Raw genomic sequence first — 115,343 nt, forward strand, 5'->3', positions numbered from 1 at the left:
TACACGGATTGAGGCACAGGGGACGTTAGGGTGGCTGTGCAGTTGAATGCGAAGTCGCACGAGGTGTTTTTGTTATAGGTGTCGTGCGAGCACCCGGAAGAGCTACACTAGGCGCGTCGGGGGCAGCGTCAGATGTGTATAAGAGGCGGGGGTGCGGGGATGACGTTCCGGGTGCCGGCGGGGGGGCATGAGCGGGTCGCGGGCGTGGCGCGTTCGGCGGGTGCGAGTGTGTTCATGGTGCTTGAGGCGGCGTTGGCGGGTCTTTTGACGCGGTTGGGCGCGGGGACGGATATCCCGATCGGGACGCCGGTGGCCGGGCGTATGGATGAGGCGCTGGATGATCTGGTCGGGTTCTTCGTGAACACTCTGGTGTTGCGGACGGATACGAGTGGGGATCCGGATTTCCTGGAGTTGCTGGGGCGGGTGCGGGAGACCGCGCTGTCGGCGTATGCGCATCAGGACGTGCCGTTCGAGCGTTTGGTGGATGTTCTCAATCCGCATCGTTCGCTGGCGCATCATCCGTTGTTCCAGATCATGCTGGTCTTGCAGAACAATGCCGAGGCGGAACTCGACCTGCCCGGCATCCACACCACCCGCGAACGCGTACTCGGGAACAGGGCCCGTTTCGACCTGACGTTCAGCCTGCGCGAGGAACGCGGCCCCGACGGCACCCCGCAGGGCATCGCCGGATGGGTCGAATACACCACGGACCTCTACGACGAGGACACCGTCACCACGCTCGTCCAGCGCTGGATCCGGTTCCTCGACCTCGCCACCGCCGACCCGGCCCGCCGGATCGGCGCGATCGACCTGCTCACGGGCGAGGAACGGCACGAGCTCCTCGCGGTGCGCAACGAAACGGCGCGCGACATCACCGACACTCCCGTACCGGTGCTGTTCGAGCGTCAGGCGGCCCGGACCCCGGACGCCGAGGCGGTGGTGTCCGCGGGCGTGTCGCTCACCTACGCCGAACTCAACGCCCGCGCGAACCGGCTGGCACGGCACCTGATCACCCTGGGCGCCGGCCCGGAGCGTTTCGTGGCCCTCGCGACGCCACGTTCGGCCGACATGGTCGTCGCCCTCCTGGCGGTGCTCAAGACAGGGGCGGCCTACCTTCCGGTGGACCCCGACTACCCGGCCCAGCGGATCCGGGCCATGCTCGGCGACACCGCCCCGGTCTGCCTGGTCACCACCACGGAAGTCCACGCGACGCTGGGCGACGTCGGTGACACCCCGGTGTTCCCGCTCGACGCGCGGGACAGCCGGCGCCGGCTCGCCACCTACTCAGGCGACGACCTCGACCGGCCCGCCGTCTCGGCCTCCCACGCGGCCTACGTCATCTACACCTCGGGGACCAGCGGCACACCCAAGGGCGTCGTGGTGTCCCACCGCGGCCTGCCGAACCTCGTGCGGGCGCTCGCCGACCGGTGCCGGGTCACCCCGGACAGCCGGGTGGCGCAGCTCGCCTCGCCGAGCTTCGACGCCGCGACAGCGGAGACCTTCCTCGCCCTGCTGTCCGGGGCCTGCCTGGTGGTGCCGGACAGCGGACTCGTCGGCGCCGAGCTGACGGACCTTCTCGTCGGACACCGCGTCACCCACGCGACCCTGCCGCCGTCGGTGCTGGCAACGCTGGCGCCCGACGACCTGCCCGGCCTGGAGTGCGTCGTCCTGTTCGGCGAGGCCGCGCCGCCGGGCCTGGTGTCCCGATGGTCGGCCGGTCGCCGGATCATCAACGGATACGGCCCCACCGAGACCACGGTGGGCGCCACGCTCAGCGACGCCCTCGACGCCACGCGGGGCGGCCCGGTCCCGATCGGACGCCCGCTGGACAACACCCGGGTGTACGTGCTCGACAGCCGGTTGCGCCCGGTCCCGCCGGGTGTGGCGGGCGAGCTGTACGTCACGGGCCTCGGGCTGGCCCGGGGCTCCCCGGGGCGCCCCGCCGCGACCGCGGGCCGGTTCCTGGCCTGCCCGTTCGGCCCGGCGGGCGAGCGCATGTACCGCACCGGTGATGTCGTCCGGTGGCGGCGGGACGGCGACCTTGAGTTCGTGGGCCGCGCGGACGATCAGGTGAAGATCCGCGGGTTCCGGATCGAGCCCGGCGAGGCCGAGGCCGTGCTCTCCGGCCACGAAACGGTCGCCCAGGCGGTGGTGATCGTCCGCGAGGACCGGCCGGGCGACGCCCGCCTGGTGGCGTACGTGGTCCCGGCCGCCGAGGGCGCCGACGGCACCGCGTTGCGGGACCACCTGCGGGAACGGCTGCCGGACTACCTGGTGCCCGCCGCCGTCGTGGTCCTTCCCGAGATGCCGCTCACACGCAACGGCAAGATCGACCGCCCGGCGCTCCCGGCCCCGGACTACGCGGCCATGGGCGGAACGGGCACGGCACCGCGGACCGGACCGGAAGAAGTCATGTGCGGTCTGTTCGCCGACGTGCTGGGCCTGCCCGGGGTCGGGGTGCACGACAACTTCTTCGACCTGGGCGGCCACTCCCTGCTGGCGACCCGCCTCGTCTCCCGGGTCCGCGCCGCGCTGGGCACCGAACTGTCGGTGCGGGCGGTCTTCGAGGCACCCACGGTCGCGGACCTCGCGCGCCGGGCCACGGCGGCGTCGGGCGCGACGCGCCCCGCCCTGGTGCCCATGGAGCGGCCCGAGCGTGTGCCGGTCTCGTTCGCCCAGCAGCGCATGCGGTTCATGAACCGCCTGGACGGCGAAGCCCCCGCCACGGGCGTTCCGGTGGTGTTCCGGCTCGGCGGAGACCTGGACGAGGACGCGTTGCGCGCGGCGCTGGCCGATGTCGTCGCCCGGCACGAGGCGCTGCGGACGGTCTTCACCGAGATCGACGGCACACCGGTGCAGACGATCCTTCCCGCCGACGTGGAGATGCCGCTGCCCGTGACGGAGGTGACCGAGGCCGGGCTGCCCGACGCGCTGGCCGACATCGCCGGGCAGGGCTTCGACCTGGCCAGGGACATACCGCTGCGGGCGGCACTGCTGCGGATCACCGGCTCCGGAACCTGGGTCCTGTGCCTCGTCGTCCACCATGTGGCCCATGACGGCTGGTCGACGCGGCCTCTGCTGAACGACCTGTCCCACGCCTATGCCGCGCGGGCCGCTGGCGACCGGCCGTCCTGGGCGCCACTGCCGGTGCAGTACGCGGACTACGCGCTGTGGCAGCGGGACCTCCTCGGCTCGCTGGACGACCCGGGAAGTCCCATCGCGGCGCAGCTCGCGTACTGGAAGGAGGCGCTGGCCGGACTGCCCGAGCAGGTCGGGCTGCCCGGTGACCGGCCCCGGCCGGCGGTCGCCGCCTCGCGGGGCGCCGGGATGGCCTTCGAGATCGGTCCCGCGACGCACGCCCGGCTGGTGCGTGCCGCGCGGGCCGCGGGTGTCAGCGTGTTCATGGTGCTCCAGGCCGCGCTGGCGGGGCTGCTGACGCGACTGGGCGCGGGCACGGACATCCCCATCGGGTCGCCCGTGGCCGGCCGCACCGACGAGGCCCTCGACGATCTCGTCGGGTTCTTCGTCAACACCCTGGTGCTGCGCACGGACACCTCCGGCGACCCGACCTTCGCCGAACTGCTGGACCGGGTGCGCGAAACGGCGCTGTCGGCGTACGCGAACCAGGACCTGCCGTTCGAGCGGCTGGTGGGCGCGCCCAGCCCCCGCCGGACCCTGTCGCACCATCCGCTCTTCCAGATCCTGCTGGTGCTCCAGAACGCGGCGGACGCGACCCCGGCGCTGCCGGGACTCCGGGTGACCCGGGAGCCGGCCGCGACCGTCAACGACGCGCGGTTCGATCTCACCTTCAGCCTCCGGGAACGCCCGGACGACGGTGACGGCGCGCGGGGCATCGGGGGCTGGGTGGAGTACCGCACCGATCTCTACGACGCCGCCACCGTCGAGTCGATGGTGGAACGTTGGGTGCAGTTCCTGGACGCGGCGGTCACGGACCCGGGTACCCGCCTCGGCGCGATCGACATCCTCGGTGAGGCCGAGCGGAACCGGCTGCTGCACGCGTGGAACGACACGGCGCGCGACGTGCCCGACGTGCCCGCCTCGGAGTTGCTGGAGCGTCAGGTCCGGCGCACGCCGGACACGGTGGCGGTCGCCGACGAGAACGAGTCCGTCACCTATGCCGAGCTGAATGCCCGCGCGAACCGGCTCGCACGCCATCTGATCGGCCAGGGCGCCGGTCCTGAGCGGTTCGTGGCCCTGGCCGTCCCCCGGTCGGTGGACATGATCACGGCGATGCTCGCCGTGCTCAAGTCCGGTGCCGGCTACGTGCCGATCGACCCGGACCTGCCGGCGGAGCGGATCCGCCTCATGATCGACGAGACCCGCCCGGTCTGCCTGGTGACCGCCCGGGACGCCGTCGCCGGACCCCGGACGGTCCCCGTCCTCCGGCTCGACGACCCGGACGTGCGCGCCGCCGTGGCCGCCCGGCCCGGACACGACGTCACCGACGCCGACCGCGCGGCCCCGCTGACCCCGGCCAACGCCGCGTACGTCATCTACACCTCCGGCACCACCGGGCGGCCCAAGGGCGTCGTGGTCAGCCACCGGGGCCTGCCCAGCCTCGCCGTCTCGGCCGCGCGGCGCTGCGGTGCCGGGCCGGGCGCCCGGGTCCTCCAGTTCGCCTCGCTGAGCTTCGACATCACGGTGTGGGAGATCTGGATGGCCCTGGCCTCCGGCGCCCGGCTCGAACTGCCGGACAGCGGGATGGCGGGCGACGAACTCGCCGCGTTCATCGACCGGCGCGGCGTCACCTACGCGACGCTGCCGCCGACCGTCCTGGCGCCCCTCCCCGAGGACGGCCTGCCCAGCCTGGAATGTGTTCTCGTCGGCGGCGAATCGGTGTCGCCGGGACTCATCGGGCGGTGGGCCGCGGGCCGCACGGTGCTCAACGGCTACGGCCCGACGGAGGCCACCGTCGGAGCCACCATGAGCGCGCCGCTGACCGGGACCGAACGGCTCGTGCCCATCGGGACGCCCCTCACCAACATGAGGGTCTACGTGCTCGACGACCGTCTGCGGCCGGTGCCACCGGGCGTGGCCGGCGAGCTGTACCTCGCGGGTGCCGGCCTGGCCCGCGGCTACCTGGGACGCCCCTCGCTGACCGCGAGCCGGTTCGTGGCCTGCCCGTTCGGCGGCCGGATGTACCGGACGGGCGACGTGGTGCGCTGGTGGCGGGACGGCAACCTGGAGTTCGTCGGCCGTGCCGACGACCAGGTGAAGATCCGCGGCTTCCGGGTCGAGCCGGGCGAGGTGGCGTCCGTGCTGTCCACGCACAAGACCGTGTCGCAGACCGCGGTGGTCGTCCGCGAGGACCGGCCGGGCGACCCCCGCCTCGTCGCGTACGTGACGCCCGCCGACGCCGCCGCGGGCGTCGACCCCGCCACCCTGGTGGACTTCCTGCGCGAGCGGCTGCCGGACCATCTGGTCCCGGCCGCCGTGGTGGTCCTCGACGCGCTGCCGCTGACCCGCAACGGCAAGGTGGACCAGCCGGCGCTGCCCGCCCCGGACTTCCAGGCCGCCACGAGCGGCGGGGCGCCCCGTACCCCCGAGGAGGAGGTGCTCTGCGGCCTGTTCGCCGAGGTGCTGGGGCTGACGCGGGTCGGGGTGGACGACGGCTTCTTCGACCTGGGCGGGCATTCCCTGCTGGCGACGCGGCTGGTCTCCCGGGTCCGCGCCGCGCTCGGCGTCGAACTGTCCGTCCGGTCGGTGTTCGAGGAGCCGACCGTGACCGGGCTGGCACGCCGGCTCAGGCGGGCCTCCGGCACGACCCGGCCCGCTCTGCGGCCCGCCGCGGGCGCCGATCTGGTGCCGGTGTCCTTCGCGCAGCAGCGGCTGTGGTTCCTGCACCGGCTCGACGGCCCGAACCCCGTCTACAACATGCCGGTGGTCCTGCGGATGACCGGGACACTCGACCCCGAAGCGCTGCGCGCCGCGCTCACCGATGTGGTGAACCGGCACGAGCCGCTGCGCACGGTGATCGAGGAGGCGGACGGCGAGGCCGTGCAGCGGATCCTCCCGCCGCGCGCGGCCGTCCCGATGCCGGTCACCACCGTCGCGCCGGAGGACGTGCCCGAGGTGGTGGCACGCGCCGCCCGGCACGGCTTCGACCTGTCGGCCGGGATACCGGTCCGCGCCGAGCTGCTGCGGACCGCCGACGCCTGGACGTTCGTCCTGGTCGTGCACCACAGCGCGAGCGACGGCTGGTCGATGGGACCGCTCCTGCGCGACCTGGGCCTGGCCTACACGGCGCGGGTCGCCGGCCGGCCGCCGGTGTGGCCGGCGCTCCCCGTGCGGTACGCCGACTACGCGGTATGGCAGCGGGAGTCGCTGGGCGCCGTGGACGATCCGGCCGGCCCGATCGCGGACCAGCTCGCGTACTGGCGGGACGCGCTGCGGGATCTGCCCGAACAGGTGGGGCTGCCCGGCGACCGGCCGAGGCCCGGCGTCGCCACCCACCGCGGTGGCGACCTGGAGTTCGCGATCGACCCCCGGACGCACGCCCGGATCGTGGACACCGCGCGGGCCGCGGGCGCCACGGTGTTCATGGTCCTTCAGGCCGCACTCGCGGCACTGCTGACGCGACTGGGCGCGGGCACCGACATTCCGATCGGCACCCCGGTGGCGGGCCGCACCGACGCGGACCTGGACGACCTGGTCGGCCTGTTCGTCAACACGCTGGTGCTGCGCACCGACACCAGTGGCAACCCGACGTTCGCCGATGTGCTCAGCCAGGTGCGCGAGCGGGCGCTGGCCGCGTACGCGCACCAGGACCTGCCGTTCGAGCACCTCGTCGACGCGCTGCACCCGCACCGGACGCTGGCCCGCCATCCGCTCTTCCAGATCATGCTGGTGCTCCAGAACAACGCCGACGTCAGCCTGACCCTGCCCGGCACGCGGGTCGAGCAGGTGCCCGTCACCGGGCGCACCGCCCGGTTCGACCTCACCTTCAGCATGCGCGAACGCCGGGCCGCCGACGGCGGCCCGGACGGGATCTCGGCGCACGTCGAGTACAGCGCCGACCTGTACGACCGGGAGACCGTCGAGGCGCTGGGCCGTCGGCTGGTCCGCCTGCTCGACGCGGCGACGGCCGATCCCGGCCTGCGGGTCGGCGCGATCGACCTGCTCTCCGCCGAGGAGCACCGCGCGCTGTCGGCGTTCGGCACCGGGGACGCGCCGGCGGCCGGGAACGAGCCGGTCCAGGCGCTGTTCGAGCGTCAGGCCGGGCTCACTCCCGACGCCGTCGCCGTGGTCGGGGACGACCGGTCGCTGACGTATCGCGAGGTGAACACGCGGGCGAACCGGCTGGCGCGCCGGCTGATCGCGTCGGGCGCCGGCCCCGAGCGTTTCGTCGGCGTGGCGGTTCCCCGGTCGGCGGACCGGATCGTGGCCGTACTCGCCGTGCTCAAGACGGGCGCGGGCTACCTGCCGATCGACCCGGACCATCCCGCGGACCGCGTGCGGCTGATGCTCCGGGACACCCGGGCGGTCTGCGTCGTGGCCCCCCACGACACCGCGCCGCGGGACGTCGGCGACATGCCGTTCGTCCCCGTGGAGGCGGCCGACGACGCCGGCCGGTCCGGCGACGACGTCACCGACCCGGAACGGCTCGCCCCGTCGCGGGCGGCGCACCCCGCGTACGTGATGTACACCTCCGGATCGACCGGCACGCCCAAGGGCGTCGTGGTCACGCACGCCGACGTGACCGGGCTCGCGCTGGCGACATGCTTCCGCGCCGGGGCCCACCGGCGGGTGCTGGCGCACTCGCCGGCCGTGTTCGACGCGTCGACCTACGAACTGTGGGTCCCGCTGCTGTCCGGCGGACGTGTGGTGCTCGCGCCGGGCGACCTCACCACCGATGTCGTACGGTCGGTGGTCGCCCGGCACGGGGTCACGGCGATATGGCTGACCGCCGGGCTGTTCCAGGCGTTCGCCGAGGAGGCGCCGGACTGCTTCGCCGGACTGCGGGAGGTCTGGACCGGCGGCGCGGTGGTCCCGGCCCCCGCCGTCCGCCGCGTGCTGGCCGCCTGCCCGGGCCTGGTGGTGGTCGACGGCTACGGCCCCACGGAGACCACCACCTTCGCGACCTACCACCCGATGACGGCCGAGGTGCCCGACCGGATCCCCGTCGGCACGCCGATCTCCGGCGTGCGGGCCTACGTCCTCGACGCGGGCCTCGCCCTGGTGCCGCCCGGGACACCGGGCGAGCTGTACCTGGCCGGTTCGGGTGTGGCACGCGGCTACCTGGGTCACCCCGGATCGACCGCCAGCCGGTTCGTCGCCTGCCCGTTCGGGGAAGCGGGCGAGCGCATGTACCGGACCGGCGATGTCGTGTGCTGGAACGGCGACGGAGTGCTCGAATACCTCGGCCGTGCCGACGATCAGGTGAAGATCCGCGGCTTCCGGGTCGAGCCGGGCGAGGTCGAGGCGGTCCTGGCCGGCCATGACGCGGTGGCCTCGGCCACGGTGATCGCGCGGGACGGCCGCCTCATCGCGTACGCGGTGCCCGCCGCCCTGGCCGGGGACGGTCTCGCCGAGGAGGTCACCCGTTTCCTGCGGGAGCGGCTGCCCGACTATCTGGTCCCGGCCGCCGTGGTGGTCCTCGACGCGCTGCCGCTGACCCGCAACGGCAAGATCGACCGGCGCGCGCTGCCCGCCCCGGACTTCGCCGCCGCCTCCGGCCGGGGCGGCGCTCCTCGCGGTGCCCGCGAGGAGACCCTGTGCGCGGTGTTCGCCGACGTGCTCGGCCTGCCCTCGGTCGGCGTCGGGGACAACTTCTTCGACCTGGGCGGCGACTCCATCTCCGCGCTGCGCCTGGTGACCCGGATCCGGGCCGCCGGGCTGGTGGTGACCACGCGCCAGGTGTTCGAGCACCCGACGGTCGCGGCCCTGGCCCCGGCGGCGGCCGAGGCCGTGGTCACGGACGACGCCGACGACGGCGTGGGAACCGCGCCGCCGACACCGATCATGAGGTGGCTGTTCGACGGCGGCGGCCCGGCGGTCGACTCGGTCAGCCAGGCGATGCTCGTGGACTGCCCGGCGGGGATCTCCGAGGACGCGTTCCTGGCCGGCCTCCAGGCCGTACTGGATCAGCACGACGCGCTGCGCATGCGGATCGGCGAGGCCGAGCCCTGGACGGTCGAGATCACCGAGCCGGGCTCGGTCCTGGCCGCGACCTGCGTCGACCGGATCGACCTGTCCGGGCTGGACGCGGCGGCCCGGGACGAGGCGCTGAAGCGCGCGGCCACGGCGGCGGTGGCGAAGCTGGCGCCCCGGGCGGGAACGATGGTGCGGGCGGTGTGGCCCGGCTCCGGCCAGGTGCTGCTGGTGCTGCACCACCTCGTGGTGGACGGCGTGTCCTGGCGGGTCCTGCTGCCGGACCTGCGCGCCGCCTGGGAGGCCGCCGCCGAGGGCCGCGTCTGGCGGCGCGCGGGTCGTGGCACGTCGTGGCTGCGGTGGTCCCGGCTGCTGTCCGAGGGCGCGCTCAGCCGGGAGCGGGTCGCGGAACTGCCGCGCTGGACGGCGATCCTGAGCCAACCGGACCCCTGGCCGGTGCGCGCGCTGGACCCCTCGGTGGACACGTCGTCCTCGACACGGTCACTGACAATGTCGCTACCGCCCGACGTGACCCGGCCCCTGCTCACCGAGGTGCCGGCGCTGTTCCACGGCGGCGTCAACGACGTGCTGCTGGCGGCGTTCGCGGCGGCGGTCGCACGGTGGCGCGTGTCGCTCGGCGGCGCGGGCACGGCCGTCGTGGTCGAGGTGGAGGGGCACGGCCGGGAGGCCGACGCGATCGGCCCCGGCCTGGACGTGTCCGACACCGTGGGCTGGTTCACCAGCATGTACCCGGTGCGGCTCGACCCCGGCGCCGTCGACCTCGGCTCGGGAACGGATCTGGACCGTGCGGTCAAACGGGTCAAGGAGCAACTGCGCGACATCCCGGACCACGGCATCGGCTACGGCCTGCTGCGCCATCTGAATCCCGAGACCGCCCGCGTCCTGGCCGGACTGCCCCGCCCGCTGCTCGGCTTCAACTACCTCGGCCGGTTCGCCGCCGCGGCGGACGGAGCCTCGGACCTGTTCCAGGTCACCGCGCCGGACGCCCCGGCCACGCCGCTGCGCCACCTGATCGACCTCAACGCGGTCACCCACGACCGGCCGGACGGCCCCCGGCTCACCGCCCACTGGACGTGGGCCGGGAACCTCTTCACCGCCGGCCGACTGGCCGAGCTGGCCGAGCTGTGGTTCACCGCGCTGACCGGCCTCGCCGACCATGCCCGTCGCCCCGAGGCGGGCGGCCTCACCCCGTCCGATCTCCTCGTCCCGCTGGACCAGACCCAGATCGACCAGATCGAAAACGCGTGGAAGGACCTGTGATGGCCAAGCCCGCCGACATCCTGCCTCTGTCTCCGCTCCAGCGAGGGCTGTGGTTCCACGCCTGGTACGAGTTCGAGTCCGGCGCCGCCGACGGCGATGTGTACGTCATCCAGCAGGTGCTCGAACTGGACGGCGACATCGCCGAGGAACGTTTCCGGTCCGCCGCGCACGCCCTGCTGCGCAGGCACCCGCATCTGGCCGCGGGGTTCTTCCACGACGGCCTGGACGCCCCCGTGCAGGTGATCCCGGCCGACATCAAGGTGCCGTGGCAGAGCTTCGATCTGTCCGGGCTCGCCGGACGGGCCCGCGAGGACCGGCTGGCGGAGATCCTGGACGCGGACTGGCGCCGCCGGTTCGAACCGACGCGTCCGCCGCTGCTGCGGTTCACATGGATCCGCCTCGCGGCTCGCGAGGTGCGGCTCGTCGTGACCAACCACCACATCCTGCTCGACGGCTGGTCGGTGCCCCTCCTGCTCCAGGAGCTGTTCTCCCTCCACCACTCCGGCGGCGACACCACGGCCCTGCCGTACGTCCCGCCCCTGCGCGGCTACCTGGAGTGGCTGCACCGGCAGGATCGCGACGCCGCGCGCGAGGCGTGGCGGACCGCGCTGGCCGGGCTGCCGGGACCGACCCGGCTGGCGCCGGGAGTGCCGACGCGGGACGCCGGGACGGTTCCGGAGGCCCTTCAGCTCCGCCTGCCGGCGGAGCTGACCGAGCGGCTCGGCGCCAGGGCGCGGGAGTGGGGCATCACCCTGAACACGGTCGTCCAGGGGCTGTGGGCGACCCTGCTCGGCGCGGTCACCGGCGGCGACGACGTCGTCTTCGGCACGACGGTGTCCGTACGGCCACCGGAACTCGCGGGCAGTGACCGCATGATCGGGCTCATGATCAACACGGTTCCGCTGCGTGTGCGGCTGGAGCCCGCGGAATCGATACGCGACCTGCTGGTCCGCCTGCAACGGGAACAGGCGGCCCTCATGGGGCACCAGCACCTCGACCTCGGCGAGATCCAGCGCCTCGCCGACATCGACGAGCCGTTCGACACCTTGACCGTGTTCGAGAACTTCCCCGTCGACGCCCGGGCGGCGGAGTCCGGAGCGCCGTTCCGGCTGGCGCGGCGCGGCGGGCGGGGCGGCGACGCGTCGCACTACCCGCTGAGCCTGGTCGTCTCGCCCGGCCGGGAACTCACCCTCCGTTTCAGCCACCACCCCGACGTGCTGGACCGCGCCATGGTCTCCGCGCTGGCCGATCGGTTCTCCCACCTGCTGGAAACGACGGCCCGCACCCCGGAGCGGCGCCTCGCCCACCTGGACCTCCTCTCCGGCGCCGAACGCCACCGGCTGCTGACCGCGTACAACGACACCGGCAGGCCCCGGGGGCCCCGCACCCTGCCCGAACTCTTCGAACAGCGGGTCGCGGGGGCACCGGACGCGGTCGCCGTACGGGCCGGGGGCACGGCGACGCGCTACGGCGAGCTGAACGCCCGGGCCAACCGGCTGGCGCGGTACCTGATCGCCGAAGGCGTCGGGCCCGAGCAGTTCGTCGCCCTGGTCATGCCCAACTCGGTCGAACTGCTGGTGGCGCAGCTCGCCGTGGCCAAAGCGGGTGCCGCCTTCCTGCCGATCGACCCGGACTACCCGGAGGAGCGCGTCCGCCGGACGCTGGCCGACGCCCGGCCGGCCCGGACCCTCACCCTCGGCGGCGCGCTCCCCGGCACCGGCGGCCCGGTGATCGCCGTCGACGACGAGGAGGTGGGCCGCGCCCTGCGCGCGTTGCCCGCCACGGACATCACCGACGCCGAGCGACGCGCCCCGCTGTCCCCCGCGCATCCCGCGTACATGATCTACACGTCCGGCACGACCGGACGGCCCAAGGGCGTCGTGGTGCCGCACGCGGGAGTGCCGAACCTCGCCGAGGCGGTCCGCGCGCGGTGCGCGCTGGGCGCGACGAGCCGGGTGTCGCGGCTCGCCTCGCCGAGTTTCGACGCGTCGGTGCTCGAACTGGTGATGGCCTGGGGCGCGGGGGCGAGTCTCGTCGTCCCGGAGCGGCGACTGGTGGGCGACGACCTCGCCGCGTTCTGCGCCGAACAGGGCGTGACCCACGCGATGCTGTCGCCGACCGTCCTGGCGACGCTGCCCGCCGGCCGGCTGCCGGGCCTGGAGTGCGTGGTCGCCGGCGGCGAGGAGATCTCCACCGGACTGGCGGCCGAGTGGTCGGCGGGGCGTGACCTGATGAACGCCTACGGCCCGACCGAGATCACCGTGTGCGCCACGATGAGCGCTCCGCTGGCCGGGGCGGACGGGCTGGTCCCCATCGGCGGGCCCCTGGACAACACCCGGGTGTACGTGCTGGACGGCTGGCTGCGTCCGGTGCCGCCCGGCACCGCGGGCGAGCTGTACGTGGCCGGCGCCGGAGTGGCCCGAGGCTACTGGGGCCGCGCCGGGCTGACGGCGAGCCGGTTCGTCGCGTGCCCGTTCGGCGGCCCGGGCGAGCGCATGTACCGGACCGGGGACACGGTGCGGCTGCGGGCCGACGGCGACCTGGAGTTCCTCGGCCGCACCGACGATCAGGTGAAGGTCCGCGGCTTCCGGATCGAGCCGGGCGAGGTGGAGTCCGTTCTCTCCACCCATCCCGCGGTCGCCCACGCCGTGGTGGTCGCGCGGCAGGACACGCCCGACGCGGCGCGGCGTCTCGTCGCCTCCGTCGTACCCGCCGCCGGCCACGGTGCCGGCGGCCTGCCGGACGCGGCACGCGCCTGGTTGCGGGACCGGCTGCCGGACCATCTGGTGCCGTCCGCCGTGGTGGTGATGGACACGCTGCCCCTGACGCCGCACGGCAAGGTCGACCGGCGCGCGCTGCCCGCTCCCGGCCCGGTGGCGCGCGAATCCGGTGGCCGCCCGGCGCGCGGACCGCGCGAGCGGACGCTGTGCGAGCTGTTCGCGGCCGTCCTCGGGGTGGCCGATGTCGGAGCCGAGGACAACTTCTTCGACCTGGGCGGCGATTCGATCTCGGTGCTGCGCCTGGTGTCCCGCATGCGGGGAGCGGGCCTGACCGCGACCGCGCGGGACGTGTTCGAGCACCCCACGGTCGCGGAACTGGCCATGGCGGTGGCGCGGGCCGAACAGCCGGACCCCGCGCCGGCGGACGACGACGGGGTCGGCGAGGCGACACCGACCCCGGTCATGAGCTGGCTCCTGGCGAGCGGCGGACCCGCCGTCCGCTCCATCCACCAGGCGATGCTGGTGCGGTGCCGCCCCGGGATCGGCGAGCCGGAGCTGGTGACGGGCCTGCAGGCGGTCCTCGATCAGCACGACGCGCTGCGGATGCGGCTGACCGGGTCCACCGTGGAGATCACCGGGCCGGGCTCGGTCCTGGCGGGGGACTGCTTCGAGCGGGTCGCGCTGTCCGGTACGGACGACGACGAGGAGATCGGGCGGGCGGCAGCCGCCGCCGTCGCGCGCCTCGATCCCTGGTCCGGGCGCATGGTGCGGGCCGTCTGGCTCGACCGGGGGGAACGCCCCGGCCAGGTCCTGCTGGTCCTGCATCACCTGGTCGTGGACGGGGTGTCGTGGCGGGTGCTGGTGCCGGACCTGCGTGCGGCCTGGGACGCGGCGGCCGAGGGCGGGACATGGCGGCACGCCAGGCGCGGAACGTCATGGCGGCGCTGGTCACGCCTGCTGACCGAGCAGGCGTCCAGCCCGAGGCGGCTCGCCGAACTGCCGCTGTGGACCGGGATCACCGAACCGTCCGGCTCTCTCCCGGTCCCGTCCCTCGACCCGGCGGCCGACACCTCGTCCTCGCTGCGGTCGCTGCGGGTGTCGCTGCCCCCGGACGTGGCGGGACCGGTGCTGTCGACGGTGCCGTCGTTGTTCCACGGCGGTGTCAACGATGTGCTGCTGACCGCGTTCGCGGTGGCCGTACGACGCCAACTGGCGTCGCTCGGCGGGGCCGGCGCGGCGGTGCTGGTCGAACTGGAGGGGCACGGCCGGGAGTCCGCCGCGATCGGCCCCGACGTGGACGTGTCCGACACGGTCGGCTGGTTCACCAGCGTGTACCCGGTCCGGCTCGACCCCGGCGACGGCGACCTGGGACAGGCCGTCAAGCGGGTCAAGGAGCAGTTGCGGGAGATCCCGGACCACGGCATCGGCTACGGCCTGCTGCGCCACCTCAACCCGGAGACGGCCGGGGTGCTGGCCGACCGGCCCGAGCCGCCGTTCGGCTTCAACTACCTCGGCCGGTTCACCGCCGACAACGGCACCGGCGCCGAGGCCGGGACCGACGCCGAGCTGTTCCTCGTCCCGGCCACGGACGGCGCCGAGACCCCGCTGCGCCACCTCATCGATCTGAACGCCGTCACCTACGACCGGGCGAGCGGCCCCGAGCTGTCCGCGCGCTGGTCCTGGGCGGGGAACCACTTCACCGAGGAGCAGATCGCCGGCCTCGCCGACACGTGGTTCGCCGTCCTGAAGGAACTCGCGGCACTCACGGCGGGCGGCCTGACCCCGTCGGACCTCATGGTCCCCGTCCCGCAGCGGATGATCGAGCGATGGGAGGCCGGCGACAGGGGAGTCCGGGACATCCTGCCGCTCTCCCCGCTCCAGCAGGGCATGTGGTTCCACGCGCGGTATGCCCAGGAACACGAAGCCGGGGCCGAAACCGAAGCCGGAGCCGGGTCCGCCGGCGGGGCCGACGCGTATCTCGTGCAACGGGTCCTGGAGCTGCGCGGCGACGTCCGGAGCGATGCCCTGCGGGCCGCCGCCGCGGAGCTGCTGCGGCGCCATCCGCATCTCGCCGCCGGGTTCTTCGACGACGGGCTGGAATCACCGGTGCAGGTGGTGCCCCGCGATGTCGAGCCGCCGTGGCGGGAGATCGACCTGTCCGGCCTCGCGGAGGACGACCGCCGGCGCGAGCTGGCGGACATCGTCACCGACGACCGGAACCGGCGCTTCCGTCCGTCCCGCCCACCGCTGCTGCGTTTCACCCTGGTCCGGCTCGCTCCCGGCGATGCCCGCCTGGTGTTCACCCACCACCACATCCTGCTGGACGGCTGGTCCAGCCCGCTGCTCATACGTGAACTGTTCACGCTGTACCGGTCGGGCGCCGACCAGGCGGCGCTGCCGTCCCCGACGCCGTACCGGCAGTACCTGACATGGCTGCGGGAACAGGACCGGGAGGCGGCACGCGCCGCGTGGCGGGACGCACTGGCCGGGCTCACCGGGCCGACCCGGCTGCTTCCCGGCTCCCCGGCACGGGACGCGGCGGCCGAGCCGGCCTCGACCCGCGTCCAGCTCTCGCCGGAGCTGACCGAGACACTCACCGCCCACGCCCGGACGTGGGGTATCACCCTGAACACGCTCGTCCAGGGCGCGTGGGCCCTGCTGCTGGGGCGGGTGACCGGAAGCGGTGACGTGGTGTTCGGCACGACCGTGTCGATCCGCCCGCCGGAGCTGCCGGGCAGCGCTCACATGATCGGACTGCTGATCAACACGGTCCCGGTCCGGGTCCGGCTGCGCCCCGAGGAGCCGATCGCCGCGTTCCTGACCCGGCTCCAGCGGGAGCAGGCGGCCCTCGTGCCGCACCAGCACGTGGAGCTGACCGAGCTTCAACGGCTGGCCGGGGTCCCGGAGCTGTTCGACACGCTGACCGTGTTCGAGAACTACCCGCACGACGCCCCGTCCGGTGGCGGCGTCGGCGGGGACGTCCGGGTGTCGAACGGCGGCGGGCACGGCGGCGCCGCGTCCCACTACCCCCTCACCCTCGTCACCATGCCGGGACAGCGGCTCACCTTCGAGTTCGGCTACCGCCCCGATGTCCTCGGCGCGGCCGACGTCGCGGTGATCACCCGCCGGTTCACCCGGCTGCTGGAAACGGTGGCCAGGGACCCCGAGCGGCGGCTCGTCGCGATCGACCTGCTGGACGACGAGGAACGACGCCTTGTCCTTGACGAGTGGAATGACACGGTTCGGTCGGTGTCTTGTGAGTCGTTGCCGGTGTTGTTCGAGCGGCAGGTTGTGCGGTCGCCGGATGCGGTGGCGGTGGTTTCCGCGGGTGTTTCGTTGAGTTATGCGGAGTTGAATGCGCGGGCGAATCGGTTGGCGCGGTATTTGGTGGGTTTGGGGGCGGGGCCGGAGCGGTGTGTTGTGGTGGTGGTGCCGCGTTCGGTGGATCTGGTGGTGGTGTTGCTGGCGGTGTTGAAGTCGGGGGCGGCGTATGTGCCGGTGGATCCGGAGCTGCCGGTGGAGCGGGTGCGGTTCCTGGTGGGTGATGTGGGTGCGGTGTGTGTGGTGGCGGGGGTTTCCACATCTTCGGGGCCACGAGACAGGGAGCAATCTCGTTTGCCGTCTTCTTCTTGCATAACAGTATATTATGTCCTTATCTACCTTTATTCTTCTTTGACTTCTTCTCCTGACTTGTTTAGAACAGACGAGAGGTCCGGAGGAGAGGTGCTGAGGGGTGGAAGGGGAGAGACAGATAAGAGAAAGAGACAGGTATGGGGCGGGGGATGTGGGGGATGGTGAGCGGTGTGCTCCGTTGCGGGTGGAGTATCCGGCTTATGTGATTTACACGTCGGGGACGACGGGTGTGCCGAAGGGTGTGGTGGTGGCGCATGCGGGTGTGGTGAACCGGCTGGTGTGGATGGTGGAGCGGTTCGGTTTGTCGGTGGGGGACCGGGTGGTGCAGAAGACGCCGGCTGGTTTCGATGTGTCGGTGTGGGAGTTTTTCGCGACGTTGTTGTCGGGTGCGGCTTTGGTGGTGGTGCCGCCTGGTGAGCATCGGGACGCGGAGCGGGTGGCGGAGCTGATCGGGCGTGAGGGGGTGACGGTCGCGCATTTCGTGCCGTCGATGCTGCGGGTTTTGCTGGGGGTGGCGGGCCGGGAGCGGTTGGCGGGGTTGCGGCAGGTCGTCTGTAGTGGTGAGGCGTTGCCGGGTGAGGTGGCGGGCTCTTTGTCAACTCTGAAGGCGGCGGACGGGTGGGATGGACGCGCGTGTGTGTGCAGCGTAGTAATGAAGCAGTGGGCAAACGGGGTTTCTGCCTGGCTCGTGGGCTCGGGGATGGGTGGTGAATAAGGAGAGGGTTGTATCTGGCGGGGGTGGGTCTGGCCCGGGGGTATCTGGGGCGTCCTTCGCTGACGGCGGGGCGGTTTGTGGCGTGTCCGTTCGGCTCGGTGGGTGAGCGGATGTACCGGACCGGGGATCTGGTGCGGTGGGGCGCGGACGGGAACCTGGAGTACCTGGGCCGCTCCGACGATCAGGTGAAGATCCGCGGCCACCGCATCGAACCCGGCGAGATCCAGGCCGTCCTGGCCGAGCACGAGGACGTGACCGAGGCCGTCGTGATCGCCCGGCGCGATCACTCCGGAGACCAGCAACTGATCGCCTACGCCGTTCCGCACCGGGACGCGCGGCCGAAGGCCGCTGTGCTGCCGGGCACGCTCACCGGGTTCCTGCGCGAGCGCCTGCCCGGCCCCATGGTGCCGGCGGCGATGGTCCTCCTCGACGCGATCCCGCTGACCCCGAACGGCAAGCTCGACCGACGAGCCCTGCCCGCACCCGACTTCGCGGGCGCGGCCGGAACCGGCACACCGCTCAGCCCACGGGAAGAGCTGCTGTGCGGCCTGTTCGCCGAGGTCCTGGGACTGCCCCGGGTCGGGCTGACGGAGGACTTCTTCGACCTCGGCGGCCACTCCCTGCTCGCGACACGGCTGGTGTCCCGCATGCGGGAAACGCTGGGCGTGGACCTTTCGGTCCGCTCGGTGTTCGAGGCACCCACCGTCGCCGAGCTGGCCCGACGGACCGGAAGCGAGCACAGCGGCGACGACTTCGACGTGCTGCTCCCGCTCCGTCCCAAGGGGTCGCTGACACCGTTGTTCTGCGTCCATCCCGTCGTGGGACTGAGCTGGACCTACGCGCGGCTGCTGGCACACCTGGGCTCCGACCGTCCCGTGTACGGGCTCCAGGCCCGCGCCATCAACGACGCCGCGAAGGCTCCGGAGAGCATCGAGGCCATGGCCGACGACTACATCGAGCACATGCGCCGGGTGCGGCCGGCCGGCCCGTACGCACTGCTCGGGTGGTCGTTCGGCGGAGTCGTCTGTCACGCCATCGCGGCGAAGTTGCAGGCCATGGGCGAACAGGTCGAGCTGCTCGTGATGCTCGACTCCCGGGTCCCGGACGGCCAGGACCCACTGATCACCGAGGACGAGGACGCCCTGCTCACGGAGAAGATGAAACGGGCGGGCGTCGGCGAAGAGGCGCTGGCGGAGTATCTGGCCCAGCTCGAACCGGCCTTGCGTGACCGCGTCCTCCAGCGCGAACAGGGCATCGCCCGCGCGGCGGTCCGCAACAACACCCTGCTGCGGACGTTCGTACCGGGCCGGATCGAGGGCGATCTCCTCTTCTTCACCGCGGGCGACGGTTCCGCCGTCGCCGAGTCCTGGCGCGAACACGTGGCGGGCAGGGTGCTGAATCACAACATCCCTTGCGAGCACCGGGACATGCTCACCCCGGGACCGGTCGCACGGCTCGCGGAGATCATCACCCGCCACATCGGACAAAGCTGACCACAGGGAAGGACGACCATCGATGACCAGCGTGCGATTCCGCCCCTGGCCGCTCGCGGCCGACTACATACCCACCTCCTACGGCGATCTGATCAACACCTACGTCGAGGGTGCCTGCCGGCACCTCGGTCTCTCCACGGCCGATCTGGTGCCGCAGGCGAAAGCCCTGACGTCGGTGCTGGGCGCGTGGGCTTCCGCCCCCCTGTCGAACTTCGAGCACCACACGTCATGGGTGGCGAACAACGGGGCGCCGCTGGAGTTCTCCATCGCCCACTCGGCATCGGGGATCGTCGGAGTCCGTGTCCTGCTGGAGGCTCTGCGGGAACCGGTGACGCCTCGCTCGTGCCAGCAGGAAGGGCACGCGTTCACACTGCGGCTCGCCGAGGAGTTCGGCGTGCACCTGGGCCGCTACCACGAGATCGAGGACCTCTTCCGGTCCGAGGACGAACCCCGCGGACCCTTCTCCTTGATGCACGCCGCGGCGCTGTCACCCAAGGGCGAACCGCCGCTGTTCAAGTTATATCTCAACCCCGGGGCCACGGGCGCCCCGCCCTCGTCCGTGGCCGCCGAGGCGCTGCGCCGCCTGGGCCTGGCCGAGCAGTGGGCGGCGGTCGTCGACCACTTCCCGGGCGGCGATCTCGACGCTCCCGGGCACGAGGTGGCCCTCGTCGGGCTCGACCTGTCCGCGGACGAGGACGCGCGGGTGAGGGTCTACCTGCGACACACGGGCGTCGACGCCGAGGCCGTCGAGCGGGCCGGCGCCGTGGCGGCGGACCACCGGGAAGGGGTGTTCGCCCGGGTCGTCCGCGCGATCGGCGGCGAGGTACCGGTGGCGCGCTGGACGAAGGCCCCGATGACCTGCCTGACCTTCCGTCGGGACCACGCCGTGCCGTCGTCGGCGACCCTGTACTGCCCGCTGGAGCCGAATCTCGTCAACGACGGGGTCGCCGCGGAACGGGCCGCCCTGGTGATGTCCATGGCGGGTGTGGATCCCTCGCTGTACCGGGCCACGGTGGCCGCGATCTCCGGCCCGGAACCGCGCCGCCTGCGCCGGCTGAGCTGGGTCGCCTACAAGAACCCCGCCGCCCCCGTGTGCACGCTGTACGCCGGCCTGAACAGCCCGGGCGGCGAGGCATGAGAGGCGAGGCGTGAAAGGGGCGCCGTCAGGCGTTCCGTGACAGGCGGTTCAGGAAGGCTTCCCAGGTCGGGGGGAACCAGATGGGGGGACGGGGGTCCGTTTCTGTCTCTTCTACACCTCTGACGCTGCCGGCGAAGAGGGGAGGGTAGGTGTAGGGGGGCGTCGGCTGCTTTCAGCAGAGAAGACATAGAGAAGCCAGGCGGACACGGTACTACTCAACGGATGCATCGGCAGGCCGCGGTCTCCGGCCCGGAACCAACCGGCCTCGGCCGGCTGAGCTGGGTGCCCTACAAGACCCCCGCCGCCCGGCCTGTTCAGGCCGGCGTACAGCGTGCGCACGGGGGCGGCGGGGTTCTTGTAGGCGACCCAGCTCAGCCGGCGCAGGCGGTACTCCGTGAACTTCCGCGCGATCTCGTCGGCGATGCCCGTGCGGAGGGAGAAGAACGTGCCGGCCACCCGTTCCGCCGGGATCGCCACCGTCCGGGCGCCGCGGCCCAGGGCGTCGCCGATCAGGTCGAGGGCGCTGCCGTGACCGTCCAGCGGTGGGCCGGCCGGGGGGCAGAACAGGACGGGCGTGCCGTCCACCATCACCACCGGGCTGATGATCCGGTCGCAACGGGACCTCGACTCCTCCACCAGCGCGGCGTTGGGGCGGTCGTTGCCGTCGATCCAGGCCCGTGCCGCCTCCGGCGTCCGGCCGTGCGCCGTATGGCGGCGCATCAGCCGCGCGTCGCGCAGCGCGTCCGGGGCGTCGACGTACCACACCTCCGCCATCAGCGACCTGGCCTCCCGCCAGCCGGGCAGGTCGGCGGCCAGGCAGTTCCCCTCGGCGACGATCAGCCGGGCGCCCGGCGGCACCCGGTGGCGGGCGGCCACGGGCTCGTCCAGGGCGCGGTCGAAGTCGGGAACGTACACGTCGCGCGGCCCGTCGTCCGCGAGGCGCCGCAGCAGCGCCGCGAACCCCCACGCGTCGAAGCTCGGCTCGGAGCCCTTCCGGTCGCGCAGGCCGAGGCGGTCCAACTGGGCGTTGGAGAGGTGGAAGCCGTCCAGCGGCACGTACGCGGCCTCGTCGCCCAGGGCCCCGGCGAGCGCGCGGGCCAGCGTGGACTTCCCGGTGCCCGGCGGGCCGGTGAGGCCCAGCACCGCGCGCCCGCCGTCCCGGAGCAGGGCCCGCGCGTCGGCCGCCAGCAGGGGCGCGTCGGCGCGGAACGGCCCTTCGAGATCCATGGCCGCACCCTACGGCCAGGCGGGGAGCAGGACGTCCGCCGGGTCCTTGTCCGGTCGCAGCCCGCGCCAGGACGGCTGCCGCAGGCGGCGGTCCCTGGTCCAGGCCCGGTACGCGACCTCGCCGACGAGCCGCGGCTCCGCCCAGCGCGCGGTGCGGGCGTGTTCGCGCGGAACGGGGTCGTCGAACGGGCTGCCGCGCCGTGCCAGCGGCGTCAGCGCGTCGAGGAGACCGGCGAGCGCGGCCTCGGTGAAGCCGCTGCCGACGTGCCCGATGTAGTGCAGCCGGCCCTCGTCGTCGTGGGCGCCGAGCAGCAGCGAGCCGACCGTTCCCGAGCGGCGGCCGTCGCCGGGCTGCCAGCCGCCGACGATCGCCTCCTGGGTCCGCACCAGCGGCTTCTTGAGCCACATCCGTGAGCGGCGGCCCGGCTGGTAGGGGGAGTCGAGGCGTTTCGCCATCAGCCCCTCCAGGCCGTTCCGTTCGGCCACGTCCAGCAGCGCCCCGGGGCCGAGGCCCTCGTCGGCCGCGTAGTACCGGGGGACGGCGAGCCCCTCCTGCTCGGCGGCGTCCGTGGCGACCAGCCCGCTCAGCGCGGCGCGCCGCCGCTCGTAGGGCTCGGCGATCAGCGTTTCGCCGTCCAGCAGCAGGAGGTCGAACGCGAAGAAGACCACCGGCTGCGCGGCCAGCAGCCGCGCGCCGGGGCTGTGGCGCTGGTGGCGGCGCTGGAGGAGGCCGAAGTCGGGCCGGCCGCGTTCGTCCAGCGCCACGATCTCGCCGTCCAGGACGGCCGACCGGCCGCCGAGGGTCGCGCGGGCGGCGTCCCCCAGCTCCGGGTAGGTGGCGGTGATGTCGATGCCGTTGCGACTGGTGAGGCGGGTGGCGCCGCCGCGCGCGGCCCGCAGGCAGCAGCGGTAGCCGTCCCACTTGAACTCGTACGCCCAGGGGCCGCTGGGCAGTTCGCCCTCCACGGCCAGTATCGGCGGGACCGGGTCCGGGATCTCCTCCATGGCCCCCAGTAGACGCCGCCCCCGCCGCCGGTCCGGGCAGCGTCACCGGAACGGCCGACATCAGCGCGTCACAAGTGGCTCATGCGCCCCGCATATGGCGCTCTGCAATTTTCAGGTTATCTGTTGCGACATGAACTTGGCAGTGAGATAGTACAGTTGACAACTTGTCCAGCACGCTGGGGCGCCGCCGCGGCAACGGCAGACGAAAGGCGAGATGCCATGGCCTTCCCCGTCACCACGCCCGGTTCGGCGCGTCCGTCACCGGTGGGGACAGGGGACAGGGGGGAGTCCTGGGCGGCCGGGCACTCCGGTGGCGCCTTCCGGCTGCCCGCCCGGCCGCGTTCGGTGGCCGAGGCCCGCACCCGCGTGCGCGGGACCCTGACCCGCTGGGGGATGCCCGCCGACGCCGTGGACGACGCCACGCTCGTCGTCTCCGAGCTGGTCACCAACGCCCTCGTGCACACCGGGACCGAGACGATCGGGTGCGCGCTGCGGCGCGGCGGCGGACGTCTGTACATCGAGGTGTCCGGCCTGCGGTCGGGCCCCACGATCCCCCGGCCGCGCGCGGCCGGCCCCGACGAGGAGAACGGCCGCGGTCTGGCGCTGATCGAGGCGCTGTGCCTGGCGGGGGGCGTCGCCGACACCACCGACGGCCGGGGCCGGGCGGTATGGGCGGCACTGGCGACGGGCCCGAGGACCTGAACGGAACCGGCGCCCTGATGGACCCCGTGCACCCCCTTCACCCCGCCGACTCCGGCGACCCCCGCGATGCCGGCGATCCCCGCGACCCCGGTGGGTACGAGCGCGCGGACGTCGCGGCCCGCCGGCGCCGCAATCCGTTCTACCTGCCGGTGAACGGCCCTGACGGCACCGAGTGCGACGCCGCCGGGGGCTCCGAGGAGCACGGCCGCCGGCTCATGACGTCGCTGCCGCGCGCGGGCGCGGTGTTCGCCGTGGGCCGCCGCTGGTGGTGGGTGGTGCCCTCCCAGTCGCAGGTGGGCCTGGAGTGGCCCGCCACCGCCCACTACTGGGCCGGGGCGGGCCGGCCGCGCGCCCCGCGCCGCGACCGCCCCACCCGCGCCGGGCGTCCGGCGGCGCCGCCGAGGGCGCCGAGGAGCCCGGGTGGCCCGGGGGAGCCGAGGCTGATCCACTGGCCCAGCGACGCGGCGCCGTACACGCATCCGCTGCTGCTCTACATCGCCGTCTGCCGGCTCTCCGGGGTCCCGCCCGTGCTGTGAAGGACCGGCGCCGCCGTCGCGTTCAGATGGCGCGGCGGCGGACGCGGGCCTCCCAGGGGCCGAGGGCGCCGGGGGCGCCGGGCGGTGGGGCGTTGGTGATCAGGGTCTCGGCGCCGGTCCAGTCGTCCGGGAGGTCGAGGGCGATCGGGTCGCCGCTGAAGTTGCCCAGGACGAGCAGCTCGGTGCCGCTGTCCTCGTGGCGGCGGACGAACGCGTACAGGCGCTCGTCGTCGGGGGCGAGCATGTGGAAGTCGCCGTGGGCGACGGCCGGTTCGGTGTGGCGGAGCTGGATCAGGCGCCGGTAGTGGTGGAACACCGAGTGCGGGTCGGCCACTTGCGCCTCGGCGTTGATCTCCCGGTGGTCGGGGTTGACCGGGAGCCACGGGGTGCCGGTGGTGAACCCGGCGTGCCGGGAGGCGTCCCACTGCATGGGCGTGCGGGCGTTGTCGCGGCTGCGGGCCCGCAGGCCCTCCAGGACGCGTGCGGGGTCCTCGCCCGCGGCGGTGGCCTCGCGGTAGTGGTTGAGGGACTCGATGTCGCGGAACTCCTCCAGGGAGCGGAACGGGTAGTTGGCCATGCCCAGTTCCTCGCCCTGGTAGACGTAGGGCGTGCCGCGGTGCAGGTGCAGGACGGTGGCGAGCATCGTGGCGGACCGGGCGCGGTGGCCGGGGCTGTCGTCGCCGTAGCGGGAAACGACGCGCGGCTGGTCGTGGTTGTTCCAGTAGAGGCTGTTCCAGCCGGTCTCGTGCAGGCCGGTCTGCCAGCGGCCCAGCGACGCCTTGAGGTCGGTCAGCCGCACTCGGCGCGGGTCGAACTTGCCGCCGGGGCCCGAGTCCAGGCCGACGTGCTCGAACTGGAACACCATGTCCAGCTCCTCGCGGGCCGGATCGGTGAACAGCTCGGCCTCCTCCACCGTCACCCCGGGCATCTCCCCGACGGTCAGCAGGCGTTCGGAGCGGCCCGCGAAGACCTCGCGGTGCATCTCGGCCAGGAACTCGTGGATGCGCGGACCGCAGACGTACCACGGGCTGCCGTCGCCGTACCGGCTGCCCGGCCGGGCCCGGCCGTCGCGCAGGGCGGGGTCCTTGGAGATGAGGTTGATGACGTCCATGCGGAAGCCGTCGACGCCCCGGTCCAGCCACCAGCGCATCATCGCGTGGACCGCCTGGCGGACCTCCGGGTTCTCCCAGTTGAGGTCGGGCTGCTTGCGGGAGAACAGGTGCAGGTAGTACTCCCCGGACGTCTCGTCGAACGTCCACGCCGGGCCGGAGAAGATCGACTCCCAGTTGGTCGGCTCGGCGCCCGGTGTACCCGGCTCCATGCCGTCGCGGGCCGGACGCCACCAGTACCAGTCGCGCTTCGGGCCGGTGGGGCCCTGGTCGCGGGAGGCGGTGAACCAGGGGTGCTCGTCGGAGGTGTGGTTGACCACGAGGTCCATGATCAGCCGCATCCCCCGGTCGTGGAGGGCGGTCAGCAGCCGGTCGAAGTCGTCCAGCGTGCCGAAGACCGGGTCGATGTCCTGGTAGTCGCGGATGTCGTACCCGTTGTCGGCGTGGGGGGAGGGATAGACGGGCGAGAGCCACAGCGCGTCCACGCCCAGCAGGGAGAGGTGGTCCAGACGGCTGATGATCCCGGGGATGTCCCCGATGCCGTCCCCGTCGGAGTCGGCGAAGCTGCGTGGGTAGATCTGGTAGACGACGGCGGACTTCCACCACGGCTCGACGGCCGCTGCCTCGCTGGGTGACACGTCGGAACCTCGCATCGCTGGGGGAGGGGGCGCCAAAGCGGGCGCCACCTCATTGTCCCGGCGGCGTTTTCCCCGCGTCAACTTGTCCCGGTTCGCGTCGCATGACGCATACGTGTGCTTCCCGGCGCCCGGTCCGGCGCCCGAGGTCCGCGCCCGGCGGGGCGCGGGCGGCATCCGTCCGCCGCGACACGTGAATCGCGATATGTGCATTCCGCACGGCCGTCTCATGACATGCGTGACTGTCCGGGCGGCCGGGGGGCGTGACAACCTCTTGCCAGTGCCGAAGGAGGGCGATGGACAAGAGGTACGAGGTTTTCTGCCTGGTTGACAAGTATTTCTACGAGACACCGGACCGGGTGACCGAAAAGGCCACCGGTCAGGGCGAATCGCAAGGACTGTACGAGACCGCGCAGCGCCCCGTGCCCGAGGGCTGGTCCACCAGAAGAGTCGGCGACTGGCTGCACCTTCAGCCGCCCGCCGCCACCATGCCTCTCCAGGGCTGGAAAATCCACGTCTCCGCCGCACTCGGCAACGCGGACAAGACCGCCGCGAAAATCTGGGAATACTGCGTGCCCCGCCGCATTCCCTTCAAATTCGTGCCCGGTCAGCAGCAGCTTTTCCTGCGGAACTCGAAATACGCCGGACGCGACAGCAGCGGCAAGTTCGCCACGATCTACCCGGCGGACGACGAGCAGACGCACACCGTCCTCACCGAACTGGGCGAGCTGCTCGCCGGCGAGCCGGGGCCGTACATCCTGACCGACCTGCGCTGGCACGAGGGCCCGCTGTACGTCCGGTACGGCGCGTTCGCCCCCCGCTACTGCGACAACGGCTCCGGCACCCTCGTGCCCGCCATCGAGGACGCCGAGGGCCGGCTCGTCCCGGACCGCAGGACCCCCACCTTCAGCGTCCCCGAGTGGGTCACCCTGCCGACGTTCCTCGAACCGCACCTCGCCGCCCGCAACGGCGTCACCGTCGGCGACCTGCCCTACCGGATCGACGGGGCGCTGCACTTCTCCAACGGCGGCGGCGTCTACCGGGGCACCGATGTGCGCACCGGCGACCCGGTGGTGCTGAAGGAGGCCCGCCCCTACGCGGGGCTCGCGGCCGACGGCGCCGACGCCGTGACCCGGCTGGAGCGGGAGAAGTCCGCGCTGGAGCGGCTGGCCGGCCTGTCGGTCGCGCCCGGCCTGCGCGACTGGTTCACCCTCGGCGACCACCGCTTCCTGGTGATGGACTTCCTGCCGGGCCGCACCCTCAACTCGTTCTTCGCCGAACGCCATCCGCTGCTCACGGTCGCCCCCGAACCCGCCGCCCTGGCCGACTACACCCGGTGGGCGCTGACGATCCACGCGGGCGTCGAACGCGCCGTGGCCGCGCTGCACGAACGCGGCCTCGTCTTCAACGACCTGCACATGTTCAACGTCATGGTCGCCCCCGACGGCGAGTCGGTGTCGCTGCTGGACTTCGAGGCCGCCGCGCCGGCCGCCGACAACGGCCGGCAGATCGTCGCCCACCCCGGGTTCATGGCCCCCCGCGACCGGACCGGCTTCGCCGTGGACCGCTACGCGCTGGCCTGTCTGAAGCTCGCCCTGTTCATGCCGATGACCTCGCTGTTCGCCGTGGACGCGGGCAAGGCCGCGCACCTGGCCGAGGTGGCCGCCCGCGAATTCCCCGACCTGCCCGAGGGGTTCCTCGACGAGGCCGTCGCCGAGATCGAGGGCCGCACACGCCCCGGGGCACCGCCCGCCGCCCGCCCGGCGTCCCCGGCGCCCCTGCCGCTGCCGTCCGGCGACTGGGAACGCTGCCGCGACTCCATGGTCCGCGCGACCCTCGCCTCGGCCACACCCGAGCGCGACGACCGCCTCTTCCCGGGCGACATCGCCCAGTTCGCCACCGGCGGCGGCCTCGGCCTGGCCAACGGCGCGGCCGGCGTGCTCTACGCCCTCGCCGAGCGCGGCGCCCCGCCGTACGAGGAGGGCGAAAGCTGGCTCCTGCGGCAGGCCGCCGCACCGCCCGAGGGCAGCCGACTCGGCCTGTACGACGGGCTGTTCGGCGTCGTCCACACCCTCCACCGGCTCGGCCACACCCAGTCCGCGCTCGACCTGGCCTCCCTCGCGCTCGCCGAGCGGTGGGAGCGGCTGCCCGCCGACCTCCACGGCGGCCTGGCCGGCGTCGGCCTCGCCCTGGACGAACTGGCCGCCGCCACCGGCGACGACACCCTCGCCGCCAAGGCCGCCCGCGCCACGGAACTGGCCGCCGCGTCCCTGACCGCACCGCCCGAACCGCGCGGACGCAAGCGCGCCGGGCTGCTGTACGGCGCCTCGGGCCCCGCCCTGCTCTTCCTGCGGCGCTACGAACGGACCGGCGACCGCGCCCTGCTGGACCTGGCGGCCACCGCCCTGCGGCGCGACCTGGACCACCACTGCGTCCTCGACAGCCGAGGCACGCTCGTGGTGGACGAGGGGGACCGCATCCTGCCGTACCTCGGCGAGGGCAGCGCCGGCATCGCGGCGGTCCTGGACGACTACCTCGCGCACGACGCCGACGCGTCGTTCGAGCAGGCGCGGGCGCGGATCCTGCCGGGCGCGATGCTGCGCTACTACGCCCAGCCCGGCCTGTTCCGGGGCCGGGCGGGCATGGTCTGGCCCCTCGCCCGCACCGCCACGCCCGCCGCCGGGGACCCGGCCGGACTGATCGCGCAGCGCGACGCCATGGACTGGTACGCCATGGACTACGACGGCGAACTCGCCTTCCCCGGCGAGCAGATGATGCGCCTGTCGATGGACCTGGCGACCGGCACCGCCGGCTGTCTGCTGGCGCTCGGCGCGGCCCGGCACCGCCTCACGGGAGACACCGGGCCCGCCCCCCGGCTCCCCTTCCTGCCGCCCCCCGGGCGGCCCACGGACCGGACCTCCGACGGGGGTCCGTAACGAAAGACCCCTCCGCCGCACCCGCGGCGGAGGCGACATCGGTAAACCGACGAAAGGAAGTGCCCCATGTCCCTTCTCGACCTGCAGACGATGGAGCCGGAGACCGCGACCACCGGCGGGGGCGGCGGCGACCAGAGCAGCCTCAGCCTCCTCGCCTGCGACAAGCACAGCTCGAACAGCTTCCTGCTCTGCCTCTGAGCTGTTCCGGCTCGACGCCGGCGGCGGCCCCGCGCGCTCCTCGCGCGGGGCCGTCCCCGTTGCCCCGTCTCTCCGTTCTTTCGTTCCGCCCGGTCCCCGTCCCAGGACCGGAGCCACCGCCTTCAGGAACCCGAGGAGCCACATGGAGCGGCCCCCGGAGCGCGAGCGGCCGGGCACGGCCGTCCGGCACAGCGCCGCGCGCGTCACCGTCCTGACCCTGCTCTCGCTGGCCGACACCGCCGTCACGCTGCTGCTGCCCGCCGCGCTCGGCCACACCCTCGACCTGCTGCTGGGCGGCGCCGACCCCGGCTCGGGCGCCGGGCGTCGCTGGGCCCTGATCTGCGCCGGCCTGGTCGCCGCGCAGATCGTCCTCGACGCCGCCACCGCCGTGCTGACCGCCACCACCGACGCCCGCGAGGCGGCCCGGCTGCGCGGACGGCTGCTGCGGCACGTGCTGGCCGTCGGGCCGCGCGCCGCCGACCGTTTCCCGCCGGGCGACCTCGTCACCCGCGCCACCGTCAACGCCGCCCACGCGGGCGCCGGGCCCGCCGCCCTGGCCGCCGCCGTCTCCGGCGCCGCCGCCCCGGCCGGCGGCATCGTGGCGCTGGCCCTGGTGGACTGGCGGCTGGCCGCCGCGTTCGCCGCCGGGGTGCCGCTCCTCGCGGTCCTGCTGCGGGCCTTCGCCCGCTCCACCGCCGACGCCGTCGCCCGCTACCAGGAGATCCAGTCCGACATCGCGGGCCGCCTCGTCGAGGCGCTGGGCGGCGCCCGTACCATCGCCGCCGCGGGCACCGAGCCGCGCGCACGGGACCGCGTGCTCGCGCCGCTGCCCGCGCTGAGCGCCGAGGGCCACCGGATGTGGGACGTCAACGCCAGGGCCGTCGCCCGGGCCGCCGGGCTCGCCCCGCTGCTCCAGCTCACCGTCGTCGCCGTCGCGGGCCTGCTGCTGGCCGCGGGCGACCTGACCGTGGGCGGGCTGCTGGCGGCGGCCCGGTACGTGGTGATCGCGACCGGCGTCGGCGTCTTCGTCGGCGACCTCAACCGGCTCGTCCGCGCCCGGGGGGCCGCGCGGCGGCTCGCCGAGGTGTTCGCGGAACGGCCCGTCCGGTACGGCGACGCGACCCCGCCCCCCGGTGGGCCCGGCCGCCTGGAGTTCAGCGGCGTGACGGCCCGGCGGGACGGGCGCGACGTGCTGCGCGGCCTCGACCTAGTGGTGCCGGGCGGCGCCACCATGGCCGTCGTCGGCCGTTCCGGAGCGGGCAAGTCGCTGCTGGCCGCGCTCGCCGGGCGGCTGACCGACCCCGACGACGGCGAGGTCCGCCTCGACGGCGTACCGCTGACCGCCCTGCCGCGCCACACGCTGCGCGCCGAGGTCGGATCCGCCTTCGACCGGCCCGCGCTGCTCGGCGGCACCCTGGCCGGCGCCATCGGGTTCGGCCAGGACGCGCCGCCCGCCGAGCGGATCGCCGCCGCCGCCCGCTCGGCCAGCGCCGACACGTTCATCAGGACCCTCCCCGACGGCTACGCGACCCGCTGCGCCGACGCGCCGCTGTCCGGGGGCGAGCTGCAACGGCTCGGCCTGGCACGGGCGTTCACCCACACCGGGCGGCTGCTGATCCTGGACGACGCCACGTCCAGCCTGGACACCGTCACCGAACTGCGCGTCGGGCGGGCCCTGCTCGCCGACGCGGCGGCCCGCACCCGGCTGATCGTCGCCCACCGCGCGTCCTCCGCCGCCCGCGCCGATCTGGTGGCCTGGCTCGACAGCGGCCGGATCCGGGCGCTGGGACCGCACCACGCGCTGTGGCGCCGGGCCGACTACCGCGCGATGTGGGAAGCCGGGGACACCGGCGACACGGGGGACGCGGGAGACTCCGGAGACCTTCAGCGGGCCGGGAACGAGCCGGAGGGCACCCACGGTGACTGACGCGGAAACCGGGACAGTTGAGCGGGGCCTCCTCCGCAGGGGCGTGCGCTTCCTGCTCGCGCGCCCGCGTGCGCTGGGCGCACTCGTCTGGTGGTCAATGCTCCAATCCGCACAGACCTTCCTCACCGGTTACGGAATCGCCCAAGCCCTCGACAAGGGTTTTCTCGCCGGGCACACGGCCACCGGACTGTGGTGGCTCTCCGTCACCGCGGCCGGTGTCGCGGCGGGCGCGCTGAGCGCGGGGCGCGTCTACCGGGCGGTCGCGGCGCTGGTCGAGCCGCTGCGCGACACGCTGGTACGGGGCGTCGTGGAGCGGGGGCTGCGCCGGGCCGTGCGGGACGGGCGCGCGGACGGCGCCGCCGCCGTGTCCCGCCTGAACCACCAGACGGAGATCGCCCGGGACAGCTTCGCCGGCCTGGTGCTCGTGGCCCAGACGTTCGTCTTCACCACCGCCGGGGCGCTGGCCGGGCTGCTGATGCTGGCCCCGGTGCTGCTGCTCGTGGTGGTGCCGCCGCTGCTGGCGGGCCTGGCCCTCTTCGCCTGGTCCCTGCGCCCGCTGGCGCGGCGGCAGCGGGACGTGCTGATCGCCGACGAGGCCCTGGCCGACACGCTGGGCGGGACGGTCGGCGGGCTGCGTGACGTCGTGGCCTGCGGCGCGGAGGACCGCACGGCCGCCGAGGCCGGTGACCGCGTGGCGGACGAGCTGCGGGCGGCGCGGTCGCTCGCCCGGTGGGGTGTCTGCCGGGTGCTGGCGCTGGGGCTCGGCGGCCATCTCCCGGTGCCGCTGCTGCTGTTCCTCGCGCCCTGGCTGATGGACCGGGGGGTGAGCGCGGGCGCCCTGGTCGGCGCCCTGACGTTCGTCGCCCAGGCGCTGCTGCCCGCGCTGGCGAGCCTGGTCAACGGGATCGGCGGGGCGGGCGCCCGTCTGTCCGTGGTGATCCCCCGCCTCCGCGAGGGCCCGGCGCCCGCGCTCCCGGCCGCCGGACCCGTTCCCGTTCCCGTTCCCGTTCCCTCTGCGGCTCCGGCCCGGCCTTCGGACCGCGCGCCCGCCGTCGTGCTGCGCGGCGTCACCTTCGCGTACGGCGGGCGGGCCGACCCGGTGCTGACCGGCGTCGACCTGACCGTCCCGGCCGGGGGCCACCTGGCCGTCGTCGGGCCCAGCGGCACCGGCAAGTCCACCCTCGCCGCCCTGACGGCCGGTCTGCTCGCCCCCGACGCCGGGGAGATCCGGCTGTGCGGCGAGCCCGTCACCGGCCGCCCGGCCGCCGACCTGGCGCGGCTGCGGGTGCTCATCCCGCAGGAGGCATACGTCTTCTCCGGCACCGTCGCCGACAACCTCGGCTACCTGCGCCCCGGCCCGGTGCCAGGACCGGAGCTGCTGGCCGCCGCCGAGGCCGTCGGCGCGGACGGCCTCGTGGCCCGGCTCGGCGGCCCGGACGGCCGCGTGGTACCGGGCCGGCTGTCCGCCGGGGAACGGCAGTTGCTCGCCCTCGCCCGGGCCTACCTGGCGCCCGCGCCGGTCGTCCTGCTGGACGAGGCGACCTGCCACCTCGACCCGGCCGCCGAGGCGCGCGCCGAACGCGCCTTCGCCGCACGCCCCGGCGGCACGCTCGTCGTCATCGCCCACCGCATCAGCTCGGCGCGGCGGGCGGAACGCGTCCTGGTCCTGGACGGCGCGCGCCACGTCTGCGGTGACCACCACGCGGTGCTGGAACGTTCCGCCCTCTACCGGGACCTGGCCGGAAGCTGGTCCGGCGCCGACAGGGTCCCGGAGGCGTCAGACCCAGCCGGCGGTGCGGGAGATGCGGATGGCGTCCACCCGGTTGCGGGCGCCGGTCTTGCGGATGATCGCGGCCAGGTAGTTGCGGACGGTGCCCTCCGCCAGCCACAGCTTCTCGGCGATCTCGGGCACGGGCGCGCCGTCGGCGGCGAGTGACAGGACGTTCAGCTCACGCGGGGTCAGCGGCATCTCGGCCGCGCTGAGGAAGTCGAAGGCGAGCGCGTCATCGACATAGCGGCTGCCCTTGGCGACCCGTCGTATCGCCTCGATCAGCCGCTCCGGCGGCGCGTCCTTGCTGACGAACCCCAGGGCTCTGGCCTCGAAGGCCCGGTGCAGCAGCCCGGGTCTGCCGGTCGGCGCCAGCACCACGATGTCGGTGCCCATGGCGGCGTCGTCCGCGCGCTGGCGTGCTTCCGGGCCGGTGAGCTGGGAGAAGCCCGGAGAGTCCACGTCCACCAGCATCAGGTCCGCCGGACGACGCGCGGCCTGCTGAGACAGCTCCGCCCAGGAGGCCGGAACGACGTCCATGTCCGGCTCCGCGATCAGCAGCGAAGTCAGCCCACAGCGCAGCAAGTTGTCGTCGTGCACGAGCAGTAACCGGATCACGTTCGGTGCCTCCTAGGGCATTCACTCGGATCGCACCTGGATCTCCCAGGTCCCCACCATCCTCAACTCCGTTGCCCATTAATGGATCGGGAATGCGGAACACCCACGGAGCACGACAGGCGCGGAAGGGGGCGCGTTACGGGAACTTGTGCTCCGGTTGCGTGAACTTATGTCTTGAGCAAGGAGGTTGAGTGTCTGCGGCCAGGGCGCAACTCCCGGGGGCACGTGCGCGCCAGGGCATATGGCCGCATTGCCCGCCTCCTGAAGTGCGCGCCGATGGACGATTTCGCGCCGAATCATGCTCATCGGGTGAGTACGCGGGGGAGAAGACGTGCCGGAGGCGGGACCCGGACGGGCCACGCGGGCCGGCGTGCGCGGCACGGCACGGCCGGAACGGCGACCGCGCAGCGTGACGATCGCCGCACACGGTCCCGGCCCGCTCTGGTGCCTCCGGGGGAAAACGGCCGCCCGCCGCGTCGTGTCCCCGCCGCGCGGGACCGGCGCGCGTACGTTGCCCGGATGGACGCCATCGAACTGCTGCCCGTGATCTCGCTCCTCTCCCTGGTCACCGTCGAATTCGGCGGCCACGCCCTGCTGCGCTTCCTCACCGTGGACCGCGACGCGCTGAAGGGCCCGACCGCGCGCGCGTTCTTCCGCGCCGGGCACGCCCACGCGGGGGTGCTGCTGACCCTCTCCCTGGTGTACTTCCTGTACCTGCCGCGCGCCGATCTCTCCTCCGGCGCCGAGTGGCTGTCCGGGATCGTGCTGCTGGCCGGTGTGCTGGCGCAGTCCGGCGGCTTCTTCCTCCACCTCGCCGTCGGCCGGGAGGAGGGCGCGTCGGCCGGCACGACCGTCACCCGCGCGGGCGCGGTGCTCATCGCGATCGCGCTGGTGATCCTCGCGGTCGGGCTGATCCGGGCGATGTGACCCGTGACGGGCGGGTCCGGCGCGGCGTGCCGGGGGTCAGAACAGCCGGCCGGCGTCCGCCGGGGCGGGCTCCTCCAGGTCCAGCAGGAAGCGCTTGCGGGGCAGCCCGCCCGCGTAGCCGGTCAGGGTGCCGTTCGCGCCCACCACGCGGTGGCACGGGACGATGATGGAGATCGGGTTCCGCCCGTTCGCCGCGCCGACCGCCTGGGCCAGCGCCGGATCGCCCAGTGCGCGGGCCAGGTCGCCGTAGCTGCGGCGTTCGCCGTAGGGGATGTCGCGCAGCAGCCGCCACACCGCCTGCTGGAACGCGTTGCCGCGCGGCGCGAGCGGCAGGTCGAACCGGGTCCGTTCGCCCGCGAAGTACTGCCCCAACTGGTCCCGGACCACCGTGAGTTCCGTGTCCGCCCGGGGGCCGAGCGCGTCCGGTCCCGGGCCGCGCAGATGGCCCTCGAAGTACAGCCCGGTCAGCGCGCCGTCCTCGTCGGCGACGGCCGTCAGGCCGCCCACCGGCGAGTCGATGACGGTGTGGATCACGCTCATGCCGCCCACCCTATGCCCGGGCCCGCCGCGCCCGCCGCGCCGGTCAGGAGGCGTCGATGCCGTGGTCGGCCAGGAGCGGCGCCAGGCCGCCGGGGTAGCCCTTGCCGCCCGCCACGAAGGCCCAGTCGCCGTTGGCGCGGCGGCGGAACGAGCCGAGCACCAGCGCCGTTTCGCCGGGGCGGCCGTCCGAGACCTCCAGCCGGTCCAGCTCGGTGCCGGAGGCGTCGCACAGGCGTATCCGGGCGTCGGTGAAGCCGGACAGGTCGGCGTGCGGATCGGCCTCGGGATCGATCGCCGCGACCACCACGAGCCGGTCGGCGTCCCCGGGCAGCGCGTCGAACGCGACCCGCAGCGCGGCCCGGTCCGGCGCGGACGCGGGCGTGGAACGGACCGAACCATCGGGCGTGCGGGGGTTGTTGTAGAAGACGAAGTGGTCGTCGCCGAGGACCCGGCCGCCCCGGCAGACCAGCGCGCACACGTCCAGCGCCACCGGCCCGCCCCACAGCACGCCCAGCACGTTGTGCCCGGCCTCCGGCCCGGGGCCCGGCTCCGGTTCCGGCGTGGGCGACGGCGCGGGCGCGGCGCCGCCGTCGCCGAGGCGGCCGGGCAGCCCGGCCTCGCCGAGCAGACCGACCAGCTCGGGCCCCGAGATCAGCGTCAGCGGCTTGCCCTCCGCGAAGGCGTACGAACCGGGCCCGAAGCCCGAAGTCGTCACCAGGATCCCCTTGTTGGCGCCGGCGCCGAGCACCGTCCCGTACAGGTCGCGGACCGCCGTGGGCGGCACGGTGTTGCGGTACCGCTTGACCTGCACGATGATCCGGCCGCCGCTGATCGGGTCCGGGTCGAACGCGTCCACGTCCACGCCGCCGTCGCCGCTGAGTTCGGTGGTGACCGCCCGCATCCCCCGCGCGAGGAACAGCCGCTGGACGAGCCCCTCGAACGCGACCGGGTCCATGGTGAACAGGTCCGGGTCGCCCTCGCCGCCCAGCCCCAGCACGTTCTGCCCGACCTCCTCGGGCCGGCGTGCCGGGCGGACCGCCGCGCACTGGTCGGGGCGCGCGGATATCCGCCCGCCCAGCGCGTCCGTCAGGCAGTCCACCGCGCTGACCTGCGCCAGACGCAGCCCGTCGAACACCGTCCGGGAGGCCGACACGGACGCCAGCACGATCCGCGTGCGGCGGCCGGTGGCCGGGTCGTTGTCGTCCACGAACCCGTTGAGGGCGACCGAGTCCAGCGTCCGGAAGGTGTCGGCGGTGAACACGTCCCGCAGCACCAGCAGCATGCTCTGCGCCAGCACGTCCTGGTACAGCGCGCGGCGCTGCGTCACCGGCCGCGCCGTCTCCCGTTCCTGGTCCGAGGAGACGACGTACCGCACGGCCTTCGCCGCCGGGACCACGTCGTACCCGGGCAGTTCCCACTCCAGCACGAGCTGCCGCGCGGCGGCGTCGTACGACGCCTCCACCTGGCGCGGGAAGTCCCGGGGCCACACGGGTCCCGCGTACAGCGCGGCGGTGAACCAGTCGACGACCGCGCCCGGTTCGGCGCGCCCGAGGCCGCCGATCAGTGTCTCGACGCTCGCGTTGTGCCGCCGGATCCCTTCCAGCGTGGTCCGCGCCCAGCGGTCGTACTCCTGCTGGTAGTCGGCCAGTTGGCGCAGCCGCTGGGCCTCGGCGGTCTGTGCCGCGTACCAGTCGCGCTCGTACCGGGCCCGCGCCTCGGCCTGCGCCCGTCGGCCGGTCGCGTGGTACCGGGCCGGGTCGGGCATCGGCACCGGCCGCGCCAGCGGTCCCGGCGCGAACTCCGCCACCGTCTCCGGCTGCCGCAGCCCGTCCACGCCGACCGGCGGCGCCGCGCAGCCGGCCACCAGCAGCCCGCCCAACTCGGCGACGCGGGCCTCCAGTTCCTCGGTGCGCCGCCGCGCGCCCGCCCCCCGGCCACGCCGGTACGCCTGGTGCCGCTCCCGCTCGGTACGGGCCTGCTCCCGCTCCCGGGTCCGCAGCCGCCGCTCCTCCTCGCGACGCTCGCGCGCCCACGCCTGGTACGCGGCCCGCTCCCTGAGCTGTTGCTGCCGCTGTGCCTGTGCCCAGGCCGTGATCAATCCGTCGGAGCGACGACTCACAGGGCCCCGACCCCCTTCCCCAGTCCCCGGAAAACCGCGGGCCCCAACCTACTGTCCCGGCAGGGGAATCACCCACTCATCGGTCGTCGTCCGCCGGTGACCGGCAGGGGTGGGAGCCGTGGGTGCGGCGGTGGTTGCGCTCCAGGCCCCAGAGGACGGGCACCAGCACGGCCACGGCGAAGAGCACGGCGATCACGCCGGGCCCTCCGGCTTCACGGCGACCGCCTTGAAGAACGTGTAGTGGAACGTCCCGCCGTCCCCCGCCGTGCGGCGCAGGTCCGCGACGGCGCGGTCCCAGGCGGCCGGGGTGGTCAGCCCGGCGGACAGGGCGTCGTCCCGCACCCCCTCGACCATGGCGGTGAAGGTGTTCAGGGGGAACCCCTCGACCAGCGCGGGCCGGGTGGCGTCCACGTAGACCGTGCGGGGACGCACCACGACATCGGCGAACCCGGCGCCGGACAGCAGGGGTTGGAGGCGGCGGCCGATCAGCCCGTCACCGCCGGCCGCCGCCTGGAGCTCCACCAGATGGCCGATGGCCGCGCGGGCGGCGGCGCTGTCGGGGTGGAAGAACGCCGAACCGTGGTCGCCCTCGATCACCGTCAGCGTGCCGCCCGGCCGCAGCACGCGCCGCAGGCGGGCCAGCGCCCCCGCCGGGTCCTTCAGGTGCTCCGGCACGAAGCAGACGAAGACATGGTCGAACGACCCGTCGGGGAACGGCAGGTCGAACAGGTCGGCGCGGTGCCACTCGACGCCCGCCACCCGGGCCCTGGCCTCGGCGAGCGAGTCCTCCGAGACATCGACCGCGACGACGCGCGCCCCCGGGCTGCGGGCCACCAGATGCGCCGTCTGGGCGCCGACGCCGCACCCCGCCTCCAACACCCGGCTGCCGGGCGGGAAGAACGTGTCGGCGTGCAGCAACCCGGCCAGTGTGTCCGCCTGATCGGCCAGCCGGCGGGCCTCGTCCGCCGAGTAACCGTGTACGTATCCGTTCGTCGCGAGTCCGCTCATGACGCCAGGCTGTCGCTACTGTGGCCCGGTGCACAGGTCCAAATCGGCTCCCGGGGACCGGTCCAAAGCATCCGGCTCCGACTTCCTGCAACTCGACGCGGCCCACGCCCCGCGCGGCGGGCTGGCCGGGTGGCTGGCCGGGGAGCTGCGCCGGGCGATCTCGGACGGCCGCCTCCCGGTGGGCGCCCGGCTGCCCGCCACCCGCGCGCTCGCCGCCGACCTGCGGGTGTCCCGGGGCGTCGTCACCGAGGCGTACCAGCGGCTGACCGAGGACGGGCACATCGCCGGGCGGGGGCGGGCCGGGCGGCGGGGCGAGTCCGCCCGTCCCGCCACCGCCGCCCCCTCCCCCCCTGCCCCGGCCGCGCGTGGTGTGAAGGAGCGCCGGCCCCCCCCCCGGCGCCCGGGCCCGCGCCGGGGACGCCGTTCACCGCCACACCCGGCCCCGGGGTCTTCGACGCGGTACGGGCGGCCCCGGCCCGGGTGGGCCTGTCGCCCGGCGTGCCGGACCTGTCCGCGTTCCCCCGCGCCGCGTGGCTGAGCGCCGAACGCGCCGTCCTGCGCGACCTGTCGGCCACCGCCCTCGGCTACGGCGACCCGCGCGGCGCGCCCGCGCTGCGGCTGGCCGTCGCCCGCTGGCTGGCCCGCAACCGGGGCGTCGGCGCCGACCCGGAGGACGTCATCGTCGTCGCGGGCGTGGCCCAGGCCCAGACCCTGCTGGGCGAGGTGCTCGTCGCGGACGGCGTGCGGGCGGCCGCGGTGGAGGACCCCGGCGCGCGGGGCGCCTGCCAGCAGCTGCGCGGTCGCGGCCTCGCGACGCCGCCGGTGCCGGTGGACGAGGACGGCGTACGGGTGGACGCCCTGCGCGCGACGGGCGCGCCGGCGGTGCTGCTGACGCCCGCCCACCAGTTCCCCATGGGCGTCGTCCTCGGCGGCGGGCGTCGGCGCGCGCTGATGGGGTGGGCCGAGGAGGGCGGGCTCGTGATCGAGGACGACTACGACGCGGAGCACCGGTACGACCGGCCGCCCGTTCCCGCGCTGCGGTCGATGCTGGGGGAGCGGGTCTGCTACCTCGGCAGCGTGTCGAAGCTGCTGGCGCCGGGGCTCCGCCTGGGATGGCTCCTGCCGCCGCCGCGCCACCGCGCCGCCCTGATCGACGCGAAGCGGTACGCCGACCTCGGGAACGCGGTGCTGCCGCAACTGGTGCTGGCGCACCTGATGGAGTCGGGAGAGCTGGAACGGTGGCTGCGTTTCCTGCGGCGCCGCCACCGCCGCCGCCGGGACGCGATGATCGCCGCGATCGAGCGGCACCTCCCCGGGGCGACGGTGCACGGCGCGGCGGCCGGGCTGCACCTGACGATCACGCTGGCCGCGGATGTCGCGGACACCGCGCTCGCGGAGGCGGCCCTGGCGCTGGGCGTGAAGACCCACCCGCTGTCCTGGCACACCCAGCGCCCCCACGCCCCGGGCCTGGTCCTGGGCTACGCGGCGAACACCCCGGCGGCCATCGCGGAAGCCGTCCCCCTCGTGGCGCGGGCCCTCGACACGGTGCGGTGAACCGGCCGGGCTCAGCCCGCGCGGCGCTGGGCCGGGACGATCGGGACGTCGCCGCGGACCGCGCGGGTCACCGGGGTGCGCTCGGCGATGTCGAGCAAGCGGGCCCGCTGCGCCTCGTCCAGGGAGCCCAGCAGGTCTATCCGCCGGGTGATCCGCGCGTTCCTCGCGGCGTCCTTCTCGTAGCCCAGGTGCACCCGGACGCCCTCCAGCGGCCATTCCTTGCGCTGCGCGTACATCCGCAGCGTGATGGCGGTGCAGGAGCCGAGCGCGGACAGCAGCAGGGCGATGGGGTTGGGCCCGGTGTCGGCGCCGCCCACGGAGACCGGCTCGTCCGCCGCCAGCCGGTGGTGCCCGGCGCGGATGTCCACGCCGTAGTCGGTGCCGGTGCTGGTGGCGACCACCGCCGCGCTCCGGACGTACCCGGACGCCTGCGCGTCCGTCACCGTGTCACTCATCCGCTCCGCTCCCGTTCAGGCCAGGCCGAAGCGCGCTCGGCGCCCCGGCGGGACCAACTCCGTGTACTCCGGGTGCTTCCCGATCCAGCCGCGGATGAACGGGCAGTACGGCAGCACCGCCAGACCCCGCTCGCGCGCCGAGTCCAGGGCGGCCCGGGCGAGCGCGCCGGCCAGGCCGCGGCCCTCGAAACGCGGGTCGATCTCGGTGTGGAGGAACGCGATCTCCCCCTCGGACAGGTGGTACTCGGCGAAACCGGCCAGGGTCTCGTCCCCTGGGCTCTCGGAGCCTTCTGGGCTTCCGGAGAGCTCGAAGATCTCGAAGCGTGACCGCTCCGGAGCGTCCACTGCGCGGTGCTGCATCGTCCGTTCCTCCCACTCGCCGTCCGGCGGCCTCATCATCACACGGCGCGCCGGGAACATCATGATGTAGTTTATCGTTCAATCAAACGGTTCGCATCCACCGGATCGCGACCGACTCGCACCGCACGCCCCGCCCCGAACGGAGACCCGAGCATGAGCCCCACCGTCAACCTCGCCGTCATCTACTACTCCTCCACCGGCTTCAGCGCCGAGATCGCCCAGGAGATCGCCTCGGCGGGCGCGAAGGCGGGGGCCGAGGTGCGCCTGCTGAAGACCGCCGAGCTGGCCCCCGAGGCGGCCATCGCCTCCAACGAGGCGTGGGCCGCGCACGCCGCCGCCACCGCCGGTGTCCCGGTCGCCCCCCCCGACGACGTCGCCTGGGCGGACGCGGTGATCTTCGGCACGCCGACCCGGTTCGGCAACGTCTCCGCGCAGCTCAAGCAGTTCATGGACACCCTCGGCGGCCTGTGGGCGCAGGGGCGGCTGGCCGACAAGGTCTACAGCGGCTTCGTGACCAGCGCCACCACCCACGGCGGCCAGGAGTCCACGCTGCTCGCGCTGTACAACTCCATCCACCACTTCGGCGGCCTGATCGTCTCCCCGGGCTACACCGACCCCGTCAAGTTCGTGGACGGCAACCCCTACGGCACCTCCCACGTCGACGGCCAGGGCGCCAATCCGGTCGGCGAGGCGACCCGCGACGCCGCCCGCCACCAGGCCGAGCGCGTCGTCCGCATAGCCCGCGCCCTCAAGAGCGCCCCGGCCGCCGTCTGACCCCGCGCGGGCGGACACCCACGCGGCGGACACCCACGCAGAGAGAGGAAGGTCCCGCCATGACCGGCGACTTCGACAGCTATCTGCCCGACGGCGAGGCGAGCCCGGCGCGTTGGGCCGGTGTCCGGCACCTGTTCGGCGGCGGCGAGACCGCGGCCGGGCGCTGGGAGCGCGCCGGACTCCTTTTCGAGGCCAGGGACTTCGCGGGGGCGGCCCGGCTGCTCACCGCGCTGGTCGAGGAGTTCCCCGACCTGGTCGCCCCGCGCCTGCTGCTGGCCCGCGCCCTCTACCACTCGGCTCAACTCAGCCGGGCCGAGGCGCAGTTGCGCGAGGTCATCGCCCGGGACCCGGTCGAGGGCTACGCCCACCTGATGCTCGGCCGCACGCTCCAGCGGCAGGGCAGGGACGCCGAGGCGACCGCCTCCCTCCGGCTGGCCGACGCCCTGGCGGGAACCGCCGCCTGACCGTCGCGAACGCCCGACCGTCCCGGAACGCCTGACCGTCCCGGCCGTCCCCGGCTCGCCGCCGGGGGCGGCCGGTCAGGCGCCGCTGGTCTCCCGCTCCCGCTTGCGGTCCTGCTCCTCCAGCTTGGCCCGCATCTGCCGCCAGCCCTTGGCGACCTGCCGGTCCACGACCTTCGGCAGCAGCCGCTTGAGCGCCACCACCACCCGCACCTCGCGGTGGGTGTGGACCAGGAACCGGCCCTTCGCGACGGCCTCGGCCACCCGCTCCGCCACCTGCTCCGGGGTCACCGTGCCCTTGGCGATCATCTTGTGGGCGACCTCGGTCAGGACCGGGTCGGGACTGCGCAGACCCGAACCGAGGTTGGTGGGCACGAAGCCGGGACAGACCACCGTGGTCCGTACGTTCCACGGCTCCAGCTCGTACCGCAGGGTCTCGGACAGGGAGATCACGGCGGCCTTGGAGACGTTGTAGGAGGCCATGCCCGGCAGGTTCATCAGCCCGGCCAGCGACGAGATGTTGACCAGATGCCCGCCGCGCTGCTCCTTGAACAGCGGGATGAACGCCCGGCACCCGGCGGCGACGCCGTTCAGGTTGATGCCGAGGATCCACTCCCAGTCGTCCCGGCCGATCCGCTCCATGCGGCCGGCGGCGGCCACGCCCGCGTTGTTGACCAGCACGTCCAGCCCGCCCCACGTGGAGACGCACCAGGCGCGCACCCGCTCCCAGTCCTCCTCCGAGCGCACGTCGAGCCGCTGGTACGACACATCGCCCGCCGGCGGTTCCGCCGGCTCGACCAGGTCGGCGATCAGCACCCGCCAGCCCGCCGCCGCGTAGTGGCCCGCGATCGCCCGGCCGAGGCCGGAGGCGCCGCCCGTCACCAGAATGCGCTTGCTCATGCCCGCTCCGTTCCCGACGCGACGACGATGCCGCTCGTGATCCCGACACCCGGCCGTGGCCGGTGGGGGCTCATCCTAAGCAATGCTCAACAACGGGGGAACCCCGGCCCGGGTGGTGCCCGGAGACCGCCTTCCGCCCCCGGTGGCCCGCGCCACCTGACGCGCCCTCAATCCCGCTCTCCTACTGGTCCGTTGCTTTCCGCGCGACTGTGCGGGCCATCGCCCGTTCGCGTTACGCTGGCCCGGAACGGGACGGCGGTTCCGGTGGGACGGGCGCCGTCCCCGGACGCGTCGTTGTCGGGGTTTCCAGGGTTTCCAGGGTTTTCAGGGACGGGAGCGGGCGTGGCGGACGAGAACGCGGACATCGACCTGAGCAGGCCCAGCATCGCGCGCGTCTATGACGCGGTGCTCGGCGGCAAGGACAACTACGAGGTCGACCGCGTGGTCGCCGACCAGGTGCGGGCGACCATGCCGCACATCGGGGACGTGGGCTGGTACAACCGGGCGGTGCTGGGCCGGGCCGTGCGGTATCTGACGAGCGAGGCCGGGATCCAGCAGTTCGTCGACCTGGGCGCGGGCCTGCCCACCCTGGAGAACACCCACCAGGTGGCGCAGCGCGAGAACCCGGCCGCCCGCGTGGTGTACGTGGACAACGACCCGATCGTGCTGGCCCACGGGCGGGCCCTGCTGGAGGAGAACGACCGGACCGCCGTCATCACCGCCGACCTGCGCGACCCCGCGACGGTCCTCGGCCACCCGGCCCTGCGCGAGCTGATCGACCTCGGGCAGCCCGTCGGCGTGCTGCTGGTCGGGATGCTGCACCACCTCCACGACGACGAGGACCCGCAGGGCATCGTGGACAGCTACCTGTCGGCCGTCCCGTCCGGCAGCCACCTGGTGATCACCCACTTCTGCGACACGGGCCCGGAGGCCCGTGCCGTGGAGAAGACCATGCTGGAGTTCCTCGGCACGGGCCGCTTCCGGACCATCGCGGAGATCGAGGGCTACTTCCGGGGCCTCGACCTGCTCGAACCGGGCGTCGTGCCGCTCCCGATGTGGCGCCCCGACGGCCCGGTCGAGGAGCCGCTGACCGTGGCCCAGCGGCTGATGGCCGGCGGCGTCGCCCGCAAGCCCTGACCGCTCACCGGCCGTTCACAGCCGCTCGAAGCCCCGCACCCGCTCCCAGTCGGTGACCGCCGTCTCGAACGCGGCGAGTTCGGTCCGCGCCGCCCGCGCGTAGTGCGCGACCACCGACTCGCCGAACACCTTCGCCGCGATCTCGCTGTTCTCCCAGCGGTGCAGGGCCTCGGTCAGCGTGCCCGGCAGGCGCGGGACCGACGGGTCGGCCAGGGCGTTGGCGGTGTGCGGGGGCGGCAGCGGCAGCCGGTTGTCGATCCCGTACAGACCGGCCGCCACCGCCGCCGCCACCGCCAGATACGGGTTCGCGTCGCCGCCGGGCACCCGGTGCTCGATGCGCAGCGAGTGGCCCGAGCCGACGACGCGCACCGGGCAGGTGCGGTTGTCGCGGCCCCAGGCGATGCCGGTGGGCGCGAACGCGCCGGGCTGAAGGCGCTTGTACGAGTTGATGTTCGGCGCCATCAGCAGCGCGAAGTCCGCCAGGCACGCCAACTGCCCGGCCACGAAGTGCCGCATCAGCTCCGACATGCCGTCGTCCGCCGCCGCGTCGGCCAGCACCGGCGACCCGTCGGTGCCGCGCAGCGACAGGTGGACGTGGCACGAATTGCCCTCGCCCTCGTCGTACTTGGGCATGAACGTCAGCGCCATGCCCTCCTGCGCGGCGATCTGCTTCGCGCCGTTCTTGAACACCACGTGGTTGTCGCACGTGGTCATCGCCTCCGCGTACCGGAAGACGATCTCGTACTGCCCCGGGTGGCACTCGCCCCGCGCCGTCTCCAACGCCAGCCCCGCGCCCGCCATTTCGCGGCGGATGCGGCGCACCACCGGCTCCACGGACGTCAGTCCCTGGAGGGCGTAGTCCACGTTGTAGCTGGTGGCGGGGGACAGGCCGTGGTAACGGCGGTCCCACGCCGTGCGGTAGGAGTCGAGGAACACCAGGAACTCCAGCTCCGTGCCGGCGAACGCGGTCAGCCCGCGCTCGGCCAGCCGGTCGAGCTGGTTCCGCAGCACCCGGCGCGGCGCCACCGCCACCGGGGCGCCGCCGGGCCACACCGCGTCGGCCACCACCAGCGCGGTGCCCGGGTCCCATGGCAGGGTGCGCAGCGTCGCCGGGTCGGGCCGCAGCTCGAAGTCACCGAAGCCGCTCTCCCAGGCGTCGATGGCGTATCCCGGGCCGGTGTCCATCTCCACGTCGGACGCCAGGAGATAGACGCAGGCGCCGAAGCCGCGTTCGGCGGCCTCCTCCAGGAAGTACGGCACGGACAGGCGGCTGCCCTGGAGCCGGCCCTGGAGGGCGGGCACCGCGACGACGACCTCCTCGACCCGGCCGGCCTCCGCCTCGGCCCGCAGCCGCTCCCACACACTTCCCGGCTCGCTCATATGCGTTCCTCCACGAGGGCGGCGGTGGCCAGCGGGTTGGCGACGACGCCATGGACGACGTCGAACCCCTCGTCCTTCTCGGCGCGGTCATGGAACCCGCCGCCGAGCAACTGCTCACGGTTGAGCGCCACCCGGTCGAACTCACCGGCCAGCAGGCCGAACGCCTCGAAACGGTCGGCCAGTTCGGGGAAGCGCGCGTGGTAGCGGCCGATCTCCTCGCGGACCATCCCCCAGAACTCGTCCTCCGGCACGCCCAGATGCCCGGCGACCAGCGGCGCGAAGAACCGGAAGTGGCCGGCGAACACCGCGCTCAGCAGCGAGTGCGCCAGCTCCCGGGCCGGCCAGCGCAGCAGCAGCGCGTCGGCACGCTCGGACAGCGCCGCGTACTCGGGGTGGCTGCCGGGCAGCAGGTTGACGTCCTCGGCGAAGTCCTTCACCGCGATGCCGAGGGGCACGTCGGCGGCGTCGTAGAGGATCACGGTGTTCTCGCCGTGCGGGCAGAACGCCACACCGTAGCGGTACAGGTAGTGCAGCAGGCCGGGCAGCAGCGCCGCGAAGAACCGGGCCAGCCAGGCGCGCGGCGCGAGCCCGGACCGTTCGACCAGCTCGCTGACGAGCGCGCGGCCGTCCGACCCGACCTTGAGCAGCGCGGCCATCGTGCGGGCCCGCTCGCCCTCCCGCAGCAGCGCGGCGACCGGCTCCCGCCAGACCGCGCCCAGCAGTTCGTGGTAGCGGTAGGGGGCGTCCGCCACCGACTCGTACAGCGGGTGCCGCACCGCCACCGCCGCGACCTCGCCCAGCGGGTGGAACCGCAACTCGTCCCGCAGATACGGGTCGGCGTCGCGCACCGCGTGCAGCCACTCCGTGACATCGGGCGCCGCCCGCGTCGGCTCCGGTGAAAGCCCGCGCCACACCAGGGTGTTGCGGATCAGCAGCGGCACCTTCACATTGCGCCGGTGCGGGTGGTCCAGGTTGGCGAGGGTGCGGATCGACTGCAACGGCCGGTACCGGTCGGGCCCTTCGCCCAGCAGCACGATCCGGCCGTCCGCGACGCAGGGCGCGAAGAGCGTCGCGACGGCCTCGTCCCAGTGGAACGGGTGCACCGGCAGCCACCGGAAGTCGCCCGCGTCGAGGCCGCTGTCCGCGCAGGCGTCCCGCAGCGTCGCCGCGAACCGCGCCCGGGTGTCCCCGTCCAGCTCCTGGGCCAGCAGCGCGTCGGCGTCCAGGCCGGGAACGCCGCCGTAGGAGGCGAGTTCGGTGTGGACGGCGGCCCACAGCAGACGCACCGAACCGGCGGCCTCCGGCGCGTAGGCGGCGGCGTCCGAGGCGGAGAAGCCCAGCCGGCCCTTGTTGAGCAGCATGCAGGGGTGGCCGTCCTGGTGGGCCTCCAGGTTCAGGTGGTCCAGGTCGGCCAGCTCGGCGGCGGGCAGTTCGCGTGCGATGACCTCCGCCTCCGCGCGGCGGGTGGCGATCAGCTCGCGCAGCACCTCGGCGGGGGGCGGCCCGTCCCAGCCGAGGACCGGCCGGGCGTCGAGCAGCAGCCGCTCCGGCCCGGCCCCGCCGTCCCCGGGCGCGGGGTGGCGGCGCAGGCTGCCGGGTTCGAGCCGCCACGTGCCGAACGTCCCCCGCGCGGCCCGGAACGACCAGTGCACGCCGTCGCCCAGCTCCAGCCGGTACCCGCCGTCCGTGCCGTCGGGCTCCGGTACGAGCAGCTCCTCGTAGGCGAACTCCTCGACGGCCTTGACGACGAGCCGCTGACCGGCCCGGGCCCAGGCGTCGCGCGTGGTGGGGTTCATCGGTTCTTCTCCTCGGAATGCGGGGGAACGGTGGTCAGGGCGATTCCGGACGGCTCCTGCGGGCGCGCGCCGGCGGCCGGGCCGGGCGGCGCCCACGGCGGCTCGCCCGGCCGTCCCCCGGCGGCGGACCCGGCGGCGGCGAACTCCGGTGCGGGCGTGGCGTCCGGTGCGGACGCCCGCGCCGGGCGGCGCAGCGTCAGGGCCACGGCACCGGCCTGGATGGCCGCCGCGACGACCAGGGGGAACGCCAGATCGTGGGAGACGGCGGCGGTCGCCGCGATCGGCGCCGCCAGCAGGCCCACCGAACGGGCCGTCTCCACCGCCGTGTAGCCCGGCCCGCCGGTGCCGGTCGCGCGGAACATCCACAGCTCCACGGAGACCTGCCCCAGGCCGAGCCCCACGCCGAACAGCAGCCGCCCGCCGACCAGTCCGGGCAGCGAGTCGGCCATGGCCTGCCACCCCAGCCCGGCGGCGCCCACCGCCATGGCGAGCGGCAACAGCCGGTCGCCCAGCGCCGCGTGACAGCGGCGCACGGCCGGCAGCACCGCCAGCGCGGCCACGCTCGGCAGGAAGAACAGCACCGCCGACCCGGCCTGGCCGCCGCCCAGGGCGTCGGAGAACTCGGTGAAGAACGGCCGCGCCACGTTGACCGAGAAGTCGAACGCGAGCCCGATCAGCGCCGCGTAGCCGAGCGCGGCGAGCCGCGCGCGACGGCGCGGAACGGCCGGTACGGGGGCGGCCGTCGGCACGGAATCGGGCACGGGCACCGGCGGGGCCGCCGGGGCGGCCGGCTCCCGCCCCAGCACCCGGTAGGTCAGCACCGCGAGCACCACGTCCACCACCGCGAACGCCGAGATGCCCAGGCGCGGTTCGGGCAGCGCCAGCACCCCGGCGCCCACCACCGTCGCCACCACCACCGACAGGTGGAACACCACCACGATGGAGCACAGCCCCGCCAGCCGCGCCCGCTCGGCGGCGCCCTCGCCGCCCTCCCCGTCGTCGCCGTGCTCGGCGATGAACGCCGGATAGGCCAGCAGCAGCGCGCAGTTGGTCGCCACGATCAGCATGGACAGCACGGTGTACGCGGCGTAGCTCGGCGCCATGCCCAGCATCAGGTCGAGCACGGCCGACCCGCACAGCCCCGCCAGCACCAGCCGGTGCAGCGGCCACCGGCGCGCGGCCAGCCCCCACAGCGGCAGCGCGGCGAGGCCGACGACCCGGCACACCCACAGGTACAGCCCGGTCGCCTCGGCGTCGTCGATGCCGTACAGCCGCTCGAACAACTGCGGCAGGAACGGTGTCAGCGCCGTCTCGGCCACCAGGTGCAGACCGACGACGGAGAGCAGCACCGCCTTGGCGCGCGAGCCACGCGAGCCACGGGAGTCGGCGGTTCTCATCGCGGTATGCCCACCGGCGCGACGGTGACCGGCGTCGCGGCGTCCCGCCGGGGCGCGCCGAACGTCGTGAACGCCTGCCGTTCCGGCACGGGCAGCACCGTCCGCCCGGCGGCGGCGTTGAGGATCGTCGCGGCCCGCCACGCGCCGAGCGTGAGGTCGGGGGCGCCGACGCCATGCGTGTGCGTCTCGGCGTTCTGCACGTACAGCGCGCCGGTGACCCGGGGGTCGAGCGCCACCCGGTAGTCGCCGTCCACGCGGTAACGGCCCCGGTCGTCCCAGTCCACCAGATCGGCCAGGGGATCGAGACAGCCCGGCCGGAGCGCCGCGTAACCGGTGGCGGACACCACGGCCGATGTCCGCACCTCGAACGTCTCGCCCTGCTCGTCGTGGCGGCACGTCAGCACATAGCCGTCGCCGTCCGCCTCGGCCGCGACCAGCCGGACCCCGGGGTGCAGCGCGGCACGCGGCTCGCCGCCGCCGATGGTGCGCTCGTACAGCTCGTCGTGGATGTCGCCGAGCGTCTGCTCGCTGACGCCCTTGTAGAGCTGCCACTGCTCCCGGACCAGCCGCTCGCGCGACGCCTCCGGCAGGCCGCGGAAGTACCGGATGTAGTCCGGCGTGAAGTGTTCGAGCCCGATCTTGCTGTACTCCATCGGCGCGAACGCTGGCGTCCGCGCGAGCCAGCGGACGTACGGGCCGCCCGCGCCGTCGCCGTCCTGACGGCGCAGCAGGTCGAGCATCACCTCGGCCCCCGACTGCCCGGCGCCGATCACCGTGACGTCGTCCAGCGCGCCCAGGCTCTCGCGGTGGGTGCGGAAGTCGGCGCTGTGCAGCACGCGTCCGGTGTGCGCGCCGCCCAGGAGCGGGCGCAGCGGCTCCGGCACCACGGGCGTCGTGCCCACGCCGAGCACCACCTGGCGGGCCGTGACCCGGCTGACCGCCCCGGCGGACGAGCGGTACGTCACGGCGAACGCCTCGGCCGCGTCGTCCCACTCCACGGCCGTGACCTCGGCGTCGAAGCGGCACGAAGGGAGGCGTTCGGCGGCCCAGCGGCAGTAGTGGTCGTACTCGCGGCGCGGGATGTGGAAGCGCTCCGAGAAGAAGAACGCGAACATCCGGTCGTGCGCGCGCAGGTAGTTGAGGTACGACCACGGGCTGGTGGGATCGGCCATGGTGACGAGATCCGCCAGGAACGGCACCTGGAGAACCGTTCCTTCCATCAGCAGCCCCGGGTGCCACGAGAAGGCCGGCTTGGCGTCGAGGAAGAGGGAGTCGAACCCGGGGACGCCGTCGGCCAGCGCGGCCAGCGACAGGTTGAAGGGGCCGATTCCGACGCCGACCAGGTCGTAGGGGGCGGTCCGGTCGGGGGACGCCGAGGGCGAGGTCACCGCTGTGCCTCCGTCAGAGGGTTGGGGAGATCGATGTACACGGACTGGGTGTGGACGTCGCCGACGAGTTCGTCGAGGCCGTCCACGCAGGTCAGGTAGTTGGCCTTGCAGCGCAGCACGGGCGCGTCCAGCAGCATGTCCAGCAGCCCCTTCGCGGCGGGTTCGGCCAGGCGCAGCCGTTCCAGGGCGGCGCGCAGCACCCGCAGCAGGGCGTCCTCGTCCGCGAGGCCGAGGGCCCCGAAGGCGCCGACCAGGCCGAGCAGGTTGTTGACGCCGAGGTAGTACGCCACCCGTTCGTCCACGAACGCGTCGTCGAACACCAGGTCCACGCCGTCGGTGACGCCGGGCAGCAGCCGCTCCAGACCGGCGGCGCGGGACGCCGCCAGGTAGTAGCCCTGGCTGTCCCGGTACCAGCCGGCGCACGGCAGCCCGTCGCCGTCCAGCGCCACCAGCGTGTTCTGGTGGTGCGGCTCCAGCGCGATGCCGTACCGGGCGTGCAGCCGGATCAACGGCACGGCCAGCACGTCGAGATACCGCGCGAACCAGCGTTCCGCCGCCTCGGCCACCGGCACGTCCAGCGCGCGGGCGGCCTGTTCGACGGCGGCCGACAGCAGCGCCCGGTGCCGGGGCGGCGAGCCGTCGCCTGGACCGGTGCGCTCGGCGACCAGGCCCGCGACGCAGAGCCCTTCGCGGGCGCCGCCGCGGAACGGGTTGTCGCGGATCGCCGTCTCCAGGCCGGTCTCCGGGCCGGTCTCCGAGCCGCTCTCCGGGCCGCCTGCGCCTGCCGACACCCAGGCGAAGTCCCGCAGGATGCCGAACCCGGGGTGCGCGGCCCGCAGCCACCCGGCCGGGCCCGTGGCCAGCAGCCGCGCGGCCCGTACGCCGAGCCGCATCTCGCCGCGCAGGTTGTTGCGGCGGGAGTTGGTGATCCGCATGCCCAGCGACAGCTTCAGCATCACCGAGGCGTCCGGCCGGTGCACGGTCCGCACCGACGAGGTCGCGTGCCACGCCGGCCCGCCGGGGCCCAGCGGGCGCAGCAGCCCGGCGTCCACCAGGGCCGCGACCTCCGGGCGGGCCAGTACCTCCCGCGCCTGCCACGGGTGGGCGGGCACCGGCACCATCCCCTCGGGCACCCGCAGGTCCCCGGCGAGCGGGCGCAGCAGCTCGGCGACCGGGCCGCCGTCCGCGTTCTCGCCCACCACCACGTCCGGGTGCGCGGCGAACCAGTGCAGCGCGAACGAGCCGCGCAACTCGGGGGAGTAGGCGTCGAGTTCGGCCGTGGACGCCTCCTCGCGGCTCTTGGGCGCCGGGTGGAACGGATGGCCAAGCAGCAGCGCCTGCTCGGCGTCGAGGAACGGCGTCGGCCCCCGGCCGCCGTCCGGTTCGGCCCGGCGGCGCGTCAGGTGAACGGCCGTCCGCGCCGCCGACCCCAGCACCCGGGCGGCGGCGTCGCCGCCGAGATGGGCGGGTGCCCCCCGGCCCAGGGTGCTCTCGCGGATCAGCGCCGCCGCGACCAGCGCGGTGTCGGCGGGCGGCCCGTCCGCGATGTCCGGCTCGCCGAAGCGGTGCCAGCCGGTCCGGGACCTGTACCGCACCGGGACGCTCAACGTCAGCCCGCTGGCGGGCAGTTCCAGTCGCATCGCGGCTCCGGCGGGCGGGACGGCCCGGCCCGTTTCCCGGACGTAGGCGCGGATCAGCGTCTCGGTGGCCGCCGCGTGTCCCGCGCGCAGCGGATCGGGGTGGTCCAGCGGATCGGGGCCCGTGTCCGGCGCGCGGGTGTCTCTCAGGGGGTCGTTCACGCGCTGTCACCCCGCAGCAGCGCCTCCTCCTCGGCCCGGCCGGCCTCGGTGACGATGGCCAGCAGCCGTTCGACGTCGGCCGGTGTGGTGTGCGGGTTGAGGAGGGTCAGCTTCAGCCGGACCCGGCCCGGCCCGTCGCCGGGCAGCTCGGTGCGGCCGACCACGGCCCGGCCGCCGCGCAGCAGGGCGCGCCGGAGGCGGGCGTTGATCGTGTCGACGGCGTCGGCGCGGTCCGCCAGCCTCGGGTCCTCCGGCAGGTAGCGGAAGAGCAGCGCGGTGAGCACCGGTTCGGCGTGCGGCTGGAGCCGGGGGTGTGCGCCGATCATGGTGTGCGCGGAACGGGCCAGGTCGTGACAGGTGTCCACGAGGCGGCCGAGGCCCGCCCGGCCCAGCGTCCGCAGGGTGACGGCGATCTTGAAGGCGTCGGCGCGGCGCGTGGTGCGCAGCGACAGGCCCAGGAGGCTCGGGTAGCCGGCCTCCTCGTCGTCGGCCGGGTTGAGGTAGACGGCCCGGCGGGCCAGCGAGGCGTACGTCTCCGCGCGCCGCACCAGGAACACCCCGGCGGCGGCGGGCTGCCAGCCCAGCTTGTGCCAGTCCAGGGAGACCGAGTCGGCCAGGGCTATGCCGTCCAGCAGCGGCGCCAGCCGGTCGGAGAGCAGCGCGCCGCCCCCGTAGGCGGCGTCCACGTGCAGCCAGGCGCCGTGTTGGGCGGCCAGGGCGGCGCACTCGCGCAGTGGGTCCACGGCGCCGGTGTCGGTGGTCCCGGCGGTGGCGACCACCGCGACGGGCAGCTCGCCGCGCGCCACGGCGGCGCCGAGCGCGGCGGCCAGGGCGGCGGGGTCCATCCGCAGCGTGCTGTCGGTGGGGACGGCCACCACGGCGTCCTCGCCGAGGCCGAGCAGGGCGGCCGAGCGCCGTACGGAGAAGTGCGCCGCGTCGGAGGCGAAGATCCGCGGCCGGGGCGCCGCCGCGCCGGACGGCTCCGGCACGCCGGGCACCCCTGGCACGCCGGTCATCTCGACGCGCCGCCCGGCCGCCCGGCCGAGCACCCGGTCCCGGGCCAGCATCAGGCCCATGAGGTTGGACTCGGTGCCGCCGGAGGTGAGTACGCCCGCGGCCCCGGCCGGGTCGTAGCCGACGAGCCGGGCCAGCTCCTCCAGCAGCAGCGTCTCCAGGGAGGTGGCGGCGGGCGCCTGGTCCCAGGAGTCCTGCGAGGGGTTGAGCGCGGAGACCGCGAGGTCCGCCGCGACGGCCACGGCCAGCGGCGGGCAGTGCAGGTGGGCGGCGCAGGACGGGTCGGCGGGGTCGGCGCTGCCGTGGGCGAGCAGTTCGGTGAGGCGGTGCAGCGCGTCCTCGCCGCCCGGCGCGTCGAACTCGCGGGCGACCAGGGCCGCCAGTTGCGCCGGGTGGCCGGCCGCGATGGGCCCGCCGCGCCGCGCGGCGCCCTCGGCGAGCGCGCCCCGGACGGTGCGCACCAGCGGTTCCAGGGCGTCGGCGCCGCGCGTCCCGCCGGACAGCGCGTCGGTGAGGGCACCCGTCAGCACGTCGGTCAGCGGGTCGGCGGCGTTCCCGGACGGGCCGGCGGAGGGTCCGGCGGACGCGGCACCGGCCGGTCTGCCGGAGGGGTCCGAGGGTGCAGGGAGCTAGAGCTCAATGTGTTTATGTGCGGGTGCACCGGAGGCCTCGAAGGCGTGGACAGGGCGGGAGGGGGGGAGGGGAGGATGGGGATAAGAGACGGCCGACGCGCTGTCCGGCGGGGATCACGCGGACCTCCTCGCGTGCTGAGCGGCCGTCACCTCGGCGATGGCGTCGGCCAGCCGGTCGAGCACCGCCTCGGCCTCCTCGTCCGTGATGACCAGCGGCGGCAGCAGCCGCACGGTGGCGTCGAACCGGCCGCCGAGTTCCACGATCAGGCCCCGGTCCAGGCACGCGGCGCGGACCTGCTGCGCCAGCGCGGGCGCGCAGGGCCGGGCGCCGCAGGAGTCCGGCTCGGCGTCGGGGTCCACCAGCTCGACCCCGATCATCAGGCCGCGCCCTCGGACGTCGCCGATCGCGGGCAATTCGGCGCGCAGCCCGTCCAGCCGCGCGGTCATCCGGGCCCCGACGGTCGCGGCCCGCTCGACCAGGTTCTCCCGCGTGACGTACCGCAGCGTGGCGGCGCCCGCCGCCATGGCCAGGGTGTTGCCGCGGAACGTCCCGGCGTGCGCGCCGGGCAGCCAACTGTCGTAGTCCTCGTGGTAGACGAGGACCGCCAGCGGCAGACTGCCGCCGATGGCCTTCGACATCACCATGGCGTCCGGCACGATCCCGCTGTGCTCCACCGCCCAGAACGCGCCCGTGCGCCCCACCCCGCTCTGCACCTCGTCCACGATCAGCGGGATGTCGCGTTCGGCGGTGATCCGGCGCATCGCGCGCAGCCAGTCGTCCGGCGCCGGGACCACGCCGCCCTCGCCCTGCACCGCCTCCAGGATCATCGCGGCGGGCGGCACCACGCCGCCGTTGGGGTCGTCGAGCAGCCGCTCGGTGTAGGCGGCGGACAGCTCGGCGCCGCGCTCGCCGCCCGCGCCGAACGGGCACCGGTAGGAGTACGGGTACGGCAGCCGTGTGACGTCCGCCGCGATTCCCGCCACCGGCCGCTTGGTGGAGACACCGCCCGACACGGCCAGCGCCCCGGCCGTCATGCCGTGGTAGGCGCCGGTGAACGCGAGCACGTTCCGCCGCCCGGTGGCCGTCTGCATCAGCTTCAGCGCCGCCTCCGCCGCGTCGGTCCCGGCGGGCCCGCAGAACTGCACGCGCGCCTTGTCCGCGAACGCCTTCGGCAGCGTGGCGAACAGCGCGTCGGTGAAGTCGTCCTTCTCCGGCGTCGCCAGGTCCAGCACGTGCAGCGGCGCGCCGCTGTCCAGCGTGCGCCGGATGGCCTCCAGCACCACCGGGTGGTTGTGGCCGAGCGCGAGGGTGCCCGCACCGGACAGGCAGTCGAGGTAACGGCGGCCGTCGGTCCCCTCGATCACCATGCCCCGGGCACGGACCGGGACGATCGGGAACGAGCGCGCGTAGGTGCGCGCGGACGACTCCCGGGCGCGCTGCCGCCGCAGGCTGGCGCCCGCGTCGTGGAGGGACCGCCCGGTCTCGACGGGGGCGGTGGGCTGCATGGTCATGGAGTGACTCCGGGGGAGGAGAAGGAGTGACGACGATGACGGGTCACGTGCGTGGGTGAGGAACGGGGGAGGCGCCGGCGGCAGCGGCGGCGCCGGAGCGAGCGAGCCGGGAGGCTCAGAGCAGGTGGCGTTCCGCCACGGGATGGCCGAGGAAGGAGTGCATGGCGAACTCCCAGCCGTAGGAGCCGGCACAGGGGAAGACGACGAGGTCGCCGGCGCGGACCCGGTCCACCCGGACGTCGCGCAGCAGGGTGTCCTCGGGCGTGCACAGCTCGCCGACGACGGTCACCCGGGTGTTCTCGGCGGCCGGACGGGGACAGCTCTCGCGCCACTCGTCGACGGGCAGCACGGCGACGTTGTGCACGATGTCCCACGAGGTGGGCAACTGGAAGTGGTTGATGCCGCCGCGCAGCACCGCGAACCACTCGCCGTAGGACGCCTTGACGTCCGTCACCTCGGCGGCGTACCAGCCGCAGTCCGCGACGAGGTAACGGCCGGGCTCCAGCAGGACCTTGACCCCGGCGGGCGGCCGGACGCGCCCGGCCAGCTCGCCGAAGCGGGCCACGTCGAAGGGTTTCTCGCCCTCGAAGGCCACGCCGATGCCGCCGCCGATGTCCACGTGGCGCAGGTCGATCCGGCAGGCCAGCGCGGTCCGTTCGCTCCACTCCAGGCACCAGCGCAGGTACGCGGCGTGCGTCTCGGCGTCGAGGTTGTTGGACGCGGCGTGGATGTGGAACCCGGTCAGGTCCAGGCCCGGCAGTGTGCGGGCCGCCTCCAGCACGTCGGGCACGTCGGGCTCGGCCACGCCGAACTGCGAGGCCGCGCCGCCCATGTGGAGCGAACCGGTGAGGGGGATGTGCGCGGGGTTGACGCGCAGCGCGACGCGGGCGACGACGCCTTCGGCGGTGGCGATGCGGCTGATCCGGTGCAGTTCCAGGAGGCTTTCGGCGTTGATGGCCTCCGCGCCCGCCCGCACCAGGGCGGTCAGCACCGGCACCGACTTCGCCGGACCGGCCGCGACCACCGGCGCCGACTCCCGCGCGGTGGAAGCGAGTTCCAGTTCGGAGATGGAGGCGACCTCGAATCCGTCGACGTGCGGGGCGAGCGCCTTCACCACGCCGGGGAACGAGTTGGCCTTGACGGCGTAGTACACGGCGGCCCACTCGGGCAGCGCCGCGCGCAACTCCCGTGCGCGCCCGGCGGCGACGGCGCCGTCGTAGACATAGGCGGCCACCGGCCGCCCGCCGCCCGCCAGCTCCAGCAGACGTCGGCGGACGGGGCCGGGCAGGACGTCCACCGGGTAGGCGGAACGCGGCGCGGCGGAGGGCGGGAACTGGACGGACACGGCTCTACCTCTGCTCGGCTCTGCCTCTGTTCGAGAGGAACTTAGGTGAGCCTAACCTAATGGCTGGTCCGGAAGATGCCAAGTCCGCCCAACTGAACGAGCCATGAACCCCGGAGGGCACGACCCCTTCCGGCCCGGAGTTCCCTTCGCGGAAGAGAGCCACACTCCTCGCTCATTCGGGACGGGGTCTCGGCAAATCTTCACAGCACCGCTAAGGTCGAGGAGTACGAGGAAGCGTGTACCGCACCCCCGTTCGGTGCCTGGTCACTCCTCATCCGACTCTTAGCTGATCATCATCGGTTTCTCAGACGCGGCTCCGAGAGTGGCGACCGATGACTCCTCGCACCCGAGCGGAGCCCAGGCGCGGTGCCGGGCTCCCGACCCCCCGCCGCCTCCGGCCGAAGATCGCCGAGCTGGGCTCCTTCGGCCTCGTCGGGGCCGTGGCCTTCGCGGTCGACACGGCCGGTGGCAACGTTCTGCACTTCGGCCTGGGGCTCGACGCGCTCACCAGCAAGGTGTGTTCGACCACCGCCGCGACCCTCGTGGCCTACGCCGGCAACCGCTGGTGGACGTTCCGACACCGGGACGTCGGCAGCGTCCGGCGCTACCCCCTCTTCCTCCTGCTCAACGTGGTGGGCCTCGCCATCGCCCTGCTGTGCCTCGCCTTCACCCGCGACGTCCTCGGTCTCGCCGGGCCCCTCGCCTACAACCTGTCGGCGAACGTCGTCGGCACCGGCCTCGGCACGGCCTTCCGGTACTGGTCCTACCGCCGCTGGGTCTTCCCCGAGCGGAGATCCGGGGCGGTCGCGACGGGCGGAGCCCGCCCCGCCCCGCAGGACCGCCTCGCCGCAGTCGGTGAGATAAGTCGAAAGGTAAAGTCGGTTGCGAGAACACAGCACCCAGCGGAAGCGCAAGAGCGGGGGGGGGGGGAGGAGGGGGAGGTGTATAAGAGACAGGTGTGGCGCTCGCCCGACGGGCAGCCCCGCTGGGCCCGGCCGGCCCTGCTCGCCGTCGCCGCGCTCGCCGCCGCCCTCTACTGCTGGAACCTCTCCTCCAGCGACTACGCCACCTACTACTCGGTCGCCGCGCGCAGCATGAGCGAGAGCTGGGAGGCGTTCTTCTTCACCGCGCTCGACCCCTCGGCCACCATCACCCTCGACAAGATCGGCGGGTTCCTCTGGCCCGAGGCGCTCTCGGCGCGGATCTTCGGCTACAGCGCCTGGTCCCTGACGCTGCCGCACTGTGTCGCCGGTGTCGTCACCGTGCTCGTCACCTACCGCGTGGTCCGCCGCTGGCAGGGACCGGAGGCGGGCCTCCTCGCGGCGGCGCTCACCGCGCTGACCCCGCTCCTCGCCTCCCTGTTCGGGAACGCGCTCCTGGACGGCATGCTGACGATGTGCCTGGTGCTGGCCGCCGACGCGTACCAGCGGGCCGTGCGCGACGGGCGGCTCCGGCCGCTGCTGCTCGCCGCGTTCTGGATCGGTCTCGGCTTCCAGACCAAGATGCTCCAGGCGTGGCTGATCGTCCCCGCCGTCGCCCTGGCCTATCTGGTGACCGCCCCGGTCCCGGTCCGGACCCGTGTCCGGCACACGCTGGCCGCGGGCGTCGTGCTGCTGGGCGTGTCGCTGTCCTGGGTGGGGCTGATGACGCTCACCCCGGCGGACTCCCGGCCGTACGCGGACGGTTCGACCAACGACAGCGCCATCGCCATGGTCTTCGGCTACAACGGCCTGGGCCGGCTGGGCATCGAGATCCCCGGCGCCGTGTCGGCCGAGGCGCCGAGCACCACCGACGGGCCGACCGGCACGGCGGGCACCACCGGCCCGCCCCGCGCGGCCCCCCCCGCGGCCCCCGGTGACGGAGCCGCGGCGGGGACCGGCACCGGCCCGCGGGAGACCGGCCCCGACGAGGCCGCGGCGGACCCGCCCCGGCAGCGCGAGGAGGGCGGCTGGCTCAAGCTGGTCGGCGACCGCCTCGGCACCCAGATCGCCTGGCTCTTCCCGATCGCCCTGCTCTCCCTGGCCCACGGCCTCGCGCGACGGCGGCGCGACGGCGAACGCTACGCCGACCAGGCGCGCGGCGGTTACCTGTTCTGGGGTTTGTGGCTCGTCACCTCGGTCGCCGTGCTCAGCGCGATCTCGGTCCCGCACACCGGCTACGCCGCCGTGCTCGCGCCGCCGCTCGCCGCCCTGTCCGCCGCCGGCACGGTCTCGCTGTGGCGGTCGGGACGCCGCCTGCCGGCCGCGCTCGTGATCGCCGCCCAGACCTGCTGGTGCGGCCTGCCCGCCGCCGACCACCGGGACTGGGTGCCCTGGCTCCTGCCGCTGCTGATCACGGCCGCGCTCGGCGCGCTCGGCGCGCTGTGGTGGTCCGGCCGGGCGCCGGGCCGCCGCCGGATCGCCGTGGCGGGGCTGATCGCCGGCTGCGTCGGGATGTACGCGGCGCCCACCGCCTGGTCGTTGTCGGTCCTCGACGAGGACTACGGCGGCTCGTCGTTCGACGCGGCGGCGGGCCCCGCCCTTCCCGGCGGCACCGGCGGCGCGCTCCCGGGCGCCGAGGCGCTGACGGCGGAACAGGAACGTCTGCTGGCCTACGTGGAGGAGCGGAACGGAGACGGCGTCACCTACACCTTCTCCACCGACACCTGGTCCGCCGCCGCCCCCTACATCCAGGAGACCGGCAGTCCCGTCCTGCCGCTGGGCGGCTTCGGGGGCCAGGCGGCCTCGGTCACCGTCGAGGAGTACCAGGAGCTGGTCGAGAACGGCGACCTGCGCTTCGCCCTCGTCGGCACGGCAACGACCGGCACGGCGGCAACCGGCACGGCGCCCGGCGGCGCGCCCCCCACCGGCGGCCCGCGGCTCGGTGCCGCGGCCGGCGCCTCGGCGGCCGGTGCCGCCGCCACCACACAGACCGACCTGATCAGCGCGTGGGTGCGCTCGGCCTGCGTCCCCGTCGAGCCCGCGGAGTACGGCTCCACGGCGGAGACCCCGACCCTCTACGCGTGCGCGCCCGAAGGGAACTGAGAGAACGTGACCACCGCGATCCCCCGCGAATGGGCCGGCACCCGGCTCACCGTCGTCATGCCGACCTACAACGAGGCCGCGTGCCTGCCCGGCACCGCCGCCGCCCTCCTCGCCCTGCCCCTGCCCGGCCTGCGGCTGCTGATCGTGGACGACGACAGCCCCGACGGCACCGGCCGCCTCGCCGACGAGTTGGCCGCCGCCGACCCGAGGGTGAGCGTCCTGCACCGCACGGCCAAGGAGGGCCTCGGCCGCGCCTACGCGGCCGGTATCGGCGCGGCGCTGCGGGACGGCCCGGACTACGTGGCGCAGATGGACGCGGACGGCAGCCACCGCGTCGAGCACCTGCCGGAACTGCTCGGCGCGGCCCTCGCCACGGGCGCCGGGCTGGTCGTCGGCAGCCGCTACGTGCCCGGCGGGCAGCTCGCCGCCGACTGGGGCGCGCGCCGCCGGCTGCTGTCCGCGTGCGCGAACCTCTACGCCACGAGCGTGCTGGGCGTGCCGATCCGGGACCTCACGGCCGGCTACACCCTGTGGTCCGCCGACGCCCTGGAGGATCTGGCGCTCGACGGGCTGCGGTCCGCCGGCTACAGCTTCCAGGTGGAGACGAAGTTCCTCGCCGTCCGGGCGGGCCACAAGGTCGTGGAGGTCCCCATCCGGTTCGAGGACCGCGCGCACGGCACGTCCAAGATGGATTTCGCGACCCAGCGCGAGTCCGCGCTGCTGCCGCCGCGCCTGCGCTGGGACCACCGGGGCCGCCGCCGGGCGGCGCGCCCCCAGGTCGCCCTGGCGTCCCGCGCGGACATCTGACCTCCCTTCGGCGAATCTCCACACCGTGCGCACGGAGGACCGGCACAGAGCCGCGATCCGGGACATATCCGGTATGCGGCCTGTGCCGGTGTAACGGGAGGTTCGGGAGGTGACGCAGGGGATATTTCGCGCGCTCCTCACTACGTCTCATGAAGAGATTGTCATCGTCCGACGAAGAGAGTCGCCCGTCGCCCGTTCACTCTTTCGAAGTTCGCGCAAAGGGTCTGTCAACGGGATTGGCGTCCCACTAGTTGCCGTGCTTACATCGTCCGCACCGCGCGGTAGTGGTCGGATCGTCTTACTAAGTCGCGACCTTGTCCACGATTTTCTGTGATCTTCCGTGATCGCCCGTGAAAGCTTGAAATGAAGGGAATGTGCGTCATGCGCAACGACATCGAGACCCGTGAGATCGCCGACTCCGAGCTGGACGCCGTCGCCGGCGGTGTGGTCAGCGTCTCCGGCGGTCTCGCCGGCGCCCTGGTCGCCGACGTCTCCGGTGCGGCCAACTCGCTCCACACCGCCCAGGCCGTTCAGGGCCTCGCCGCGCAGGGCCTCGGCCAGGTCTCCGGCCTGACCGGCGTGCAGGTCGACACCGGCGCTGTCACCGGCCCCCTCGGTCTCTGATCACCCCGCGCCCGTGAACCCCGGAGCCCCTCGTTCCGGGGTTCATGGCTGCCGAAAGTTGGTCGCGCGATGCAGTTCCGCCGCAAAGCGCTCTCGAAGCTCCAGTCGCCCGAGGAACTGGACCTGCCCGTCCGTCTCGCCCGCCCGCAGGGCCGGCTCGTGCTGGCGGTGACGGTCCTGGTCCTGGCCGCCGCCGCCTGCTGGGGCGTCACCGGCTCGGTCTCCTCGCGGCTCGCCGCCCCCGGCGTCCTCACCCACGCCGAGGGCGGCTACCTCCTCCAGAGCCCGGTGGCCGGACAGGTCACCGAGGTCCTCGCCGAGGAGGGCGACCTGCTCTCCCCGGGCGCGCCCCTGCTGACGGTCCGCACGGACGACGGCGACGAGCCCGTCCGCGCGGTCGCCGGTGGCCGGCTGACCACCGTCCTCGCCGGCACCGGCTCGGTCGTCACCACCGGCGCCGACGTCGCCACCCTGGAACGTGTCAGCGGCCCCGACGACCCGCTGATCGCCGTGCTGTACGTGCCGGGCGACAGCGCCGCGAGCGTCCCCGTGGGCGCGGACGTCGAGCTGACCGTCCCGTCCGTGGACCGGGACGCGTCCGGCGTGCTGCGCGGACGCGTCGAGGCCGTCGGCCGCACGCCGCAGAACGAACGGCAGATCGCCGGGTTCCTCGGCGACGCCGCGCTGGCCGCCGGGTTCACCCGCGACGGCGACGCCGTTCCCGTCGTCGTCGAGCTGGAACGCTCCACCGCCACCGCGTCCGGCTACGCCTGGTCGGACGGCGAAGGCCCCCCGTACGCCCTGGAGTCCCCGGCCCCCGTCACCGGCTCCGTCCACCTCGCCGCGCAGCGCCCCGTCGACTGGCTGCTGCCGTGACCACGACCACCGCTGCCCCTTATACACACCTGACGCTGCCGACGCAGAGGCGTGTGAAATCACGAGTGGCACACCGAACCCTAGCAGACCAGGACACACACAGCCAATCACCCATATCCTTTGCTTGGCACCCGCCCGGCCGGTGCGGACGCCCACCGTTCTCCAGATGGAGGCCGTCGAGTGCGGCGCCGCCGCCCTGGCGATGGTGCTGGCCCACTACGGCCGCTTCGTCCCCCTGGAGGAGCTGCGCATCGCCTGCGGCGTCTCCCGCGACGGCTCCCGCGCCAGCAACCTGCTGAAGGCCGCCCGCGGTTACGGCCTCACCGCCAAGGGCATGCAGATGGACCTCGCCGCCCTGGCCGGGCAGCGCCCGCCCGCCGTGCTGTTCTGGGAGTTCAACCACTACGTCGTCTACGACGGCATGGCCCGCCGCCCCGGCCGGCGCGGCGCGTGGATCAACGACCCCGGCAAGGGCCGCCGGTTCGTCCCGCTCGACGAGTTCGACACCAGCTTCACCGGCGTCGTCCTCACCTTCGAACCCGGCGAGGACTTCCGCCGCGGCGGACGCCGGCCCGGCGTGCTGCGGCACATGCCCGCCCGCCTGCGCGGCATGTCCGGCACGATGCTCGCCGCCGTCGTCTCCAGCCTCCTGCTGGTCCTCGTCGGCGCGTCCGTGCCCGCGCTCAGCCGCACCTACATCGACACGTTCCTGATCGGCGGCCAGACCTCCGCGCTCGGCGTCCTGTTCGCCGCCATGGGCACCGCCCTGGTCCTGACCGCCGCCCTGACCGCCGTCCAGCAGGCCAACCTGCTGCGCGGGCGCGTCATCTCCTCCACCCTCGGCGGCGCCCGCTTCCTGCGTCACCTGCTGCGCCTGCCCGTCACGTTCTTCGCGCAGCGCAACCCGGCCGACCTCGTCCAGCGCCTCCAGTCCAACGACACCGTCGCCGAGACCCTCGCCCGCGACCTCGCCGCCGCCGGGGTCGACGCCGTGGTGGTGCTGCTGTACGCCGTGCTGCTGTGGAGCTACGACCCGCAGCTCACCGTCGTCGGCGTGCTGATCGCGCTGCTCAACGTCGTCGCCCTGCGGATCGTGCTGCGCCTGCGGGCCACCGGCACCCAGAAGCTGCGCGCCGACAGCGCCCGCCTGGTCAACACCGCCTACAGCGGCCTGACGCTCATCGAGACCATGAAGGCCACCGGCGGCGAGAACGGGTTCTTCCGCCGCTGGGCCGGACAGCACGCCGCCACCCTCGACACCCAGCAGCGGCTCGGCGTGCCCAGCGCCTGGCTGGCCGTCACCGCCCCCACCCTCGCCGCGCTCAACAGCGCCCTGATCCTCCTCATCGGCGGCACCCGCGCCGTCGAGGGCCACCTCACCGTCGGCCTGCTGGTCGCGTTCCAGGCGCTCGTCACCAGCTTCACCGCGCCGATCACCCGCCTCAACGGCGTCGCCGGGCGCATCCAGGACTTCGCGGCCGACGTCGCCCGCCTCAAGGACGTCGAGAACTTCCCCGCCGACCCCCGCTACACCCGGCGCGGGCCGGCCGACGGGGGCGGCACCCGCCGCCTGACCGGCCACGTCGAACTGACCGGCGTCACCTTCGGCCACAGCCGCCTGGACCCGCCGCTGCTGGAGGACTTCTCGCTCACCGTCGGCCCCGGCCGCCAGGTCGCGCTCGTCGGCGGCTCCGGCAGCGGCAAGTCCACCGTCTCCCGGCTGGTGGCCGGTCTGCACACGCCGTGGGCCGGGGAGATCCGCATCGACGGCACCCCGCTCGCGGACATCCCGCGCGGCGCCCTGGCCGCCTCCGTCGCCTTCGTCGACCAGGACGTCTTCCTCTTCGAGGGCACCGTCCGGGACAACGTCACCCTCTGGGACCCGTCCATCCCCGACGAGGAGGTCGTGGCCGCCCTGAAGGACGCCGCCGTCCACGACGTCGTCGCCCGCCGCCCCGGCGGCATCCGCGCGCGCGTCGAGCAGGACGGCCGCAACTTCTCCGGCGGCCAGCGCCAGCGCCTGGAGATCGCCCGCGCCCTGGTCCGCCGCCCCACCGTGATGATCCTCGACGAGGTGACCAGCGCCCTGGACGCGGCCACCGAGCAGATCATCATCGACAACCTGCGGCGGCGCGGCTGCGCCTGCGTCGTCATCGCCCACCGGCTCAGCACCGTCCGCGACAGCGACGAGATCCTCGTCCTGGACCGGGGCACCGTCGTCGAACGCGGGCGCCACGAGCACCTGATCGCCGCCCAGGGCGCCTACGCCCGGCTGCTGCGGGAGCACTGAGGTGACGGCCCCGCCCCCCGCGCCGCCGCCCCCGGCGCCCGACCCGGTCGTCGCCGCCCTCGGCGCCCTCGGGGTGCCCGTCGACTGCGCGGGCCTGCGCAGCCTGCCCCTCGAAGGGCCGCACGTGCTGTGGCTGGTCGTGGACGGCGCCCTCGACCTGTTCGCCGTGGACGCCGCGCGGACCGGGCCCTGGCACTTCCTCGGCCGGCTGACCGCCGGCACCCTGCTCCTCGGCCCGGTCGAGGGCCCCCGGCACACCCTGATCGCCCGCCCCCTCCAGGGCTGCGCGCTGCGCCGCGTCGAGATCTACGAGCTGTACCCGCCGCCCGGCCCCGCCGATGCGTGGCTGAGCCCGCTGGAGGACGCCTTCGCGCGGGGCGTCGGCCGGGGCCTGCGGGTGCTGTCCCAGGTGTCCCCCGACAGCCCGGCACCCGACAGCCCGGCGCCCGGTGGCGGGGGCGACGACGACATCCTGTGGATGCCGATCGGCCCCGGCAGCGTGGCCTACGGCGCCGGGTACGACCCGCACACGCCCGGCACCCTGCTGGTCCACGCGGCGCTGTGGCACGCCATGGTGGACCAGCAGCACCGGCTGCTGTCCGCCGTGGACCGCTGGATCGACCGGCTCGAACGCGCCCCCGAGGACCGCGCCGCCGCCGGCGTCCGGGCCGGGGAGGCCGCCCGCACCGAGGCCGACGCGGCGCTCGTCGCCTCCATCGGCGGCCCGGGGCGGTCCGGCCGCGCGGCCCGGCCGCGCGCCGGGGACGCCGATGCCACCCACGCCACGTACGCCGTCTGCCGCCTGGTCGCCGACGACGCGCGGATCACCCTGGCCGCGCCCGGGGCGGTGGCCGCCGCCCCCGGCCATGAGGACCCGGTCGAACGCGTCGCGCTCGCCTCCCGCATCCGCACCCGCCCGGTCCGGCTCACCGGCCGCTGGTGGCGGGAGGACAGCGGCCCCCTGGTGGGCCGCCGCGCGGCGGACGAGGCCCCCGTCGCCCTGCTGTGGCGGCGCGGCGGCTACGTCGCCGTGGACCCGGCGAAGGGCACCCGCGAGCGCGTCGGACCGGCCGACGAGGCCGCGTTCGAACCCCGTGCCGTCATGCTCTACCGCCCGCTGCCCGACCGGCCGCTGGGCCCCCTCGCGCTGCTCCGGTTCAGCCTGCGCGGCACCCGCGCCGAGCTGCCCGGCATCCTGCTGGGCGGGCTGGTCGCGGTCGCGCTGGGCGCGCTGGTGCCCATCGCCACCGGAACGGTCCTCGGCCAGTACGTGCCCAACGGCGAGACCGGCCTCATCGCGCAGGCATCGTGCGCGGTGATCGCCACGGCCGTCGTCGCCGCCGCGTTCATGCTGCTCCAGAACCTCTCCATCCTGCGCATGGAGGGCCGCGTCGAGGCCACCCTCCAGCCCGCCGTGTGGGACCGGCTGCTGCGGCTGCCCGTCACCTTCTTCGCCGGGCGCTCCACGGGCGAGCTGGCGAGCGCCGCCATGGGCATCAGCGCGATCCGCCGCGTCCTGTCCGGCATCGGCCCGGTCTGCCTCCAGGCCACCACCGTCGGCGCCGTCAACCTCGTGCTGCTGCTCGTCCACAGCGTGCCGCTCGCCCTGGCCGCGCTCGCCATGCTGGCGGTCGTCGGCGCCGTCTTCCTCACCCTGGGGCTGTGGCAGCTCCGGTACCAGCGGCAGTTGATCGAGCTGGGCAACAAGCTCAACAACCGGGCGTTCCAGACCCTGCGCGGCCTGCCCAAGCTGCGGGTCGCCGCCGCCGAGAGCTTCGCCTACGCCGCCTGGGCCAAGGAGTTCGCCCGCACCCGGGAGCTCCAGCAGCGCGCCGGCCGGATCCAGAACGCGATCACCGTCCTCAACGCCGTCTACCTGCCGCTGTGCACGCTGGTGATGTTCATGCTGCTGGCCGGGCCGGCGCGCGGCACGATGTCCGCCGCCGCGTTCCTCACGTTCAGCACCGCCGTGACGATGGCGCTGGCGTCCGTCACCCAGCTCACCGGCGCGCTGCTGTCGGCCGCCGCCGTGCTGCCGATGTTCGAGCAGGTCAGGCCGATCCTGGAGGCGACGCCCGAGGTGCGGGCCGAGGGCGTCGCGCCGGGGGAGCTGAGCGGCGACATCGAGGTGCGGGAGCTGTCCTACCGGTACGGCGACGACGGCCCGCTGGTCCTGGACGGCGTCGGTTTCCGCGTGCGGCCGGGGGAGTTCGTCGCGATCGTCGGCCCCAGCGGCTGCGGCAAGTCCACGCTGCTGCGGCTGCTCATCGGCTTCGACCGGCCGCTGACGGGCACCGTCCTGTACGACGGGCAGGACCTGGCGGCCCTCGACCAGGCGGCCGTGCGCCGCCAGTGCGGCGTGGTCCTCCAGAACGCCCAGCCCCTCACCGGCTCCCTCCTGGACTGCATCCGCGGCACCGGGACGTTCACCCTGGAGGAGGCGTGGGAGGCCGCCGCGATGGCGGGCCTGGCCGACGACATCAAGGCCATGCCGATGGGCATGCACACGATCCTCTCGGACGGCGGCGGCTCCGTCTCCGGCGGCCAGCGCCAGCGCCTGATGATCGCCCAGGCCCTCATCCGCAAGCCCCGCGTCCTGTTCTTCGACGAGGCGACCAGCGCGCTGGACAACGAGACGCAGCGCGTCGTCATCGACTCCACCCGTGCCCTGCGCGCCACCCGGATCGTGATCGCCCACCGGCTGTCCACGGTCATGGACGCCGACCGGGTGATCGCCATGGCGGACGGCCGGATCGTCCAGCAGGGCACCCCCGCGGAACTGCTCGCCGACACCGGCGGCCTCTTCCACGAACTGGTCCGCCGCCAGATCCGCTGACCCCGCCCCGGGCCGCCCGGTCCGGGCTGGTCACCGGCCGCCTGCGCGCCTGGCGGCACCGCGGCGAGTTCACCGACGCGGAGACCGCCACCTTCGCCGCCGCCGGCACGCCCGGCGCCGCGCGGGCCGCGGCCCGCTTCCACCGGGGTGCCGTGCTGCGGGAACTGCCCGCGTTCCCGCGTGCCCACCGGAGACGGCACCTGACGCCCGGACCTGGTCGTGGAGCGTGTCGCGGCCTTCCTGCGGCCGGCACCTAGTCCGGCGTCACGCCCGTGACGTATCCGGGTTCGGTCGCCGGCGCCCCGGCGGGGGCGGTGGTGACCGGGGCCGGGGCGAGCGCGCGGGCGGCGTTGAACCAGCCGACGAGCAGGAAGACCGCCCATCCGGCGCCGACGTACAGCGAGACCCGGGTGTCGCTGTCCAGCGCCATCAGCACGAACACGAACGCCAGGCAGGCCAGCGCGACCCAGCTCGACGCCGCGCCGCCCGGGGCCGGGAAGGGCGAGGCGGGCAGGCGGCGGGCGACCACGGCGGCGCGGTAGCGCACGTGGCTGAGGAGGATCATGGTCCAGGTCCAGAGGCCGCAGGCGGTGGCCACGGAGGTGACGTAGCCGAACGCCTTCTCCGGGACGAGATAGTTCAGCACCACGCCGATACCCATCAGCGCCACGGACACGGTCACGGCGGTGGCGGGCGCCTGCCGGGCGTTGAGCCGGCGGAACAGGCCGGGCGCCTCGCGGTTGGAGGCGAGGTCCCTGAGCATGCGGCCGGTGGAGTACATCCCGGAGTTGCAGGACGACAGGGCAGCGGTGAGCACCACGAAGTTGACGATGGCGGCGCCGAAGGGCAGGCCGATCTTGGTGAACGCCGCCACGAAGGGGCTGGTCCCCGCGTCGAACTCGGTCCACTTGACCACGGTGAGGATGACCGTCAGCGAGCCCACGTAGAACAGGGCGATGCGCCAGGGCAGCGTGTTGATCGCCTTCGGCAGGGTCTCGCGGGGGTTCTCGCTCTCGCCCGCCGTGATGCCGACCAGTTCGACGGCCACATAGGCGAACATCACGCCCTGGAGCGTCATCAGGCTGGAGCCGATCCCGGTCGGGAAGAAGCCGTCGTGCGCCCAGAGGTTCGACACGGCCGCGTCGTCACCGGCCTGCGAGACGCCGAGGGTGAGGACGCCGACCCCGATGACGATCATGCCGATGATCGCGGTGACCTTGATCATCGAGAACCAGAACTCGATCTCGCCGAAGAGCTTGACGGAGACGAGGTTCACCCCGAAGAGCGCGATCAGGAAGACCAGCGCGCTCACCCACTGCGGGATGTCGGGGAACCAGTAGGTGATGTAGATCGCCGCCGCCGTCAGCTCGGCCATGCCGGTGACCACCCACAGCAGCCAGTACGTCCACCCCGTGGCGTAGCCGAAGAACGGGCCGAGGAACTCCCGGGCGTACTCCGCGAAGCTGCCGGAGACGGGCCGGTAGAGCAGCAGCTCGCCCAGGGCGCGCATGATGAGGAAGATCACCGCACCCGCGAGGGCGTACATCAGGACCAGGCTGGGACCGGCCTCGACGATGTTCGCCCCGGCGCCCATGAACAGCCCGACCCCGATCGCGCCGCCGATGGCGATCATCTGCACCTGGCGGCTGCCGAGCCCGCGGTGGTAGCCCTCTCCGGAGCCTTCCGTGCCCTCCGCGACGCCCCGCGGTTCTTTGCGTGTGGTCATGCTTCGCGTCTTTCCTTGGCGGGCGCTCCTCATGCGACAAGCTGCTCAGAGGATAGCGTGACATATCGGGGTGAAACGAGCCGGACCGGTCAGCCGACATGGACGCGCGGACGGCGCGCGCGGTCCGGTTCCGCGCGCCGGAGGACTTCGCGCGTCACGGGTGCGACCTCCCCGTCGCCGAAGACGAGGAAGCGCAGGAGGTGCCCCAGCGGGTGCCCCTCGGTCCAGTTGAAGTAGGCGTGCGGCACCTGGCCGGTGTGGTCGCGCAGCCTGAGCAGGACGGCCGCGATGGTGTTCGCCACCACGGCGCCGCCGTCCACCCGCAGGACGCGCACGCCGTGGTGCTCCTCGCCCCGCACGGTGACGTCGGCGGTGAAGTCGGAGGAGTCGTCCACCGTCACCTCCAGGAAGAGGACCGGGCCGCCGTCGGGGATGTGCGTCTCCTCCCGCTGGCTGTACTCCTTCTCCCGGTACTCCGAGGCGTCCCGCTCGTTCGGCTCGTTGGCGATGATCCGCAGCGCCCCGAGGGCCGCCGCCTCGTCGATCATGCGCACCGCCGCCGCGTCCAGGGTCAGTCGCCCCGACCGCAGCTCGAACGCGCGATGGACGCGGGAGACGAACGACGTCAGCAGGATGCCCAGGATGAACAGGGACGCGATGCGCGGCCCGTCCGGGCGCTCCACCACGTTCACGGCCAGCGTGTAGCCGAAGACGGCGGTGATGACGCCGAAGCCGGTCGCCGCCCACCGGTGCCTCCGGTCCCGCGCCGCGATCGCCGCGGCGAAGGACGCCGACACCATCAGCACCAGCACCCCCGTCGCGTAGGCGCCGCCCTGCGCGTCCACGTCCGCCTCGAACAGCCACGTGATGGTGAACGCGATCGCCATGAACACCAGCACCAGCGGACGCACCGCCCTGGTCCACTCCGGCGCCATGCCGTAGCGCGGCAGGTAGCGCGGCACCAGGTTCAGCAGCCCGGCCAGCGCGGAGGCGCCCGCGAACCAGAGGATGGCGATGGTCGAGACGTCGTACACCGTGCCGAACGCCTCGCCCAGATAGTCGTGCGCGAGGAACGCCAGCGCCCGGCCGTTCGCCTCGCCGCCCTTCTCGAACTCGTCCTCCGGTATCAGCAGCGTGGTGGCGAGACTGGAGACCAGCAGGAAGCCGCTCATGATCACCGCGGCCGTGGTCAGCAGCTTCCGGGTGTCGCGGATACGGCCCGCCGGGCGGGCCGGGGTGTCGGTCGCGTCGCCGCGCACCTGGGGCATGACCGCCACCCCCGTCTCGAACCCCGACATGCCCAGCGCCAGACGCGGGAAGACCAGCAGCGCCACCCCCACCATCACCAGCGGCGAGGAGTGCTCGGCACGTGCCGCGGCCCACCAGTTCTCCACCACCACCGGCTCGGTCGCCACGTGCCAGGCGGCCGTGCCCAGCACCACCAGGTTCAGCGCCAGATAGGCCGTCACCAGCACCACGGCCACGCCGATCGCCTCGCGGAACCCCTTGAGGAACACCGCGCCCAGACCGGCCAGCAGCACCAGCGTGATCCACACGTTGCCGTCGTGCGTCCAGCCCGGGGCCAGCGGGTTCTCCACGGCGTGCGCCGACGCGTCGGCGGCCGACAGCGTGATGGTGATCATGAAGTCGGTGGCGGCGAACCCCAGCAGCACCAGCACGAACAGCTTCCCCGCCCACCAGGGAAGCAGCCGTTCCAGCATCGCGATCGAACCCTCGCCGTGCGGGCTCTCCCCGGCGACCCGCCGGTACACCGGCAGCGCCCCCAGCAGCGTCAGCGCCACCAGCACCAGCGTGGCCAGCGGCGACAGCAGCCCGGCCGCCAGCGCGGCGATACCGGGCTGGTAGCCGAGCGTGGAGAAGTAGTCCACGCCCGTCAGGCACATCACCCGCCACCAGCGGTGGCCCCGGTGCTCGGCGGGCGGCGCGCCGTGCGGCCCGGGATGACGGGCCGCCTGCTCGCTCAACCCCTCCAGCAGCCAGGCGCGCGCCCGCCGGGACTTCACCTCGGTGCCGGTCATAACCCCCGCGCTCTTCCGTCCCACGTCCGAACCGTGAACAACGAGGAGCGAGTATCCACGACGCCCCCGGCACACCGTGCGGCGGGGCCATGACCGGACACCGCGCCCGGCATACGCGAAGCTGAACGCCATGACAGACCCACGGGTGTACATCGTCACCGGCGGCGGCACGGGCATCGGCGCCGCCACCACCCGGCTGCTGCGCGCGGCCGGGCACCATGTCGTCGTCTCCGGGCGGCGCCCCGAACCGCTGCGGCGCGTCGCCGAGGAGACCGGCGCCCTCGCCCACCCGGCGGACACCACCGACCCCGCCGCCGTCACCGGCCTCGTCGAGGCCGCCGTCACCGCGCACGGGCGGCTGGACGGCCTGGTGCTCAACGCGGGCATCGCGCGCCGGGGCGCCGCGGGCGACCTGTCCGACGAGGACTGGGACGCCGTCCTGCGCACCAACGTCACCGGCCCGTTCCTCCTGCTGCGCGCCGCGCTCCCGCACCTGCTCCCGGCGCGCGGCGCGGTCGTCGCCGTCGCCTCCGTCTCGGCGCTGCGCAACGGCTTCGGCAACGCCGCCTACGCCACCTCCAAGGCCGCGCTGCTCCACCTCTGCCGCTCCGTCGCCGTGGACTACGGGCCGCGCGGGGTGCGCGCCAACACCGTCTGCCCGAGCTGGGTCCGCACCGACATGGCCGACGGCCGCATGGCGCGGTTCGCCGAGGAGTCCGGCGGTGCCGGCGGTGTCGAGGGCGCCTACGAGGAGGTGACCCGCCTGATCCCGGCCCGGCGCCCCGGCCTGCCGGAGGAGGTCGCGCAGGCCGTGTCCTGGCTCCTCTCCCCGGAGGCGTCGTTCGTCAACGGCGCCACCCTCACCGTGGACGGCGGCGTGACGGCGATCGACGCCGGCCACGTCCCGTTCGCCTTCCGCGCCGAACCCCGCGACGGGTAGGACGCGGGCCGGCCGGGTGCTCAGCCCCGGGGCGCGTACATGATCACGGCCATGCCGACCAGGCAGACCGCCGCCCCGATCAGGTCCCACCGGTCGGGCCGGTAGCCGTCCGCGACGGCGCCCCAGGCGAGCGACGCGGCGACGAAGATCCCGCCGTACGCGGCCAGCACGCGGCCGAAGTGGTCGTCGTGCTGGAACGTCGCGACGACCCCGTACAGCCCCAGGGCCAGCACCCCGGCACCGGCCCACACCCAGCCCCGGTGCTCGCGGAGGCCCTGCCACACCAGCCAGGCGCCGCCGATCTCGAACAGGGCGGCGACGGCGAACAGGACGACGGAACGCGCGACGGTCATGCCCCGCACGGTACGGCCCCGCTCGGCCACGGCTCACAGCGGATTCACAGGTGGCTCTCAGGCGGCGCTCAGAGTCCCGGGCCAGCGTGGCCGCATGACCGGAACACGGCCCCGGGCCGCGGCGGGCGGCGGACTACGGCGGGCCGACGGGAGCCCGCTGCGGGTGCTCGTCGTCGACGACGAGGCGTCACTCGCCGACCTGCTGACCATGGCGCTGCGGTACGAGGGCTGGGACGTCCGCGCGGCCGGGGACGGAGCCGCCGCCGTGCGGGCGGCCCGGGAGTTCCGGCCGGACGCCGTCGTCCTGGACATCCTGCTGCCGGACTTCGACGGCCTGGAGGTGATGCACCGGATCAGGACGGACACCGCCGGGCTGCCCGTGCTGTTCCTGACCGCGAAGGACGCCGTTGAGGACCGGATCGCCGGACTCACGGCCGGCGGCGACGACTACGTGACCAAGCCGTTCAGCCTGGAGGAGGTCGTCGCCCGGCTGCGCGGCCTGCTGCGCAGGTCCGGCGCCGCCTGGGCACCGCCCGAATCGCTGCTGGTGGTGGGCGATCTGACGCTGGACGAGGACAGCCACGAGGTGCACCGCGCGGGGACGGCGATCCGGCTGACGGCGACCGAGTTCGAACTGCTGCGCTTCCTGATGCGCAACCCCCGGCGGGTCCTCAGCAAGGCGCAGATCCTGGACCGCGTCTGGTCCTACGACTTCGGCGGCCAGGCCAACGTGGTGGAGCTGTACATCTCCTACCTCCGCCGCAAGATCGACGCCGGGCGCGAACCGATGATCCACACCCTGCGCGGCGCGGGCTACGTCCTCAAACCGGCGCCCGCGCGGGCGCCGTGAGGTGGTGGCGCGGGCGCCCGCTGCGCGCCCGCCTGGTGGCCTCCTCGATCGCCGTGCTCGCGGCCGTCCTGACCGTCATCGCCGTGGTGAGCACGGTGACCATCCGGGCGTTCCTGATGGACCAGCTGGACCAGCGCGTGTACGACGCGGGACAGCAGGCCGACGCCACGCTCGTCTTCTTCGGCCCGGGCGGTGACATGACCCCCGAGCTGTCCGGCCTGGACTTCCTGCGGGCCCCGGGCGTCGATCCGCGCGCCGTCGGGGCCCGCGTCCCGGACGACGGCCTCGTCACCGCCGGGGTGCTCGACGGCGGCCTCCCGCCGACGCTCGGACCGCTCACCCCGGAGCAGACCGCCGCCGTCCTCGGCACCCCGGGGGACGGCGAGCCGCACACCCGGACGCTCCCCGGCCTCGGCGACTACCGGCTGATCGCCGTCACCTCCGACCGGGAGGACGTCACGATCGTGACCGGCGTGCCCATGACCGCCCTCCAGGACGCCGTGAGCCAGGTCGTCGTCGTGGAGGTGGTCGTCGCCGCCGCCGGGCTCGTCCTCGCCGGACTCGCGCTCGCCGGCGTCGTCAAGCTGTCGCTGCGCCCCCTGCGCCGCGTCGCCGGCACCGCCCTGCGGGTCTCCGGACAGAACCTGCACGAGGGCGAGGTCGGCCTGCTGGAACGGGTCCCCGCCGCCGACACCGATCCGCGCACCGAGGTCGGCCAGGTCGGCGCCTCGCTGAACCGGCTGCTCGACCACGTCGCCGCCGCGCTCGCCGCCCGGCACGCCAGCGAGACACGGGTGCGCCGGTTCGTCGCCGACGCCGGCCACGAACTGCGCACCCCCCTCGCCTCCATCCGGGGCTACGCCGAGCTGACACGGCGCGGCCCCCTCGGCGCGCCCCCCGGCGGCGGCCGGCAGACGCTCCCGCCGGACGCCGCGTACGCGCTGGGGCGCGTCGAGTCCGAGGCCGCCCGGATGACGTCGCTGGTGGAGGACCTGCTGCTGCTGGCCCGGCTCGACGCGGGCCGCCCGCTGGAACGCGCCGCGGTGGACCTGTCCCCGCTGGTCATCGACGCGGTCAGCGACGCCCGCGCCGCCGGTCCCGGCCACCACTGGCGGCTGGACCTCCCCGACCACCCGGTGGACGTCGTCGCCGACCCGGCCCGGCTGCGGCAGGCGCTGGCCAACCTCCTCGCCAACGCCCGCACCCACCCCCCGCCCGGCACGGTGGTGACCGCCACGGTCCACCGGGAGACCGCCGCCCCCGGCGCGGCGGGCCTGGCCGCGCTGCGGATCACCGACGACGGCCCCGGCATCCCGCCGGACGTGCTGCCCCACGTCTTCGAACGGTTCGTCCGGGGCGACACCTCCCGCTCGCGGGCGGCCGGCAGCACCGGCCTCGGCCTGGCCATCGTCGCGGCGGTCGTCGGCGCGCACGGCGGCACCGTCGAGGCGGCGAGCGTGCCCGGACGCACCACGTTCACCGTCCGCTGGCCCGCGTGCGGGGAACCCGCGCCGGCCGGCGGTTCACAGCGGGCGCACAGCGACGGCACATCCGTCTGACAGGCCCGGCCGGGAGCGTCCTCCGTCATGGAGACACTCACCCCTCACACGGGCGCGCTGCCGGCCCGCCGCCCCGTTCCCGCCGCACGCGGCGTCCCGCTCCTGGACGTGGTGATCCCGGTCCACGACGAGGAGCGCGACCTCGAACCGTGCGTCCGGCGGCTCCACGCCCACCTGCGCGGCACGTTCCCGTACCCCTTCCGCGTCACCATCGCCGACAACGCCAGCCGCGACGGCACGGCCCGCGTCGCCGCCGCGCTGGAACGGGACCTGCCCGAGGTCACCGCCGTCCACCTGCCGGAGAAGGGCCGCGGCCGGGCCCTGCGCCAGGTGTGGTCGGCCTCCGACGCGCCCGTCCTCGCCTACATGGACGTGGACCTGTCGACCGATCTGGCGGCGCTGCTGCCGCTGGTCGCGCCGCTGATCTCGGGCCACTCCGACCTGGCGATCGGCACCCGCCTCTCGCCCGGCTCCCGCGTGGTGCGCGGCCCCAAGCGGGAGATCGTCTCCCGCGCCTACAACCTGATCCTGCGCACCACCCTCGCCACCCGCTTCTCCGACGCCCAGTGCGGCTTCAAGGCCGTCCGCAAGGACGTCGCGGAGCGGCTGCTGCCGATGGTCGCGGACACCGGCTGGTTCTTCGACACCGAGCTGCTGGTCGTCGCGGAACGGGCCGGGTTGCGCATCCACGAGGTGCCGGTCGACTGGGTGGACGATCCCGACAGCCGCGTCGACATCCTCGCCACCGCCGTCGCCGACCTGCGGGGCATCGCCCGGCTCGGCGGCGCGCTGGCCCGGGGACCTGTCTCTTCTACACCTCTGACGCTGCCGACGCAGAGGGGAGCATCCTGCTTGGCGGCGTCGGCCGCTGTATCAATCTGAATGAAATGAAGAAGACCACCCTTACCAGCATTAACCGTTTGCGTGTCGTGTACGACTAGCAACGAGCCCTACGTCTTCCGTGCCGTAGGCAGAGTCAGATGTGTAAAAGGGACAGCCCTCGCCTACGTCCTGCTGTTCGTCGCCCTGCGCGGGCCCGCCGGATCGCAGGCCGCGAACGCGCTGGCGCTGCTGCTGACCGCGATCGGCAACACGGCCGCCAACCGCCGCCTCACCTTCGGCGTGCGCGGCCGAGCGCGGGCCACCCGGCACCAGGCGCAGGGCCTGGTGGTGTTCCTGCTCGGGCTCGCCCTGACCAGCGGCTCCCTGGCCGCGCTGCACGCGTCCGGCACCTCCCCGTCCCGGCCGGTGGAGCTGACGGTGCTCGTCGCGGCCAACCTGGCCGCCACCCTGGCGCGTTTCCTGCTCTTCCGCGCCTGGGTCTTCCGCGCCCCCCGTACCGGAACCGCTCCCGGTTCCGACCTCGTTGAGAACTCCAGGAAGCAGACCCGACGATGACCGCGACCCCCGTTCCCGCCCCGGCGGCACGCGCCGGCGACCCGCCCTGGGCCAGGCCCGCCCTGCTCGCCCTTCTCGCGCTGACCGCGCTGCTGTACCTGTGGAACCTCGACGCCTCCGGCTGGGCCAACGCCTACTACGCGGCGGCGGCACAGGCGGGCTCCGAGAGCTGGAAGGCGTTCCTGTTCGGCTCCTTCGACGCGGGCAACTCCATCACGGTCGACAAGACCCCCGCGTCGCTGTGGGTGATGGCGCTGTCGGCCCGGCTCTTCGGCGTCAACTCCTGGAGCGTCCTGGCCCCGCAGGCCCTGATGGGCGCGGCCACGGCGGGCGTGCTGTACGCGGCCGTGCGCCGCAGGTTCGGCGCGGGCACCGGGCTGCTGGCCGCCGCGGCGTTCGCCCTCACCCCGGTCACGGCCCTGATGTTCCGCTACAACAATCCCGACGCGCTGCTGGTGCTGCTGCTCGTCGTGGCGGCCTGGGCGGTGCTGCGGGCCGTCGAGGACGGGCGGACCGGCTGGCTGGTGCTGGCGGGCGGCTGCGTCGGTCTCGGCTTCCTGACCAAGATGCTCCAGGCGTTCCTGGTGCTGCCCGCGCTGGCCCTGGCCTATCTGGTGTGCGCGCCGACCGGGCTCTACCGGCGGATCGGGCAACTGCTGGTCGGCGGGCTGGCGTTGGTGGTGTCCGCCGGCTGGTGGGTCGCGCTGGTCGAGCTGTGGCCGGAGAACTCCCGCCCGTACATCGGGGGTTCGCAGGAGAACAGCATCCTGGAGCTGACCCTCGGCTACAACGGGCTGGGCCGGCTGAACGGCGAGGAGACCGGCAGCGTCGGCGGCGGCGGAATGATCGTCGTCGGCCCGAACGGCGACGTGTCCCAGCAGGCCACGGGCGGCTGGGGTGAGACCGGCATCGGCCGCCTGTTCGACACCGGGATGGGCGGCCAGATCGCGTGGCTGCTGCCCGCTTCCCTGGCGCTGCTCGCCGCCGGTCTGTGGACCGTCCGCCGCCTGCCGCGCACCAGCCCGGCCCGGGCCGCGTTCCTGCTGTGGGGGGCGTGGCTGCTCACGCACTGGCTGGTGTTCAGCTACATGCGCGGCATCTTCCACGAGTACTACAACGTGGCGCTGGCACCGGGCATCGCGGCCGTGACCGCCATGGGCGCGGCGGTGCTGTGGAAACGGCGGCGCCGCCCGGCCGCGGCGGTCACCCTCGCGGCCGTGACCGCCGGAACGGCCTGGTGGTCGTACGTGCTGCTCGACCGCGTGGGGGAGTGGCACCCGTGGCTGCGGTACGCGGTGGCGGCGGCCGGACTGGTGGCGACCCTCGGGCTGCTCGCGCCGCTCCTGCCCGCCGCCCGGCGCGTTCCCCGGCGCGCGGCGGCGCGGGCGGGTCTGGTGGTGGCCGCCGCGGCGCTGCTGACGGCGCTGGCCGGCCCCGCCGCGTTCGCCCTGGCGACCGTGGCCACCCCGGACGAGGGGTCGATCCCGCTGGCCGGTCCCGACCTGCCGGGCGCGGGCCTGCCCGGCCCGCAGCTCACCGGCGGCCAGGCGCCCCCGGCCGGGGCCGAGACGCCGGATGGCAACAGCGGGCCCGCCCCGAACCAGTTGGTCCTCGCGGGCCAGGACGGCAGCGGCGGCACGGGCGGCCTGCTCGACAGCAGCGAGCCCGGCGAGGAGCTGACCGCCGTGCTGGAGGAGGACAGCGACTCCTACACCTGGGTCGCCGCCGTGACCGGCGCCCAGAGCGCCTCCGGCTACCAGCTCGCCACCGGCGACCCCGTCATGCCCCTCGGCGGCTTCAACGGCACCGATCCGTCACCCACCCTGGAGCAGTTCCGGCATCTGGTGAGCACCGGCCGCGTCCACTACTACATCGAGGGCGGCGGCATCACGGCCCTCCAGGGCCCGGCCGACCCGGCGGACCCCTACGCCCCGCCCCTGCCGATCCTGCCGGGCGGGGAGGACGGCAGCGAGTCCGCGCGGATCGCCGACTGGGTCACGGAGAACTTCACCCCCGTCACCGTTGACGGCGTGACGCTCTACGACCTGTCAGCCCCCGCCTGATCCACCGTCACCGCCCGTGGCCCACACGGTCGCGAAGGCCCGGGCCGGGTTCGCCCCGAGGAACAGCGCGGCCACCTCCGGGCCCAGCTCGCGACGGACGCGGGCGGCCGTTCCCGTCAGCAGACCCGGCAGACAGCCCCGCGCGGCGGCCGTGGTGGTGTCGGCCCCCAGCAGCACCCGACCGGCGTGCCCTGCCTCGACGAGCGCGGCGAGGCAGGGCAACAGCCGCCCGTCGGTGGCGCGGTGGGCGGGTGAGGGGCCGTCGAAGGCCAGGTACGCGCCCGCTCCGGCCGCCTGCCGGTGGATCCGCGGATCCACCGGCAGGCGGCCGAGGTGTCCCAGGATCACCCGGTGCGGCGGCACGCCGTGGCGCGCGCAGAGCAGGTCCAGCACCTCCGGGGCACCGGCGCCGCCCTCCAGGTGGACGCCGATCGGTGCCCCGGTGGCGTGGTGGGCGGTCGCCGCCGCCGCGAAGACGTGCCGGGTGTGGGCGTCGGGGCCGTGGAGCCCGCCGGCCACCTTGATCAGGCCCGCCCGGACCGCCCGCACGGCAGGCACGCCGTCCGCGCCGGGGGCGCCGCCGAGGGGGATGCCCCGGGTCAGCTCGGTGACGAAGCGCTCCGCGAGACCGTCCAGGAGGCGGCGCAGGGCGTGCGGGTCGTAGTGGACGGCCTGGTGCAGGCCGGTCGCGGCGATGATGTGGACGCCGGTGGACCGGGACAGTCCCGGGAGCGCGCGGGCCCCGCGGCCCATGCCGATGGGGGTCCACTGGGCGACCGAGGCGCCGCCGAGGGCGGCGAAGGCGCGCAGCTCCGCCCCGGCCGCCGCCGCGTCCGTCAGCTCCTGGCCGGGCAGTCGCGGGGTCCGCAGGAAGAGGTGGTCGTGCGCGTCGCAGACGCCGAGGTCGCCGGGGGAGATGTCACCGAGGACCGTCCGCACCGCCGCGCCCGGCACGGCCGTCATCCCTCCGTCCCCTCGGCCGGTCCGGGGCCGGTGCCCGGCAGCACCGCCGAGGCGACGCGCAGCCCGGCCAGCGCCTTCGGCACACCGACGTACGGGGCCAGGTGCACGAAGACCTCGACGATCTCGCGCGGCGTCATGCCGACGCGCAGCGCGGTCCGCACATGCCCGGTGAGCTGCGGCTCCACGCCCCCCAGCGCCGTGAGCGCGGCGAGCGTGGCCACCTGCCGGTCTCTCGGCGACAGCCCCTCGCGCTGGTACAGGCCGCCGAACAGGGCGGTGACGATCCAGTCCGCGAACCCGGGCGCGTGCGCCTCCAGGCCGGGCAGGGCCTCCCCTTGCGTGGCCTCGTCCTGGAGGACGGCCAGCAGCGCGTAGCCGGCCTCCCGGTCGAGAACCGCCGGCCGCAGCCGCCCCGCCAGGGTCTCTCTCTGCTCCACCGCTCCACTCCTCGACGTGTCCGGTGTAACGGGACAGGCGTTACGGCGTGACCGTAGCAGACGTAACGCCTGAGCCGTTACGATGGGGTGTGTGGCAGATGAACGGCTCCTCGCGTTCCGGTTCGACTGCGGCGCCCCGTGGCTGAACCTGCTGGCGACCCGTGGACGCGCCTTCGGTGGCCGGCCCGTCGAACGGCTCTACTCCCCGGCGCGCCTCACCGAGTGGCTGGCGCGCGGCGAGCTGGCGCCCGCGCGCGCGGCCGACCGGTCCGACCTGGAACGCGCCCGGGAGCTGCGGGAGACGCTGCGCGCGCTCGCCCTGCCCACCGTCGCGGGCGACCCGCCGCCCGCCGACGCCGCCGCCGCGCTGACCGGTTTCCTCGCCGCGCACGACGACCCGGTCCGGCTCGCCACGGGCGACCGCCTCACGCGTCCCGCCCCGGCGACGGCGACCGCCGCCCTGGCCCGCGTCGCTCGCCAGGCCGTGGACCACCTCACCGGACCCGGACGGCACACGCTCAAGACCTGCCCGGAGCTGGACTGCCGCGCCGTGTTCGCCGACACCACCGACCGCCGCCGCTGGTGCCCCTCACCCGCCTGCGCCAGCCGGGGCCGCGTCCGCGCCCTGCGCGCCCGGCGCGGCGACGGACCGGCGTCCCCGCCCGCCCGGTGAAAAACCCGGCGAAGCCGTTACCGTGCCCGCGCCACGACTTTCCGTGAGTCCATACCGCGCCGGAATAACGCCCTCCGACACGAGGCACCCGTCGGAGCGGGCCCGAGTTTTCCAGTTCGGTGGAAAGCGCTCCCCCTGATGGCCCTATACTCCGCCCATGGCCAAGAAAGTTGTCACTGTCTACACCGATGACCTCACCGGGGCGGAAGCCGAGGATGTCGGTACCCACACTTTTTCGCTCGACGGCGTGAACTACGAGATCGACCTCACGGGCGATTCCTTCGACAAGCTGGTCGAAGCCCTGGGTCCGTTCATCGACGCGGGACGGAAGACGGGCCGCACTCCCCGGACCGGAGCAGCGGTCAAGCGCCCCACATCGACTCCCTCCCAGGACTCCGCGAAGATCCGCGAGTGGGCGAAGGAGAACGGCTTCCAGGTCAGCGAGCGCGGCCGGGGCTTTATCATTGTGTGAAATACAGTTTATATTTTGTTTGGTGGAGCAAGTTTTTTTTTTTTTCAAAGAAAAGAACGGAAAGCAAGTTTCCCCCCTGTCGCGGGGGCGGGGAGTTGTGTATAGGAGACGGCAGAGAAGACCCCCCCCCGCCATTCCCGCCTTTCCACCCGGCCCGAGCCGCCAGGGGCGAGCCGCTGCGGAGACGATGACGGGCTTCCCACTCGTTGCCGCCGCCGAGAACCCGATCCGAGCCCCGCGCATCCCGTTTCGCTATGCCGCGCAGTTCGCCGGGCACTTCCCGGCCCGGGCGATGAGGGACTCATCCTCCGCCCTCCGAACACCGTCCGACTCGAACACCGCGCGACAGTTTTCCCTCACGCGCGCGTCCCTTCCGGCGGTACGTCCGGACAGAGCCCTCTGACCTGACCGGCCGGGCTCCATCGCCCGAACCGGAGACCCGCCGGGCGCTCGTAGACTGTCACGCACGGTTCTCAAGGAGGAACGATGCGTCCGCGACGCTTCCAGCAGTACGCTCTCGACGCCTACCGCGCCGCCGGTCTCGCGGCCGAGGAGTGGAGCGAGAAGACCAAGCGCCCCTTCGGCATCAAGGTCCGCCTCGCCTCCGGCGCGGAGCTGTGGCACGCGATCACCACCCAGCCCCGCGAGGGCGACCGGCACGACGAACCGGAACAGCCCGTCGAGAAGCAGGCCCCGGACCCGCTGCCGGTCCCCGACCTCGGCACCGGCCGGATCAAGGTGACCGACCTGGAGCCCTACCTCGCGGCCCTGCTGACCAACGCGGGCTCGCCCGAGATCGTCCGGTGCAGGGGCTACTCGGACGGCCGCGAACAGTCGCCCACCGTCCCCGGCGTCCGCGTGGACTTCTGGAGCGGTGCCCGTGCCTTCCTGCCGTTCGTCAATGTGGCGCGGTCCGGTCAGTCCCGGGGGCAGGACTACGACCTGCCGCGGGAGATCTGACGCCGGTGTGCCGCTGGTCCGCGAGGATCTCGCGGATGACGTGCCGGGCGATGCCCGCCATGACCGGGTTCGTGACGCGGTAGGAGCGCAGTTCGAGGAGGGCGATCGACAACGCCCAGCCGCGTCCGCGTTCCCACGTCGCGTCATCGGCGTCCACCCCGGCCCGGAACGCGGCCCGCGCGCCGGCCGGCAGGACGTACCACGCCGGGATCAGGTCCACGGCCGGATCGCCCAGGCCCGCGCACCCGAAGTCGATGACGGCGCCGAGCCGTTCACCGTCCACCAGCATGTTCCCCGGTTGCAGGTCCGCGTGGATCCAGACCGCCGGGCCGTCCCACGCGGGGGCCCGCGACGCGGCGTCCCACGCGGCGGTCACGGCGCCGGTGTCGATGACCCCGGCCAGCTCCGCCGTCGCGGCCCGGGTCACGGCGTCCCGTGCCGCCAGCGGCTCGCTCCGGTAGGAAGGCGGCCCGCCCGCCGGATCAATCCGGCGCAGCGCGGTGACGAACGCCGCCAAGTCCGCCGCGAACAGGTCCGGTCGGGCGAGGCGTCCAGGCGTCGGAGTCACGCCGTCGAGCCAGCGGTAAACCGACCAGCGCCACGGATAGCCCTCGGCGGGCGTCCCCTGACCCAGGGGCACCGGGACGGCGACCGGAAGCAGCGGCGCGAGCCGGGGCAGCCACACGTGCTCCTTCTCGACATCCCCGGCGGCCCCCGCGAACCGGGGCAGCCGCACGACCATGTCCGCCCCGAGCCGGTACATGGCGTTGGACGTACCGGCGGATTCCACCGCCTCGACCGGAAGTCCCGCCCACCGCGGGAACCGCGCACCGACCAGCCGACGCGCCAGAGCCGCGTCGATGTCCGACTCGTCCCCCCGCACAAACACCTCCCGGATCCCCACCCATCCGAACGCCCCGACCCCCCACCCGTCAACGCGTTTCGGCGCGGCGAGGAGGTCTCCCCCTGTCGGGGAAGACCCCCGATTCGGGTCCGTCCGCATACCGCGCCGAGCCGCCGAGCCGCTCGGATGCCGGAAGCACACCCGAGCAGGCCCCGTCCTCACCTCCCGGCCGTGCGTCGGCTCAAGCACGCCTTTCTTCCCCAGGGAATTCCGGCCCGCCCCGGAAGATGGTGGGCGCGCACGTACGCGGCCCCACGGAATCCGTGGTCATTCACCGAAACCGGCGTCGCGTGCTCGCGCCACCGCGGCAGCCCGATCGTGGACCTCCAGCTTCGCCAGGATCCGCGAGACATAGTTGCGTACCGTCTTCTCGGCCAGAAAGAGCCGCCGCGCGATCTGCTGATTGTTCAGACCGTGGGCGATCATTTCCAGGATCTCCAGCTCCCGGCTGGTCAGATCGGCGAATCCCTTCAGCTCGGGGAGGCCCCGCATCATGGAGAAGTATCTGCTGAATCGCGTGGCTATGGTCGGGCTGAAGGCCGCGCCCCCTTTCGCCACTATCTGAATGGAGTGCAGCAGCTCATCGGACGACCCGATGCGGGCGAGATAGCCGTTGACGCCGGCGCGCAGTGCGGTGAAGACCACGTCGTCAGCGTCGTTCTGCGACACCACGATGACTTTTGGCCTTGTCCTGGAGTCACGGTATTTTGTGGCTATCTGCTGTGTATTCTCACAGATGATTCGTTTTGAGGGTGGTTCGCCCAGAATCACGACATGAGGCTGTAATGTGGTGTTCGCCAGGGCCGCCAGGCCGTCGGAGCTCACCGCCGACATCCCGATGAGGCTGACCCCCTCGTCCTGGTCGATGATTGCCTCAAGTCCCGCGAGGGCGACCGGGTCTTCGCCGAGAATGAAGAGATTGACTCCCATTTTCCACTCCTTCGACCATGGGGATTCGAATGCGCAGAACCATTGCTTGTTGTCGCGCGTCAGATCTTTACTTGTGGACAGGCCCCGGGTGAAGCCTGGAACGCTTCCCTCGGTCGGGCCACGGCTCGGCAGATCACGGACCGTCGGGTCAGTGATCCGGATCAAAGAGCGGTATGTTGCGCGAGAGGCCCTGGATTGCCCCGCCGTCCATTCTTCGGCCCTCGGCCGACGGCGGGCGAACCTCTTGCGGGAACTCACCCCGTCCCCATACGGTGATCAACCCCGAGTATCCCCCTCCCGAACTCTTGGTGCCTGGTTCGGCGATAGGGTCTCGCATGAGCGTTGCCCCACCGGACATCGCGGAAAGGATCTCCCGCGTCATTCCTGGCGGGCAATCGCCTACTGGTGCGCAATCGCTGCGCAATAGGCTCACGGACCAGGCCACCCCACAATGGCCATCAATCCGTCGCGGACGGCTCGGTCTCCCCGCCGCTCACGCGGCCTTGGTGTCCACCCCCGCGCGCTCGGGCGCGAGCGCGCACCTCGCGGCCAGGAGCGGAGCTTCCGGCGAACGCGGACGGTCGCCCCACACCGAAGGGCACCGCCACCACCCGGGCGAAGCGCTACGCGTCACCCGATCCGCCGTGGTCCGGCGGACGTGCCGCACTTCGTCAGACTCACACAGTGGTCACCCCCCAGCATCCACGGTTTCGTATTCTGCCCACCCGCGTCGGCGGTGACCAGTAGGCGTCGAGAACGACGAACTCCCGGGCGCGCCGCCGGGATCGGTGAGGGGGACACCCCCTGTCCCGGCGACCGGGATCGCGGCTGCTCCGGTTCCGTCGGGACGAAGCCCCCGGGTCCGGAACCGCCGCGGTGAGCGGCGAGGAACCCTCCACGGGCGTGGTGGACGGGGCGTGAAGCGAGCGTTTACGTTCAAGGCATGGGTGACCTCCCGCGTCGGCGTCTGATCATGCTCGACGTGCTGGCCGCGCTCGGATTCGCGCTGCTCCCGGCGGTGTCGGTGCTGCGGCCGGACCCGGGTGCCGAGGGGGGCGCCGCCACGGCGTGGCTGCTGTCGGCGGGTATCGCGCTGCCGCTCGCCGTCCGGCGACTGTGGCCCGTGCCGGTTCTCGCCCTCGTCCTGACCGCGGCCCTGGTGACGCTGCCGTTCGGCACCGCGCCGACGTCCTTCCTCGCCGCCTCCTACGCCCTGTACCTCGTGGCCGTGACGCGGAAGGAGCCGGCCCGCTGGTCGGCGGTCGTCGTCGGCCGGGGGAGCGCGGTGGTCGCGGTCGGACTGACGATGACGGGAACCCAGCAGTACCGGGGCGGATCCCAGGCAGTCCCCCTGGTGTTCGGCCTGGTGGTCCTGGGCGCCACCTGGGCGGCGGGGGCGGCGGTCAGGGAGCGGCGGGACAGCACGCGGCGCGCCATCGAGCAGGCGGCGGAACGGGCGAAGGTCGAGGAACGTCTCCGCATCGCCCGCGACATCCATGACGTCGTCACCCACAGCGTGGGCCTGATCGCCATCAAGGCCGGGATCGCCAACCACGTGATCGCGAGCCACCCGGAGGAGGCGCGGAAAGCCCTGACGGTGATCGAGGACGTCAGCCGCGGCGCGCTGCGCGACATGCGGGCCACCCTCACCGTCCTGCGCCGCCCTCCGGAGGAGGGCCGGGATCTCCGGCCGGTGTTCGGGCTGTCGGACCTGCCCGCGCTGGCGCGGACCGCCGAGGCATCGGGTGTGTGCGTCGACCTGCGGTCCAGATGCGCGGAGGAACCCCCCGACGGCGTCGCGCTGTCCGCGTTCCGGATCGTCCAGGAGGCCCTGACCAACGTCATCAAGCACGCCGCGCCCACCCGGTGCCGGGTGCGTGTCGCCGCGGAGCACGGCGCGTTGACGATCGATGTCGACGACGACGGCCCCGGGGCCGCGCACCGGCCGGCCGGACTCGGCGGTGGGCTGGGCCTCGTCGGGATGCGGGAGCGGGGCGCCGCGCACGGCGGCACCATCACGGCGGGGCCGCGGGCGGACGGCGGTTTCCGGGTCTCGGCGACGCTGCCGTACTGACCGGCCTCATCCGCGAGTATGGCTTCGGCCGGCGGGAGCCGTCCGGATTTCCCGACCCGGGACCGATGCGGCCGGCGCGTCACCACGGAAGGCTGGCCGTGTGATCGAAGTCCTGGATCTGACCAAGCGGTACGGGCCACGGCCTGTCGTGGACGGCCTCACCTTCGCGGTGCGCCCCGGGGCCGTCACCGGCTTCCTGGGCCCCAACGGAGCCGGCAAGTCGACGACGATGCGGATGATGCTCGGCCTGACCCGCCCGGACAGCGGTTCCGCGCGGATCGGCGGGCGCGCCTACCAGGACCTGCGGTACCCGGCCCGCCACGTCGGCGCCCTCCTGGAGACATCGGCCCCCCACCGCGGCCTCACGGCCGCCCATCACCTGCTGTGGCTCGCGCAGAGCAACCGGATCCCCCGGCGCGGCGTCGGCGAGGTCCTCGACCGGGTCGGCCTGACCGGCGCGGCCCGGCAACGCGTCGGGACGTTCTCCCTCGGCATGGGCCAGCGACTCGGCCTGGCCGCGGCGCTGCTCGGCGACCCGCCCGTCCTGGTACTCGACGAGCCGGTCAACGGCCTGGACACGGAGGGCATCCGGTGGCTGCGCGAACTGCTGCGCACGATGGCCGCCGAAGGGAGGACCGTCCTCGTCTCCAGCCATCTGATGACCGAGATGTCCATGGTCGCGGACCATCTGATCATCATTCACCGCGGGCGGCTTCTCGTGGACACGAGCATGCCGGACTTCATCCGGCGTCACGGACGGACGTACGTGCGGGTGCGCACACCGGACCCCCGGGGGCTCCGCCGGGAACTGGAACGGAAGGGCGCCTCACTGACCCTCGCGCCGGACGGCGCGCTGGAGGTCGACGGGCTGTCGGCGGCCGAGATCAGCCGGTCGGCCGCGCTCGGGGGATTCACGCTCGAAGAGCTGAGCACCCACGCGGGATCCCTTGAGGACACATTTCTGCGCCTTGTCGGCACGGAGGGGGCCGGGACCCATGTCTGAGACCGCCGCGGCCATCCGCGCCGAGTTCACCAAGGTGTGGTGTGTGCGCGGCACGTTCGCCGCGCTGCTGCTGTTCGCGCCGATCAGCGTCCTGGTCGCCGCCCTCGACGGCTGGTCCGCCAGGTCGGCGCTCGAATCCGGCAACTCCCAGCTCCGGGACGGCTTCACGCCCGAGCAGGCCGGCCTGGACGGCGTTCTGTACGGCCAACTCGCGCTCATCGCCTTCGGCGTGCTCGTCTTCACCAACGAGTACGGGTCGGGCATGATGCGGGTCTCGCTGCTGGCCGTTCCCCGCCGAGGCCGGCTCTACGCCGCCAAGATCGCGGTCGTCGCGGTCGCCGCCACGGTCGTCGTGGTCCCGGTCACCGTCGTCAGCTTCCTGGTCACCCAGCTCGCCCTGGGCCCGTACGGTGTGCCGATCAGCTCGGCGGGCGTGCCCCGCGCCGTCGCGGGCGCGGGCGTCTACCTGACGCTGATGTCCGTGTTCGCGGCGAGCACCGCCGCGATGGCCCGCAGCGCCGTGCTCCCGCTGGCGATCCTGCTGCCGATGGTGCTCGCCGGGACCCACATCCTGTCCGTCATCGGGGCGACGAAGGACCTGGCGCGGTACTTCCCCGACCAGGCCGGCGCGGAGATGCTGACCGTCGGCTCCTCCGACGCGTACACAGGTTTCGCGGTGCTCCTCGCGTGGACCGCGACAGCGCTGCTGTGCGGCGGCCTCCGGCACCGCCGGTGGGACGCGTGACAGGACCGCGCTGAGGCGGCTGCCCCAAGCCCGTGGGACAGACAGCGCCGTAACTTCCCAGACAGGTCACGGGCCGAACAGGTCGGCCCGAACGATCTGCCACTGGGAGGTAACCCATGTCCGCCACTACGGTCTACGAACCCCCGGCCCTTCAGGAGATCGGCGACTTCGACGAGCTCACCAAGTGTCTCGGCGTCGGAAGCTGCGTCGACTTCGCGGGCTGTGGATACGCCGTCGTCTGCTTCTGGTGATCGCGCGCGGTGCCGGTGCGCCCTCGCGCGCCGGCACCGCCCGGAGGAAGGAGGCGACATGGAGTTCACCGTGCTTCCGGACTGCGCGTCCGGTGCCGCGACGGCGGCGGGCCTGCGGGCGACACGCCGGATCGACCACGCGTCGGGGCGGCCGTGGATCCTGGGCGACTGGCCGCGGAGCGAGGTCACGCTGATCGAAGCGGGTCCGCGGCGGTTGGTGCTCATGGGACACACCGCGCTGGACGAGGCGGCCACGGCGGTGGCCCTCGGACGGATGACCTCGCTCCACGACGTGGACGCGCTCGCGGCGCGGCTGCCAGGAACCTTCCACCTCATCACCTCGATGCACGGTGGCACCCGGGTCCAGGGCTCGGTCACCGGCGTGCGGCAGATCTTCACCGTCGTGGTCGACGGGGTCACCGTGGCGGCGAGCGGCGTGGAGCCGTTGCTGCGGCTCACGGACGCGGGCCTCGACGAGACGGTACTGGCGACTCGCCTGCTGACGCCCGGCGGAGCTCCCTGGCCACTCGCCCAGCGTCCGGTCCGCCGCGGCATCGATCCGCTCCCGACCGGCCATTGGCTGCGTCTGGACGCCGACGGCCGGGCGCGGTCCGTACCGTGGTGGCGGCTGCCGGAGGCGACACTCTCGCACAGGGAGGGAGCGGCGGCCGTCCGCTCGGCGCTGTCCGAGGCGCTGGCCACAAGGGTGCGGCCGGGCACGACGATCAGCGCCGACCTGTCCGGCGGTCTGGACTCCACCAGCCTGTGCTTCCTCGCCGGCGCGGCGGGCGCCGATCTCGTCACCTACCATGTCGCGCCGCTCGACAGCGCCAATGAGGACACCGTGTGGGCCCGGAAAGCCGCCGCGCTGCTTCCGGCGGCCCGGCACCACACGCTGCCCGCGGACCGCGCCGAGAACCTCTTCGACGTCGGCTACACCACCGGCCACGCGAACGAGGCGCCGGAGGGGCCGTCCACCTGGGCATCCGGACTCGCGCACATCCGGGACCTCGCGAAGCGGGCGGCGGCGGACGGGGCGTCCCTGCACATCACGGGCTTCGGCGGGGACGAGCTGTTCGGCCGGATGCCCGCCTGCGCGTGGTCCCTGCCCCGCGCCCGGCCGGTCCACGGCCTGCGGCTGCTGAACCGCTACCGGCTGGCCAACCGCTGGCCGGCGGGGGCGACCGTGCGGGCCCTCGTGGACCGGTCGACGTTCGCGGAGAACCTCGCCGCGGTCGCGGCACGGATCGACGCCCCGCCCCCACCGCTCCACGAACCCGACTTCGGCTGGGTGTCCGCGCTCCGCATGCCCGCCTGGGCCACGCCGGACACCGTGGCGGCGGTCCGGCAGCAGCTCACCGAGGCCGCCGAGCGGACGCGTGACCCGCTGGACGCCGACCGCACGCGGCACCAGGCACTCGCGTCACTCGTCTTCGAGGGCTCCATGATCCGGCACATCAACACGGTCCTCGCCGACGCGGGCATTCGCTGGGACGCGCCGTTCCTCGACGACCGGGTGATCGTGGCGGCGCTCGCGACCCGGGTCGACCAGCGCCTGGCGAGCGGACGGTTCAAGCCCCTGCTGACCACCGCCGTACGGGGCGTCGTACCCGACGACATCCTCGCGCGTCGTGACAAGGGCGAGTTCAGCGCCGAGACATTCCGCGGCATCGAGCGCAACCGGTCGCGGCTCCTCGAACTGTGCGACGACTCGCGCCTCGCCCGGCTCGGACTCATCGACCCCTCGGCGTTCCGGGCTGCCGTGCTCAACCCCGGACCGATGTCCCACCACCTCCAGCCGATCACGACCACCGTGGCATGCGAGAGCTGGCTCCGCTCGCACGTCCAGCCGCGTACCCAGGACACGGGAGAACGCATATGAAGCTGAACCTCGCCCGCGACGTGACCCTCACCCCCATCGAGTCGGGGGTGGTACTCCTCGATGGACGCCGGGGCCGCTACTGGCGACTGAACGAGTCCGGCTCCAGCATTCTGCGGAAGCTGCTCGCCAGGGACAGCACCGACATGGCGGCCGCGGCACTTGCCGCCTCGGCCCCGGTGAGCGAGATCCAGGCACGCCAGGACGTGACCGCACTCGTCGAGTCCCTGAGCGCCGCGAAGCTCGTGGAGGTCACGCCATGACCACCCCCGCTGTCGCCGAGCAGGCCCCACGACTCCCATGGCACCGGCAGCTCGCACCCCGGAGCGCGGCCGGTGTCGCACGCCTGCTGGTCCGGCTCCCCCCGGCCCGGCTGCAACGAGTCCTTCGCCTGGTCAGCAAGGGAACTCGTCCCGCCGCCTACACGGAGGTGGCACGGGCCCGCCGGTCGGTCGTCTCGGTCAGCACGCGTTGCGCGGGCCTGGGCTGCCTGCAGCGTTCCGTGGCCACCGTCCTGCTGTGCCGGACCCGGGGCCGGTGGGCCGATTGGTGCACCGGCTTCCGGACCGAACCGTTCGGTGCCCACGCGTGGGTCGAGGTCGACGGGCGACCGGTGGACGAGCCGGGTGAGCTGAGAGTGTTCCGGACGGTACTCGCGGTGCGCTGCCCGGGAGGGAGCCGCTCATGACGGCGATCCGGGCCGAGGGCCTCTACGCGTTCTACGGCACGACGCCGGCCGTCGACGGTCTCGATCTCACGGTGCCCGCCGGCGTGACGTTCGGCTTCCTCGGTCCGAACGGAGCGGGCAAGACGACGACGATGAGCATGCTGACCACGTTGCTCAAGCCCACGGCGGGACGGGCGGAGGTCGCGGGCTTCGACGTGGCGACGCGGCCCGCCGAGGTCCGTCGCCGCATCGGCATCGTCTTCCAGGAGTCCACACTCGACCTCGACCTCACGGCTGTCGAGAATCTCCGTTTCCAGGCCGACCTGTGCGGGTTTCCTCGTCGCGAGGCACGCGGCGCCGTCTCCGCGATGCTCGCCCTGATGGATCTCTCGGAACGCGGCGGCACCCCGGTGGGGCAGCTCTCCACCGGTCTCCGCCGCCGGCTGGAGATCGCCCGCGGCCTGCTCGGCGCTCCACGGATCCTCTTTCTCGACGAGCCGACGACCGGCCTCGACGCCCAGACCCGCGCGGCAGTCTGGGAACACCTGAACAGGCTGCGCCGGGAACAGGGCATCACGGTCTTCTTCACCACGCACCAGTTGGAGGAGGCCGAGCACTGCGACCGGATCGCCATCATCGACCGCGGAAAGGTGATCACTCACGGGACGCCCGCCGAGCTGAAGTCCCTCATCGGAGCGGATGTCGTCGTGTTGCGCACCGAGGACGACGCGCGTGCCGTGGACGCCCTGGCCGACCGGTTCGGCCTGGCGGCGGAGTCCACCCCGGACGGACTGCTGCTCCGGGTCGCGAACGGCGCCGGCCTGGTACCGCGGCTGTGCACCGGACTGGGCCTGGCCGTGCACGCGGTGACCGTCGTCCCGCCGACGCTGGACGACGTCTTCCTGCACCACACCGGATCCGCCGTCCGGGAGAACGGGGCGAACGCGCACACGCTCAGCCGTCTGGGGGAGGGACTGCGATGACCCGGAGCGACACCATGCTGGAAACCCCCGACGGCGGCACCGCCACCGCCGGCCCGGTGCCCGTCCACCGGTCGCCCCACGCCCTCAGACCGGTCGTGCTTCTCCTGCGGCGGGAGATGGTCCGGCTGCGGCGCAACCCGGTGCGCCTCGCCATGGGCCTGGTGACCCCCCTGCTGTTCCTCGTCGTGCTGGGCACGGGACTCGACGCGACATCGTCCAGCCTGGGCAGAGCACAACTCCAGGACTACCGGGCCTACCTGTTCCCCGGCACGCTGGTCATGTCGGTGCAGGCGCCGGCGATCGCGGTGGGCATCTCACTGGTGTGGGACCGACGGCTGGGCGTGCTGCGGCAGATGCTCGTCGCGCCGTTCCCGAGATCGAGCATCGTCCTCGGCCTCGCGCTGGGCGGAGCCACCACAGGCGCGATCTACGGCCTGCTGGTCATGTCGGTCGGAGGCATCGCGGGTATCCGGTACACGCCGATGCTGCTCGTCGTCCTGCTGGAAGTCCTGCTCGTCTCCCTGCTGTTCACGTCGCTCGGACTGCTCGCCGCGGTGACGATCAGGCAAGTGGACACCTTCCAGATACTGGTGAACCTGAGCCTGATGCCGTTGATGTTCTTCTCCGGCGCGATGTTCCCGCCGAACGGGCTGCCGGGCTGGCTTTCCCTGGTGGTGAAGCTGAACCCGCTGACATACGGAGTCGACGCCGTCCGCCGGACCCTGCCCGGCCCCGACTCCCTCAGTTCGGAGCAGACACGCCTGCTCATCTGGGGCTGGAATCCTCCGGTGGCCGCGGAACTGGGGCTGCTGGCCGGTATCGCCGCCGTGGCGCTCGGACTGGCCACGTACCGGTTCTCCCGTACGCACTGAACCCGAGGGAGTTCGCACCTTGCGTGTCACCAAGGCATGGACGGGGACCGCGGCGCGGCTGACCCTCGCGGCGGTCCTGGGCTTCGCCGGGGCGGTGAAGTTCCAGGACCTGGCGGTGGCCGACCGCTCGGTCGCCGCCTACCAGATCGTGCCCGCCGAAACCGCCCTTCTCGTCGGCACCGCACTGCCGTTCATCGAGGTGGCGATCGCTGTGCTGCTGGCTGTCGGACTGGCCACCAGGGCAATGGCGACGCTCACGGCCTTGCTGATGGCGGCGTACACCGCGGCCATCGCCTCGGTGTGGGCGCGAGGGTTGTCCATCGATTGCGGCTGTTTCGGCGGCGGAGGAACACTCACGAGCGGAGCCGAGCGCGGATACGTCATCGACATCGCGCGCGATCTGCTCTTCCTCGGCGCGGCCGTCTTCCTGATCCGGCACCCACGCACGCGTTACGCGCTGGACCGCCGGCTCCTGGATGTGAAGGAGGAATAGGTATGCGGTCATCGGACACGACCGGGGCGACGGACGCCTCGGTCAGGGAAATGGTGCGGAAGCGGCACCGGCGGCGGCGCGCGACTCTCGTCTCACTCGTCGCCGTGTTCGTCGTCGTCGGTGGGGCGCTGGTCGGCGTCGGCCTGGTGCGGGCCGGGGACTCGGGGCCCGGTGAGGCGCCGAGCCGGGTGCCCGCCGGGGCGGCGAGCGACAAGTCGGGACTGGTGTTCTCCGACGGTCCGGTCCGGGTCGACATCTACCTCGACTACCTCTGTCCCGCGTGCCGTGACACCGAACGGTCCCTGGCCCCGGTCCTCACCACCCTGCGAGCGGACCGTGACATCACCCTCGTCTATCACCCGGTCGCCTTCCTCGACGACTACAGCGACCCGGCGGGCTATTCGACACAGGCCGCCTCCGCGGCGGCGTGCGCCGCGGACCAGGGGCACTTCGAGCAGTACTCGTCGGTACTGTTCGACCTGCAACCCCCGGAACGAGGCCCCGGGCTCAGCGAGGCCCAACTGGTCGCCGCGGGCCGGGAAGCGGGCATCACCGACGACTCCTTCGCCACGTGTGTCGATGACGCGCCATACCTTCCCTGGGTGACGTACGTGTCCGATGTGGCCGCCTCGGACGACATCGCGCTGACCCCGACCGTCACCGTGAACGGAACGCGCGTCGACGTCACCGGCTCGGATCCCGGCGCGGCGCTCGCCGGCGCGGTGGCCGAGGCGGGCCGATGACGCGGCTGACCGTGGCCCTTTCCGGCGACTGCATGGCGACCAGGGGAGCGCTGATCACGTCGGACCCCGCCGCCGTCGAACTGCGTGAACTGCTGCGTGCCGTGGACTTCGCCTTCACCAATCTGGAGGTCGTCCCCAGCGGCAGCCGTGGGCACCCGGTGCACAACGCGGCGGGAGGTGGTTGCCTGATCGCGGACCCCCGCGTGATCGACGACATCGTGGCGGCCGGCTTCACGGTGCTCGGCTGCGCGAACAATCACGCGCTGGACATGGGCGTGGACGGCCTGCTCGGTACCGTGGACCTGCTGAACGCGAGAGGGGTCCCCTTCGCGGGGATCGGTGCCGACCTCACGGCCGCGCGGCGACCGGTCTACGTCGACCGGCCCGGCGGCAGCCTGGCCCTCATCTCGTGCAGTTCGACCTTCCTGCCCGGGCAGGAAGCCGCCGCGCCGTCACCGGACACGCCGGGTCGTCCCGGCCTGAACCCGCTGCGGTACACCGCGACGCTGGACGTGACGGCCGCGCAGATGGAGGGGCTGCGGGAGATCGACGCCAGGACGGGGCTGCGGGCCCGGCGGGCCGAGGCACGCACGCTGCTGGGCTTCGATCCCGCGCTGCCCTCGGCCGAGCGGCTCGTCCTGTTCGGCACCCGCTTCCGGGTGGCGGACGAGCCGGGCTTCGCGACCGAGTGCGATCGGACGGACCTCGACGAGATCTCCCAGTGGGTGCGTGAGGCCCGCGACCGGGCGGACCTCGTCCTGGTCAGTGTCCACTCCCACGAACCGGGCCCGACGCCGGAAGAACCGGGCGAGTTCCTGCGGACGTTCGCCCACCGGAGCATCGACGCGGGCGCCGATATCGTGGTCGGCCATGGCCCGCACTTCCTGCGCGGGGTGGAACTCCACCGGGGCAAGCCGATCTTCTACAGCCTGGGCAACGTCGTCAGCCAGATCGAACTCGCCGACCATGTTCCCGCCGAGGACTACGCGCGGGTCGCCGGTCCCCGCACGCCGGGGCGTTACTTCGCCGAACTGACCGGCCACGGCCGCCGGTTGTTCGCCCCGCACCGCCGGTACTGGGAATCGCTCATACCGGTGCTCACCTTCGACGACGGCGCGCTCGTCGAAGCGCGCCTCCATCCGATCGAACTGGGCTTCGGTCGGCCTGTCCATCGCCGGGGGCGCCCGCGTATGGCCGGACCGGCCGACGCGGAAAGGATCCTGACCTCGTTCGCCCGGCTCGCCGCGCCCCACGGCGCCACCGTCACCGTCGGGGAGGCCAGGACGGGCGAACTGGCCCTCGACGTACCCCACCGCGCACCTGACGCGCACCGGGCGGGCCATGGCGGCTACACGTCGCTCCCGTAGGTCCAACAGGGTGTCATCTCAAGGAAACTGACGGAGCGACACGGTAGGGTGACCGAACTCGATGACCTCATGAGCGGTAGGCGAGGAACGTGGGATGGCCGAGGCGGTCCGGGTCCTGATCGCGGACGATCAAGCGCTGGTGCGGGGGAGTTTCCGGCTCCTCGTCGATTCCACACCCGGGCTGGAGGCGATCGGCGAGGCGGGCGACGGAGCGGCGGCGGTCGAACTCGCCCGGGAACTGCGACCGCATGTCGTCCTCATGGATCTGCGGATGCCCGTCATGGACGGCATAGCGGCCACCCGGCAGATCTGCGCCGACGAGACCATGACGGGCGTACGGGTCCTGGTCCTCACCATGTTCGACATGGACGACTACGTCTACCCGGCGCTTCAGGCGGGCGCGAGCGGATTCATGCTCAAGGACGCCTCGCCGTCCGATCTCGTCAACGGCATCCGCATCATCGCCACCGGGGAGAGCGTCCTCGCGCCGACGGTCACCCGCCGCCTCATCGCGAACTTCGCCCGCCCCGGCGACGCGCCCCGGCCGGAATCACGCCTGGTCGGACTCACCAGACGCGAACAGGAGGTGCTCGTGCTGATCGCCAACGGCCTGTCGAACGCCGAGATCTCCGAACGCCTGGTGATCAGCCTGCCGACCGTGAAGACCCATGTGAGCAGCCTCCTGGCCAAGCTGCGCGCCCGTGACCGCGCCCAACTCGTCATCATCGCCTACGAAAGCGGCCTCGCCGAGCGCGGAATGCCGGCCTGACCACGGCCCGCGTTGCTCCGCTCGCAGAAGACGTCCAGTCTCCGGACGGCGCCCTCGCCGGCCGTCCCCGGCGTCCGCGTGGACTTCTGGAGCGATGCCCGCGCCTTGCTGCCGTTGGTCAACGTGGCGCGGTCCGGTCAGTCCGGGGGCAGGATGACGACCTGCCGGGGGAGACCTGACGCCGGTGTGCTGCCGGTCCGCCGCGTCCCCACGTCGCGTCATCGGCGCCCGGCCCGGCCCGGAACGCGGCCCGCGCGCCGGCCGGCAGGGCGCGAACGGACCCGGCGCCCCGTCCGAGCGCCCCGGCTCCCTCGGCGTCAACGCGTTCCCCGTCCTGCGGCGAACGGCGGGGAGCCATCGCGGCGCGGACGGTACCGGGGGCCGGCCCCAGGCCCGTCGGGGGGCCAGCCGTATCGCTGTCCCCTCCGTCGCACCGACACCCTGGACCCGCATGGTTGCCGATCGCGGCGTGACGAGGGAGCACAGGGTGATAGCGGTGAGCGGGAAAGCGATCAGGGCGCTGAGCGGCGTGGCCCTCGCTGTGGTGTGCGCGGCGGCGGCCGGCGGCCCGGCCACAGCCCACGGGGCCGGCCGGTCCGCGTTGCAGCGCGACGCGGACGCGATCCGCGACGCGGGCGCCACGGGCGTCCAGGTACGGGACGGGCACGGGCGCGTCGCGACCAGCGGCGTCGCGGACCTGGAAACCGGCCGACCTGTCTCCCCCCACGGGTACTTCCGGATCGGCAGCACGAACAAGACGCTGGTGGCCACGGTCGTGCTCCAACTCGTCTCCGAGCAGAAGCTGACGCTGGACGACCCCGTCGAGACGTGGCTCCCGGGCCTGATCCGGGGGAACGGGAACGACGGCCGGAACATCACCGTCCGGCATCTCCTCCAGCACACGAGCGGCATCTCGGACGCCAACTGGCCAGCCATGGACACCGAGGAGCAGTATCTGGCGCTCCGCTACACGGCCCGCACCCCGGAGGAGACGGTCGCCCTCGCGATGGCCGCCGAGCCGGAGTCCGCCCCGGGCGCCGAGTGGCACTACTCCAACACCGGCTATGTCGTCCTCGGCCTGCTCATCGAGCGGGTCACCGGCAACGCCTGGCACGAGGAGGTCGACGCGCGCGTCCTCGGGCCGGCCGGTATGCACCACACCGTCTGGCCCGGCGACTCCCCGGGCCTGCCCCGCCCGCACGCCGAGGGGTACACCCGCTTCGCCGAGGGCGGGCCGCTGGTGAACACGACCGAGCTGATCGACGCGGACGCCTCCGGCGGCTACCTCTCCACCACCGCCGACCTGAACCGTTTCCTGCGGGCCCTGTTCGACGGGACGCTCCTGGACGACGCCGGGCTGGCCGCGATGCGGCAGACCATGCCGATGGACGACGAGGTCACACAACTGTGGCCGGATGCCCGGTACGGGCTCGGGATCTTCTCGCGCTCCCTGCCCTGCGGCGGCCGGGTCTGGATACCGAGCGGCGACCAGCTCGGCTACAGCACCAGGACGGCCGTGACGGAGGACGGCCGCCGCAGCGTGGTGGTCTCGGTCACGACGCAGCAACACGACTCGTTCGACAGCGCGCTGGCCCAGGAACGCGCGGTCACCCGGCTCATCGACAACGCCCTGTGCGGCGACACGGGCGATTGAGACACCTGGGCACCGGCGCCGCCTCCGTGGCGGGGCGATCGCGGCTCGCGGAGGCGGCGGCGGAAGTCCGGGGTTCAGCCGGTCAGTTCCCAGAAGATGGAGAGCGGGCCCGCGTTGTTCTGCTCGAAGAAGACGTCCAGGGCCCGGACGGCGCCCTTGCCGCCCGTCGAGAAGGCGAACGCCACGACCGCGGCCGGGGTGACGTCGTCCTCGCCGGACGTCTCCTCCGCGTCGCCGTCCTCGTTCTCGGCGACGGCGTCACCCTCCTCGTACTCGTAGTCGATGCTGTCGGCCGAGTCGTCGACGCCGTCCACCTTGGCGCGGTCCCTCTCCACCCGGGCGGCGAAGGCGTCGGCCGATTCCAGGGAGGTCTCGGCCTTCAGCTCGACGACGACCCGGCCGTCCAGCAGCAGGTCGGCCCGCCGGTCGCTGTCGCCGTGCGCGTAGCTGTGCGCCTGCCGGGTGACGGTGAGGTCGGGCGCGTGCTGCGTGAGCCAGACGTACAGCTCCACCTCCAGCCACAGCTCCCAGCCGCCGTCGCTGTGGTAGGCGATGCCGATCCGGGCCGCGTTCGCCCGGGCCCAGGCCGCCGCCTGGTCGACGAACAGCCGCACCAGTTCCTCGTCCGCGCTGTTCGGCTCGTCGTCGTGGTCCATGTCCATGCGATGGTCCCCTCCTGGTCCGCCCCACCGGCCGCGCCGCACGGGTCTGGGGCGACCCTGACACCGGCCGCCGGGCCGGCGGAACGCGCGTACCGGCCGGATACGGACCGCCGACGGCCGTGGCGGCGTGCCCGCCGCGCCGCCGGAACGTTTGCACCGCCCGAGCGGGGGACAACTCCGCGCGCCGGCGGCCTTCCCCGCGAGGGAACGGCCGCCGCCGGGGTGTTCATCGCGCAAAGTGGCTCGAAATCGCCGCCGGTCAGCCGAGGCGCTTTCCCGCCTTCGCCACGCGCCGCCGCAGGGCGGGCAGTTCGCGCTCCACGTCGTCGGCCGCGGCCGTCTGGACGCCGTGCAGCAGGCCGTACGTGAAGCTGTTCTCCCCGGCCTCGTGGGCCCGGACGGCCAGCCCGCGCAGGGCCTGCCGGGGGACGACGGCGTCCTGGTGGACGCCCAGCCGTTCCTGCGCCTCCTTCATCCGCCGGGTGAACCGCTCGGCGCGCTTGCCCAGCGTGTCCCGCGCGGTCTCCCCGGCGTAGCGGGCGCGTTTGGCGGCCTTGCGGGCGGCGTGCAGCGCCGTGTCCCGCTCCCGGCCCGGCGCCGGCTTCAGGGCGGTGTCGAGCCGTTCGGCGACGCGCCGGTGCTCGCGGCGGGCGGTCGCGGCCAGCACCTTGGCCGCCTTGCGGTCGGCGGCCGGCCGCAGCGGGGGATCGGTGAGCAGCGCGTCGAGGGCCTTGAGCAGCGCGACGTAACGGCGGCCGGAGAGCGTGGCGACCACCTCGGCGTGCGCCGCGCGGTAGGTGTCGGCCGACCACTCGGCGAGCGTGGCCCTGACCGGGCCGAGCACCAGTTCCGGCGGCAGCCGGTCGGTCTGCCCGGTGAGCCGCTCGCCGAGCACCTCCGCGTCGCGGGCCCGGCCCAGTTCGCCGGCCAGCCACTTCAGTTCGGCCTCCACCGGATCGGTGCGCCGGCGGTCGAGCACGTTCCGGTAGGACTTCAGGGCGCTGCGCAGCCGCCGGGTCGCGACCCGCATCCGGTGCCCGGAGTCCGGCTCGTCCCGCCGGACGGCCGGGTCCCAGCGCAGCATCGGGTCCCGGAGGCCGGACAGGCGCCGCAGCCCGGCCTCGCCGGCCGAGCCGGCGCGGGTGCCGGGAGCCGCGTCGCCGAGGTCCTCGCCCAGCACCCGGGCCAGCTTCGAGCCGCTGCCGGCGCGCTTGATCCCGGCGGCGGTGAGCTTCTTGGTGAGGGCCTTCAGCAGGGGCTTGCGGCCCTCGCCCAGCTCGACCTCGATCTCCTGCCAGGACGTCACCTCGGTGACGCCGGAGTCCCGGCCGGGCCCGCCGAGGGTCTGCGCGGTGACGCGGTCCTCGGCGAGTTCGGCGACGACCGTGCCGGTGTCGTCGCACAGCAGGTGCCGCGTGCGGTGCGTCCGCAGGTGGGCCACCGGCGCGAGCGAGCCGCCCCGGGCCAGACCGACGACCAGCCGGCTCAGCTCGGCCGGCACCTCGCGCGGCGGACCCGCGTCCAGCGGCAGCCGCACCTCGCGCCTGCTGTCCTTCCCCACGGGCAGCTTCAGGTGCCAGCCCGCGTCGTGCCCGCCGGTGCGCCTGCGCAGGGTGACCCCCTGCGCGAGCAGCCGCAAGTCAGCGGTGTCGTAGTAGGTAGCGTCGAGGTCCTCGGCCTCCGCCGCCCGGACCGAGGCGACGCCGCGCACGGCGGTGACATCCGGCAACGAGCCGACACCGGGCGCTTCGAACTTCCGCTCGATCTCCATCATTGACGTACCCATTCAGGTCGTCTGCCCCGTATAGGGCGTTTCAGTACCGTCCCGGGGGCCGCACCCCGCGAATGGCTGGTCCCGATCCCCCGGCGGACGGGTGCTCAGGGGTTCTCACGGTCGGTGGCGGCGGTGCAGCAGGCCGTTTCCAGCGCCAGCAGGGCGGTCTCCAGGTCGCGGGCGGCGGCCGTGCCCTCGGTGCGGGTGAGGCGTGAGCTGTCGGCCAGGGACAGGCACCGGCGGCGTTCCCCGGCCAGCCGGCCGGCCGCCTCGCCGACGCCGGCGCCGCGTTCGGCGACGAGGGCCGCCGGCGGATCGGCGGGAACATCCCGGCGAACATGAATCCGTACCAGGCCACCACCTGCCGGTCGACGGGCGATGGGCCGGGTGTCCCGCTGGGCTGCCATGGGCTCCGATGCCGGTGCCGACACCGGGGGTCATGGCCCCCCGGAGGTCCCGGAAATCCGCCGGGGGTGGTGGGGCGTTGACGAGCCGTGGACATGCTTGAAACACGTCGCGCCCTTTTGAGCCGGCTGCTGCGCGACGACGGACCTGACGAACTCACCGTCCGGCAGGGCCAGTTCCACGACGTGGTCATGGGCTCCGACCGGGTCGTGTGCCTGCCGCGCACCACGGCGGCGGCCACGCGGCTGCCCGCGCGGGCGACCGTGCTGCGCGCGCTCGCCGCCGTCGACCTCGGCTGCCGCACGCCCGAGCCGCTGGCCGGTGGCGTGTCCCACGGCGCGGACGACGCGCCGTTCCTGGTGCTCAGCCGCGTGCCCGGAGCGCCGCTGGAGCCCGGCGTGCTCGGTGATCCCCGGGTGGCCGGGGCGGTGGCGGAGCAGTACGCGGCGCTGCTGTCCGCCCTCGCCCGGGCCGGCGCCGACGCCTCGGTGCGCGCGGCGCTGCCGCACGCGCCGGCGGACGGGTGGCGGCGGTTCGCGGCGGACGTCCGCGCGGAGCTGTTCGGCCTGATGTCCGCCGGCGGCCGTGACCGGGCCGAACGGGAACTCGACGCGCTCGACGGCCTTCCCCACCTCACCGAGGCGGTGGTGCACGGCGACCTCGGCCCGGAGAACGTTCTGTGGGAGACCGTGGGCGGGCTGCCGAGCCTGAGCGGGGTGGTGGACTGGGACGAGGTGACGATCGGTGACCCCGCCGAGGATCTCGCGGCCGTGGGCGCCGGTCACGGCGCGGACTTCCTGGGGCGGGTGCTGGCGCTGGGCGGCTGGTCGGACAGCGCGCGGGCCACCCGTGTCGCCGCGATCCGCGGCACGTTCGCCCTGCAACAGGCCCTGTCCGCGTACCGCGACGGCGATGAGGAGGAGCTGGCGGAGGGCCTGGCCGGTTACCGCTGAGCGGGGGGCGCGCCCGGGTCGGTGAGGGCGTGGTGGCGGTAGTCGCGCGGGGTGGTGCCGAAGGCAGCGTGGAACGTGCGGGTGAAGGCCGCGGGGTGGGGGAAACCCCAGCGTCCGGCGATGGCGTGGATGGGGCTCCCGGCCAGCGCGGGGTCCGCCAGGTCGCGGCGGACGTGTTCCAGGCGCTGGTGCCGGATGTATCCGGCGACGGTCTGCCCCTGGCTCTGGAAGACGCGTTGCAGGTAGCGCAGCGAGATGTGGTGGGCGGCGGCGACGGTTTCCGGGGTCAGGTCCGGGTCCCCCAGGTGCTGGTGGATGAAGGAGCGGACCCGCAGATACAGGGTGCGCCGGCGTGACTCCGGCGATATCCCGGTGTCGTCGTCGAGGTGGTGGGCCGTCAGCGCGGTCAGCAGATCGAGCAGCACCAGGCCCAGACGGGGGCCGTCCGCCGGACGGTACGAACCGGCGCCGGTGGCCAGGTGCGTGAGGAAGTGCGCGAGCAGGGCGCCGAATCCCTCCTGTCCGGACAACGGCGTCGCCAGCAGTCGGCCGACCTTGTCCGGGGGAACGGGAAGCAGCGCCCGGGGCACCTGCGCCAGCACGCTGGCGGCGGTGCCCTCGCCGACGTCCACCCAACTGTGGAAGGGCCGGAAGGTGGAGTACAGCACCAGTCCGGACGCGTCGAGCACGGTCTCCCGCCCGGCCTGCCGGATGCCCTGCCGCCCCCGCACGATGAGCCCCACCGCGTACAACTCGGGGTCGGAGCGCCGGATCAGCCGGGGTGTCCGGCGCGACTCCAGCGAGGAGTACGTCATGGCCGTGACCTGGGCCGCGCCGAGATCCGCCGCGCGCAGCGAGGCGCGGAAGCCGCTCCCGCGGTCGATGGTGAACGCCGACGGCGTCAGCGTGCCGGAGGCCAGCTCGCACCAGGCGTCGATCCGTTCCGCCGACGGCAGGTCGTCGCTGTCGAACACCTTCTCCATCACCGGCTCACCCCTCCTCCCGCCTCCGGGGTCAGTCGGCCCGGCGGCGGCCGGCGAGCATCGTGTCGAGGGTGGCGCGGGTGGCCTCCAGTTCGCCGATGGCCTCGTCGATCCGGTGACGATGCCGCACCAGCCCGTCGACCAGCTCCGGGCAGCCGGGCGTCAGCAGGCCCTCGTCGTCCACGACACAGGGCAGCACCTCCACGATCTGAGCGGTGCTCAGGCCGGCCGCGAGGAGAACCCTGATCCGCCGCACCGCCGGCACATGCTCCTCGCGGTACAGGCGGTAGCCGCTCGGCCGCCGTTCCGAAGTCAGCAGGCCCTGCTGCTCGTAGTACCGCAGCGCGCGTTCGCTGACCCCGGTCCGCCGCGCCAGTTCCCCGATGCGCATCCCGACTCCGGACTTGACTCTGACATCGACGTCAAGGTTTAGCTTAACCGGCATGACCTCCGTGACCGTCCTCGGACTCGGCCCCATGGGGCGTGCCCTGGCCACCGCGTTCGCCGCCGCCGACCACCCCACCACCGTGTGGAACCGCACCCCGGGAAAGGGGAAATGCCTCGCCGACACCGCCGCCACGGTCGCCGGTACCGCCGCCGAGGCGATCGCGGCCGGCTCGCTCGTCATCGTGTGCGTACGGGACTACGAGGTGGCGCGGTCGGTCCTCGACACCGGCGCGCTCCGGGGCCGCACCCTGGTGAACCTCAGCGGCGGCTCGCCGCGGCAGGCCCGCGCGATGGCCGCCTGGGCCGGCGAGCACGGCGTCGACTACCTCGACGGCGTGATCATGGCCACCCCCGACGCCATCGGCGGCCCCGGGGCGGCGCTGTTCTACAGCGGGCCGGGCGACCTCTACGAGACCCACCGGTCCGCGCTGGCCGCGCTCGGCGGGAACGCGTACCACGTCGGGGCGGACCCCGGCCGGGCCGCCGCGTTCGACGCCGCCCTCCAGGACCTGTTCTGGACGGCGATGAGCGGCGTGACGCACATGTTCAGGCTCGCCGCCGCCGAGAACATCGGCGCGACCGACATCGCCGGGCACGCGAAGGCGATGCTCGGTTTCCTGCCGGACCTGACCGACCAGGTCGCCGGGCAGGTCACCGACGGGCGCTTCCCCGGAGACGCGGCCACGCTCACCTCCGCGGCGGCGGCCATGGACCACGTCCTGAGCACCATCCGGGCGAACGGCCTCGACAACGGCGTCCTCGCCGCCGCCCGGGCCGAGGTGCGCCGGGCGATCGACGCCGGGCACGGGCCGGAGGGGTTCGGACGGCTCGCCGCGCCGTAGCCCCGGCGCCGGTCCCGGCGCGCGGCCGGGCCGGGCCGGAACGCGTCCGCCGGTCAGGTCAGCGCGGCGAACATGCCGGGCTCGTAGGAGCCTCCCCGCTGGTGCACGATCACGGCGAGCCGGTTGGCCGCGTTGATCAGGGCGACCAGGGCGACCAGCGCGGCGATCTGGTCGTCGTCGTAGTGCTCGCGCACCCGGGCCCAGGTCTCGTCGGACACGCCGTCGTGGGCGTCGGCGAGACGGGTGCCCTCCTCGGCGAGCGCCAGCGCGGCCCGTTCGGCGTCGGTGAACACGGTCGACTCCCGCCACGCGGCGACCAGATGGAGCCGGACCGCGGTCTCACCGGCGGCCTCGGCCTCCTTGGTGTGCATGTCGATGCACCAGCCGCAGCCGTTGATCTGGCTGGCGCGCAGCGACACCAGCTCCTGCGTGGACCTCGGCAGCGGCGACTGGTGCACCACCAAGCCGGCGTTGGCGAACCGCTTGGCGAACTTGGCGGCGATCTCGTTCTCGAACAGGTTGAATCGGGTGTCCATGGCCTTGTCCTCACTCGTGGTGTCGTACCGGACGAACACCAGACGCCGCCCGCCCGCCCCCTGTGACGGCGCGGTCCTGTGACGAGCGCCACCGGTCACGGGTGTCACGGAGCCGCGCCGGCCGGCGTCTTGTGGGCGTGGCACCCACGGGAACGAACAGGCAGGAGCGGCCGGTGACGAGCGGAAGCGGCGAGCACCCCCAGGACACGGCCGGACGGCCCGCCGGCGAGGGACGCGCGGACCCCGCCACCGAGGCGTTCGTCGCCCACCGCAACCTGCTGTTCACCGTCGCCTACGAGTTGCTCGGCTCGGCCGCCGACGCGGAGGACGTCCTCCAGGAGACGTGGCTGCGGTGGGCGGCCGTCGATCTCGGCACGGTACGGGACCGGCGCGCGTATCTGGTCAGGATCACCACCCGCCAGGCGCTGAGCCGGCTGCGCGCGCTCGGCCGCCGCAAGGAGTCCTACGTCGGTCCCTGGCTGCCCGAGCCGCTGCTCACCGCGCCCGACGTCGCCGAGGACGTCGAACTGGCCGACAGTGTCTCGATGGCGATGCTGCTGGTGCTGGAGACCCTCGCCCCGACCGAGCGGGCGGTGTTCGTGCTGCGCGAGGTGTTCGACCTCGGATACGACGAGATCGCCGAGGCCGTCGACAAGAGCCCCGCCGCGGTCCGCCAGATCGCGCACCGGGCCCGGACGCACGTCGCCGCGCGCCGCCCGCGCGGCGTCGTCTCCCCGGCCGAGACCCGCGACGCGCTCGACGCGTTCCGGCGGGCCGTCGAAACCGGCGACCTTCAGGGCCTGCTCGACATCCTGGCGCCGGATGTCGTTCTCACGGGCGACGGCGGCGGAGTCGTCCAGGCCGTCCCGCGCCCGATCGTGGGCGCCGACAAGGTGGCCCGCCTGCTGGTCGCCGGGCTGGGCAGGATCGCCGCCGTCGCGTCGCTGCGGCCCGCGCAGGTCAACGGCTGCCCGGCGCTGGTCCTCCGGCTCGGCGGCGCGATCGACACCGTCGTGGCGGTACGTATCGACGACGGCCTCATCACCGGGCTCTACGCCGTGCGCAACCCCGAGAAGCTGTCGCACATGCGGCGCGAGACCACGCTGCGCCGCTGAACACGTCCGTCCCCGCCGCACCGGGCGGCGGGGACGGACATGCCATGGGTCAGGAGCCGGGGCAGCTCGACCGGTACTCGGAGATCAGCGTGCTCGCCGAGGGCGGCGGGCACAGGAACTGCTCATAGCGGGTGTCGTTGTCGACATAGCGCTTGAGCCAGGCCAGGGTGTACTGGCCTATGGTGGTGTTGTAGCTGTTCGAGACCATGTGGCCGGCGTCGTTCAGCTCCAGGTACGCCCGCTCGGGCGCCGACGTGAGCGACTCGTAGAGCGGCTCGGCGTGGCGGGAGACGGACGCGATGCCGTCGTTCTCGGCCCCGACGATCAGCGTGGGGACGCGCAGGTTCTCCCAGGTCTTGTCGGTGTGCCACGGGGTGAGCGGAACGGCCGCCTGGATGCTCGGCCGGGCGTTCGCCGCGCTCAGCGCGCCGCCGCCGCCCATGGAGTGCCCGGCGACGGCCAGGCGGTTGGGGTCGATCTGGTCGCGGACGACGCTGTTCTTGGTCAGGTAGTCCAGCGCGGAGAGCAACTGGAGGCCGCGGTAGTCGGGCTGGTCGAGCCAGGTGTTCTTCACGTTGATGGTGAAGACCACGAAGCCGTTGGAGGCGAGCTTGCTCCCGAACCAGGCGACGGCCGACTGGGACTCGGTGAAGCCGGGCGCGATGGCGACGGCGCCGAACGTTCCCTGGCTGGTGTCGGTCGGGTAGTAGATGGTGCCGCCGCCGAAGCCCGACTGGCTGGGCACGGTGGCCGTCTTGTAGGCGAAGGGGCCCTTCTCGGCCTGGAGGCTCGCCAGAGTGGGGGCGGGGCCGCGCCGGTACTCCTGCTCGGCCGCCGAGGCGGTCGAGGCGGTGTCGGGGAGGGCTCCGGAGCCGAACAGCACGGTACCGGCGACGATCCCGGCCAGCGCCAGCTTCAGGCGCAGACCGCGGACGCGGCGGGGTCGGTGTTTCATGGGACACGACTCCTGGGTGACGGTGGGACGGGGAAGGGGGACGCTGGAGCGCGCCGACCGCTCAGCCGGGGTGCCGGGTGGGGGCGTCTCCTATACACAACTAGCGCCGCCGGCGAAGGGGGGGGGGGGCGCAGTTCTGGCGCCGCGACGCAGCAGTAAAACAACATGACGGTACGAATCTCACAGAAGATCCAAATGCAGCATGCAGCCCCTTCGTAGCCTCCGATGTTCCTCTGCGTCGGCAGCGTCAGTTGTGTACAAGAGAGAGACGCGGGAGCGCGCCGACCGCTCAGCCGGGGTGCCGGGTGGTGTGGGGCGGGACCGCCGTGGGAGCGCGCCCGAGGGTGAGCCGCGCGGTGTGCCGGGCGTTCGCACGGCGCTCCGGGGTGAGTGCGCGCGGCGATGTCCCGGAGCGGCCCGCGGGTGATCCGCCGATCCGGCGCGGCGCGGGTCCCCCGTGGCGGGGGCCACCGTGAGGGCGGCGCCCAAGGGCGGCGGCGCGCGGCGCTTTCATGGCGAAGATCTCCGTTGACTTCGGGCCGGGTCGGGCACTCTCTTGTCCTTGACAATTCGAGCGACTCGGACGGTACAAGCCTCCTTCGGCGTTCGACAATGCCGAGCTGGGGAGAACTCCCCGCCATCTCTCCGCTTGCTCAGATGGATGACAACCGACTGACAGCGGACCCAGGGAAAATCCGCCGGAGCCCGCCGGCCTCGCCGCCCGGTCCGGCCCGGGGTCGCCGTCGGGCAGCGACCTCCTCGCCCCGGCCGCGGATTTGTCAGATCCGTATCTATCTCGCCCCGGCCGGTGGCAAGCGCCACGCTCCCGCCGCGCACCGGGCGCCCGCGCCGCGATGAGTTCCGGCCGGGGCGCGAGTCTCTTCCGGTGACCGTCGTGGACGGTCACCGGGCGCTGCCCGGTACGAGACCTCACGGAGGACCCCATGACGACCACCCCGGACCACCCGACCCCCGCGCTGCCCGGCCGGCCGCCCGTCGTCGACCTGGCGCCCCGGCAGGCCGCCCGCGACGAGCTGCTGGTCCGGGAGAAGGCCCACACCCGGGAGGGCGACGCCCTGGCCGCGGCCCGCCGCCGGCTGCCGATGGTGGAGCTGGACGGCACGGTCGAGGTCGTCGGGCCGGACGGCCCGGTCCCGTTCCTGGACCTGTTCCAGGGCCGGGACGAACTCGTGGTGTACAAGCACATGTGGTACGACGGCGCGCCGCACCAGGGACAGTGCGAGGGCTGCACCACCACGGCCTGGCACCTGAAGGACGCCGTCTATCTCAACGCCCGCGGCGTCTCGTTCGCCATCCTGACCACCGGCCGGTGGGACGAGGTGGCGTCCTACGTCGGGTTCATGGGCTACACCCAGCCGTGGTACTCGGTGCGCGACGTGGCGGCGCCGGTCGGCGGCGCCATGGGGTACCTCACCTGTTTCCTGCGCGAGGGCGACCGGACGTTCCTCACGTACTCCACGACGGCCCGCGGCAACGAGGTGGTCAACGGGTCCCTGGGCCTGCTCGACATGACGCCCTACGGCCGCGGCGAGGCGTGGGAGGACAAGCCCGAGGGCTGGCCCGAGGGACGCGAGTCGTGCTGGTCCTGGCGCTCGGACGCGGACGGGAACGCCACCTGGGGCCCGACCAGCCGCCCCGTACCGCAATGGACCCGCCCCGGCGCGACGCCCGTGCACACCCTCGGCCGACGAGGCCACCACCACTGACCCAGCGGCCGAAAGCCCCCACCCGGGAGACCACGGCGGGCGGCGCCCTCCAGAACCGTCCCGCGTCCGCGACGGCGGCGAAGGCGCGCGTGGCGTGATGTCCCTGCGCGCGTTCCGCGCGGACACCGCGTGCTGATCATGGATGCCCTGAGCGTCGTTCGCGTCGGGCGGGCCCGTATCGCTTCGATGGACGCGGTCGGTCTCCGGTTGACCGACTGCCGTGCCCGGCGGGCGCCGTCCGACGGCTTCGGTCCGAACTCCCCTCGTGAGGAAGCCCCATGCAGCCCGATCACGACCGTCTTTACGTCCGTACACCCGAGTTCGCACGGGTGGCCGCGCGGATCGAGCACGTGACCACGCTCACGTCACGGCTCAACGTTCTGCCCTTCGACGACAAGGCCGCCCGCGCGGCCCTGCTGTCCGAGATCGTCGGCAAGCACGTGCCCGACACCGTCACCGTCTATACGCCCTTCTACACCGACCACGGGCTCGGCATCGACTTCGGCGAGCACGTCTTCGTCAACCAGGGCTGCACCTTCCTGGACCAGGGCGGCATCCACCTGGGCGACGGCGTCCTGATCGGCCCGAAGACCAATCTCATATCGTCCGACCACCCGCTCCCGGCCTCCGAGCGCAGCGCGTACATCACCCGGGCGGCCATCACGATCGAGGCCGACGCATGGCTCGGCGCGGCGGTGACCGTCCTTCCCGGCGTCACGATCGGCCGCGGCGCCGTGGTCGGAGCCGGCGCCGTCGTCACGAAGGACGTTCCCCCCAACACCCTGGTGACCGGACCAGCCGCCTTCGCGCGCAAGCGATGGAACGACTGAACCCCGGGACGACCGACAACACCGACACGGACACGGCAGGACGGCCGGGCCCTCACGCCCCTCACCCGGGGCTTTCCGGGGGCACGGCCGCCCCTTCGGCCACGCGTGTCGCGGCAGAGCCGGATCCGCCCATGCCGGAAAAGCGAAAGGTGCCGGCCGATTTCCGGCCAGCACCATGCGCGGGTGTACTGGTGGTGTCCGAGGGGGGACTTGAACCCCCACGCCCTTAAACGGGCACTAGCACCTCAAGCTAGCGCGTCTGCCATTCCGCCACCCGGACGAGGTGATCGCCTGCGCGGCTGTGGTGGGCCGTCGCGACACGGGTAACCATATCAAGGTTCGCGCGGTGCTCTCACCATCGTATCGGAGTGTGAACGAATGGGCGCCGAGCGTTACTTGCCGCGCAGTTGGGGCACCATCCGGGTCGACACCGCGATGCGGTTCCACGAGTTGATCGTCACGATCACCGCGATCAGGTGGGCCAGTTCCTCCTCCGCGAAGTGCTTCGCCGCCCGCTCGTACACCGCGTCCGGCACGAAGCCGTCGGTCAGGACGGTGATCGCCTCGGTGAGGGCCAGGGCGGCCCGTTCGCGCTCCGTGAAGGCGCCGGTCGCCTCCTCCCAGGCGCTGAGCAGGTAGATCCGCTCCTCGGTCTCGCCGCCCGCGCGGGCTTCCCCGGTGTGCATGGCGACGCAGTACGCGCAGTGGTTGAGCTGGGAGGCGCGGATCTTCACCAGATGGGTGAGGCCGTGGTCGAGACCCGCGCGGGCGGCGGCGTCGAGGGCGCGCATCGCCTGGTAGACGGCCGGGGCGGCGGTGGAGAGATCCATTCTGGGGGACGTCGCGGGGGAGTGGTCGTGTGCGCTCATGGCACCGACCCTAGGGCCGGGGCGGACCGGCTGTGTGGTCCACTTGCGCGGTGGAATCCTGGGCCACTTCCCCCGGCGCCGGAGCCGTTCGCACCGGCCTCGATCTGCACCTCGATGTGGCCGCGGCCGGTGGCCTGCGGGCCGGGCTGATGCGGGCGCTGCGCGACGCGATCCGCGGCGGGCGGCTCGCCCCCGGCGCGCGGCTGCCGTCGTCCCGGTCGCTCGCGGCCGCCCTCGGCGTCGCCCGCACCACCGTCGCCGACGCCTATGCCGAGCTGATCGCCGAGGGCTGGCTCGTCGCGCGGCAGGGCTCCGGCACCCGGGTCGCGCCGCGCGCCGCCACCCCGCGCCGGGCCGGGCGGGGGAGGGGGCCCGCCGCCGGGCAGGAGCGGCCCGCGCACGACCTGATGGCGGGGTTCCCCGACATCGGGACCTTCCCGCGCGCCGCCTGGCTGGCCTCGGCCCGCCGTGCCCTGGTCGCCGCGCCCCGGGACGCGTTCGGCGTCCAGGACCCGCGCGGGCGGCCGGAGTTGCGCCGGGCGCTGGCGGACTACCTGGCCAGGGCGCGTGGTGTCGTCGCCGACGCCGACCGGATCGTCGTCTGCTCGGGTGCGCACCAGGCGTTGGGCCTGCTGTCCGCCGTGCCGCGCGTGCGGCGGGCGGCGATGGCCGTGGAGTCCTACGGGCTCTTCCTCCACCACGAGCTGCTGGCGGCGGAAGGGGTGCGGACGGTGCCGCTGCCCGTGGACGAACACGGCGCGGACGTGGCGGAGTTGCCCGCCACGGGTGCGCGGTCGGTGCTGCTGACCCCGGCGCACCAGTTCCCGACCGGAGCGCCCCTGCACCCGGCCCGCCGGGCGGCGGTCGTGGACTGGGCACGGGCCACCGGCGGTCTGGTGGTGGAGGACGACTACGACGGCGAGTTCCGCTTCGACCGTGATCCCGTCGGTGCGTTGCAGGGGCTCGACCCCGAACGGGTCGCGTACGTCGGGTCGTTGAGCAAGAGCCTCAGTCCGGGCATGCGGCTGGGCTGGATGGTGCTGCCCGGTCGGCTGGTGGACGACGTGCTCGCCGTCAAGGGGAACTGGGAGCTGACCGTGGGGTGCCTGGATCAGCTCACGCTGGCCGACTTCCTCGAATCGGGCGGCTTCGACCGCCATGTGCGCCGGATGCGTCAGCGCTACCGGCGCCGCCGCGACCAGTTGGCCGCCACGCTCGCCGAACGGGCGCCGCACCTGGGCGTCTCGGGCATCGCGGCCGGGCTGCACGCCGTGGTGCGGCTGCCGCCCGGTACGGAGGAACGGGTGGTGGCGGAGGCGGCCCGGCGGGGCATCGGCCTCAACGGGCTGGGCCGTTACCGTCATCCGGCGAGCACCTGCCCGCCCGCCGACGGGCTCGTCGTCGGCTACGGCTCCCCGCCCGACCACGGGTTCGCCGCCGCCCTCGACGCGCTGTGCGGGGTCCTGCCGGCACCGGAGGCCACAAGCCCCCCGGAGCCGCGTCTCAGCGCCGTGTCGTGGCCGTCTTCGCCGCCGCCGAGGCGCCGAGGGCCTTCAACCACGACGGCCCGTTGAGCAGTTCGAGCAGCAGGAGCAGCCGGGCCAGCGGCTCCCGGTCCTGACCGGAGCCAGCACCGTGGGCGGGGGCCCGGGTCTCCGGGGCGGCCAGCAGCGCCCATACGGCCTTGCCGTGGCGGTCGGGCGTCGTCCAGCCCCAACTCTCGGCCAGGGACTCCAGGATGTGCAGCCCGCGACCCGTTTCCTCCAGGTAGTCGGGCTCCTTGACCAGCGGGACCTCGTGCCCGGGATCGAACACCGCGCACAGCACGGAGCCGCCGCAGTGCAACAAGGTGAGCAGGATGGGCTGTTCGGCGGTGGCCGGCGGCAGCGGGCGGGGGCTCGACGCGGTGGGCAGCCCGTACCGCAGGGCGTTGGTCACTAATTCGGAGACGATGACGGTGGCGTCGTCCGTCAGGTGCCCGAGCCCCCAGCCCAGCAGGGTCGAACGGGTCATGCCGCGCGCGGTGCACGGCGTCTCCGGCGATCCCGCCAGCGGGAACGTGGCGAAACCCGCCGCGTCAACGGTCCCACCCCGATCCCCCGGCGCCTGATACGGCGCCATGGCGGCGAACGGGAGAGCTGTCATCACGACCTCCGCGGCGATCCTGGCTGCCTGTCCCTGGGCGGCGGCTCCGTCAGGTCCATCCTTGTCGACAGAGCGTATCGCTGCAAGTACACCTGAAAGAACGAATGCAAGAACAGATGCAAGAACGCTCGGATCTGGGGCAGTATTCGGTCAGAAGTCGTCCACCACCCCCCACATCGGGTGGCCAGCGCACCAGAAGCAGAAGTAGGAGTGGACATGCCGGAGTTCGTGAACGGTGTCCCCGCGGGCCGCATCCCCGGAGCAGCCTGGCGGAAGAGCGCCCGGAGCAACCCCAACGGTAACTGTGTCGAGGTGGCGGGCCTGCCCGGCGGCGACGTCGCCGTCCGCAACTCCCGCGACCCGCAGGGCCCCGCCCTCATCTACACCCGTGCGGAGATGACCGCCTTCGTGCTCGGCGCCAAGGACGGGGACTTCGACGACCTCATCAGCCGCGACTGACTGATTCACCCTGAGTATCCCGGGGGCGACTGTACGCCTCGCCCGAACAGTGCAACACTTGGGCGCGATTTCAACACTCAGGGGACACACATGGCGTCAGCTCAGGCAGGTCGAGCCTCTTCCTCGGTGCGGGATCTCCTCTCCCACCCCAGGGGCGGACCCACGGTTCTGCGGATCGTGCTCGGCACGCATCTGCGCCGTCTGCGCGAGGGCTGCGGCATCACCCGGGAAGCCGCGGGCGACGCCATCCGGGGCTCCCACGCCAAGATCAGCCGACTCGAACTCGGCCGGGTGAGCGCCAAGGAACGGGACATCGCCGACCTGTTGACGCTGTACGGCGTGGTCGACGAGGCCCAGCGCGAGCAGTTCCTCGCGCTCGCCCGGCAGGCGAGCAAGCCCGGCTGGTGGCAGCGGTACAGCGACGTGCTGCCGAGCTGGTTCGAGACGCTGATCGGTCTGGAGGAGGCCGCCTCGATGATCCGCACCTACGAGGTGCAGTTCATCCCGGGCCTCCTGCAGACTCCTGACTACGCGCGCGCCTGCATCCGGCTGGGCAACCCGCGCGCCACCGACCGGCAGGTCGACCGCCGCGTCGAGTTGCGGATGGAGCGCCAGCAGCTTCTGGACAAGCCGCACGCCCCCAAGCTGTGGGCGGTGGTGGACGAAGCCGCGCTGCGCCGCCCGCTCGGCGGCCCGGAGGCGATGCGGACGCAGATCAGGCGGCTGCGCGAGCTGGCCGAACGGCCCAACATAACCCTGCAGATAGCCCCGTTCCGGCTCGGTGGCCTGGCCGCCGCCGGTGGTCCGATCACCATCCTGCGTTTCCTGGAGCCGGACCTTCCCGACATCGTCTACCTGGAGCAGCTCAACAGCGCGCTCTACCTGGACAAGCGCGATGACGTCGAGGACTACCTCGCCGTCATGGACAGCCTGTGCGCCACGGCCGAACCGCACGGCAAGACCGCCGAGTTCCTCGACGGTCTGCGGTTCCTCGAAGGGCTCAAGCGCACCCTCTGACCGCGACGCCGGACGGCCCGGGCGGCCCGGGGAGCCGGCCGGGAGACCGGTCCGGGCCACCGGACCGGCCCCCGCGCGGTCAGTACTTGCGGGCCACGCCGCCGAACTCGATCCACTCGTCGGTCAGTTGCTTCGGCCCCAGCTCGGTGTCCGGCCGCCAGGTGCTGATCTCCACCAGCCCGGGGTCGAGGATCTCGAACCCCTCGAAGTAGGACCGGACTTCGTGCGCCTGCCGCACCCGGCCCCAGTTCCCCCGCGTGCTCACATCCATGAAGTCCGTGATCCGCGCGCGCAGTTCCGCGTCCTCGCTGATGAGCTGGTTGATCACCAGGAAGCTGCCGGGCGCCAGCCGGTCCGCGACCCGCCGCACCAGCCCCGCCGGGTCGTCGGAGTCGGGGATGCAGTGCAGCACCGAGACGAACAGCGCCGCGACCGGCTCGTCGAAGTCGATCAGCCGCTCCACCTCGGGATGACCGAAAATCCCCTCCGTGTCACGGAAGTCCGCCTGGATGACGACGGTGTTCCGGTTCTCCTCCAGCAACGCCCGCCCGTGGGCGAGGACGATGGGGTCGTTGTCGATGTAGACCACGCGGGCGTCCGGGTCGACGCTCTGGGCGATCTGGTGCACGTTGTCCTGCGTGGGCAGCCCTGAGCCGTGGTCGATGAACTGCCGGATTCCGTAGTCCCGGGCCAGTACGCGCACCACGCGTTGCAGGAAGCGACGGTTGTTGATCGCCAGCGGCCGGGTGCTCGGCGCCGTCTCCTCGATCTTGGCCAGCGCCTCCCGGTCCACCGCGTAGTTGTCCTTGCCGCCGAGCGCGTAGTCGTAGATCCGTGCCACGCTCGGCACATTGATGTCGATGTCCTGCGCGACGCCGCTTTCGGCACCGGTCTCGGCCATGCTGCCCTTCTCTCCCTGTGACGGCTCCCCGAACGGGCTCCTGCGGGGCCGAATCTTTCCACGCGGGACGGTAGTTGAACGTCTGTTGGCTGGAAGCGACCGTACGTGACGGACGATGAGGCCGCGACCCGACCGCGCACCGGCCGGAAAGCGCCCGGCCCGCCCCTGGCCCGGGGACGGCGCCGGCCCGCCGGATCTCCTCCCGGCGGCCGCTGACCTGGGAGAACGGTCCACCCGCCGGGGAGTGCCCGGACCGGCGGGCGCGCGCACCGCCCCTCGCGGAACAGAGGCGCGGCGGTAGGCTCACCGTATGACCACCGCGATCACCGCGACCCCGACCGCCACCGGCATCGGACCGCTGCTGCGGGAGTGGCGCCAGCGGACCGGGGTCAGCCAGCTCGACCTCGCGCTGCGCGCCGACTCATCCGCGCGGCACATCAGCTTCATCGAGACGGGCAAGTCCCGGCCGAGCCGCGAGATGGTGCTGCGCCTCGCCGAGCACCTCGACGTTCCCGTGCGGGAGCGGAACGCGCTGCTCGTCGCCGCCGGTTACGCCCCGCACTACCCCGAGTCGCCCTTCGACTCGCCCGCGCTCGACGTGCTGCGCCTCGGCCTGGACCGGCTGCTGACCGGGTACGAGCCGTACCCGGCGCTCGTCGTGGACGGCTGCTACCGGGTGTGGGCGGCCAACCGGGGCATCGAGACCATGCTCAGGGGTGTCCCGCCCACGCTGCTCACCCAGCCCCTCAACGCCATGCGGATCACGCTCCACCCCGAGGGCCTGGCGCCGCGCATCCTCAACTTCCGTGAATGGCGCGGCCATCTGCTGGACCAGATGCGCCGGCAGCTCGCGCTGCTGCGTTCGGCGCCGCTGCGCGAGCTGTACGAGGAGGTGTCGGCCTACCCGCTGCCGCCCGGCGGGGAGGAACGGGCGGGGGAGAGCAGCAGGCTGGCCCTGCCGATGATCATCGAGCAGGAGGGACACCGGCTGTCGTTCCTGTCGACGATCGCGACGTTCAACACCCCGGCGGACGTGACGGTCTCCGAGCTGGCACTGGAGGCTTTCCTCCCGGCCGACCCGGAGACCGCGGACCTGCTGCGCCGCCTCGCCTGAGCCGCGGGGACCTAGCCGCGGTCGGCGCGCAGCGCGGTGTACTGGAGGGCCGCGAACGCGGCCACCCCCGCCGCCTGCGCCGGGATCCACACCGCGCCCGCCGTGCTCGGCCCGAGCCCCAGCGCCAGGGCGGCCGAACTGGCCACCACCCAGGCGGCGTTGGCTTCGATGACCAGCTTCACCGGCAGCACCGGCGGCTCCGGCCGGGTGGCCAGCCACGCCACGCCACCGGCGAAGACGAGCAGGAACGCCCCGACGCCCGCGATGAGCCCGGTGGACAGGCCCAGCAGCCGCCCGACCGGGCCGGCGGCCAGCAGGTAGGCGAGCGCGTTGCCGCCGGTGACGACGGCGTCGAGGGCGAGCCAGCGACGGAGCCGGACCGGGGGGGTGACGGGGGACGCGGTCGGGGTGGCGGTCCGGAAGGTCAGCGCGGACATGGTCATCAGCTCCTCAGCAATGTGCGGCCTGGACCGTGGGCACGGAGATATAAAAAAGAGACAGCATCAGCTCCTCAGCTTCGTGCGGGGACGGGGGTTTCTCCGTGGGACCACCATCGCCCGGCGTCCCCCGCCGCGTCGATGACGTGGGAGGTCATGCGGCCCGCCGGCGGGGCGCCGGGCCGCCCGGCGGTGCCGGGTCTTCCGCCGGCTCTTGACATCCCGGGAGCGGCACCGCATTCTCTGCGGGATCCGCTAATTCGATTTAGCCCCAGCCCGGAGAACGACCATGCCCCGCCGCGGCACGATGGCCGATGTCGCCCGCAGCGCGGGCGTCTCGCCGACGACCGCGTCGTTCGTGCTGGCCGGGCGTACCGACATGCGGATCTCCGACGCCGCGCGGCAGCGTGTCCTGGAGGCGGCCCGCGCCCTCGCATACCGGCCGAACGTCACCGCGCGCAGCCTCCGCACCCGGTCGAGCCGGACCATCGGCCTGGTCTCCGACACCATCACCACCACCCCGTACGCGGGCGAGGTCATCCGCGGTGCCCTGGAGGCGGCCCGCGCCCGTGACCACCTGCTGTTCATCACCGAGACCGGCGGCGACCCGGCGGCCGGGTCCGGTCTGGTCAACGCCCTGCTCGACCGGCAGGTGGACGCGGTGATCTACGCGGCCATGTTCACCCGGCACGTCGATCCGCCGCCCGAACTGGACGGCGGGCGGGTCGTGTTGCTCAACTGCCTGGCGCCCGGCCGGAACGCGCCCTCCGTCGTTCCCGACGAGATCGAGGCGGGCCGGACCGCCGCCCGGGTGCTGCTCGGCGCGGGCCACACCCGGGGCATCTGGTCGATCGGCGGCCGTCACGCCCTCCCGGCCACGCCCGACGGGTGGTTCGCCGGGAACGAGCGGATACGCGGTCTCGACGAGGCGCTCCGCGCGGGCGGTGCCGCGCTGGACGGCGTGGTCGAGTGCGCGTGGGAGGCGGCGGACGGATACCGGGAGGTCCGCGCGCTGCTCGCCGGGGGGCGGCGGCCCGGCGCGCTGGTCTGCGCCACCGACCGGGTCTCGTTCGGCGCGTACCAGGCGCTGGCCGAGGCGGGGCTGCGGGTGCCCGACGACGTCTCCGTGGTCTCGTTCGACGACCAGGACTTCGCCTCCTGGCTCCGCCCCCCGCTCACCACCATCGCCCTGCCGCACAGCGAACTCGGCCGGGTCGCCGTCGAGTTGATCCTCGACCCCGGCCCGCTCGACGCCACCGTGCACCGTGTCCCGATGCCGCTGCGCGTGCGGGACTCGGTGGGCCCGCCGCACGAGAACGGATGAACCATGCGCGAACACCCCGCCGTCAACGTGCCGACGCCGGAAGTGGCGCCGGGAAGGCCGCTCACCGAGGATGATCACCGAGGACACGCGCGAGGAGGCCCCGTGAAGTCGACGAATTCCCAGGAGAACTCCCGGTTCCCACAGGAACAACAGCGTTCCCGGGAAGCGCGGGTTCCCCAGGATTCCCGCATCTCCCGGCAATCCCGGATTTCCCACGATTCCCAGGAATTCCACGATGTCCAGGAACCTCAAGAGTCCCAGGAATCCCAGGAGTCGCGGGGTTCGCGCCGGACGCGGGTGACCGTCGTGGGGGAGGCCCTGGTCGATCTGCTGTGGCGGGCGGGCGCCCGCGAGGTGCACGCGGCGCCCGGCGGC

At 73.6% G+C, this 115,343-nt stretch carries 86 protein-coding genes, 1 tRNA gene and 5 pseudogenes (1 of these 92 running past the window's edge); 55 read left to right on the forward strand and 37 right to left on the reverse strand.

Annotation, left to right across the window (positions count from 1 at the left end; translation table 11 throughout):
• Nucleotides 1–186: 186 nt before the first annotated feature.
• From BN2279_RS01340 to BN2279_RS01360, 5 genes and pseudogenes are all read left to right on the forward strand, one after another.
• Nucleotides 187–10,392: pseudogene (locus BN2279_RS01340) on the forward strand (amino acid adenylation domain-containing protein); the annotation flags it as partial.
• Nucleotides 10,392–16,910 carry a non-ribosomal peptide synthetase gene (locus BN2279_RS01345; protein ID WP_059005843.1) on the forward strand — a complete coding sequence of 2,173 codons (6,519 nt, stop codon included), beginning with the start codon at nt 10,392–10,394 and terminating at the stop codon, nt 16,908–16,910. The pseudogene BN2279_RS01340 and the gene BN2279_RS01345, both read left to right, overlap by 1 nt.
• A 13-nt stretch (nt 16,911–16,923) precedes the next feature.
• On the forward strand, nt 16,924–17,460 hold the full coding sequence (locus BN2279_RS01350; protein ID WP_199827596.1) for an AMP-binding protein: 537 nt from the start codon (nt 16,924–16,926) through the stop codon (nt 17,458–17,460).
• Nucleotides 17,461–17,468: 8 nt separating this feature from the next.
• A pseudogene (locus BN2279_RS30085) lies at nt 17,469–18,953 on the forward strand (thioesterase domain-containing protein); the annotation flags it as partial.
• A 22-nt stretch (nt 18,954–18,975) separates the two neighbouring features.
• Nucleotides 18,976–20,091 (forward strand): tryptophan dimethylallyltransferase family protein, encoded by a 1,116-nt coding sequence (locus BN2279_RS01360; protein WP_059005846.1) that lies wholly within the window; start codon nt 18,976–18,978, stop codon nt 20,089–20,091.
• A 111-nt stretch (nt 20,092–20,202) separates the two neighbouring features.
• Here the strand turns inward: BN2279_RS01360 and BN2279_RS26955 are convergent, their stop codons facing one another.
• Together BN2279_RS26955 and ligD are read right to left on the reverse strand one after the other, a co-directional pair.
• Nucleotides 20,203–21,318, reverse strand: coding sequence for a nucleoside/nucleotide kinase family protein (locus tag BN2279_RS26955; protein WP_079031725.1), 1,116 nt, complete (start codon nt 21,316–21,318; stop codon nt 20,203–20,205).
• A gap of 9 nt (nt 21,319–21,327) precedes the next feature.
• Nucleotides 21,328–22,323, reverse strand: a complete 996-nt coding sequence (ligD, locus tag BN2279_RS01370) for a non-homologous end-joining DNA ligase (RefSeq protein ID WP_059005847.1) — start codon at nt 22,321–22,323, stop codon at nt 21,328–21,330.
• Between the two features lie 219 nt (nt 22,324–22,542).
• On the opposite strand from ligD, the gene BN2279_RS01375 reads away from it, so the two are divergent.
• The gene (locus BN2279_RS01375) at nt 22,543–23,025 is read left to right on the forward strand and encodes an ATP-binding protein (protein ID WP_234347274.1); all 483 of its coding nucleotides are present in this window, start codon (nt 22,543–22,545) and stop codon (nt 23,023–23,025) included.
• Between the two features lie 17 nt (nt 23,026–23,042).
• Nucleotides 23,043–23,561 (forward strand): hypothetical protein, encoded by a 519-nt coding sequence (locus tag BN2279_RS01380; protein WP_159037018.1) that lies wholly within the window; start codon nt 23,043–23,045, stop codon nt 23,559–23,561.
• 22 nt (nt 23,562–23,583) lie between these two features.
• Here the strand turns inward: BN2279_RS01380 and BN2279_RS01385 are convergent, their stop codons facing one another.
• Nucleotides 23,584–25,308 (reverse strand): alpha-glucosidase, encoded by a 1,725-nt coding sequence (locus BN2279_RS01385; protein ID WP_234347275.1) that lies wholly within the window; start codon nt 25,306–25,308, stop codon nt 23,584–23,586.
• Nucleotides 25,309–25,601: 293 nt separating this feature from the next.
• Between BN2279_RS01385 and lanKC the strand changes: the two genes are divergently transcribed.
• The 4 genes and pseudogenes from lanKC to BN2279_RS31315 all read left to right on the forward strand — a co-directional run.
• Nucleotides 25,602–28,241: a class III lanthionine synthetase LanKC gene (lanKC, locus tag BN2279_RS01390; RefSeq protein WP_059005850.1), complete on the forward strand. Its 2,640-nt coding sequence runs from the start codon at nt 25,602–25,604 to the stop codon at nt 28,239–28,241.
• 66 nt (nt 28,242–28,307) lie between these two features.
• On the forward strand, nt 28,308–28,439 hold the full coding sequence (locus tag BN2279_RS28290) for a SapB/AmfS family lanthipeptide (RefSeq protein ID WP_104530892.1): 132 nt from the start codon (nt 28,308–28,310) through the stop codon (nt 28,437–28,439).
• A 142-nt stretch (nt 28,440–28,581) separates the two neighbouring features.
• Nucleotides 28,582–30,366, forward strand: coding sequence for an ABC transporter transmembrane domain-containing protein (locus BN2279_RS01395; protein ID WP_079031726.1), 1,785 nt, complete (start codon nt 28,582–28,584; stop codon nt 30,364–30,366).
• Between the two features lie 811 nt (nt 30,367–31,177).
• Nucleotides 31,178–31,849 (forward strand): annotated as a pseudogene (locus BN2279_RS31315) (ATP-binding cassette domain-containing protein); the annotation flags it as partial.
• A gap of 294 nt (nt 31,850–32,143) precedes the next feature.
• Here BN2279_RS31315 and BN2279_RS26960 read toward each other — a convergent pair.
• Nucleotides 32,144–32,752, reverse strand: coding sequence for a response regulator transcription factor (locus BN2279_RS26960; RefSeq protein WP_104530893.1), 609 nt, complete (start codon nt 32,750–32,752; stop codon nt 32,144–32,146).
• 519 nt (nt 32,753–33,271) lie between these two features.
• Here BN2279_RS26960 and BN2279_RS01405 point away from each other — a divergent pair.
• The gene (locus BN2279_RS01405) at nt 33,272–33,679 is read left to right on the forward strand and encodes a hypothetical protein (protein WP_059005852.1); all 408 of its coding nucleotides are present in this window, start codon (nt 33,272–33,274) and stop codon (nt 33,677–33,679) included.
• A gap of 36 nt (nt 33,680–33,715) precedes the next feature.
• Here BN2279_RS01405 and BN2279_RS01410 read toward each other — a convergent pair whose 3' ends face one another.
• From BN2279_RS01410 to BN2279_RS01420, 3 genes are all read right to left on the reverse strand, one after another.
• Nucleotides 33,716–34,219 (reverse strand): methylated-DNA--[protein]-cysteine S-methyltransferase, encoded by a 504-nt coding sequence (locus BN2279_RS01410; protein ID WP_059005853.1) that lies wholly within the window; start codon nt 34,217–34,219, stop codon nt 33,716–33,718.
• A 43-nt stretch (nt 34,220–34,262) separates the two neighbouring features.
• Nucleotides 34,263–36,338, reverse strand: coding sequence for a restriction endonuclease (locus BN2279_RS01415; RefSeq protein ID WP_059005854.1), 2,076 nt, complete (start codon nt 36,336–36,338; stop codon nt 34,263–34,265).
• 192 nt (nt 36,339–36,530) lie between these two features.
• Nucleotides 36,531–37,346 carry a methyltransferase domain-containing protein gene (locus BN2279_RS01420; RefSeq protein WP_059005855.1) on the reverse strand — a complete coding sequence of 272 codons (816 nt, stop codon included), beginning with the start codon at nt 37,344–37,346 and terminating at the stop codon, nt 36,531–36,533.
• Here BN2279_RS01420 and pdxR (BN2279_RS01425) point away from each other — a divergent pair.
• Nucleotides 37,345–38,900, forward strand: a pseudogene (pdxR, locus tag BN2279_RS01425) (MocR-like pyridoxine biosynthesis transcription factor PdxR). The gene BN2279_RS01420 and the pseudogene pdxR (BN2279_RS01425) sit on opposite strands and share 2 nt — an antisense overlap.
• Nucleotides 38,901–38,911: 11 nt before the next feature.
• Here pdxR (BN2279_RS01425) and BN2279_RS01430 read toward each other — a convergent pair.
• Together BN2279_RS01430 and BN2279_RS01435 are read right to left on the reverse strand one after the other, a co-directional pair.
• Nucleotides 38,912–39,355 carry an OsmC family protein gene (locus BN2279_RS01430; protein WP_079031727.1) on the reverse strand — a complete coding sequence of 148 codons (444 nt, stop codon included), beginning with the start codon at nt 39,353–39,355 and terminating at the stop codon, nt 38,912–38,914.
• A gap of 15 nt (nt 39,356–39,370) precedes the next feature.
• Nucleotides 39,371–39,715 (reverse strand): GNAT family N-acetyltransferase, encoded by a 345-nt coding sequence (locus BN2279_RS01435; protein WP_059005991.1) that lies wholly within the window; start codon nt 39,713–39,715, stop codon nt 39,371–39,373.
• Between the two features lie 153 nt (nt 39,716–39,868).
• Between BN2279_RS01435 and wrbA the strand changes: the two genes are divergently transcribed.
• Entirely contained in the window at nt 39,869–40,489 is a 621-nt protein-coding gene (gene wrbA / locus BN2279_RS01440) for an NAD(P)H:quinone oxidoreductase (protein ID WP_059005856.1), read from the forward strand.
• Between the two features lie 59 nt (nt 40,490–40,548).
• The gene (locus BN2279_RS01445) at nt 40,549–40,953 is read left to right on the forward strand and encodes a tetratricopeptide repeat protein (RefSeq protein ID WP_059005857.1); all 405 of its coding nucleotides are present in this window, start codon (nt 40,549–40,551) and stop codon (nt 40,951–40,953) included.
• A gap of 75 nt (nt 40,954–41,028) precedes the next feature.
• Here BN2279_RS01445 and BN2279_RS01450 read toward each other — a convergent pair whose 3' ends face one another.
• The gene (locus tag BN2279_RS01450) at nt 41,029–41,850 is read right to left on the reverse strand and encodes an SDR family NAD(P)-dependent oxidoreductase (RefSeq protein ID WP_059005858.1); all 822 of its coding nucleotides are present in this window, start codon (nt 41,848–41,850) and stop codon (nt 41,029–41,031) included.
• Between the two features lie 342 nt (nt 41,851–42,192).
• Between BN2279_RS01450 and BN2279_RS01455 the strand changes: the two genes are divergently transcribed.
• Nucleotides 42,193–42,987 (forward strand): SAM-dependent methyltransferase, encoded by a 795-nt coding sequence (locus BN2279_RS01455; RefSeq protein WP_059005859.1) that lies wholly within the window; start codon nt 42,193–42,195, stop codon nt 42,985–42,987.
• Nucleotides 42,988–43,002: 15 nt separating this feature from the next.
• Here BN2279_RS01455 and BN2279_RS01460 read toward each other — a convergent pair whose 3' ends face one another.
• The 8 genes from BN2279_RS01460 to BN2279_RS01495 form a co-directional block, all read right to left on the reverse strand.
• Nucleotides 43,003–44,367, reverse strand: a complete 1,365-nt coding sequence (locus tag BN2279_RS01460; RefSeq protein WP_059005860.1) for a glutamine synthetase family protein — start codon at nt 44,365–44,367, stop codon at nt 43,003–43,005.
• The gene (locus tag BN2279_RS01465; protein WP_059005861.1) at nt 44,364–46,163 is read right to left on the reverse strand and encodes an IucA/IucC family protein; all 1,800 of its coding nucleotides are present in this window, start codon (nt 46,161–46,163) and stop codon (nt 44,364–44,366) included. Before BN2279_RS01465 ends, BN2279_RS01460 begins: the two co-directional genes overlap by 4 nt.
• On the reverse strand, nt 46,160–47,560 hold the full coding sequence (locus BN2279_RS01470) for a hypothetical protein (RefSeq protein ID WP_059005862.1): 1,401 nt from the start codon (nt 47,558–47,560) through the stop codon (nt 46,160–46,162). Before BN2279_RS01470 ends, BN2279_RS01465 begins: the two co-directional genes overlap by 4 nt.
• Nucleotides 47,557–48,948: a lysine N(6)-hydroxylase/L-ornithine N(5)-oxygenase family protein gene (locus tag BN2279_RS01475; RefSeq protein ID WP_059005863.1), complete on the reverse strand. Its 1,392-nt coding sequence runs from the start codon at nt 48,946–48,948 to the stop codon at nt 47,557–47,559. The genes BN2279_RS01470 and BN2279_RS01475 overlap by 4 nt, the downstream gene beginning before the upstream one ends.
• Nucleotides 48,945–50,747, reverse strand: coding sequence for an IucA/IucC family protein (locus BN2279_RS01480; protein WP_234347276.1), 1,803 nt, complete (start codon nt 50,745–50,747; stop codon nt 48,945–48,947). Before BN2279_RS01480 ends, BN2279_RS01475 begins: the two co-directional genes overlap by 4 nt.
• On the reverse strand, nt 50,744–52,291 hold the full coding sequence (locus BN2279_RS01485; RefSeq protein ID WP_324612800.1) for a pyridoxal phosphate-dependent decarboxylase family protein: 1,548 nt from the start codon (nt 52,289–52,291) through the stop codon (nt 50,744–50,746). Before BN2279_RS01485 ends, BN2279_RS01480 begins: the two co-directional genes overlap by 4 nt.
• Nucleotides 52,292–52,507: 216 nt before the next feature.
• Complete coding sequence (locus BN2279_RS01490; RefSeq protein WP_234347303.1) at nt 52,508–53,899, reverse strand: diaminobutyrate--2-oxoglutarate transaminase; 1,392 nt, start codon at nt 53,897–53,899, stop codon at nt 52,508–52,510.
• Nucleotides 53,900–54,020: 121 nt separating this feature from the next.
• Complete coding sequence (locus tag BN2279_RS01495) at nt 54,021–55,250, reverse strand: alanine racemase (RefSeq protein ID WP_059005865.1); 1,230 nt, start codon at nt 55,248–55,250, stop codon at nt 54,021–54,023.
• Between the two features lie 332 nt (nt 55,251–55,582).
• Here BN2279_RS01495 and BN2279_RS26970 point away from each other — a divergent pair, with 332 nt between their 5' ends.
• The 6 genes from BN2279_RS26970 to BN2279_RS01525 all read left to right on the forward strand — a co-directional run bounded on the left by BN2279_RS26970 (nt 55,583) and on the right by BN2279_RS01525 (nt 65,706).
• Nucleotides 55,583–58,273 (forward strand): GtrA family protein, encoded by a 2,691-nt coding sequence (locus BN2279_RS26970; RefSeq protein ID WP_079031729.1) that lies wholly within the window; start codon nt 55,583–55,585, stop codon nt 58,271–58,273.
• 57 nt (nt 58,274–58,330) lie between these two features.
• Nucleotides 58,331–59,080, forward strand: a complete 750-nt coding sequence (locus tag BN2279_RS01505) for a polyprenol monophosphomannose synthase (RefSeq protein WP_059005994.1) — start codon at nt 58,331–58,333, stop codon at nt 59,078–59,080.
• Nucleotides 59,081–59,461: 381 nt separating this feature from the next.
• A complete protein-coding gene (locus tag BN2279_RS01510; RefSeq protein WP_059005995.1) occupies nt 59,462–59,704 on the forward strand; it encodes a hypothetical protein in 243 nt (80 codons plus the stop codon).
• A gap of 69 nt (nt 59,705–59,773) precedes the next feature.
• Nucleotides 59,774–60,580 (forward strand): HlyD family efflux transporter periplasmic adaptor subunit, encoded by an 807-nt coding sequence (locus BN2279_RS01515; RefSeq protein ID WP_059005866.1) that lies wholly within the window; start codon nt 59,774–59,776, stop codon nt 60,578–60,580.
• A 106-nt stretch (nt 60,581–60,686) separates the two neighbouring features.
• On the forward strand, nt 60,687–62,870 hold the full coding sequence (locus tag BN2279_RS01520) for an NHLP family bacteriocin export ABC transporter peptidase/permease/ATPase subunit (protein WP_407702181.1): 2,184 nt from the start codon (nt 60,687–60,689) through the stop codon (nt 62,868–62,870).
• A gap of 1 nt (nt 62,871) precedes the next feature.
• A complete protein-coding gene (locus BN2279_RS01525; protein ID WP_059005867.1) occupies nt 62,872–65,706 on the forward strand; it encodes an NHLP bacteriocin export ABC transporter permease/ATPase subunit in 2,835 nt (944 codons plus the stop codon).
• A 253-nt stretch (nt 65,707–65,959) separates the two neighbouring features.
• On the opposite strand, the gene BN2279_RS01530 is transcribed toward BN2279_RS01525, so the two are convergent.
• Together BN2279_RS01530 and BN2279_RS01535 are read right to left on the reverse strand one after the other, a co-directional pair.
• On the reverse strand, nt 65,960–67,432 hold the full coding sequence (locus BN2279_RS01530) for an amino acid permease (RefSeq protein ID WP_079031730.1): 1,473 nt from the start codon (nt 67,430–67,432) through the stop codon (nt 65,960–65,962).
• Between the two features lie 89 nt (nt 67,433–67,521).
• Nucleotides 67,522–69,471: an APC family permease gene (locus BN2279_RS01535; RefSeq protein WP_059005868.1), complete on the reverse strand. Its 1,950-nt coding sequence runs from the start codon at nt 69,469–69,471 to the stop codon at nt 67,522–67,524.
• 130 nt (nt 69,472–69,601) lie between these two features.
• Between BN2279_RS01535 and BN2279_RS01540 the strand changes: the two genes are divergently transcribed.
• Nucleotides 69,602–70,411, forward strand: coding sequence for an SDR family NAD(P)-dependent oxidoreductase (locus BN2279_RS01540; RefSeq protein WP_059005869.1), 810 nt, complete (start codon nt 69,602–69,604; stop codon nt 70,409–70,411).
• 20 nt (nt 70,412–70,431) lie between these two features.
• Here BN2279_RS01540 and BN2279_RS01545 read toward each other — a convergent pair whose 3' ends face one another.
• Complete coding sequence (locus BN2279_RS01545; protein WP_059005997.1) at nt 70,432–70,764, reverse strand: YnfA family protein; 333 nt, start codon at nt 70,762–70,764, stop codon at nt 70,432–70,434.
• A gap of 94 nt (nt 70,765–70,858) precedes the next feature.
• Between BN2279_RS01545 and BN2279_RS01550 the strand changes: the two genes are divergently transcribed.
• From BN2279_RS01550 to BN2279_RS01565, 4 genes and pseudogenes are all read left to right on the forward strand, one after another.
• Complete coding sequence (locus BN2279_RS01550) at nt 70,859–71,614, forward strand: response regulator transcription factor (RefSeq protein ID WP_059005870.1); 756 nt, start codon at nt 70,859–70,861, stop codon at nt 71,612–71,614.
• Nucleotides 71,611–73,173 carry a sensor histidine kinase gene (locus BN2279_RS01555; protein ID WP_079031731.1) on the forward strand — a complete coding sequence of 521 codons (1,563 nt, stop codon included), beginning with the start codon at nt 71,611–71,613 and terminating at the stop codon, nt 73,171–73,173. Before BN2279_RS01550 ends, BN2279_RS01555 begins: the two co-directional genes overlap by 4 nt.
• A 27-nt stretch (nt 73,174–73,200) precedes the next feature.
• Nucleotides 73,201–74,571, forward strand: a pseudogene (locus tag BN2279_RS30090) (glycosyltransferase).
• Entirely contained in the window at nt 74,568–76,634 is a 2,067-nt protein-coding gene (locus BN2279_RS01565) for an ArnT family glycosyltransferase (protein ID WP_059005871.1), read from the forward strand. Before BN2279_RS30090 ends, BN2279_RS01565 begins: the two are co-directional and overlap by 4 nt.
• Here BN2279_RS01565 and BN2279_RS01570 read toward each other — a convergent pair.
• Both BN2279_RS01570 and BN2279_RS01575 read right to left on the reverse strand, forming a co-directional pair.
• Nucleotides 76,620–77,597: a phosphotriesterase family protein gene (locus BN2279_RS01570; protein ID WP_059005872.1), complete on the reverse strand. Its 978-nt coding sequence runs from the start codon at nt 77,595–77,597 to the stop codon at nt 76,620–76,622. The genes BN2279_RS01565 and BN2279_RS01570 overlap by 15 nt on opposite strands.
• Nucleotides 77,594–78,034, reverse strand: coding sequence for a carboxymuconolactone decarboxylase family protein (locus tag BN2279_RS01575; RefSeq protein WP_234347278.1), 441 nt, complete (start codon nt 78,032–78,034; stop codon nt 77,594–77,596). The genes BN2279_RS01570 and BN2279_RS01575 overlap by 4 nt, the downstream gene beginning before the upstream one ends.
• Before the next feature lie 91 nt (nt 78,035–78,125).
• Between BN2279_RS01575 and BN2279_RS01580 the strand changes: the two genes are divergently transcribed.
• The 3 genes from BN2279_RS01580 (at nt 78,126) to BN2279_RS01590 (ending at nt 80,139) form a co-directional block, all read left to right on the forward strand.
• Nucleotides 78,126–78,707, forward strand: coding sequence for a CGNR zinc finger domain-containing protein (locus tag BN2279_RS01580; protein ID WP_059005873.1), 582 nt, complete (start codon nt 78,126–78,128; stop codon nt 78,705–78,707).
• A gap of 157 nt (nt 78,708–78,864) precedes the next feature.
• Nucleotides 78,865–79,179, forward strand: coding sequence for a histone-like nucleoid-structuring protein Lsr2 (locus tag BN2279_RS01585; protein ID WP_059005874.1), 315 nt, complete (start codon nt 78,865–78,867; stop codon nt 79,177–79,179).
• A gap of 486 nt (nt 79,180–79,665) precedes the next feature.
• Nucleotides 79,666–80,139 carry a hypothetical protein gene (locus tag BN2279_RS01590; RefSeq protein WP_059005875.1) on the forward strand — a complete coding sequence of 158 codons (474 nt, stop codon included), beginning with the start codon at nt 79,666–79,668 and terminating at the stop codon, nt 80,137–80,139.
• On the opposite strand, the gene BN2279_RS01595 is transcribed toward BN2279_RS01590, so the two are convergent.
• Both BN2279_RS01595 and BN2279_RS01600 read right to left on the reverse strand, forming a co-directional pair.
• Nucleotides 80,078–81,022, reverse strand: coding sequence for an aminoglycoside phosphotransferase family protein (locus BN2279_RS01595; RefSeq protein ID WP_234347306.1), 945 nt, complete (start codon nt 81,020–81,022; stop codon nt 80,078–80,080). The genes BN2279_RS01590 and BN2279_RS01595 overlap by 62 nt on opposite strands.
• 288 nt (nt 81,023–81,310) lie before the next feature.
• Nucleotides 81,311–82,138, reverse strand: coding sequence for a response regulator transcription factor (locus BN2279_RS01600; RefSeq protein ID WP_159037019.1), 828 nt, complete (start codon nt 82,136–82,138; stop codon nt 81,311–81,313).
• A gap of 778 nt (nt 82,139–82,916) precedes the next feature.
• Here BN2279_RS01600 and BN2279_RS01605 point away from each other — a divergent pair.
• The 14 genes from BN2279_RS01605 to BN2279_RS01665 all read left to right on the forward strand — a co-directional run bounded on the left by BN2279_RS01605 (nt 82,917) and on the right by BN2279_RS01665 (nt 95,473).
• On the forward strand, nt 82,917–84,047 hold the full coding sequence (locus BN2279_RS01605) for a sensor histidine kinase (protein ID WP_059005877.1): 1,131 nt from the start codon (nt 82,917–82,919) through the stop codon (nt 84,045–84,047).
• Between the two features lie 100 nt (nt 84,048–84,147).
• Nucleotides 84,148–85,050: an ABC transporter ATP-binding protein gene (locus BN2279_RS01610; RefSeq protein WP_059005878.1), complete on the forward strand. Its 903-nt coding sequence runs from the start codon at nt 84,148–84,150 to the stop codon at nt 85,048–85,050.
• Nucleotides 85,043–85,795 (forward strand): ABC transporter permease, encoded by a 753-nt coding sequence (locus BN2279_RS01615; RefSeq protein WP_059005879.1) that lies wholly within the window; start codon nt 85,043–85,045, stop codon nt 85,793–85,795. The genes BN2279_RS01610 and BN2279_RS01615 overlap by 8 nt, the downstream gene beginning before the upstream one ends.
• 116 nt (nt 85,796–85,911) lie before the next feature.
• Entirely contained in the window at nt 85,912–86,046 is a 135-nt protein-coding gene (locus BN2279_RS28295) for an aborycin family tricyclic lasso peptide (protein ID WP_104530897.1), read from the forward strand.
• A 58-nt stretch (nt 86,047–86,104) separates the two neighbouring features.
• Nucleotides 86,105–87,928, forward strand: coding sequence for a lasso peptide isopeptide bond-forming cyclase (locus tag BN2279_RS01620; protein WP_059005880.1), 1,824 nt, complete (start codon nt 86,105–86,107; stop codon nt 87,926–87,928).
• On the forward strand, nt 87,925–88,188 hold the full coding sequence (locus BN2279_RS01625) for a lasso peptide biosynthesis PqqD family chaperone (protein WP_059005881.1): 264 nt from the start codon (nt 87,925–87,927) through the stop codon (nt 88,186–88,188). The genes BN2279_RS01620 and BN2279_RS01625 overlap by 4 nt, the downstream gene beginning before the upstream one ends.
• Nucleotides 88,185–88,613 carry a lasso peptide biosynthesis B2 protein gene (locus BN2279_RS01630; protein ID WP_059005882.1) on the forward strand — a complete coding sequence of 143 codons (429 nt, stop codon included), beginning with the start codon at nt 88,185–88,187 and terminating at the stop codon, nt 88,611–88,613. The genes BN2279_RS01625 and BN2279_RS01630 overlap by 4 nt, the downstream gene beginning before the upstream one ends.
• The gene (locus tag BN2279_RS01635; RefSeq protein ID WP_059005883.1) at nt 88,610–89,575 is read left to right on the forward strand and encodes an ATP-binding cassette domain-containing protein; all 966 of its coding nucleotides are present in this window, start codon (nt 88,610–88,612) and stop codon (nt 89,573–89,575) included. The genes BN2279_RS01630 and BN2279_RS01635 overlap by 4 nt, the downstream gene beginning before the upstream one ends.
• The gene (locus BN2279_RS01640; RefSeq protein WP_059005884.1) at nt 89,572–90,447 is read left to right on the forward strand and encodes an ABC transporter permease; all 876 of its coding nucleotides are present in this window, start codon (nt 89,572–89,574) and stop codon (nt 90,445–90,447) included. Before BN2279_RS01635 ends, BN2279_RS01640 begins: the two co-directional genes overlap by 4 nt.
• A gap of 19 nt (nt 90,448–90,466) precedes the next feature.
• Entirely contained in the window at nt 90,467–90,940 is a 474-nt protein-coding gene (locus BN2279_RS01645) for a MauE/DoxX family redox-associated membrane protein (RefSeq protein WP_059005885.1), read from the forward strand.
• Nucleotides 90,941–90,942: 2 nt separating this feature from the next.
• Nucleotides 90,943–91,683 (forward strand): DsbA family protein, encoded by a 741-nt coding sequence (locus tag BN2279_RS01650; protein ID WP_059005886.1) that lies wholly within the window; start codon nt 90,943–90,945, stop codon nt 91,681–91,683.
• Nucleotides 91,680–93,050, forward strand: a complete 1,371-nt coding sequence (gene mslH / locus BN2279_RS01655) for a lasso peptide C-terminal Trp epimerase (RefSeq protein ID WP_059005887.1) — start codon at nt 91,680–91,682, stop codon at nt 93,048–93,050. Before BN2279_RS01650 ends, mslH begins: the two co-directional genes overlap by 4 nt.
• Nucleotides 93,051–93,144: 94 nt before the next feature.
• The gene (locus BN2279_RS01660; protein ID WP_059005888.1) at nt 93,145–93,819 is read left to right on the forward strand and encodes a response regulator; all 675 of its coding nucleotides are present in this window, start codon (nt 93,145–93,147) and stop codon (nt 93,817–93,819) included.
• Nucleotides 93,820–94,315: 496 nt separating this feature from the next.
• On the forward strand, nt 94,316–95,473 hold the full coding sequence (locus BN2279_RS01665) for a serine hydrolase domain-containing protein (RefSeq protein ID WP_234347280.1): 1,158 nt from the start codon (nt 94,316–94,318) through the stop codon (nt 95,471–95,473).
• A 74-nt stretch (nt 95,474–95,547) separates the two neighbouring features.
• Here BN2279_RS01665 and BN2279_RS01670 read toward each other — a convergent pair whose 3' ends face one another.
• From BN2279_RS01670 to BN2279_RS01680, 3 genes are all read right to left on the reverse strand, one after another.
• The gene (locus tag BN2279_RS01670) at nt 95,548–96,135 is read right to left on the reverse strand and encodes a hypothetical protein (RefSeq protein ID WP_059005889.1); all 588 of its coding nucleotides are present in this window, start codon (nt 96,133–96,135) and stop codon (nt 95,548–95,550) included.
• 259 nt (nt 96,136–96,394) lie between these two features.
• Nucleotides 96,395–97,921: a CYTH and CHAD domain-containing protein gene (locus BN2279_RS01675; protein WP_059005890.1), complete on the reverse strand. Its 1,527-nt coding sequence runs from the start codon at nt 97,919–97,921 to the stop codon at nt 96,395–96,397.
• A 92-nt stretch (nt 97,922–98,013) separates the two neighbouring features.
• Entirely contained in the window at nt 98,014–98,316 is a 303-nt protein-coding gene (locus tag BN2279_RS01680) for a hypothetical protein (protein ID WP_059005891.1), read from the reverse strand.
• A 93-nt stretch (nt 98,317–98,409) separates the two neighbouring features.
• Here BN2279_RS01680 and vph point away from each other — a divergent pair, with 93 nt between their 5' ends.
• Nucleotides 98,410–99,267, forward strand: a complete 858-nt coding sequence (gene vph, locus BN2279_RS01685; protein WP_407702180.1) for a viomycin phosphotransferase — start codon at nt 98,410–98,412, stop codon at nt 99,265–99,267.
• Here the strand turns inward: vph and BN2279_RS01690 are convergent.
• Together BN2279_RS01690 and BN2279_RS01695 are read right to left on the reverse strand one after the other, a co-directional pair.
• Nucleotides 99,258–100,250, reverse strand: a complete 993-nt coding sequence (locus tag BN2279_RS01690; protein WP_079031734.1) for a helix-turn-helix domain-containing protein — start codon at nt 100,248–100,250, stop codon at nt 99,258–99,260. The two genes, vph and BN2279_RS01690, sit on opposite strands and share 10 nt — an antisense overlap.
• A 31-nt stretch (nt 100,251–100,281) precedes the next feature.
• Nucleotides 100,282–100,641 (reverse strand): MerR family transcriptional regulator, encoded by a 360-nt coding sequence (locus tag BN2279_RS01695; RefSeq protein WP_059005894.1) that lies wholly within the window; start codon nt 100,639–100,641, stop codon nt 100,282–100,284.
• 52 nt (nt 100,642–100,693) lie between these two features.
• On the opposite strand from BN2279_RS01695, the gene BN2279_RS01700 reads away from it, so the two are divergent.
• Complete coding sequence (locus BN2279_RS01700) at nt 100,694–101,539, forward strand: NAD(P)-dependent oxidoreductase (protein ID WP_059005895.1); 846 nt, start codon at nt 100,694–100,696, stop codon at nt 101,537–101,539.
• A gap of 53 nt (nt 101,540–101,592) precedes the next feature.
• Here the strand turns inward: BN2279_RS01700 and BN2279_RS01705 are convergent, their stop codons facing one another.
• Nucleotides 101,593–102,075, reverse strand: a complete 483-nt coding sequence (locus tag BN2279_RS01705; protein ID WP_059006002.1) for a carboxymuconolactone decarboxylase family protein — start codon at nt 102,073–102,075, stop codon at nt 101,593–101,595.
• Between the two features lie 173 nt (nt 102,076–102,248).
• On the opposite strand from BN2279_RS01705, the gene BN2279_RS01710 reads away from it, so the two are divergent.
• Nucleotides 102,249–103,190, forward strand: coding sequence for an RNA polymerase sigma-70 factor (locus tag BN2279_RS01710; RefSeq protein ID WP_059005896.1), 942 nt, complete (start codon nt 102,249–102,251; stop codon nt 103,188–103,190).
• Between the two features lie 49 nt (nt 103,191–103,239).
• Here BN2279_RS01710 and BN2279_RS01715 read toward each other — a convergent pair whose 3' ends face one another.
• Nucleotides 103,240–104,145 (reverse strand): alpha/beta hydrolase family protein, encoded by a 906-nt coding sequence (locus BN2279_RS01715; RefSeq protein WP_059005897.1) that lies wholly within the window; start codon nt 104,143–104,145, stop codon nt 103,240–103,242.
• 944 nt (nt 104,146–105,089) lie between these two features.
• On the opposite strand from BN2279_RS01715, the gene BN2279_RS01720 reads away from it, so the two are divergent.
• Complete coding sequence (locus BN2279_RS01720) at nt 105,090–105,872, forward strand: DUF899 family protein (protein ID WP_059005898.1); 783 nt, start codon at nt 105,090–105,092, stop codon at nt 105,870–105,872.
• A gap of 278 nt (nt 105,873–106,150) precedes the next feature.
• Nucleotides 106,151–106,702: a DapH/DapD/GlmU-related protein gene (locus tag BN2279_RS01725; protein WP_059005899.1), complete on the forward strand. Its 552-nt coding sequence runs from the start codon at nt 106,151–106,153 to the stop codon at nt 106,700–106,702.
• Nucleotides 106,703–106,894: 192 nt separating this feature from the next.
• Here the strand turns inward: BN2279_RS01725 and BN2279_RS01730 are convergent.
• Nucleotides 106,895–106,982 (reverse strand) — tRNA-Leu (locus BN2279_RS01730).
• A 112-nt stretch (nt 106,983–107,094) separates the two neighbouring features.
• Nucleotides 107,095–107,571 carry a carboxymuconolactone decarboxylase family protein gene (locus BN2279_RS01735; protein WP_059005900.1) on the reverse strand — a complete coding sequence of 159 codons (477 nt, stop codon included), beginning with the start codon at nt 107,569–107,571 and terminating at the stop codon, nt 107,095–107,097.
• 149 nt (nt 107,572–107,720) lie between these two features.
• Here BN2279_RS01735 and pdxR (BN2279_RS01740) point away from each other — a divergent pair, with 149 nt between their 5' ends.
• Entirely contained in the window at nt 107,721–109,145 is a 1,425-nt protein-coding gene (gene pdxR, locus BN2279_RS01740) for a MocR-like pyridoxine biosynthesis transcription factor PdxR (protein ID WP_079031752.1), read from the forward strand.
• On the opposite strand, the gene BN2279_RS01745 is transcribed toward pdxR (BN2279_RS01740), so the two are convergent.
• On the reverse strand, nt 109,075–109,716 hold the full coding sequence (locus tag BN2279_RS01745; protein WP_059005901.1) for an ATP-binding protein: 642 nt from the start codon (nt 109,714–109,716) through the stop codon (nt 109,075–109,077). The genes pdxR (BN2279_RS01740) and BN2279_RS01745 overlap by 71 nt on opposite strands.
• A gap of 216 nt (nt 109,717–109,932) precedes the next feature.
• Here BN2279_RS01745 and BN2279_RS01750 point away from each other — a divergent pair, with 216 nt between their 5' ends.
• Nucleotides 109,933–110,175 (forward strand): DUF397 domain-containing protein, encoded by a 243-nt coding sequence (locus BN2279_RS01750; RefSeq protein WP_059005902.1) that lies wholly within the window; start codon nt 109,933–109,935, stop codon nt 110,173–110,175.
• A gap of 90 nt (nt 110,176–110,265) precedes the next feature.
• Entirely contained in the window at nt 110,266–111,192 is a 927-nt protein-coding gene (locus tag BN2279_RS01755) for a helix-turn-helix domain-containing protein (protein ID WP_059005903.1), read from the forward strand.
• 79 nt (nt 111,193–111,271) lie between these two features.
• On the opposite strand, the gene BN2279_RS01760 is transcribed toward BN2279_RS01755, so the two are convergent.
• On the reverse strand, nt 111,272–112,093 hold the full coding sequence (locus tag BN2279_RS01760) for an SAM-dependent methyltransferase (protein ID WP_059005904.1): 822 nt from the start codon (nt 112,091–112,093) through the stop codon (nt 111,272–111,274).
• A gap of 310 nt (nt 112,094–112,403) precedes the next feature.
• Between BN2279_RS01760 and BN2279_RS01765 the strand changes: the two genes are divergently transcribed.
• The gene (locus BN2279_RS01765; RefSeq protein ID WP_059005905.1) at nt 112,404–113,207 is read left to right on the forward strand and encodes a helix-turn-helix domain-containing protein; all 804 of its coding nucleotides are present in this window, start codon (nt 112,404–112,406) and stop codon (nt 113,205–113,207) included.
• A gap of 11 nt (nt 113,208–113,218) precedes the next feature.
• On the opposite strand, the gene BN2279_RS01770 is transcribed toward BN2279_RS01765, so the two are convergent.
• A complete protein-coding gene (locus BN2279_RS01770) occupies nt 113,219–113,644 on the reverse strand; it encodes a hypothetical protein (RefSeq protein WP_059006003.1) in 426 nt (141 codons plus the stop codon).
• 289 nt (nt 113,645–113,933) lie between these two features.
• On the opposite strand from BN2279_RS01770, the gene BN2279_RS01775 reads away from it, so the two are divergent.
• Together BN2279_RS01775 and BN2279_RS01780 are read left to right on the forward strand one after the other, a co-directional pair.
• On the forward strand, nt 113,934–114,968 hold the full coding sequence (locus BN2279_RS01775; protein WP_059005906.1) for a LacI family DNA-binding transcriptional regulator: 1,035 nt from the start codon (nt 113,934–113,936) through the stop codon (nt 114,966–114,968).
• Between the two features lie 297 nt (nt 114,969–115,265).
• A protein-coding gene (locus BN2279_RS01780) for a carbohydrate kinase family protein (protein WP_059005907.1) crosses the window boundary here: on the forward strand, nt 115,266–115,343 show its beginning. Its footprint extends 819 nt past the window's final position; the window shows 78 of its 897 coding nt (coding positions 1–78); its start codon is at nt 115,266–115,268; its stop codon lies beyond the right edge, outside the window.

The sequence above is a fragment of the Streptomyces specialis genome (genome assembly GCF_001493375.1).
In the GTDB taxonomy this organism is placed as follows: domain Bacteria; phylum Actinomycetota; class Actinomycetes; order Streptomycetales; family Streptomycetaceae; genus Streptomyces; species Streptomyces specialis.

What these genes read in the sequence shown, in the direction of transcription:
- BN2279_RS01345 (WP_059005843.1), top strand. Translation starts at nt 10,392, where the DNA reads ATGGCCAAGCCCGCCGACATCCTGCCTCTGTCTCCGCTCCAGCGAGGG.
- BN2279_RS01360 (WP_059005846.1), top strand. Translation starts at nt 18,976, where the DNA reads ATGACCAGCGTGCGATTCCGCCCCTGGCCGCTCGCGGCCGACTACATA.
- BN2279_RS26955 (WP_079031725.1), bottom strand. Translation starts at nt 21,318, where the DNA reads ATGGATCTCGAAGGGCCGTTCCGCGCCGACGCGCCCCTGCTGGCGGCC.
- ligD (WP_059005847.1), bottom strand. Translation starts at nt 22,323, where the DNA reads ATGGAGGAGATCCCGGACCCGGTCCCGCCGATACTGGCCGTGGAGGGC.
- BN2279_RS01375 (WP_234347274.1), top strand. Translation starts at nt 22,543, where the DNA reads ATGGCCTTCCCCGTCACCACGCCCGGTTCGGCGCGTCCGTCACCGGTG.
- BN2279_RS01380 (WP_159037018.1), top strand. Translation starts at nt 23,043, where the DNA reads ATGGACCCCGTGCACCCCCTTCACCCCGCCGACTCCGGCGACCCCCGC.
- lanKC (WP_059005850.1), top strand. Translation starts at nt 25,602, where the DNA reads ATGGACAAGAGGTACGAGGTTTTCTGCCTGGTTGACAAGTATTTCTAC.
- BN2279_RS28290 (WP_104530892.1), top strand. Translation starts at nt 28,308, where the DNA reads ATGTCCCTTCTCGACCTGCAGACGATGGAGCCGGAGACCGCGACCACC.
- BN2279_RS01395 (WP_079031726.1), top strand. Translation starts at nt 28,582, where the DNA reads ATGGAGCGGCCCCCGGAGCGCGAGCGGCCGGGCACGGCCGTCCGGCAC.
- BN2279_RS01405 (WP_059005852.1), top strand. Translation starts at nt 33,272, where the DNA reads ATGGACGCCATCGAACTGCTGCCCGTGATCTCGCTCCTCTCCCTGGTC.
- BN2279_RS01410 (WP_059005853.1), bottom strand. Translation starts at nt 34,219, where the DNA reads ATGAGCGTGATCCACACCGTCATCGACTCGCCGGTGGGCGGCCTGACG.
- BN2279_RS01420 (WP_059005855.1), bottom strand. Translation starts at nt 37,346, where the DNA reads ATGAGCGGACTCGCGACGAACGGATACGTACACGGTTACTCGGCGGAC.
- BN2279_RS01430 (WP_079031727.1), bottom strand. Translation starts at nt 39,355, where the DNA reads ATGAGTGACACGGTGACGGACGCGCAGGCGTCCGGGTACGTCCGGAGC.
- BN2279_RS01435 (WP_059005991.1), bottom strand. Translation starts at nt 39,715, where the DNA reads ATGCAGCACCGCGCAGTGGACGCTCCGGAGCGGTCACGCTTCGAGATC.
- wrbA (WP_059005856.1), top strand. Translation starts at nt 39,869, where the DNA reads ATGAGCCCCACCGTCAACCTCGCCGTCATCTACTACTCCTCCACCGGC.
- BN2279_RS01445 (WP_059005857.1), top strand. Translation starts at nt 40,549, where the DNA reads ATGACCGGCGACTTCGACAGCTATCTGCCCGACGGCGAGGCGAGCCCG.
- BN2279_RS01450 (WP_059005858.1), bottom strand. Translation starts at nt 41,850, where the DNA reads ATGAGCAAGCGCATTCTGGTGACGGGCGGCGCCTCCGGCCTCGGCCGG.
- BN2279_RS01460 (WP_059005860.1), bottom strand. Translation starts at nt 44,367, where the DNA reads ATGAGCGAGCCGGGAAGTGTGTGGGAGCGGCTGCGGGCCGAGGCGGAG.
- BN2279_RS01465 (WP_059005861.1), bottom strand. Translation starts at nt 46,163, where the DNA reads ATGAACCCCACCACGCGCGACGCCTGGGCCCGGGCCGGTCAGCGGCTC.
- BN2279_RS01470 (WP_059005862.1), bottom strand. Translation starts at nt 47,560, where the DNA reads ATGAGAACCGCCGACTCCCGTGGCTCGCGTGGCTCGCGCGCCAAGGCG.
- BN2279_RS01490 (WP_234347303.1), bottom strand. Translation starts at nt 53,899, where the DNA reads ATGCAGCCCACCGCCCCCGTCGAGACCGGGCGGTCCCTCCACGACGCG.
- BN2279_RS26970 (WP_079031729.1), top strand. Translation starts at nt 55,583, where the DNA reads ATGACTCCTCGCACCCGAGCGGAGCCCAGGCGCGGTGCCGGGCTCCCG.
- BN2279_RS01505 (WP_059005994.1), top strand. Translation starts at nt 58,331, where the DNA reads ATGCCGACCTACAACGAGGCCGCGTGCCTGCCCGGCACCGCCGCCGCC.
- BN2279_RS01510 (WP_059005995.1), top strand. Translation starts at nt 59,462, where the DNA reads ATGCGCAACGACATCGAGACCCGTGAGATCGCCGACTCCGAGCTGGAC.
- BN2279_RS01515 (WP_059005866.1), top strand. Translation starts at nt 59,774, where the DNA reads ATGCAGTTCCGCCGCAAAGCGCTCTCGAAGCTCCAGTCGCCCGAGGAA.
- BN2279_RS01530 (WP_079031730.1), bottom strand. Translation starts at nt 67,432, where the DNA reads ATGACCACACGCAAAGAACCGCGGGGCGTCGCGGAGGGCACGGAAGGC.
- BN2279_RS01535 (WP_059005868.1), bottom strand. Translation starts at nt 69,471, where the DNA reads ATGACCGGCACCGAGGTGAAGTCCCGGCGGGCGCGCGCCTGGCTGCTG.
- BN2279_RS01540 (WP_059005869.1), top strand. Translation starts at nt 69,602, where the DNA reads ATGACAGACCCACGGGTGTACATCGTCACCGGCGGCGGCACGGGCATC.
- BN2279_RS01545 (WP_059005997.1), bottom strand. Translation starts at nt 70,764, where the DNA reads ATGACCGTCGCGCGTTCCGTCGTCCTGTTCGCCGTCGCCGCCCTGTTC.
- BN2279_RS01550 (WP_059005870.1), top strand. Translation starts at nt 70,859, where the DNA reads ATGACCGGAACACGGCCCCGGGCCGCGGCGGGCGGCGGACTACGGCGG.
- BN2279_RS01565 (WP_059005871.1), top strand. Translation starts at nt 74,568, where the DNA reads ATGACCGCGACCCCCGTTCCCGCCCCGGCGGCACGCGCCGGCGACCCG.
- BN2279_RS01570 (WP_059005872.1), bottom strand. Translation starts at nt 77,597, where the DNA reads ATGACGGCCGTGCCGGGCGCGGCGGTGCGGACGGTCCTCGGTGACATC.
- BN2279_RS01585 (WP_059005874.1), top strand. Translation starts at nt 78,865, where the DNA reads ATGGCCAAGAAAGTTGTCACTGTCTACACCGATGACCTCACCGGGGCG.
- BN2279_RS01590 (WP_059005875.1), top strand. Translation starts at nt 79,666, where the DNA reads ATGCGTCCGCGACGCTTCCAGCAGTACGCTCTCGACGCCTACCGCGCC.
- BN2279_RS01605 (WP_059005877.1), top strand. Translation starts at nt 82,917, where the DNA reads ATGGGTGACCTCCCGCGTCGGCGTCTGATCATGCTCGACGTGCTGGCC.
- BN2279_RS01615 (WP_059005879.1), top strand. Translation starts at nt 85,043, where the DNA reads ATGTCTGAGACCGCCGCGGCCATCCGCGCCGAGTTCACCAAGGTGTGG.
- BN2279_RS28295 (WP_104530897.1), top strand. Translation starts at nt 85,912, where the DNA reads ATGTCCGCCACTACGGTCTACGAACCCCCGGCCCTTCAGGAGATCGGC.
- BN2279_RS01620 (WP_059005880.1), top strand. Translation starts at nt 86,105, where the DNA reads ATGGAGTTCACCGTGCTTCCGGACTGCGCGTCCGGTGCCGCGACGGCG.
- BN2279_RS01625 (WP_059005881.1), top strand. Translation starts at nt 87,925, where the DNA reads ATGAAGCTGAACCTCGCCCGCGACGTGACCCTCACCCCCATCGAGTCG.
- BN2279_RS01630 (WP_059005882.1), top strand. Translation starts at nt 88,185, where the DNA reads ATGACCACCCCCGCTGTCGCCGAGCAGGCCCCACGACTCCCATGGCAC.
- BN2279_RS01635 (WP_059005883.1), top strand. Translation starts at nt 88,610, where the DNA reads ATGACGGCGATCCGGGCCGAGGGCCTCTACGCGTTCTACGGCACGACG.
- BN2279_RS01640 (WP_059005884.1), top strand. Translation starts at nt 89,572, where the DNA reads ATGACCCGGAGCGACACCATGCTGGAAACCCCCGACGGCGGCACCGCC.
- BN2279_RS01650 (WP_059005886.1), top strand. Translation starts at nt 90,943, where the DNA reads ATGCGGTCATCGGACACGACCGGGGCGACGGACGCCTCGGTCAGGGAA.
- mslH (WP_059005887.1), top strand. Translation starts at nt 91,680, where the DNA reads ATGACGCGGCTGACCGTGGCCCTTTCCGGCGACTGCATGGCGACCAGG.
- BN2279_RS01660 (WP_059005888.1), top strand. Translation starts at nt 93,145, where the DNA reads ATGGCCGAGGCGGTCCGGGTCCTGATCGCGGACGATCAAGCGCTGGTG.
- BN2279_RS01670 (WP_059005889.1), bottom strand. Translation starts at nt 96,135, where the DNA reads ATGGACATGGACCACGACGACGAGCCGAACAGCGCGGACGAGGAACTG.
- BN2279_RS01675 (WP_059005890.1), bottom strand. Translation starts at nt 97,921, where the DNA reads ATGGGTACGTCAATGATGGAGATCGAGCGGAAGTTCGAAGCGCCCGGT.
- BN2279_RS01680 (WP_059005891.1), bottom strand. Translation starts at nt 98,316, where the DNA reads ATGGCAGCCCAGCGGGACACCCGGCCCATCGCCCGTCGACCGGCAGGT.
- vph (WP_407702180.1), top strand. Translation starts at nt 98,410, where the DNA reads ATGCTTGAAACACGTCGCGCCCTTTTGAGCCGGCTGCTGCGCGACGAC.
- BN2279_RS01690 (WP_079031734.1), bottom strand. Translation starts at nt 100,250, where the DNA reads ATGGAGAAGGTGTTCGACAGCGACGACCTGCCGTCGGCGGAACGGATC.
- BN2279_RS01695 (WP_059005894.1), bottom strand. Translation starts at nt 100,641, where the DNA reads ATGCGCATCGGGGAACTGGCGCGGCGGACCGGGGTCAGCGAACGCGCG.
- BN2279_RS01700 (WP_059005895.1), top strand. Translation starts at nt 100,694, where the DNA reads ATGACCTCCGTGACCGTCCTCGGACTCGGCCCCATGGGGCGTGCCCTG.
- BN2279_RS01705 (WP_059006002.1), bottom strand. Translation starts at nt 102,075, where the DNA reads ATGGACACCCGATTCAACCTGTTCGAGAACGAGATCGCCGCCAAGTTC.
- BN2279_RS01715 (WP_059005897.1), bottom strand. Translation starts at nt 104,145, where the DNA reads ATGAAACACCGACCCCGCCGCGTCCGCGGTCTGCGCCTGAAGCTGGCG.
- BN2279_RS01720 (WP_059005898.1), top strand. Translation starts at nt 105,090, where the DNA reads ATGACGACCACCCCGGACCACCCGACCCCCGCGCTGCCCGGCCGGCCG.
- BN2279_RS01725 (WP_059005899.1), top strand. Translation starts at nt 106,151, where the DNA reads ATGCAGCCCGATCACGACCGTCTTTACGTCCGTACACCCGAGTTCGCA.
- BN2279_RS01735 (WP_059005900.1), bottom strand. Translation starts at nt 107,571, where the DNA reads ATGAGCGCACACGACCACTCCCCCGCGACGTCCCCCAGAATGGATCTC.
- pdxR (WP_079031752.1), top strand. Translation starts at nt 107,721, where the DNA reads ATGCGGGCGCTGCGCGACGCGATCCGCGGCGGGCGGCTCGCCCCCGGC.
- BN2279_RS01745 (WP_059005901.1), bottom strand. Translation starts at nt 109,716, where the DNA reads ATGACAGCTCTCCCGTTCGCCGCCATGGCGCCGTATCAGGCGCCGGGG.
- BN2279_RS01750 (WP_059005902.1), top strand. Translation starts at nt 109,933, where the DNA reads ATGCCGGAGTTCGTGAACGGTGTCCCCGCGGGCCGCATCCCCGGAGCA.
- BN2279_RS01755 (WP_059005903.1), top strand. Translation starts at nt 110,266, where the DNA reads ATGGCGTCAGCTCAGGCAGGTCGAGCCTCTTCCTCGGTGCGGGATCTC.
- BN2279_RS01760 (WP_059005904.1), bottom strand. Translation starts at nt 112,093, where the DNA reads ATGGCCGAGACCGGTGCCGAAAGCGGCGTCGCGCAGGACATCGACATC.
- BN2279_RS01765 (WP_059005905.1), top strand. Translation starts at nt 112,404, where the DNA reads ATGACCACCGCGATCACCGCGACCCCGACCGCCACCGGCATCGGACCG.
- BN2279_RS01770 (WP_059006003.1), bottom strand. Translation starts at nt 113,644, where the DNA reads ATGTCCGCGCTGACCTTCCGGACCGCCACCCCGACCGCGTCCCCCGTC.
- BN2279_RS01775 (WP_059005906.1), top strand. Translation starts at nt 113,934, where the DNA reads ATGCCCCGCCGCGGCACGATGGCCGATGTCGCCCGCAGCGCGGGCGTC.